Genomic DNA, 114,592 nt, shown 5'->3' with positions numbered 1-114,592 from the left:
GTCTAACTAGTGCACCGCAAAGCAGCATTAACGCAGCATTTACACGAAAATCAGCCCCCCTATGTGGCCCGTAATATTTTACGAAGCTGCATAGGGGGGTTTCTTTATGGTGGTGGATGGCCCCCAGCCTTGCTCGGGTGAGGCAGATAACAAGACTTGGGCGCAGCGTTCTACTGGAGTCGGGACTAGCTGTAATAGCGCTAGCCAAACCCTGGTCGATTTTTTGTCTGCATGGTACTCAGCCCTGCCCGGTAGCCTGGCGATACTGGCGCGGGGTGAAGCCGGTCAGCGCCTTGAACTGGCGGCTGAAGGCACTGTGGTCGGTGTAGCCGCAGTGCAGGGCGACATCGGTAATCGCCATATCGCTGTGCAACAAGCGGTGGGCGTGTTCCAGCCGTGCCTTGTGAATCATCTGCCGAGGGGTCAGGTGGAACACCTTTTTGCAGTAGCGTTCCAGCTGGGCGGCGGAGACGCCGGCAATGGCAGTCAGCTCTTCCATGCTGACCGGGCGGTTGAAGTGCTGGCGGATGAACTCGTCCACCGCCACCAGCCGCTTGTAGGCCGGGTGGGTCTTGCTGGCTGCTTGCAGGTCCAGCGAAATCCCGATCAGCCCGATGATTTCATTGGCCTGGCTGTATAGCGGCCATTTGTAGGTCAGGCACCAGCCGGGTTCGCGGTTCTTGAACAGGTGCAGTTCCAGTTGGCTTTCCAGTACCAGCCCACCCTCCAGCACTTTCATGTCCTGCGCGGTATAGACCGGCCCCAACTGCGCCGGAAACACCTCGACACTGGTCTTGCCCAGCAGCGGTTGCAGGCTTTTCAGGCCGCAGCGTTCCATCAGTGTCTGGTTGGCCACCAGGTAACGCGCCTGACGGTCCTTGATGAAGATCGCTGCATTCGGGATCAGGTCCAGCACCGGCAGCAGCGGCCCCAGCCCAGCCAGCAGTGCGGCAATGGACGGCGGGCGCATGGTTTCCTGCCAGCGCGCGATGGTTTCCAGCGTATCGCCAGTCATTCTTTCCCCTTTGCCTTGCTTCCCCTCGTCGGAGGGATTTTTATCCCGAAAACGCCAATTGTGCCGATTTCGTCATTGTCGCTGATGATAACCATCAAGAATGTTGGCGGCAATGAAGCCATTCTATGCAGGTGCTGACGAAGACGGATGCGGCACGAAGATGCAATGGAATCAAGGCACTGCAAGGCGTTGTTGCGTGTGGTCCTGCCTGGTGCATCTGCCCGCCATCCGTCATTCACGTTTTTGGAATGGACAGGCCAATGAAACAGATACACATCATCGATTCCCACACCGGGGGCGAACCCACCCGGCTGGTGATGCAAGGATTCCCCGCGCTGACCGGTGGCAGCATGGCCGAGCAGCGCGACGTACTGCGCCAGCAGCACGACCAGTGGCGGCGCGCCTGCCTGCTGGAGCCGCGTGGCAGCGAGGTACTGGTGGGCGCGCTGTATTGCGCCCCCGTGTCGCCGGATACCACTTGCGGGGTGATTTTCTTCAACAACACCGGTTATCTGGGCATGTGCGGCCACGGCACCATCGGCCTGATTGCCTCACTGCATTACCAGGGCCTGATTGCACCGGGCGTGCACAAGATCGATACCCCGGTGGGGCCGGTCAGCGCCACCCTGCATGCGGACGGTGCAGTCACGCTGGGCAATGTGCCGGCCTACCGTTACCGCCAGCAAGTGGCGGTGGAGGTGCCGGGTTACGGTGTATTCCATGGCGATGTCGCCTGGGGCGGTAACTGGTTCTTCCTGGTGGCCGAGCACGGCATGGCGCTGGAAATGGGCAATGTGGAGGCGCTGACCACCTTTACCTGGGCCATGCTCAAGGCGCTGGAAGCGCAAGGCATCACCGGGGCCGACGGCGCGCTGATCGACCACGTTGAGCTGTTCGCCGACGATGCCGAGGCCGACAGCCGCAACTTTGTCATGTGTCCGGGCAAGGCCTACGACCGTTCGCCCTGCGGCACCGGCACCAGCGCCAAGCTGGCTTGTCTGGCTGCCGACGGCAAGCTGGCCGAAGGCGAGTACTGGGTACAGGCCAGCATTACCGGCAGCCAGTTTGTCGGTCATTACCAGCGCGAGGGCGAGCTGATTCGCCCCTTCATTACCGGCCGCGCCTACGTCACCGCCAACAGCACGCTGCTCATCGACGAACAAGACCCTTTCGCGTGGGGCATTTGAGCCCACACGCCGCACTGACATCCCCCACACACACATACATACAAGCTGCAAGGAGCAAAACAATGAGCGACAACATTTTCACCGGTTGCATCCCGGCCCTGATGACCCCGTGTACCGCAGAGCGCAAGCCGGATTTTGACGCGCTGGTAGCCAAGGGCCAGCAACTGATTGCCGCTGGCATGAGCGCCGTGGTGTATTGCGGCTCGATGGGCGACTGGCCGCTGCTGAGCGAAGCCGAGCGCCAGGAGGGCGTGGCGCGGCTGGTGGCTGCCGGCGTGCCCACCATTGTCGGTACCGGTGCGGTGAATACCCGCGAGGCGGTCGCGCATGCAGCCCACGCTGCCCGCGTGGGTGCACACGGCCTGATGGTGATTCCACGCGTACTGTCGCGTGGTGCATCGCCGGCTGCCCAGAAAGCCCATTTCTCCGCCATCCTCGCTGCCGCGCCAAACCTGCCGGCGGTGATCTACAACAGTCCCTATTACGGTTTTGCCACCCGCGCCGACCTGTTCTTCGAACTGCGTCGCAGCTATCCCAACCTGATTGGCTTCAAGGAGTTCGGTGGTGCCGCTGACATGCGCTATGCCGCCGAGCACATCACCTCGCAGGATGATCAGGTCACCCTGATGGTGGGGGTGGACACCCAGGTGGTGCATGGCTTTGTCAATTGCAATGCCACCGGCGCTATCACCGGCATCGGCAATGCGCTGCCGCGCGAAGTGCTGCATCTGGTGGCGCTGAGCAAGGCGGCCGCCAAGGGAGACGCCGTAGCCCGCAGCCAGGCGCGCGAGCTGGAATCTGCGCTGGCGGTGTTGTCCTCCTTCGACGAGGGCTGCGACCTGGTGCTGTATTACAAGTACCTGATGGTCCTCAACGGTGACCAGGAGTACAGCCTGCACTTCAACGAAACCGATGTGCTGAGCGCAGCGCAGCGCCGCTATGCCGAAACCCAGTACGCGCTGTTCCGCGAGTGGTATCGCAACTGGTCGGCCGGCCTGAACGCAGCCTGAGCCTGTCTCCGACTACCCGTGCCATGCCGCTGGCGTGGCCGGGCTTATCCCATTAGCAGCCATCCAAGGTGCAGGAACCCCTATGAATCTGACAGGCAAGATGCTGATTGGCGGGCAGGCCGTTGCCGGCCAGCGCGAAGGCAGCCGGGCAATTGACCCAGCCACTGGGCTGGCGCTGGCGCCCGCTTATGCCGGTGCAGACCTGAGCCAGGTCGAACAGGCTTGTACGCTGGCCTGGGCTGCCTTTGCTGCCTATCGGGAAACCACGCCGGAGCTACGTGCCCGTTTTCTGGAAAGCATTGCCGAGGAAATCGAAGCCTTGGGCGATGAGCTGATCGAACGTGCCATGCTCGAAACCGGCCTGCCACGCGCCCGCCTGCAGGGGGAACGCGGCCGCACGTGTGGTCAGCTGCGGATTTTTGCCCGCACCGTGCGTGCCGGCGAATGGCTGGATGTACGGATCGATAGCGCCCAGCCGCAACGTCAGCCGCTAGCGCGTGCCGACCTGCGCCAGCGCCACATTCCGCTGGGCCCGGTGGCGGTGTTCGGGGCCAGCAATTTCCCGCTGGCCTTCTCGGTGGCGGGGGGAGATACCGCTTCGGCACTGGCGGCTGGTTGTCCGGTCATCGTCAAGGCGCACAGCGCCCATCCCGGTAGCAGCGAGCTGGCCGGTCAAGCCATTGGCCGGGCGCTGGCCAAGTGCGGTCTGCCTGCCGGGGTGTTCGCGCTGCTGTTTGGCAGTGGTCGCGAGGTGGGCAATGCCCTGGTGACCGATCCGCGTATCAAGGCGGTGGGCTTTACCGGTTCGCGCAGTGGAGGTCTGGCGCTGTGCCAGGCGGCGCAGAATCGCCCGGAGCCGATTCCGGTCTATGCCGAAATGAGCTCCACCAACCCGGTATTCCTGCTGCCCGCTGCCTTGCAGGCGCGCAGCGATGTGCTGGCGCAGGGCTTTGTCGGCTCGCTGACGCAGGGGGCAGGGCAGTTCTGTACCAACCCCGGCCTACTGATTGCCGTACAGGGGCCGGCGCTGGAGCGTTTTGTCGCCACGGCGGCCGATCTGCTGCAACAAAGCGCGGCGCAAACCATGCTCACGCCTGGCATCTGGGCCGCCTATCAGGCCGGAGCGGACAGCTTGTCCGCCCATGCCGCGACAGCCGCCTGCGGCCAGCCCGCCAGCGGGCCAAACCAGTGCCAGGCACGCCTGCTACGGGTGAGGGCTGCCGAGTATCTGGCCAATCCGGCCTTGCAGGTCGAGGTGTTCGGTGCCGCTGCGCTGCTGGTGGCTTGCCGCGATGAACAGGAAATGCATCAGTTGGCCAATGCGCTGGAAGGCCAGCTTACCGCCACACTGCAACTGGACGATGGCGATGTCGCGCTGGCGCGCACCCTGCTGCCCGTGCTGGAAGGCAGGGCGGGCCGCATTCTGGTGAATGGCTGGCCCACCGGGGTGGAAGTGTGCGATGCCATGGTGCATGGCGGGCCGTTTCCGGCCACCTCCGACACGCGCAGCACTTCGGTGGGTACGGCGGCCATCTACCGTTTCCTGCGGCCGGTGTGCTATCAGGACGTGCCGGATGTACTGCTGCCCGCTGCCCTGCAGCATGGCAATCCGCTGGCGCTGCGCCGGCTGGTCGATGGCATGCGGGAGGCCTGAGTCATGGCGCAAACCCTTGCTCCGGGAAGCGATGTCATCGTGGTGGGTGCTGGTGTGGTCGGCATCGCCATTGCCCTGCAATTACAACTGGCCGGCTTTGGCGTGACGCTGCTGGACCGTGGCGAACCGGCCATGGAAACCAGTTATGGCAATGCCGGTGCCTTTGCCATCAGCGATGTGATTCCGTTGGCCGAACCGGGCGTCTTGCGCAAGGTGCCGGGCTGGATGCTGGACCCGCTGGGGCCACTGGCCTTGCGCTGGCGCTATCTGCCCAGCCTGATGCCGTGGTTGCTGCGCTTTCTGGCGGCCAGCCGGCCCGGCCGGGTCGCCGCGCTTACCCGCGATCTGTCCGCCTTGCTGGGCCGGGTGAATGCGGACTATGCCGTGCTGATCGGAAAGGCCGGGCTGGAGCACATGTGGCAGCGCCACGGCAATCTGACGCTTTACCGCAATCAGCAGGAATTCGACGCGGCCCTGCCAGCCTGGGAGGAAAAGCGTCGCCACGGTGTGCAGTGGCAGGCGCTGTCGGGCAGTGCGCTGGCCAAGCGCGAGCCCTTGCTGGCCGAGGAATGGCAATGCGCAGTGCGGGTGCCGGGCTGGTCGCATGTGGACGATCCCTACTTGTTCAGCCGTGGCCTGTTCGATGCCTTCGTCCACGCCGGTGGGCGCTTTGTGCAGGACGAGGTGCTGCGCACCCTGGGTGACACGCACGGTGTGCACGGTGTGGAGACTGCCGGTAATGGCCAGTTGTCTGCGGCGGTTGTGGTGATTGCCTGCGGCGTGTGGAGCGACCGTTTTACCCGTCAGCACCAATACCGCGTGCCGCTGGAAAGCGAGCGCGGCTATCACGTCAATCTGCCGCATGCCGGGGTGAAACTGCATCACTTCATCCAGTGTGCCAGCGAGAGCTTTGTCATCCTGCCCATGGCTGATGGCGGCCTGCGGCTGGCGGGCACGGTGGAGCTGGCGCACCGCGATGCCCCGGCGGACTGGCGGCGCGCGCACATCCTATTGGACAAGGCCCGGCGCATTGTCGGCGACTTTTCTACCGAAGGCATGACGGTGTGGATGGGCAATCGCCCCTCGCTGCCGGATACCCTGCCCATCATCGGCCCGGCACCCGCTCAGGCCGGGCTGTGGTTTGCCACTGGTCATGGCCATCTGGGCCTCACTCTGGCGGCCACTACCGCCGTGCTGTTATGCGACATGTTGCAAGGGCACAGCCCGGCACTGGATATGCAGCCCTACCGGATGTCTCGTTTTTGATCCTGTCACGCACCGGCGCAGACCGGTCATGACGGGGGAGCAGTAGAGGGGAGGGCCGGCTGGCTTTCCTTGACAAGAGCAACCGGCAAAACCGCCGCCTCCTGTCTTGCATCGCCAGTGCTGTTGGCTGGGGTGATGCAACGGGTGTGTCGGCTTGTGCTGGTCAATCAAAAAGCAGCATCAAAGGAGAAGTGACATGGTTCGGAACAAACTGTTTGCAGAAATGAACTGGGTGGTGGCGCTGGGCGGCATGATGGTGCCCTTTGTCATGGCTGCCGCCCATGCTGACACGGTGGTGAAAATCGGCTTTTCTTCGCCGCTGTCCGGTCCGCAGGCCCATTACGGCAAGGACAATGAAAATGCCACCAAAATGGCGATTGACGACATCAACGCCAAAGCTCTGCTGGTGGGCGGGCAGAAAATCAAGTTCGAGCTGGTGTCCGAAGACGACCAGGCCGACCCGCGTGTCGGCACCCAGGCCGCGCAGCGGCTGGTTGATGCCGGGGTCAAAGCCGTGATCGGCCACTTCAACTCCGGGGTGTCGATTCCGGCTTCGCGCATTTATTCGGAGGCGGGCATTCCGCAGCTGTCGGTGTCCACCAACCCGGCCTATACCCAGCAAGGCTACAAAACCACCTTCCGCCTGGTGGGCAGCGACAGCCAGATTGGCGGCTCGCTGGGCCAGTTCGCCGTCAAAACGCTGAAGGCCAAGAGCATTGTGGCGATTGACGACCGCACGGCCTACGGCCAGGGCATTGCCGATGAGTTCGTCAAGGCGGTGACCGCCAATGGCGGCAAAGTGCTGCGCCGCGAATTCACCTCGGACAAGGCTACCGATTTTACCTCCATCCTCACTGCGGTGAAGGCGGTCAATCCGGAAGTCATCTTCTATGGCGGGGCCGATGCCCAGGCCGCGCCGATGGCCAAGCAGCTCAAGCGCCTGGGGCTGAAAGCCAAGCTGATGGGGGGTGACATGATGAACACGCCCACCTTTATCCAGCTGGCAGGTGCGGACGCTGTCGGGCATTACTCGGCCGTGGCGGGTGGCATTCTGTCCGCCCGTCCGGCTGGCAAGGAGTTTGAACGCCGCTACAAGGAGCGTTTCCATCAGGACGTGGTCTTGCTGGGGCCGCAGTTTTACGACGGTGTGATGCTGGTGGCCGAGGCCATGAAGCAGGCTGGCTCGGTGGAACCGGCCAAATACCTGCCCAAGCTGGCAGCCATTCGCTACAGCGGCGTGACGGCAGATTTTGCCTTTGCCCCCAATGGCAATCTGCTCAAGGCACCGGTCACCCTGTCGGTGGTCAAGAACAATGCCTGGGCAGTGCAGGCCGTGGTGCGCTAGGCGTCGCAGCTTCTTCTGTTTTCCCCGCAGTTCTCATCAGTCTCATGCTTGGGCTGGCTGCCATCTGGCAGGCCAGCCGTTTTTTATGGACAGAGAGGCAGCAAAAAGGCCATCCCGTGGGATGGCCTTACCGAGGCTGGTGCTGGTTTACAGATCGCCGCCGGTTTCCAGAATGAAGCTGGCCTTGGCGTCCTGGCCCAGTTGCTGCACCAGATAAGGCAGCACTTCTTTCAAGGTTTCCGGCAGGGTCCACGGCGGATTCAGCAGGAACATGCCGCTACCGTACATGCCAAAGCCGTCGGCAGATGGCGCTTGTACGTGCAGCTCGGCGCGCAGCCAGCTCTTGGCCGGCAGCTTTTTCAGCTCTTTGGGCAGTTCTTTCATCTCGGCGCGCTGCAGGCAGGGGTACCACACGGCGTAGATGCCGGTGGCAAAACGCTTCAGGCCTTCCTTGAGCGCCGTCACCACGTGCTGGTAGTCACGCTTGTCTTCGTAGGGCGGGTCAATCAGCACCAGGCCCCGGCGCGGTGGCGGCGGCAGGATGGCCTTGATGCCTTCAAAGCCATTGGCCTGTTGCAGCTGGGTACGGCGCGGATGGCCGCCGAAGTTCTGTTCCAGCAACTGGAAATCCGTAGGGTGCAGCTCGAATAGGCGCAGCTTGTCGCTTTGCGGCATCACCGCAGCGGCACACCAGGGGGAGCCGGGGTAGAAACGCAGTTCGCCATCCGGGTTCATCTCGCGTACCACGTCCACATAGGCGGCTACGGCGGGCGGCAGGTCGCTACGGTCCCACAGGCGGGCAATGCCGCTCAGGTATTCGGCATTCTTGGCGGCATAGCCTTCGTGCAGGGCATAGCCACCGGCTCCGGCGTGGGTATCGATATACCAGTAGGGCTTGTCTTTCTGGCCCAGGTAATCCAGGACGGCAATTTCAATCAGGTGCTTGAGCACGTCGGCGTGGTTGCCGGCGTGAAAGGCGTGGCGATAACTCAGCATGCATCAGCTTTCTAAGACAATGGCGGCATTGTAGCGGATTTGGGATCGCTTCAGACGGCGGGCAGCCAGTTGGCGGGGATGGCCTGCTCCCAGCCCAGCGCGCGCACCACGCTGGCAAAATCATCAGCCAGAGGGCAGGTCAACTGGATGGCTGCACCAGTCGCCGGGTGGGTGATCTGCATCTCCATGCAGGCCAGCAGCATGCGCTGGCTGCCAAAGTGCTCGGCAAACATGCGGTTGTGCACGCCTTTGCCATGGGTAGCGTCACCAATGATGGGGTGGGCGATATGCTTCATGTGGCGGCGCAACTGGTGGCGGCGGCCGGTGAGTGGCGACAGCTCCACCAGGGCGTAACGGCTGCTGGGGTAGCGGTCCACGGCAATCGGCAGCTCCACCGTGGCTATGCGGCGGTAGTCGGTTTGTGCTTCTTGCGGGCCTTGTTCCACCTTTTCGCCCAGCCAGGCCAGGTCATCCACCCGCCGGCTGAGGGCATGGTCGATATGGCCGGCCTCGGCCGGATGGCCACGCACCACGGCCAGGTAGCGCTTGCTCACTTCCTGGCGTTCGAATTGCCAGCTCATTTCACGGCTGCTGTCTTTGTCCAGGGCAAACAGCAGTACGCCGGAGGTGCCCTTGTCCAGCCGGTGTACCGGGTAGACGCGCTGGCCAATCTGGTCACGCAATAGCTGGATGGCAAAGCGGGTTTCGTGACGATCCAGCTCGGAGCGGTGCACCAGCAGGTTGGACGGCTTGTGGATGGCGATCAGCTGCTGGTCGCGGTAGAGAATGGGTAGCATGGCGGTGTTGATGAGGCGAAGGCCGCGATTGTAGGACTTTGCCGTCGGCTTGGATATGTGCAAGGCGCTGCCGTGGCCGAATTGCGACAGCTGGGCGGGTAGATTTTTCCTGCATTTGCCATTGACAGCGACTTCTTGCGCTTGCTGCAGGAAAACGTCATATTTTGTGATCCGGTCATGCATGTAGGCATAAATTTGCTGCGTGCTGCGGTTTTTTAGCGCCGGATCATTGCGATTGCTGCCCCCCAATTACCAGCTTTGCGACAAGGTATTTCAAAGTGGAGAGGAAATTGTTTACAGTCAATTTCCCGGTCATTACAATTCGCCGCGCCCACCATGATGAAACTCTGCGTTGCAGCCTGGCGCACTGACATTCGGTGGCGCACCTGCAGGCCCGTGGCCTGACAGAGAGCCAATCCGGAAGTAGGGGCTTCCCGATGTTGCATGAACAGGCTAGCGTCCGCTCGTGCATGTTGACCAACAAAACCAAGAGTTCCAGATATGACCATCCAACTGAAACGAGCAAGCGTTGCCGTAGGCCTGTCCATGCTGGCCGGCGTCACCTTTGCCAAAGACTTCACCCCGGCTGTGATCTACGATCAGGCCGGCAAGTTTGACAAGAGCTTCAACGAAGCGGCGTTCAATGGCGCAGAGCGTTTCAAGAAGGAATTCAAGATCAGCTATCGTGAGGGCACCATTGCCTCCGAAGCACAAAAGGAACAGCTGCTGCGCAATCTGGCGCGCAAGGATGCCGACCTGATCGTTTCCGTCGGCTTCTCCTTTACCCAGGCGGTGGAAACCGTGGCCAAGGAATTTCCCAAGGTGAAATTCACCATCATCGATTCCGTGGCCAAGGGTCCGAACGTACAGAGCATCGTGTTCAAGGAACAGGAAGGCTCCTTCCTGGTGGGCATGGCCGCTGCCATGGCATCCAAGTCCGGCAAGGTAGGTTATATCGGTGGCATGGATGTGCCGCTGATCCGCGCCTTTGGCTGTGGCTATGTACAGGGTGCCAAGTATGCCAACAAGAAGGCTGAAGTCATCCAGAACATGACCGGCACCACGCCGCAGGCCTTCAACGACCCGGCACGCGGTACCGAGCTGGCCAAGAGCCAGTTTGATCGCGGCGTCGACGTGGTATTCGCTGCTGCCGGTGGCACCGGCCTGGGCGTGCTGCAGGCCGCCAAGACCGCCAATAAACTGTCCATCGGCGTCGACAGCAACCAGAACCACCTCTACCCCGGCTATGTGCTGACCTCCATGGTCAAGCGCGTGGACAATGCCGTGTACGATACTTTCAAGTCCGCCCGCGACGGCAGCTGGAAGCCGGAAGTCAAAGTCATGGGCCTCAAGGAAGGCGGCGTGGACTGGGCGCTGGACAGCAATAACCGCAAGCTGATTTCCGCCGACATGGAAAAGAAAATCGGCGCCGCCAAGAAGGACATCATCAGTGGCAAGCTCAGCGTGGTCGACTACCGCGCCAGCAACAGCTGCCCGGTGAAGTAAGTCTTTAGATCATCTTTTCCCGGCTGCGGCCCGGGAGGACTGCAGGCACGATGGCTCTGGCTATCGTGCCTGTTTGATTCTGGCGAGGCCGCCGACCGGATTTATGGAAAATCGGGAAAATACCGGCATGACTGATTTCGCCATCGAGCTGAACGGCATCTGCAAGCGCTTCGGCACAGTGCAGGCCAATCGCGATGTATCAATGAACATCGCCAAGGGCTCCATACACGGCATCATCGGCGAGAACGGCGCGGGTAAATCCACCCTGATGAGCATTCTGTACGGCTATTACCAGGCCGACAGCGGCAGCATCGCGGTGGATGGCAAGACCGTGCGCATCCGCAACAGCCAGGAAGCCATCCGGCTGGGCATCGGTATGGTCCATCAGCATTTCATGCTGGTGGACAACTTCACCGTGCTGGAAAACATCGTGCTGGGTGCCGAAGGCGGCCTGCTGCTCAAAGAGGGCATGGCCAAGGCGCGCGAACACCTGCAGGCGCTGAACCGCGACTACTCGCTGGAGGTTGATCCGGACGCCATCGTTGGCGAGCTGGGTGTTGGCCTGCAGCAACGGGTGGAAATTCTCAAGGCGCTGTACCGCGGGGCCGACGTACTGATTCTGGACGAGCCCACGGCCGTGCTGACACCGCAGGAGGCCGATCACCTGTTCTGCATCCTGCGTGCGCTGCGCGAGCAGGGCAAGACGGTCATCCTGATCACCCACAAGCTGCGCGAGGTGATGGACATTACCGATGCCGTCAGCGTGATGCGTGCCGGTACGGTGGTGGGCAATGTGCGCACGGCGGATGTCGACAAGGAAAAACTGGCCGACCTGATGGTGGGGCGCAAAGTCACGCTGAAAGTGGACAAGGCCGAGCGCGAACCGGGGGCGGCCGTGCTGGACGTGCGCCAGCTGTGCCTGACCGATGAGCGTGGCGTCAAGCTACTGGATGGCTTGAATTTTCAGGTGCGCGCCGGCGAGATCGTCGGCATTGCCGGGGTGTCTGGCAATGGTCAGTCCGAGCTGCTGGAAGTGCTGGCGGGCATGCTGGAGCCGACTTCCGGTGAAATCCGCTATCAGGGTGCGGATCTGCTGCAGGAAAAATCCACACAGCCGCGGGCCGCTCTGTATCGCAAAAAGGGCATTGCCCATGTGCCGGAAGACCGTTCGCGTGAAGGCCTGGTGAAGTCCTTTGCCATGTTCGAGAACGCCATTCTCGGCTATCACGACGACAAGCGCATCAGCAAGGGCGGGCTGTTTTCACGCCAGGCACTGCTGGCGCGCACGCGTGATTTCATCCGCCAGTTCGATATCCGTCCGGACAACGCCCAGCTGCGTGTGGGTTTGCTGTCGGGTGGCAATCAGCAAAAAGTGGTGCTGGCGCGCGAGATTCACGCCAACCCGGACTTGCTGTTGATCGGCCAGCCGACGCGTGGCGTGGACATCGGCGCCATCGAGTTCATTCACAAACGGTTGGTGGAGCTGCGCGATGCCGGCAAGGCCATCTTGCTGGTGTCGGTGGAGCTGGAGGAAATTCTGGCCTTGTCCGACCGCATTCTGGTGATGGCCGGCGGGCAGATTAGCGGCGAAGTGGCGGCCAGGGATGCCGACACCATTTCGCTGGGTTTGTTGATGGGGGGGCACAAACATTGAAATTCGGACAACCGTCCACATTGCCGCGCTGGGCTCAGCTGACTGTGCTGCCGGCATTGAATCTGCTGGCCGCCTTGCTGGTGACTGGCTTCGTGACCTGGATGATAGGCGAAGATCCGTGGGAATGCCTGCAATTGCTGGTAAGCGGTGCCTTCGGCAGTGGTGAAGGCATCGGCTATACGCTGTTCTACACCACCGGTTTCATTTTTACCGGGTTGGCGGTGGCCACTGCTTTTCATGCCGGGCTGTTCAATATCGGTGGCGAAGGGCAGGCCTATCTGGCTGGCCTGGGGGTGACGCTGGTGGTGCTGGCTTTTGATCACACCCTGCCGCCCTTGGTGCTGGTGCCGCTGTGCATCCTGGCCGCCATGGGCTTTGGTGCGGCCTGGGCCTTTATTCCAGGCTGGCTGCAGGCGCGGCGTGGCAGCCATATTGTGGTCACCACCATCATGTTCAACTTCATCGCCTATTCGCTGATGTTGTATCTGATCGGTCATCACCTGATCGAAGCCGGTTCGCAAAACCCTACCACCCGCGAGTTTGGCCAGGCCGCGTGGATTCCGGCCATTCATCAGGTGGCTGCCGGCATGGGCATCAGCCTGCCCAGCACGCCGCTGAACCTGACCTTTGTCATGGCGCTGCTGGCCTGCGGCCTGTTTTACCTGCTGGTGTGGCATAGCCGCTGGGGCTTCCAGTTGCGTACGGTGGGCGTGAACGAGAGTGCAGCACGCTATGCCGGCATCAGCGTCAGCAAGACCATCATTCTGGCCATGTGTGTGTCCGGCGCCTTGTCCGGCTTCGCCGCTGTCAACGAGCTGCTGGGTTCCACCCACCGCATGAATGTGTCCTTTACCAATGGTGTCGGCTTTGTCGGCATTGCCGTGGCGCTGATGGGGCGCAACCATCCGGTGGGCATCATCCTGTCGGCCCTGCTGTTTGGCGGCCTGACGCAGGGCGGGCTGGAGCTGTCGTTTGAAAAACCGGTGATTACCCGCGAAATGATCATCTTCATCCAGGGCCTGATCATCCTGTTCTGCGGCGCGCTGGAAAACCTGTTCGAGCCGTTTATCGCAGGCCTGTTCAAGCGCAAGGAGGACAAATAATGGAACAGTTGTTCAGCTTGCTGGACTCAACCATCCGGGTGGCTACGCCGCTGGTACTGGCGGCGCTGGCCGGCATGTTCTCCGAGCGCTCCGGCGTGGTGGATATCGGCCTGGAAGGCAAGATGCTGGTGGCGGCTTTCGCCGCTGCCGCCGCCGCCTTTGTTACCCATTCGCCCTGGCTGGGTCTGCTGGCCGGCATCATGGCTTCGGTCAGCCTGGCCATGGTGCATGCCTTTGTCTCGGTCACCTATAACGGTAATCAGCTGATCTCCGGCATGGCCATCAACACCATTGCCTCTGGTATTACGCCGGTACTGGGGCTGGCCTGGTTTCAGCAGGGCGGCAATACCCCGCAGTTGGATGATGACTCACGCTTCCACGACATCAGCCTGCCGTTTGCCGATGCCCTGTCGAATGTGCCGGTCATCGGCCATCTCTATAGCAAGCTGCTGTCCGGGCACAGCATTCTGGTCTATCTCACCGTACTGATCATCCCTGTGGTGAGCTGGGTGGTGTATCGCAGCCGCTTTGGCCTGCGTCTGCGTGCGGTTGGCGAGAACCCGCATGCGGCCGATACCGCTGGGGTGTCGGTGGCTCGGGTGCGTTATATCGCCTTGTTCTGGGGTGGCGTGCTGTGTGGGGTAGCCGGTACTTTCCTGTCGGTATACCAGACCGGTAGCTTCATCAAGGAAATGACCGCCGGCAAGGGCTTTCTGGCACTGGCGGCACTGATTTTCGGCAAATGGCGTCCGCTGCCGGCAGTGTTGGGCTGTCTGTTGTTTGCCTTTGCCGATGCCCTGCAAATCCGGCTGGAAGGGGTGGATCTGCCCATTGTCGGCCAGATTCCCTCGCAGGCCATCCAGGTCATTCCTTATGTGCTGACGGTATTGCTGCTGGCTGGCTTTGTCGGTCGTGCCGTGGCACCGAAGGCCATTGGCGTGCCGTTTGTAAAGTCACGCTAGGCAGTGAAATCGGCCCATCAAGTGGGCTGCAGAAAAAACCGGCTCTGGCCGGTTTTTTTACGTCTCATGCTGTGGGGGTACTGTCGACGGGTCGAATTGTGTGCTGAATTGCACTACAACAAGGGGTGTGCACCAGCCGGCCTGGGCGCTGATGGGCAAATGACAATAAACAAGGCTGCAGCAGTCAGCCGAATCCGGGGGAATGGTATGTGGCTGGCCGTGCTGACACTGGTCCTGGTGGGATGTACTGTCGCCGCACTGGCCGGCCTGCTGGGTGGTGCGCTGCGCCAGCATGATCCCGATGCCTTGGTCGGGCAGGGCATGCCGCCGGGTGACAGTGTGCTCGGCAAGGTGGCCGCCACCCGCAAAGCGCGTGATGACTCCTGGAGCCGCCGCCCCTGGCCTTACATCCGTGACCGGCTGACCTTTCCACCGCTGGATATCCCGGCGGTCATCCTGCATAGCACCATCACCCCCGGCAAGTGCTACCGCGTCGATCCCGCCACGCTGACCTGTACTTGCAGCTATTTCCTGCTGCGTGGATCAAGCGCGGCCATCGGTAGCAAGGAAAGACTTTGTCGCCATCTGCGCAAGGTGTACGCCGAGCGCGGCACACTGCCGGCCGTGGTCAATATGGTGCTGCTGGATGATGTTCATTTTTGCGAGACCGACCAGTTATGGTCGGGCGAGGTGGAGGGGGTGCCGGTGGCCATCGCCTGGCGCGAAGGCGACCCGTGGGTCACCATCTACACCCGCAGTAATGCACTCAATCAGTCGCCGGAATTCCAGCGCTACAACTTTCACCTTGATCATGCCAGCTGGTCAGATAGCCGCGCCCCCAAGTACAACGCAACTGCTATCCGCCAGATGCTGGCCGACTGGTTTGGCGACCGCAAACTGATGGCCTGAGCTGTGCTCAGCGCTTTCTCAGTGCTACCCGCATCGCTGCCCGTCGATTGGCCGGTAATTTGTCGACGTAGTTGATGGCCGTTTGGTCGTATTTGTCGGTTTCATCCAGCGATGCGCCATGCGCAACAAGAGAGGCGACGATGGCCGGTGAGGACTCAAGCACCGCAATCATCAGTACGGTGATCCCGCTTGTGCGTGTATATGCATTGACGTCTGCACCCTTGGTGATCAGATCCTCGACGATGCCAATATCCTTGGACTGTACCGCGTAAAACAATGGTGTGCGGCCATCGTAGCCATCGACATTGGCATCCGCACCGGCCTGCAGCAGCACTTGTACCGCAGCGCGATTATGGCCTTCTATCGCATAAACCAATGCCGGCCTGGAAATATCGTCCAGCGATTGGTCAAGCTCACAGTGATGGTTCTTGATGTAGCTAACCACAGCGGATGCGTCGGCATGGCGCAGCAGTTGTTGCCAGTCTTCTTTGTTGCACGCTGCAATGGTTTGTTGTGTGAGCAGCAGCATGCCAATGCTAAGCAGGCATCTATTCGAATAGTTTTTTACGTACGGCATCTAAAGTGTCACCATCAAGTCCGCCAAGCGTAGTTCTGTTTCCTGGTCATTCAGTTTGTAAGTGAAATGTCAGTAGCTCAGTCCACGCCTGTTTACTGCACCTTGTACACATTGGATGACAGTTGCAGCGTGGCATCAAAAGTGACTGGGGGGCGGTGCGGGTGGACTTTCAATACGGCATCTACCCGAAAGCGCAGGTGCCTTTCCATTTCGCGTGGCGCATCCAGATTGACGCGCACCCTTGAAAGCCGGGGCTCGTGCGTTTCAATGGCGCGTCGCAATTGCTCGCGCAGCAGCTCCCGGTCATCCGGGTTCAACAGGCTGATGCCGCTAAGATCCGGAATCCCAAAACGCAGCATGCTGTTGCTGGCCAGCGGGTAGGCGTCGAACAAGTCGTCCAGCGGCATGGTGCGGGTGTTGAGCAGGGCTTCAAGATCGCGCGCCAGTGAGCGCTTGAATTGGGCGAGCTCGTAGAGCATGGCTTCGGGCTGGCGCGATCTGTCCGGTTCGTCATCCAGCAGGCGGTCGAGTACGGACGGCTGGATCAGGGCGTGGCGACTAAGAGTGCTCATGTCAGCTGGCAAACAGTTTGCCCAGCTGCTTGGCCAGCAACCAGCGATAGGTCATGAAGATGCCGCTGCCCGCAATCGCCAGCAAGGCGAAGTACAGCCACAAGGGGAGCTCGTGCCGGACAAAGGCCTGAAAACGCTGCGGCAGTTGGGCATTAGGAGAGAATTCTGCTTTCCCGCCACGTACTTGCTGAATTTCCTGCGCCAGTTTGTGGGTCAGGTAGCCCAGCTTTTCTTCGCCCTCCAGCAGATATTTGCCTTGAAAGCCCAGCAGCAGGCAGCTGTAGAACACTTCTAATGGCTCGATCTGCTGCGCCGGCTCCAGTCGTAATTGTTCCAGTCTGCTGAAAAAACCCTCACCCGCCAGATGTTCGCCAAACAGACGCAACTGCAAGGGCATGCGTTCCCATTCGTCGCGCAAGGGAAAGTCCGATGACAGAATGATTTCATCCATCAGTGCGCAAAAAGCGTATTTGGAGTAGTTGACCGCATTCATATCCTTGTTGAAATTGCGCGCGGTTTTCTCGTATTGCGCCAGGAACTGGTCCACGCGGCGATTGAACTCCACTGCACTGCCGGGAGCATTGCCGTCTTTCAGCAAAAACAGCAGGTAAATGCCGTCTTCCAGCATCTCGCGCAGGCTGGGCGCCGCAGAGGGGGTAACGGCCAGTGGGCGTTCTTGGTTGGGGAGGGCGGTAGTTTGGTTCATGGCCTTATCAACGGAAAACGGCAATCAGCTCTAGTGACAGATTGGCGAGGGTTTGCGGGAGGTAGATGCAGATGCTGCGTGATTGCAGCATGCGGCCAAAAATATCCCCGTGCGGTTCGAGTGCGAAGTAATGGTTGCCAACACGCACCGGCACGGCAGAGGGCGTTTGCGCAGCATGGCTGAGTGCTACGCCACGCAGCGCCGAGTTAAGGATTTTTTCCACATCATCCGGGGCGCCAATCTTGAGTTTGAGCGGCACGCTGTCGATTACCTGGCTGGCTGGCATCTCGCTTTGTACTGACAGGTAGAAATCGACGTTATCCAGTAAGCGGTCGCTTTCCAGTCGGCCAATAAAGAAGGATGGCTTGGGTGAATGCAAGGGAATGATGGTGTAGCGCGCCGAGATGACAGTTTCCAGTAGTTCGCGGATTTGCTGGTCCAGCACCGGCAGTACCAGATGCAGTTGGTCATGCCGGTAGGCGGGAATGTCCGACAAGGTATACAGGGTGGCGAAGGTCTGCAGCTCGCCGCAGAACTCCGCGAGTGCCATATAAAGCTCCTCCGGGTGTAACGGGCTGCTTTGTGACAGATGGCGCAGTCGGGCGAAGTTGCGATTTACCGTATGCAATAGCCAGAAAGAGCTGATGTCAGTTGAACCGTATTCAACAACACTCTTTGATCTTTCTCGGTGGCTATTGCTTAAGGACTGGTTCTTCACTAGCAAAATGTCCAATAGCCGGCGCAACAACTGCTGAATCTCGGTTGAACCTTCTGTAGTAAGAAGAGGAGGAATGAAGCCGGCGCAAATACGCCATTGCCCTGTTGCGTCCTTTTCCAGTTGGCAAAGCGGAACAGATTCGTAGCCGTCACGATTTTCTTCCTCGAACATCAGCTTTACGTCGAGTTCAAGTGTGCTGACATCGGCTTCCAGCGCCTGTGTATACAGATCGGCGATTTCACTGTTGTTGCTGACGAAGCGAGTCGGGCGGTTGAGCGCCTCGCCGTTGCGGGTGTTCCCGCCGTAAGGCTGCAACTGGGCAAGACAGGCGTAGAGGGTGGTCTTGATGCCAAGTTGGGGAATGGTGGCGCACTCTCTGGACAAGGGAAGTGCTGCATTACCTGGTGCCTGGTACAGGGTGCCGTCACGAAACAGCAGCGTCAGGGCATCGATACGCACCATGCCGGCTTTGAGCGCAGTTTCATCAAGCAGCAGATGACTGACTCCCCAGCGATGACGGCCGGAATACTGTAGTAGCTGTGCGCTTTTTTGTTCTAGGAACAAGGACTGTTGCTGGAAATGCTGTGGCCGCAAAAACATGCCTTCGCCCCACAGAACTCTTTTTGCATATTGCATCTTGTGATGACCTTGCATTTGCAACTGAAGATCAATGCGGCGCATTGATTTTTGCAGTGCTTTTAAGGGATTTTACTTAGTAAAAATATCATTTGTCATATTTATGGCAAATGGAATGCGCATAGTGATAATTAAATATTCAATTAATGGACTAATAACAATCGTTGTTAAATTGCAACAGAGCGCAATTATTTGCAGGGTAAATCAACGCCGCTTGCTGGTGCACTCGGCTGGAGGCTGTGATGATTGCCCCGGAATTGCGATGTTCTTGGCGGTCACTGGCAGCAGGTAGCAATCGGCAGCCTTGAAGATTAGTCCACGGCTCTTGATGGCATCGGCGTCAAACAGCAGCCGCCAGTAAGCGGAGTCCGGTTGTCTGAAAAAGCCGACCACGCCGACGTAGCGGGTTTCTTCGCCGATGGTCTCACTGTCGGTCACTGACTTTCCCGGAATCATGGTCAGTTCTTTGCTGGAAATGAGGGTGTTTCCTAGCAGATCCTGCTCTGTTTTCCCGGCCAGCAGGGCATCCATGGTCATCCTGTTGAATGCTTCGGCACTACGCAATTGGTAGATGTGCACTACCACCGATAGCGGTTTTCCTTGTGCATCGCGGTTGAGACCGACGGTGCTTTCCCCGTGGATGGCTATCATTTTTGGGCCGCTGCAGGCGCTCAGCATCAGCGGGATTGCGATGCCTGCCAGCAGGCTTTTGCGATGACTTTTCAAACTAAATGTCATTGGACAATGCTCGTTCCTGATTGAAAAAACCGCATAGCATATTCTATCGGTACTTTTACTAGTGCTTACAGTTATCTTTTCAGCAGAATAAATTACATTATAATATTCTTTTTGCGTATTGTTACATATTGTGATAATACTTTAAATGCAATTATGATTCTCGGGTGTTGATTGTGTCATGCAGATGATTTTTGCCTTGCCGGTACTGGTGGCCTTGCTTGTACTGCTGTTGGCGTGGGTCGGCTGGCGTTACTTCTTGGGCGCGGGTGCGCAGGGGCAGGCTCATCAGCTTCAGGCCTCGCAGGCTGCTGAGGTGGTGCTGTCAAAACCCTTGTTGAGTATGGAGGAAGCGGTTGACTTGAGAACGCTGCCTGCAGGGCCAGTTGCCAGTGCTCAGGTAAAAAGTCCGGTGGTCAATCACAGCTTTCGCTGGTTGCTGCTTCCCTTGTTGTCATTGCCGCTAGTGGGTTTGGGTGTGCTGCTGGTGTTGAATATGGGGCGCTACTATCAGCGGCCGGACTATGTGGCACAGGGCTATGCCCAGGCCGAGCGTATCAAGCAGACGCTGCGGGAAGAAAAACTGGTGCCACCGCCGGCTTTGCCGCCAGCTGCTTTTGTCGACGCCCAAGCAGAGAGGCCTAGTCTGGATATCAATCATGCCAGCCGTGATTGGAGTCGCTTGAATCCGGCTTTCGTGCAAACGGTATTGCATGTGATGGCATCGATGAAAGAGCGTGGTTTTTCCATGGTTTTGCTGGAAGGCTATCGCAGTCCTGAGCGTCAGAATGCGCTGGCAGGACAAGGCAATCATGTGACCCAGGCCAAAGGCGGGGAGAGCAAGCATCAATACGGTTTGGCCGTCGATCTGGCCCCGATCCGTAATGGCAAAGTGGTGATATCCGAGCGTGATCCGTGGGCCATGCAAGCGTATCAAGCCTTGGGTGAGGAGTCGCAAGCAGCCGGCCTTACCTGGGGTGGTAATTGGAGTTTCAAGGATTTTGGCCATATCGAACAGACAGGCTCGATTCGAGCTTTGCTGGCTAAAAAATAGCCCTTCTTTTAATTTTTGCTAAGTGATGGTTATGCAAGGTTGGCTTCGGCACGGAAAAGTGGCATCGGCAATCGGTTTTCTGATTCTGATTGCTCTGATTTGGTTTATCGGTCCCTGGATGGGTCTGGCTTCGCAGGAAGCTCGCCTCGGCTGGATTCTCGGGGTAATGCTGCTATGGGTGTTGAGCTTGCTGGTGGGGCAGATGCTGACTCGCCGCGCGGGTGGCTTACTGGAAAAGATGCTGCGCAAGCAAGCCGATGACGCGGTAATTGGTGCCGATGCCGGCAAGCGGGCCGAGGTGACGATGCTGCGGCAGAAGCTGCTGGCGGCTGTGGATACCCTGAAAAAGTCCAAGCTTGGCAGCAGCAGTGGTAGCGCAGCGTTATACGAACTGCCTTGGTACATGATTATCGGCCACCCTGCTGCCGGCAAGAGTTCGGCGATTCTGCAGTCTGGGCTCACTTTTCCGTTTAGCGATAAGAGTGGCATCCAGGGGGTGGGTGGAACGCGCAATTGCGATTGGTTCTTCTCCACCGAAGGGGTGTTGCTGGATACCGCCGGCCGTTATGCGACGCATACCGAAGATCGCGTGGAGTGGCTGGAATTCCTCAAGTTATTGAAAAAGTACCGGGCCAAGGCACCGGTAAATGGCATCCTGATCGCCATCAGCCTGCCCGAGTTGGCTCAGCATAATAGTGAAGGCTTCGCTACCTACGCTCGGCAGATTCGCGAGCGTATTCATGAAATGTGCAATACCTTCGGTGCACAGGTGCCTGTGTATCTGATGTTTACCAAGCTGGATTTGCTGGGTGGTTTTGGCCAGTTTTTCCTGGATGCTGACGACGAAGCGCGTGCCCAGGTATGGGGTGCCACCTTGTCTGCAGAGCAGGGTAATGGTTTCGATGTCGGCACTGTCGTGGCACAGCAGTTTGAATTACTGTACCGCGGCCTGGTTCAGCTTGGAGAAGACAAGCTGGTGCAGTATCGCGGCAGCCAGGTGAAGCCTGCCCACTTTGCTTTTCCGATTGAGTTTCATGGGCTTAAGCCGGCCGTTGTCAAATTCATCAAGCTGTTGCATGAAGAAGATCCCTATCACGCACGGCCGCTGTTGCGCGGCTTTTACTTCACCAGTGCACTGCAGGAAGGTGTGCCGCGCATCGTGGCCGCCAATCGCGTGCAGGGCCAGTTTGATCTCAGCCCTTTGAGCAAGGACGCCAAACAGCCTCCGTCTTCGTACAGTTTTTTCTTGCGCGACTTCTTTCGCGATGTCCTTTTCCCGGATCAGCATCTGATTTCACGGCAGACCGCACCCGGTGGCGGGCGTTTGCGCATGGCCATGATGGGTATTGGTGTATTGCTGTTGGCGGGACTGGCCGGGGTATGGTCGTGGACCTATATCGGCAACCAGCGGCTGATCGAACAAATCGCGGCTGAGCGTGTTGAAGCCGGCAAATTGGCGGCTAGTGGCCAGCTGTATAATAAATTGAAGTCTTTGCAGCTGCTGCAGCAACGTCTGGAAGAGTTGCAGGCTTATCGCAAGAATGGCGCGCCGTGGCAGCTTGCCTGGGGGCTGTACCAGGGCGATGCGCTGGAAGCCGGGCTGCGTGCTGAGTATTTTGCTGGTTTGAAGCAAGTGATGTTGCAACCGGTACAGCGCAATCTGGAAGCCACTCTGGTGGCCTACAAACCGCAAGCGGAAGCTGCGCCTGTTGTTGTTAAGCCCGTGCCAGTGGTCACCGATATGCCCAAGCCCGTGGCAAAACCGCCAGTCAAGCCCAAACCGCGTCCGCCGCGCCATGGCAACAGCCTGCCCAATATCAAGTTGAGCGCGCTGGACTGGTCACAGAAAGCGACTGCTGCCGAGAGTTCCAGCCCTACCGCAGAAGCTGTGCCGGCCACGACCACAAACAATCAGTCGCGCCAGCTCGATGCCGGCTACAACGCACTGAAAACCTATCTGATGCTGCATGATCACAAGCGTATGGATGAGGCGCATCTGATTGACCAGATTCCGCGTTACTGGCGGCCCTACCTGGAAAGTCAGCATGGGCAGTATTCCGTGGACGAGGTCATGGGTGTGGCCGAGAAACTGGTGGCATTTTATGTCAGCCAGATCCACGAACCCGACCTGCCGGTCATCGAAAACAACGCTCAGGTCGTCTCCGCTGCACGTGAAGTGCTACGGGGCTCTTACAAGCATCTTTCTGCCGAAGAGCGGGTCTACAACGAAATTCGCGCTCGCGCCAATACCCGCTTTGCCCCTTTGACGGTTGCCCGCATCCTTGATAATCGCGATCTGGACATCATGGCCAGTAGCCAAATGGTTGAAGGTGCGTTTACCAGAGAAGCCTGGAATACCTACGTCAAAACTGCGATAGATGAGGCGAGCAAGGGCGAAATCCGTGGTGATGACTGGGTGTTGGCCTCCTCGATTCAGGACAATCTGGGGCGTGATGGCAATATCGAGAAAAACCGTGCAGCCTTGATGGCGCTTTATCGTGCTCAATATATCGCGGCCTGGAAAAAATTCTTGCCGGGTGTCACCACGCGCGACTTTACCAGCCCGGCGCAATCGGCATCGGCATTGACTCGCCTGGCAGACAAGCAAAACTCGCCAGTGAAGCTGATTCTGGCGCGTGCCGCAGTGGAGACGGCCTGGGATAACCCGTCAGAACTGAATCGCTCGCTGGAAAATGCCAAGCAATCGGTGTTGGAGAAAACAGCCGATTTCATCAAGGGTAATGACGGGCAGACTCAGCCCAAAACCGACAAGCAATATGGCGAGGTAGGGCAGGTGTTTGCCGGGGTAGCCTTGCTGGTCAAGGGGGATAATCCGCCCATCAATGGCTATCTTGATCAACTGGCCAAGCTCAAGGCCAAGCTGGCGGGAATTGCATCTACCGACGAACCCGGTCCGCAGGCTCGCAATACCCTGCAAGCCACGCTGAATGGGTCTGGCTCGGAATTGGCCGATACAACGTCCTATATCGACAACTCCCTGCTCAGCCAGGTGCCGGCTGACACTGCCGCAATGGTACGTCCGATGCTGATCCGGCCGTTGTCGCAGTCCTATTCGGCCATCCTCACCCCGGCACAGCAGGATATCAACCAAGCCTGGGCGAATGAGGTATTGCCGCAATGGCGTCAGCTGGCCAGCAAGTATCCCTTCAGTGATTCCAGCACCACGGCCTCCGTTGCCGAGATCAACCGCTTTGTCAAAGCCAATGATGGCGTGCTGGACAAGTTCATCAACAAGTATCTGAACGGTTTGGTGCAGCGTAAGGGTGACACTTTGGTGCCGCGTGCCTGGGGGAATCAGGGCATGCGCTTCAACCCGGAGTTCCTCACCAGCGTTGGTCGCCTCAGCTCATTGGCAAGTAACCAGTTGCAGGATGGTGAAAACAGCCGTTTCGAATTGCAGCCACAGCCAACGCCGGGACTGTCCGATATTTCTTTCGTGATTGACGGCCAGGAGCTGCGCTATCGCAACGGACCACAGACATGGCAGCCGTTTACCTGGCCGGGCAGCGATGCCGGCGGCGGTGCACGCATTCAGGTGGTGTCCTACAGCGGGGCGGTCAGTGTCATTGCCAATCAGTCTGGCCGCATGGGTCTGATGCGTTTGTTAGCCAGTGCCAAAGTAACGCAGGACAACCCTGATATGGCCCAGTTGAGCTGGTCTGCCGGCAAGGCTGCCGATGGCCAGTCCGTTCATTTCAATTTCCGTATGGTCGGTGGAGTCAACCCTTTGCAATTGATCAAACTATACAAATTGACGCTGCCCGAGCGTGTGACCTTGTAACAGGAAAACAGTCACATGGCCTTTAATTTCAAACGTGCTCAAGATGTGCCGGCGCAGTTTTGCATTTTTGGCAAACTGCCCCGCCGTGGCGACTTTGTCCGCATCAATGCGACACATCCGGCCGCTACTCAGCTGGATACGGTATTGGCAGAAAGTATCCGGCAACTCGACTCCGATGCCCGGATCGATGAATACCGCGCCATGCCACCCACTTCGTTTGTCATCCGCTCGCGTGATGGCGCCTGGCTTTCGCTGGGGGTGATACATCCCAGCCATGATGAAAGTGGTCGGAATTACCCGCTGGTGGCCGCGTCCTTGCTGCAGTCCGATGGCCCGCAGCCGCCGATTGCCGTGCTGATGCTGTCCAATGAGCTGTTTTTCAATGGCTTGCAAGAGCAGCTTGGCAACGCCATCGACAATGCGGTCGAAATGCTGGCCTGCAGACAATACCTGGAAGAGCAGTCGATCTTCGGTGCTAGCTCTGTGGCAGACCTGGAACTGGCAGAGCAATTGCTCAGCAGGCATCTGTCTTTGACCCACCCAGATTATCTGGCGGGGTTGCTGCGCCAGCATGGCGATACCGATCTCGAAGCCTTGTTGCTGTCATTTGTGTTTCACAGCCAGTTGTTGCGCAAATTCAAGGACAGCTTGTCGGCGCAAACATATTTGCTGCCGCTGCCTGCCGGTGATGGCGAGGATATGCTGGCCGCCGTGACTTGGCTGTCACTGTTTTCTGCGGCCACTGCCGGTATGCGGGACATCCCGGTGCAGTGCCTGATTATCCGTCAACCACAGGCCAGCTATCTGGCCCTCGTGCCGGGTGCATTGAGTGAGCATCTGCTGGCACAGTGCTGGGGTGTACCCCTTGATGCCCGTTTCATCATTGATGTTGATGATGAGCAGGCGCCGTGGCGCAACCATCAGTCCTATGCGGAGGCCGCCTATATTCTCAGCCGGCGGCTGACTGATCCGCACTTTTCGGTAGCTCAGCTTTGCGATGTGATGGCCAGCCTTTCGCGCAGCCTTGTTTAATATTTTTGGCGATTAGTTCAAACCTTGGGGAGTCATGATGGCTAACGAAAGTACACAAAAGAAATTGTCGCGCGTACGTCCGCCGCGCGTGCAGATTACCTACGACGTTGAGATCGGCGATGCCATCGAAACCAAGGAGCTTCCCTTTGTCATGGGTGTGTTGGGTGATTACGCGGGCCACAGCAAAGAGCCGCTCCCCAAGCTGAAAGAGCGCAAGTTTGTACAAATTGACCGCGACAATTTTGATGAAGTGCTCAAGGGCATGGCACCTCGCTTGGCAATGAAGGTGGACAACAAGCTGGTTGATGACGAAAGCCAGCTGGGTATTGAGCTGAATTTCCAGAACCTGGCCGATTTTGAACCGCAAAACGTGGCCCGCCAGGTTGAGCCATTGAACAAACTGCTGGCAGCACGCCAGCGTCTGGCCGATCTGCGCAACAAGATGGCAGGCAATGACAAACTGGAAGAGTTGCTGGATGACGTAGTGCGCGATACCGAAAAGCTGCGGCAGATCAGCAAGGGCAAGAATGACAAGGTGGGTGAATAAGCGATGAATGCGGAACAACAGCTCAATACGACCGAACAGGCTGCTGCAGCCAATACTTCCAGCTTGCTGGAAAGCATTATCGAGCAGAGTCATGTTGCCACCAATGACAGTGAAAAAGGCCATGCCCGGGATTTGATTTCGGAGTTGGCCGAGCAGGTGCTGGAAGGCAGCGTGACCATTTCGCGTGATCTGAGCGCCAGCCTGGATGCCCGTATCGCCGAAATCGATGCGCTGATTTCCGATCAGCTCAATACCATCATGCACCAGCCTGATTTTCAGAAGCTGGAGGCCTCCTGGCGTGGCCTGAACTATCTGATCAAAGAGTCTGAAACCAGCACCATGCTGAAGATCAAGGTGCTCAATGTTTCCAAGAAAGACTTGGTCAAGGATTTCAAATCAGCGGCTGAGTTTGATCAAAGTGCACTGTTCAAGAAAATCTACGAAGAAGAGTACGGTACGTTCGGTGGTGCCCCTTATGCCGCATTGGTGGGGGATTACGAGTTTACCCGTCATCCGGAAGACTTTTACCTGCTGGATGAGCTGTCACATGTGGCTGCCGCAGCCCATGCGCCGTTGATTTCCGCTGCGGCCCCCGGACTCTTCGGCCTGGAAACCTTTGCCGATATTGGCAAGCCGCGTGATCTGGCCAAAATATTCGATACAGTTGAGTATGCGAAATGGAAGTCGTTCCGTGAGTCCGAGGATTCGCGTTATGTCGGCCTGGTATTGCCGCATGTGCTGGGGCGTTTGCCGTATGGACGCGACAATGTCCCGGTGGAAGACTTTGATTTTGAAGAAAATGTCGATGGCAGCAACCATGACAAGTATCTGTGGACCAATGCGTCCTATGCCTATGCTGCGCGCCTGACCGATGCTTTTGCCCAGTACGGCTGGCTGGCAGCCATTCGCGGGGTCGAGGGTGGTGGTTTGGTAGAGGGCTTGCCGGCACATACCTTTAAAACCGACAACGGCGAAGTGGCCTTGAAGTGCCCGACCGAGGTGGCGATTACCGATCGAACCGAGAAATTGCTGTCGGATCTGGGATTGATTTCATTGGTTCATTGCAAGAACACGGATTATGCCGCCTTCTTTGCCGGCCAGTCGGTACAGAAAGCCAAGACATACAACACCGATGCTGCCAACGCCAACGCCAGATTGTCGACCCAGTTGCCGTACATCTTTGCGGTATCGCGCATTGCGCATTACATGAAATCCATCATGCGCGACAAGATCGGCAGTTTTGCTTCCCGCCAGAATGTGCAGGACTACCTTAATACCTGGCTGGCGCAGTACGTATTGCTGGATGACTCGGCCAGTCAGGAAGCCAAGGCGAAATATCCTTTGCGCGAGGCACGGGTGGATGTAGTTGAAGTACCGGGCAAGCCTGGTGTTTACCGTGCCGCTGCGTTTTTGCGTCCGCACTTCCAGCTTGATGAGTTGACCATTTCGTTGCGTCTGGTGGCAGAGTTGCCGCAGCCCGCAGCTTAATTGGTGATTGTGGAGGGTGTCCTCCGTTTTGTTCCTGCTTTAAGGAGAAGTAATAATGGCTTTTGATGCATTTCTGAAAATTGATGGTATTCCTGGTGAAAGTACTGACGACAAACACAAAGACTGGATCGAAATCCTGTCCTTCGCCCATGCTCTGGAACAGCCGGCACAGTCCACTGCCAGCTCGGCCGGTGGTGCTACTGCCGAGCGTGTAAACCATGCTCCTTATCAAATTACCCACTTCCTGGACAAAGCCAGCCCGAAGATTTACGAGGCTTGCTGCACCGGTAAGCACATCAAGGAAGTGGTGATTGAGCTGTGCCGTGCTGGTGGTGACAAGGTGAAGTACATGGAAATCAAGATGGAGCAAGTCCTGATTTCCAAGGTTGAGCCGACCGGTTCCGCGAATGATGCCGGCTTCCCCAGCGAGAAGGTCAGCTTCTCCTACGGCAAGATCAAGTGGACCTACACGCAGCAGAAGCGTGCTGACGGTACTGGCGGCGGCAATGTAAGCGCCGGCTGGGATCTGACCAGCAACAAGACTATCGCCTAATTCCTGTGAATTGAGCATAGCGCCCGCTCCGTCCGGAGCGGGCTGTTTTTCGCTTTTCTCGGATGTTTGTCATGAAGCAATTCTTGTTAGCTTGCCTGTTTTCGTCGCTGTTGGCTGGATGTGCCAACACGTCCCATCCGGTGGACCCTGCTGCAGTAGCCGCTGCACAGAAAATGGCTGCTGAACGCGCTGCACTGGAAAAAAAGATTGATGCCAATATGGCGATTGATCCCAATTTCATCCCCTTTGACAAGATGAGCCCCAAGCTGGATCCGGTAGGGCAGGGGCAACTGCTGCGTTTGCTGCCGCAATTGAAAGCCAGCAAAGCCATTGCCATTCGCGGTCATTGTTATCGTGGTGATGTAGGGAATGCCAAAGCCGCCGCACAGGCACGGGCTATTGAAGTTAAAGATTTTCTGGTTGGAACCGGCGTGCTGGAAAGCAGAATTTCCATCCGTTTCGATACCGAGCGCAAGGCTCACGGAACGCAGCTGGTTTTCAAATAATCTGCGTGCTCGCAGCCCTGCTGCTGTCTTGCTGGAGCGCGGCAGCGCTGCTTGTGCGCCATCTGCTTTTTGCCAGTCGGCCGGGGCCTAGATGGGTTTGGCTTTGTTCCGGGGGGCCGCTGGTGTTTGGTGGCAGGTTGGCGTGGAGGTTTCGGCGGCAAAGTACTGCTGCAGATAGTTTTCCAATGCAGCCGCATCCAGTGGCCGGGCATAGAAATAGCCCTGAAAGGTATCGCAGCCGTTTTCGCGAAGAAAGGCCACTTGTTCGATCAGCTCTACGCCTTCGGCCGTGATGCCCAGCATCAGGCTTTTGGCCAGCATGATGATGGCCTTGCACACGGCGGAGTCCTGGCTGAGTGCCGGCGTGTTGCAGATAAAGGAGCGGTCTATTTTTAGCCGGTCTACTGCCAGATCTTTCAGTACCGCCATGGACGAGTAGCCAGTGCCGAAGTCGTCGATGGCGACGGATACGCCCACGGCTTTCAGTTCTTTCAGTATGCGTTTGCTGTCCTCCAGCGATTGCAGCACGCTTTCGGTGATTTCCAGTTCCAGCAGATGGGGTGGCAGGCCGGAGTGTTCCAGCACCGCGGCCACGCGCTGGCGAAAATCCGCTTCGACAAACTGCATGACCGACACATTGACCGCCACCTTGAGCGGGTAGTGAAAGGTGGTGTTCCAGCGTTGTGCTTCGATGCAGGCTTGTTCCAGCACCCACATGCCGATTTCCTGGATCAGGCCGCATTCCTCTGCCACCGGAATAAACAGGGCCGGCGGGATGTTCTGCTCGCCATCCTGCCAGCGCAGCAGGGCTTCGAAGCCAATCAGCACGCTGTCCTCTACCCGGATCAGCGGCTGGTAGTGCAACTGGAAGCGCTGTTCCTTGACGGCCTGGCGCAGCCGCTGTTCCAGCCGCAGCCGTTCGTGTACTTTTTCCGCCATTGATTCATCAAAGGTGCAATAGCGCCGCTTGCCGGATTCCTTCGCCTCGTACATGGCACTGTCGGCGGCGCTGAGTAGCTTTTCTGCGGTGCGGCCGTGCTGCGGGTACATGGCAATGCCGATGCTGCAGGTGACCACGATGGTTTCATCACGGGTTTGCATCGGCTGTTCCAGCTTTTCCAGCAGACGCCCGGCAATCGCCGTGCAGTCTTCTTCGCTGCTGTGCGGGCAGATGATGAAAAACTCGTCGCCACCAAAGCGCACCGGGATGTCCGAGCGGCGCACGGTTTCACGAATGCGTTGTGCCACCACTTTCAGCAACTGGTCGCCGGTGGCGTGTCCCAGCCCGTCATTGATGAGTTTGAAACCATCCAGATCGATGAACAGCAGGCCCATGCGGCTGCCGTTCATTTCTGCGCGCTGCAGTTCAATGGCCAGTTGTTCGTTCAGCAGGTAGCGATTGCCCAGTTCGGTCAGCGCATCATGAAAGGCCATGCGGTTCAGTTCGATTTCGGCTTTCTTGATGGAGCTGACATCGGTGCAGCCGATGATGTAGTGCGAGGGGAATTCATTATCGTAAGACACCAGGCAGATGTGTTCCCAGGCGGGGAACTGCTCACCGTTCTTGCGCTGGCACATCACTTCGCCATGCCATCCCACCTCTTTCATCTGGCTGATGCTGTCGTAAAAGTCTGGGGTGTGCTTTTTGACATGCAACAGTTCGTCGATGTCCTGCCCCAGTATTTCCAGCAGGGAAAAACCGGTCATGCGCAAGAAAGCCGGGTTGGCGGATTTCACCAGCCGCTCGGCATCGATCACCACAATCCCCTCGGCCGTGGACTGAAACACCGCGCCGGCTTGCTGCAATAGCTGTTCGGATTTGATACGTTCGCTGATGTCGCGCAGCACGCCAATTTGCTTGGCGCTTTCCTGCCATTGCGGCTCGTACTCCTGTACCGACATCTCCACCCAGACTGATTCGCCATCGTCCGGGGTGATGGTGGTAATCATGTCGACGCGGCCGCGATCCTTCAGTAACTGGTTCAGCCGACTCTGGTCGGCGTGCTCCAGCAGACGCATGAACGGTGGTGCGGCTTCCTGACGTGGCTCCATGGCCAGGCCGGTGATCTTGCCGAAGTAGCCCTGGCCGGTAAACAGCGATTGTTGCTGATCCCATTCCCAGATGCCCAGCTGGGCGGTTTCCACGGCCAGCATCAGCAGTTTTTGCTGCTTGTGCACTTCGAGCTCGGCGGTGCGGCAGGCCAGCGCCATGCGGATGGTGGCGTTCAGTTCGCGCAGCTCGAAGGGTTTGAGCAGATAGCCGTATGGCGCACTTTTTTCGGCCTGTTGCAGGATGTTTTCTTCGGCAAAGGCAGTCAGGTACACCACGGGGATATCCAGTTGCTGGCGGATGATCAGCGCTGCGGCAGTACCGGACATGTCGCCTTCCAGATGAATGTCCATCAGGATGAGGTCGGGCCGCAGTGCGGTGGCGCTACGAATGGCCTCTTCGCCGGAGGCACAGTTGGCGACAACCTCGAAGCCCAGGCTTTGCAAGGCAATTTTCAGATCCAGCGCCACGATGCGCTCGTCTTCTACGATCTGGATGCGGTGGGCCATGCTTACTCCCGGATGAGGTCTGGAATGGTCAGGGTAAAGCAGCAGCCCTGGCCTGGTACCGTATCTAGCGTGAGGGTGGCCTTCAACTGCTCGGTCAGCATGGGGAGCAATTGAAAGCCCAGGGTAGTGGTGCTGCCCAGCCCTACGCCAGGCGGGCAGCCCTTGCCATTGTCGCGAATCTCCAGCTCGACGCTGGCGGCGCTGCGCATGCCAATTTCCACCTTGCCGGGGCTGCCGGGCGTGAAGGCGTGCTTGCAGGCATTGACCACGATTTCGTTGAGGATCAGCCCGAAAGGAATGCTGTTTTGCAATTCCAGATAGGCCTCCTCGCCCTCGCGCTGAAAGCTGAAGGTGATATGGCTGCCATAGCCGGTGCTGACATCACGCAGCAGATGGGTCAGCCGTTCGATATACACCGACATCGGGATGCGGGAGAAGTCATTGCGCTCGTACAGCAACTGGTGGATCAGCGCCATCGAGCGCACATGGTTCTGGCTGTCCAGCAAGGCCTTGTTGACCTCGGCCGTGGCGTTGCGCGATTGCAGGCTGAGCAGGCTGGAGATCACCTGCAGATTGTTTTTTACCCGGTGATGTACCTCGCCTAGCAGCACGGTTTTTTCCTGCAGGGCCTTTTCCAGCATGGTCTTGGCGTGGTGGCGCTCCGAGACGTCGGTCACGCAGGCCAGCGTCAGCAATTCGTCGCCCACCTGCATCGGGTTCAATCCGATTTCACAGGGAAACTGCGAGCCATCCTGACGGCAGGCAAACAGTGGTTTGCGATTGGCCATGCTGCGGGCCGAGGGCTGGCGGAAAAAGCTGCTGACATAGGCTGCATGCTGCGGGTGCTGGTCGGCGGGCAGCAATTTGTTCATGGACTCTCCCACCAACTGGTGGCGGCTGTAGCCGAACAGCTCTTCCATGCGGCTATTGATCAGTCGGATCACCCCACGCTCGTCCACCATCATCAGCCCGTCCGGCGTGGACTCCACCACCTGGCGGAAATAGGTTTCGCTGATTTGCAATGCCTGCTCGTTCTGCTTTCTGGCAGTGATGTCGATGCCAGAGGCGATCAGGTTGCAGATTTGCCCGGCATCATCCCGCAGCGGTGTCAGCATGAAGTCGATGGTCATGCGGCTCTCGTGCTTCATGCGTACTACCACGTCGTAGCGTATGGTTTCACCCTCGGCCGCGCGGCTGATGGCCTGGCGTAGCGCGGACTGGATGTCCGGGTCGTAATTCCACCAGTAACAGTCCCAGAACGGCTTGCCTTGCACGGCTGGCAAGTCGAGGCCGGCCTGCTCCAGTGGTGCGCGGTTGGCTTCCAGCAGTACGCCTTCGATGCTGAGTACGCCGACAAAGGTGAACAGGGCATCCAGCACCTTGCGGATACGCTCGCTGCTGCTGCGTATCGCCATTTCCGCCTGTTTTTTCAACGAGACATCTTCCACCATGGCGATGATGCCGCAGGCCGTGCCGTCCTTGTCGAAGCGAGGGTGGTAACTGGCATTCCAGTAGGTGATGCGGCCGGAGCCGGGCGGTATTTCCTCGCTGGCCTCAAAGTCGCATTCGGCCACGCCGCTGCGCATCACCTTGTGCATGATGGCTTCCAGTGCCGGGCCGATCAGCGGCAGGATGTCACTCGGCCGGCGGCCAAGGTGCTGGCTGGCGGGCAGGCCATTGGAATCGGCCAGCCGGCGGTTGATGTGCTGGTAGCACAGCTGGCTATCCAGAATCGCAATGCCGATGGGAGAGGTCTCCAGCAAGTCCGCAACCAGTTTTTCCATGCCCTTGTCCCGCTATGCCGTGTATGGCGACTGAATAGTCAGTATGGGTAACGGAAATGAGTATGGAAAGTATTGAATTGGGCATGTGGTGATCACTTAATGCCGCTGTTGCTGGCATGGTTTTGTAGAAATAGGCAAAAACCGAGGAGCCGCCCCCGCAGCTGGCAGCTGCATTCTGCCCGCGCTGGCATGGCGGCCGGTTGCTGGCTGGTGCGAGTGGCGCAGGCTGGTCTGGTGGCGGGCTGCTGGCTGGAGTGTTTTCCAGGCAGGCCAGAATATATTTGAATGAAATGATCGGGGTTATTTTAAATGCAGCGATTATTTTATCCTGGTTTTAATATATTCATTCGGATGGCCGAATAAATAAACATATTGCCGTTCGGATTTTCGAATAAATATTTTTTCCATGTGAATATCCATAAAACCTACGTTGCGCCGGATATACGAACTGGTTAGCATGCACCCGTTGTTAGATCAAAGATTATCAGTGTGCCGCTTGACAGGATATTGTCACGGCTTTGATAGTCACGAATAAGATCGGCTAATAAAACCCCCGTACCTGTGTTACGTCTCCTTGCTGTACTGCTTGTACTGTCAGTGTTGGCGTGCCTTGGTCCGGGTTCTTTGCGAGGTTTTGTTAGCAGCTCTAAATATGTGAAACCAACGGGAAAAACATCGTGTCAGAAAATCAAGGTGACAAAAAGCTGCAGCGCGGGCTTGAGGCACGGCATATCGAGCTGATCGCCCTGGGCGGTACGATCGGTGTCGGGCTATTCATGGGCTCGGCCAGTACGCTTAAATGGACGGGGCCTTCGGTATTGCTGGCTTATGCCATTGCCGGCGTATTTATCTTCTTCATCATGCGTACCATGGGCGAGATGCTGCATACCGAACCGGTAGCCGGCTCCTTTGCCTATTACGCCTATAAATATCTCAGTCCCTACTGGGGTTATCTGACAGCCTGGGCTTACTGGCTGATGTGGATAGCGGTGGGTATTTCCGAGATTACCGCCGCCGGGGTCTATGTGCAGTACTGGTTCCCCTCTATGCCACAGTGGGTACCGGCCATTGCCTTTGTCGGCATTCTGGCCGCGTCCAATCTGCTGGCCGTGCGGCTGTATGGCGAATTTGAATTCTGGTTCGGCCTGATCAAGATTTCCACCATCGTGGTGATGATTCTGGTGGGGCTGAAGCTGATTCTGGTAGGCGGTGCTGACATGCCGGCCATCGGTTTTGCCAACCTTACCCAGCACAGCGGCTTTTTTGCCGGCGGCTGGCAGGGCTTCCTGTTTGCGCTGTGCCTGGTGGTGGCTGCGTATCAGGGGGTGGAGCTGGTAGGCATTACTGCGGGTGAAGCCAAGAACCCGCAAGTCACGCTCAAGCGCGCCATCAACAACATCATCTGGCGCATCCTGATTTTCTATGTTGGTGCCATCTTCGTGATCGTGGCCATTTATCCGTGGAACCAGATCGGCAGCAGTGGCAGCCCCTTTGTGCTGACTTTTGCCAAGGTGGGTATTGCCGCCGCAGCGGGTGTCATCAACTTCGTGGTGCTGACTGCGGCGCTGTCCGGCTGCAATAGCGGCATCTATAGCTGTGGCCGCATGCTGTATACCCTGGCGCAGAACAAGCAGCTGCCGTCCTTCCTGGCCAAGGTGTCCAAGGGTGGCGTGCCGGTTAACGCGATCTGGGTGACCATTGCCTGCATCGGCCTGGGTTCGGCGCTCAACTACATCATTCCGAATCCGCAACGCGTGTTCGTGTATGTCTACAGCGCCAGCGTGCTGCCGGGCATGGTGCCTTGGTTTGTGGTGCTGGTATGCCAGGCGCGCTTCCGTCTGGAGCATAGCGACAAGATGGCCAGCCATCCCTTCAAGTCCATCCTGTTCCCCTTCACCAACTGGCTGACCATCGCCTTCCTGGTGTGCGTGCTGTTTGGCATGCTGGTGAACCCGGATACCCGCGTCTCGCTGTTTGTCGGCAGCGGCCTGCTGCTGGCGGTGTCGCTGGTGTACAAGATGTTCAATCTGGGGCGTCATCACCAGCCGGCCATGGTGGCCGCCGAGCGTGATTGAGTAAGCGCTTCGGCATGCTGCGGTATGCCGGTGCCAGTAGAAGGGCGTGCCGAACGGCGCGCCCCCAGGCTGCTGACAAAGTAAACTGGTGCGATCTCACTGGACCCGGCAAAGCCGGGCCTCTCGACTAAGTGATTGATTCCGCAGCCTTCCAATTTACTCCCAATCCCCCCGCCCTTGCCCTGCAAGGGAGCCTCGCTTTCCTTTCGAAAAGCGAGAGGGGTTTGTCAATAATCTGGAGCGTGCCGAACGGCGCGCCCTTTTTTATGGTGAAGTCTCAGTCGAATACGGTGGTGCTGCGTTGCAGGCGGGCACCCAGCCGGCTGATCTCGGCTACAAAGTCCTGTGCCTGCGCCTCAAAACCGGGCACCGGGCTGCTGCAGTCTTCCAGCAGGATGAGCTTGCGGGCGAAGTCTGGCCCCAGATGGCGCAGCAGGCTGCGCACCGAGCTGGCCACGCAGTGAGACAAGGCTTCGCCGCCAATCAGCACGCGGTCTGCGGCCAGTAGGGGGGCCAGTTGGCTGCGGTCGAAGCCGGTGGCGGGGTCGTCCGCGCGTGGCACATCGGCCTCAAAGGCGGAAAAGTGCTCGGTCAGCGGATTGAGCCCCTTGAACAGCAGTTGCATTACCCGTTGCCGCTGGCATTCCCACTGCTGCAAAGCCTCATTCAGATTCTGCTGGATATTGTGTCCCCAACTGCCCACCAGGCAGTGCGGCGGCCACACATACAGGCTGCTCTGCTGCAGATAAGCGCGGACCTCGGCCAGCAACGACGGGTCGGCTGGCAGCCAGCGTCCGCTGTCGACATCTTCCAGGCTGATCGGGTTGTGCAGCGGCGATTCGCCATTTGGGCCACGCCAGAAGGCGGGGTGGGCGATGTCGTAGCGATGATGGCTGTCCAGCGTCACCGTGATGCCGTCCAGCTGCTCGCCATGACGGCTGATCAGCTGCGCCAGCCGCTGCAGATCGGCATTGGCGCCGCTGACCGGCAATGCAGCTGGTGGCAGGTCACAGAAATCGTTCTGGGGGTCGATGATCAACAGGTGATGGCGCATGGTGGGCTCGTGGCTTGGTGAGCCGGATATTGTGCGGCAAGCGCGGTTTTCTGGACAGGGTGGGGGCAGGGCCTTGCCTGTCGCAGTGGCCGGATTGGTCTCGCCGTTGCCGCCAGTTGCTTCCTTTGAACCGAGCAGGCTTGCCATGTCATCGACTTCTGGCATTATAAATTTTCATTTCAATGACTTTGAAGGAGTGGTTATGGGACTGCTGGATACCCTGGGTGAAGTAGCTGGTGCCATTGCTGCCGTGGAGGCAGCCGAGAAGCTGGATCCGGATGCGGGCCTCCTGACCAAGGGCATTGCTGCCGTGGCCGGTTTCAAAGGCGCAGGCGCACTGGAAGACATGCTGGAGAAGAAGGACGAGAGCGCCAGCGATGCCGGGCAGGGCGACCAAGCCCAGGCCTGAAGCGCTTATCTGCCAGCCCGTGCCGACCTCCATCGGCACGGGCTTTTGCATGGCTGGCGCTAAGCTAATCATATTGTTTCATTAGCTTTTATACTGCTAACAAGTTCATTTATTCTTGGTTATGGATATAAAAGGGCTCTGCTAAGGTGCTGCTCATTGACATGACGCACTGCGGAAAACCCACCCATGACCGTTCTCGCCATTCTCGGCAGCCCCAGCAAGAATTCACGTACCGCCCGCCTGATTGAGCGCAGCCGCGCCGCGCTGGCTGCGCTGGATATCAAGCTGCACACCCTGTCCATCCACGATTTTCCGGCTGAAGTGCTGCTGCACGGCCAGTTCTCCCACCCCGCCGTGCAGGATTTTCAGCGCCAGGTGCAGGAAGCACGCGGCCTGATCATTGCCACCCCGGTATACAAGGCCGCCTATGCCGGCGCACTCAAGGTGCTGCTGGACCTGATTCCCGAAGGTGGCCTCGCTGGCAAACCGGTGTTGCCGCTGGTCAGCGGCGGCAGCCCCGGCCATTTACTGGCGGTGGATTATTCCATCAAGCCGGTACTGGCCGCGCTCAAGGCCAGTGCCATCCACCAGGGGGTGTATGCGGTGGAGTCGCAAATCGGTGCCAATGCCAATGGCGAGGCCGAACTGGCCGAGGAGCTGGAACAACGCCTGCAAACCGCCGTGCACGAGTTTGCCGCCTTGCTGGGAGTCAACGCCCCGGCCCCGCATGCGCCGCGCTATGCCAATGATTTCATTTCCCGGCTGATCAGCCTGTAAGGAGCGCCTGCATGGCCATTTCCCTGTTGAAGAAAACACTGGGCCTCGCCTTGCTGGCTGCCGTTTCGCTATCGGCCCAGGCGCTGGAGCTGAATGTCGGTTACCAGAAAAGTGCCATCAATCTGGTGTCGCTGAAGGCGCAAGGCACGCTGGAAAAGCAGCTGGCACCGCTGGGCGTGACGGTGAAGTGGTATGAGTTCCAGGCCGGGCCGCCGATTCTGGAAGCCATGAATGCCGGCAGCGTCAGCATCGGCATGACCGGTGACTCACCGCCGGTATTTGCCCAGGCTGCCGGGGCCAATATCGTCTACATCGGCCAGGAGCCGTCCAAGCCGGAATCGTCGGCCATTCTGGTGCCTGCCGGTTCTGCCATCAAGAAACTGGCCGATCTGAAGGGCAAGCGCGTGGCCTTTACCAAGGGCTCCAGCGCGCATTACCTGACGGTGGCTGCGCTGAAAAAGGCCGGCCTGCAGTACGGCGACATCCAGCCGGTTTATCTGACACCGTCCGAAGCGCGGGCTGCTTTTGAGCGCGGCAGCGTGGACGCCTGGAGCATCTGGGACCCGTACTACGCGGCTGCCAGCCGTGCCGGTGGCGTGCGGGTGCTGTCCAGCGGTAAGGGGCTGAGTGCCAACAATACCTTCTATCTGGCTGCGCGCGATTTTGCCCAGGCCAATCCCAAGGTGATTGCCGCCGTGTTCAAGGCGCTGACCGACAACAACAAGCAACTGCGCGGTGATGTGCAGCAGGTGGCGAAAACCCTGTCCGGCTACACCGGGCTGGAGGCAGAAACCTATGCCGCCATGCTGGCGCGCCACCCCGACTACAGCGTCAGCTATGTCAACGCCAAAACCATTCAGCAACAACAACAGGTGGCCGACACCTTCCACGCGCTGGGCCTGATTCCCAAGGCCATCAAGGTACAAGACGCGGTGTGGAAGCCCTGAGCCCCGCCCAAGAACAAGACAAAATCAAGACAGGAATAACAAGCATGCAGATTTTCTGGTTTTTCCCCACTCATGGTGATGGTCGTTATCTGGGCAGCCCGGAAGGCGCGCGCACGGTAGACCTGGACTACCTCACCCAGATTGCCCGTGCTGCTGACAGCCTGGGCTTTGATGGGGCACTGATTCCCACTGGCCGCTCTTGCGAAGACCCATGGGTCACCGCCGCCACGCTGATTCCGGCCACGCAGAAGCTGAAATTTCTGGTCGCGGTACGGCCCGGCATCATGTCGCCCACCGTGGCGGCGCGCATGGCTTCCAGCTTTGACCGCTTGTCCAAAGGGCGCTTGCTGGTGAATGTGGTGGCCGGGGGGGACCCAGTCGAGCTGGCCGGCGATGGCAGCTGGCTCAGCCACGATGAACGCTACGAAGCCGCCAGCGAATTCCTGCATATCTGGAAGGGTGTGCTGGCCGGCGACAAGGTGACTCTGGATGGCAAGCACATCAAGGTAAGCGATGCCCAGTTGCTGTACCCGCCGGTGAGCAAGCCTTATCCGCCGCTGTACTTTGGTGGTTCTTCCGACGCCGCACATGATCTGGCCGCCGAGCATGTGGATGTTTACCTGAGCTGGGGCGAACCGCCGGCCGAAGTGGCCAAGAAGATTGCCGATGTGCGGGCGCGGGCAGCAAAACTGGGGCGCACGGTGCGCTTCGGTATCCGTCTGCACATCATCGTGCGTGAAACCAATGAAGAAGCCTGGGCCGCTGCCGAGCGCCTGATCAGCCGGCTGGACGATGCCACCATCGCCAATGCGCAGAAAACCCTGGCGCGGGCTGACTCAGAAGGCCAGCGCCGCATGGCTGCCCTGCATGGCGGCAGCCGCGACCAGCTGGAAATCTCGCCCAATCTGTGGGCAGGCATTGGTTTGGTGCGTGGCGGGGCAGGCACGGCGCTGGTGGGGGATGGCCCTACCGTGGCGCGGCGCATGCAGGAATATGCCGAGCTGGGTATCGAAACCTTTGTCTTCTCCGGCTATCCGCATCTGGATGAAGCCTACCGCGTGGCGGAATTGCTGTTCCCGCATCTGCCGGATCGTCTCAAGGCCGGTATCGGCCAGCAGCCTGCTGGCGAGGTAATGGCCAACCAGCTGCTGCCCAATGAGCAAAAGCTGTCTGCCGCTTCCTGAGGAGTCATTTCATGTCATCTAGCCTGTTTTCTGCTGCTGGCCTGTTGCGACAGGCCGGGCAGCGCCTGTTGCCCTGGCTGGTGCCGCTGTTGCTGGTGATCGGCTGGCAGATTGCCTCGCTGGCCGGTTGGCTGAACCACCGGGTACTGCCGGCGCCCAGCGAAGTGCTGGTGGCCTTCTGGCAGCTGCTGATCAGTGGCGACCTGTTCCGTCATCTGGCCGTCAGCTTTGCCCGGGTGGCTGCCGGCTTTGTCATCGGTGCCGGCCTTGGCCTGCTGTTTGGCCTGCTGACCGGTGTGTCGCGCCTGGGCGAGTCACTGTTTGATACCACCTTGCAGATGCTGCGCAATATCCCGCCCTTGGCCATCCTGCCGCTGGTGATCTTGTGGTTTGGCATCGATGAATCGGCCAAGGTATTTCTGGTGGCCTTTGCCGTGCTGTTTCCGGTGTATCTCAATACCTATCACGGCATTCGTTCGCTGGACCCGCAGTTGCTGGAAATGGCGCGCAGCTATGGCTTGAGTGGCCGCGAGCTGTTCCGCCAGGTGGTGTTGCCGGGGGCCTTGCCATCGATTCTGGTCGGCATCCGCTACGCGCTGGGCATTGCCTGGATCATCCTGATCGTGGCGGAAACCCTGTCGGCTACCAGTGGCATTGGCTATCTGGCGGCCAATGCCCGCGAATTCCTGCAGACCGACATCGTGGTGTTGTCCATCCTGCTGTATGCCGCACTGGGCAAGGCGGTGGATGTGGCCGCCCGCCTGCTGGAAAAACGCTGGCTGCGCTGGCATCCATCCTACTTTCAGGCCGCCTGAGGAGAGTCATGATGAAACTGGACGATCTCAAGACCGATCAGGCCATCCACCTGCATGGCCTCAGCCGCCGCTTTGGCGAACGGCTGGTGCTGGACCAGCTGCAACTGCAGATTCCCCGGGGCCAGTTCCTGGCCATTGTTGGCCGCTCCGGCTGCGGCAAGAGCACCTTGCTGCGGCTGCTGGGTGGGCTGGATCAGCCCGATGGCGGCCTGTTGCAGCAGCCGGCCGGGCAGAGCGTGCGGGTGATGTTTCAGGAAGCGCGGCTGCTGCCGTGGAAAACCGTGCTGGACAATGTGGCGCTGGGCTTGCCAGCCAGCCGCCGTGGCGAGGCCGAGCAGGCATTGGCAGAAGTAGGCCTGGCCGAGCGCGCCGGCGAGTGGCCGGCCCGGCTGTCTGGTGGCCAGCGTCAGCGTGTGGCACTGGCGCGGGCGCTGGTGCATCAGCCGTCCCTGCTGTTGCTGGACGAGCCCTTGGGCGCGCTGGATGCACTGACCCGGCTGGAAATGCAGGGGCTGATCGAGAAACTGTGGCAGCAGCATGGCTGCACCACGGTACTGGTGACGCACGATGTCAGCGAGGCGGTGACGCTGGCCGACCGGGTGGTGCTGCTGGAGGAGGGCCGGGTGGCGCTGGACTTGCCGGTGGAGCTGCCGCGCAGCCGCACCCATGCCGACCCGCGCTTTGTCGCACTGGAACAGCACATCCTGCAGCGCGTGTTGCAGGGGCCGGCTTTTACCACCCCATTCACCGCTGTCGCCCCGGCTGTACCGCTGCATTTTTCGCAGCTGAACTGGGCCTTGTAAGCCCATCACCAGAAAAATCACAGGAAAAACACCATGAGCATTCAATCCATCAATGTGCGCAACCAGTTCAAGGGCGTGATCAAGGAAATCATCGAAGGGCCGGTGCTGTCGGAAGTGGATGTGGAAACCCCGTCCGGCATTGTTACCTCGGTCATCACCACCCGCTCGGTGCGCGAGCTGCAATTGAAAGTGGGCTCGCCGGTGGTGGCCTTCGTCAAATCGACCGAAGTGTCCATCGCCACGCTGGCCTGAGGCTGCAAGGGCGGGTTAGTCGCCCGCCCTTGTGCGGTACGCGGCCAGGAGAGTGTGCAGGCTGTCTGCTGTATCCAATATTCTCTAAAACGATATACAACGAAATTTTTATTATTTTTGGTTTGGGCGTACTGCCGCTAGACTTGCCACTCCTGACGGGTCACCCCCGTCCTTCACCCGCTTTCTGCCCGACCAGGGCAGGGGATAGAACGCAGACGGTATGATAGAAGTACGCAATCTCAGCAAGCATTTCACCCATGAAGGCCGCCGCATTGCCGCGCTGGACAATGTCAGCCTGCAAGTCTCCGCCGGGGAAATCTACGGCATCATCGGCCGCTCCGGGGCCGGCAAGAGCACCCTGATCCGCTGCCTCAACCTGCTGGAACGGCCGGATAGCGGCACGGTCACGCTGGGCGAGCAGGAGCTGACCGCCTTGCCGGAAGCCGCCCTGCAGCAGCGTCGCCAGCGCATCGGCATGGTGTTCCAGCATTTCAATCTGCTGCGTTCGCGCACCGTGGCCGGCAATGTCCGTTTTCCGCTGGAACTGGCAGCTACCCTGAGCCCGGCGCAGATGGATGCGCGGGTGGACGAGCTGCTGCAACTGGTCGGCCTGTCCGATCACAAGGACAAGCGTCCGGCGCAATTGTCCGGCGGGCAGAAGCAGCGCGTGGGCATCGCCCGCGCCCTGGCCAATCACCCTGATCTGCTGCTGTGCGATGAAGCGACCTCGGCACTGGACCCGGAAACCACCGATTCCATTCTGGCCCTGCTGGCCGATATCAACCGTCAGCTCAATCTCACCATCGTGCTGATCACCCACGACATGCGGGTGATTCGCCAGCTGTGCGACCACGTGACCGTGATGGATCACGGCAAGGTGGTGGAGAGCGGCCAGGTGCTGGATGTATTCCTGCAGCCGCAGCATGCGGTTACCCGTAGCCTGCTGGCCGAAACCGGTTTTGGCCAGGGCGAGCGTGTCGAAGCCTGGCGCGCCCGCATCGGTGTGCCGCTGCTCAAGCTGACCTTTGTCGGCGAGCCTACGCTCAGCCCGGTGCTGGACAAGGTGGGCCGCGAAACCGGCCTGCGCGTCAACCTGCTGAGCGGCACCCTGAGCGAAATCCGTGACACCCCCTGCGGCCAGTTGCTGGTGGGGGTGGTGGAGTCTGATGTGGAACTGACGGCACTGCCGGAAATCTTTGCCCGCGAGGGTGTACGTTGCGAGGTGCTGGCATGAGCGCATTTGACCCAAGCCTGTTGTTGACCGTGGACTGGCCGGAAATCGGCGCGGCCACGCTGGATACCCTGACCATGCTGGGCGTATCGCTGCTGTTTACCATCGTGTTCGGCCTGCCGCTGGGCGTGCTGCTGTACATCAGCGCCGCGGGCCAGCTGCGTGCCCGCCCGCGGCTGTACGCCGTGCTGTCTTTTCTGGTGAACGTGCTGCGCTCGCTGCCTTTTGTGATTTTGCTGATCGTGCTGATTCCGCTGACGCTGCTGCTGGTGGGCACCTCCATCGGCGTGGCCGGGGCCATTGTGCCGCTGGTGATGGGCGCGATTCCCTTCTTTGGCCGGCTGGTGGAAAACGTGCTGCGCGAAATCGACCGTGGCGTGATCGAAGCCAGCCAGTCCATGGGGGCCAAGCTGCCGCAGATCGTGTTCAAGGTGCTGCTGCCTGAAGCCATGCCGGGCCTGATCGGCGCGGCCACGGTCACCGCCGTGGCGCTGGTGGGCTACACCGCCATGTCCGGTGTCATTGGCGGCGGCGGCCTGGGCGACCTGGCCATCCGCTATGGCTATCAGCGCTTCCAGACCGAGGTGATGATCGTCACCGTGGTGTTGTTGCTGGTGCTGGTGCAGGGCCTGCAAAGTGCGGGCGATGCGCTGGTGCGCCGCTGTCGCTTCGGCTGAGCATTCTGCCAGCGCGCTACTGATTTCCCTTGTTGTGACTCTCCGTGCAGCTGGTATCCGCCGGCTGTCTGGACCCCCTTTGCCCATTGATCTGGAGAATAAAACGATGAAACGCGTTTCCAAGCTGTTTGCCGCCCTGAGCCTGAGCGTAGCCGCCCTGGCCGTACACGCTGAAAATGTAAAGCTGGTGGTGGCTGCCTCGCCGGTACCGCATGCTGAAATCCTTGAAGCGCTGAAGCCCACCCTGGCCAAGCAGGGCGTGGATCTGCAGGTGAAGGTATTCAACGACTACGTGCTGCCCAACACCCAGGTAGAAGAAAAGCAGCTGGATGCCAACTTCTTCCAGCACATTCCGTATCTGGACAAGTTCAACAAGGACCGTGGCACCCATCTGGTAGTGGCCAGCAAGCCGGTGCACATCGAGCCGTTTGCCGTTTACTCCAGCAAGTTCAAGAAAGTGGCCGAGCTGCCGCAGGGCGCTACCGTAGCCATCCCGAATGACCCGACCAATGCCGGCCGTGCACTGCTGCTGCTGGACCAAGGTGGCGTGATCAAGCTGAAGGATCGCAAGAACATCTACCCGACCACCAAGGACATCGTGTCCAATCCGAAGAACATCAAGATCAAGGAACTGGAAGCCGCTACCCTGCCGCGCGTGCTGAACCAGGTGGATGCCGCCCTGATCAACGCCAACTACGCACTGGAAGCCAAGCTGAACCCGAAGCGTGACGCGCTGTTTACCGAAACCACTTCGCCGTATGCCAACCTGCTGGTAGCCCGTGCGGACAACAAGAACAGCGCCGCCATCAAGAAGCTGGCTGCTGCGCTGAACAGCCCGGAAGCCAAGAAATTCATCGAAACCAAGTACCAGGGTGCGGTGATTCCGGCTTTCTGATCCGGACAGACACGCTCTGCTGACTGAAAACGGGATGGCTACGGCCATCCCGTTTTGCATTTTCAATCCGTCCCTCACGCACTTTTCGCTGATTTTGTAAGCACTTGTCCGGGCTGAAAACGACGATTCGTTTCGTTATGCCAGAAAATGCCATAAGAACGGCATGGTTATCGATTTTCTTCATATTGACTGCAGATTTTCTTGCTTAGTCCGGGCCAGTGCGCCGCGTATATTGGTCTCCAACGCAACAGATGAGCAGCGCAAGGAGACAAGCATGAGCCAACTGCATTCCACCATCAGTACCACCCAGGCAGGCCCTTCCGGCCATCAGTTACAGGCTACCGATGCCAGCACCGCCAGTGCCGAGCTGCTGGAAATCGCCCGTCTGCGCGCGGCGGACAGTGGCCTCGCCTATACCGGTGCGCTCTATCCACTGGAGGCCTGGTCGCTGGTGGAAGCCGGCGTGGCCACCCTGGTGGATGTGCGCACCGTCGAGGAGCGCAAATTCGTTGGCCAGGTGCCGGATTCGTTGCATGTGGCCTGGCAGACCGGCACCGCCCTGATCAAGAACCCGCGTTTCCTGCGCGAACTGGAAAACAAGGCCGGTGGCAAGGATAGCGTGGTGGTGCTGCTGTGCCGCAGCGGCAAACGCTCCGCCGCCGCCGCCGAGGCCGCCGCCAAGGCGGGTTTCACCCAGGTCTACAACGTGCTGGAAGGTTTTGAGGGCGATCTGGACAGCCAGAACCAGCGCGGCGATGTAGGCGGCTGGCGCTACTGGAATCTGCCCTGGCAGCAGGACTGAAACCCGCCTCCGGCCCGTGTGACGATATAGCGAGTGAAGCCATGAATGATCTGGTCCGTCCCTTCAGCCCCAGCCAGCCCGTGGTACATGACTGGCATCTGGATAGCGTAGTCGCTGCCTTGCATGCCGCCCGTGCCGACTGGCGGCAAAGCCAGGGCCGCTTGCGGGATTTTTCCACCCGCGAGTTTCCCTCCCGCGCCGCATTGCGCGACATCGTGGCTGCACTGGCGGCAGCACTGTTTCCCATGCGGCTGGGGCCACCGGGGCTGCGAGACAGCAGCGAGGATTTCTTTGTCGGCCACAGTCTGGCTGTGGCACTGGATGGGCTGGCCGCCCAGGTGGTGCTGGAATTGCGCTATAGCGCCCGCTTGCGCGGATTGACGGCAGATGACAGCGAGGCGCAGGCGGTTGTAATCGTGCAGCAGTTTGCTGCCGCCTTGCCCGATCAGCGCCGCCTGCTGGATGCCGACATCACCGCCGCCTGGCAGGGTGATCCGGCCGCCCGCAGCGTGGACGAAGTGCTGCTGTGCTATCCGGGCATCAATGCCATCCTGCATCACCGGCTGGCCCACTTGCTGTATCGCGCCGGTTTGCCGTTGGTGGCGCGCATCATCGCCGAAATCGCCCATGGCGAAACCGGTATCGACATTCATCCGGGGGCGCAGATCGGTGCCGGCTTTTTCATCGACCACGGCACCGGCGTGGTGATAGGCGAAACCGCCGTCATCGGCGAGCGCGTGCGGCTGTATCAGGCGGTCACACTGGGGGCCAAGCGCTTCGAGCAGGGCGAGGACGGCAGCCTGCTCAAGGGCCAGCCGCGCCACCCCGTCGTGGAAGACGATGTGGTGATCTACGCCGGTGCCACCGTACTGGGACGCATCACCATCGGCCGTGCTTCCAGTATTGGCGGCAATGTCTGGCTCACCCGCAGCGTGCCGCCGGGTAGCCAGATTACCCAGGCCAGCCTGCAGGCGGCCCCTCCCTAGAGCAGCTAACAAAAACCCTGCTGCTGCGTTGCGCCGCCTTGCCGTACTACTTGTACTGTCTGCGGCGGCAGGCCTTGCCCCAGGGACGCTACGCNNATTTTGTTAGCCGCTCTTAACCTCACCACTACCAATCACTGATTGACCACCTCGTCGCGCTGCATGGACAGCGGGCAGGGCGGAGCTTTGCCTGCAGGCCGCCGGCAAGGGGGTTGTGCTGCCTGCAGTTTTGTTTCTTCCACCATCCCTTATGGAGCAGACATGTCTCAACATCAGGACGTCAAACAGGCACTGGGCGACAACGCCGCGCGCCAACTGGCCAATGCCACCAAAACCGTACCGCAGTTGTCCACCATCAGCCCGCGCTGGCTGGTGCATCTGCTGCAATGGTCGCCGGTAGAAGCGGGCATTTTCCGTCTTAATCGTGTCAAGAACGCCGCCGGGGTGCAGGTAGCCTGCTCGCAGCGCGACGAGTCCGAACTGCCGCAAACCTTTGTCGATTACGAAGAGCAGCCGCGTGAGCTGTTCCTGAATGCGGTCACCACCGTGCTGGACGTGCACACCCGCGTGTCCGACCTGTACAGCAGCCCGCACGACCAGATCAAGGAACAGCTGCGCCTGACCATTGAAACCATCAAGGAGCGTCAGGAATCCGAGCTGATCAACAACCCGGAATACGGCCTCCTGGCCAATGTGGACGACACCCAGCGCATCTCCACCCTGACCGGCGCACCGACCCCGGACGATCTGGACGAGCTGCTGACCAAGGTATGGAAAGAGCCGGGTTTTTTCCTGGCCCACCCGCTGGCCATCGCCGCCTTCGGCCGTGAATGCACCCGTCGTGGTGTGCCGCCGCCGACCGTCAGCCTGTTCGGTTCGCAGTTCATCACCTGGCGCGGTGTGCCCATCATCCCGTCCGACAAGCTGCCTATCGATGAAGATGGCAAGACCAAGATCCTGCTGCTGCGCGTGGGTGAAAAGCGCCAGGGCGTGGTTGGCCTGTACCAGCCGGGCGTGGCTGGCGAACAGAGCCCGGGGCTGTCGGTGCGCTTCATGGGCATCAACCGCAACGCCATCGCGTCCTACCTGATTTCGCTGTATTGCTCGCTGGCCGTGCTGACCGAAGATGCGCTGGCCGTGCTCGAAGACGTGGAGATTGGCAAGTACCATGACTACCCAGATACCTACAAGTAAGCCTGAGGGCTTGCCGGACATCGCCCAACTGGCGAATCTGGCCAATGCCTTCTTCAGCGCCTTGCCGGGTCAGGTGCCGGGCAGCCCGCCGCCTGCCGCCAGCGGGCTGAATCTGGACGTGGCCGGCCCACAGCTGTCGCCACAACCGGCTGCTGCCGCTGCACACACGCCGGAACCCGCCGCGCTCGATGGTTTTGGCCGTAGCGGCCCGCATGCCTATGCCGTGCCGGAAGGCTATGGCGTGGCCATTCCGCAACTGGCGGCGGCCCAGCCTTCCGCCCCGTCCGCTGCCGGCGCAGCGCTGCCGTCCTCGCCGTATTACTTTATCGGCGAGTCTGCCGGCTATCCGTCTTCCACCAGCGATGTGGCGGTGGATGACCGGGTGACGGCGCAGTCCTTCGGTTTGCCGGGGGCGGATGAGCTGCGCGCCTTGCTGGCCGGTGACAGTCGCCAGCCGGTGGTGGCAACTCCGGGGCATGGTAATAGCCATGGTTATTACTTTGTCGAGGAATGGCCGCAACATGGCAGGGCACCGGATTTCGACCGCAAGGTGGCCAGTCGCAGCCATGGCTTTGATGTCAATGCCGTGCGACGTGACTTCCCCATCCTGGCCGAGCGGGTTAATGGCAAGCCCTTGATCTGGCTGGACAACGCCGCCACCACGCACAAGCCGCAAGCGGTGATCGACCGGCTGGCCTATTTCTACCAGCACGAAAACTCTAACATCCACCGTGCCGCGCATGAACTGGCGGCACGGGCGACGGATGCCTATGAAGCGGCCCGTAACAAGGTGGCCCGTTTCATTGGCTCGCCCAGCCCGGATCAGGTGATTTTCGTACGCGGTGCCACCGAGGCCATCAATCTGGTGGCCAATACCTGGGGGCGGCAGAACATCGGCGCGGGCGATGAAATCGTGGTGTCGCAGCTGGAGCACCACGCCAACATCGTGCCCTGGCAAATGCTGGCTGCGGCCAGCGGGGCCAGGATCCGGGTGATTCCGGTGGATGACAGCGGGCAGATCCTGCTGGACGAATACCGCAAGCTGCTGAACAGCCGCACCAGGCTGGTGGCCATCACCCAGGTATCCAATGCGCTGGGTACGGTGACGCCGGTGCAGGAAATCGTGGCGCTGGCGCATGCCGCCGGGGCACGGGTGCTGGTGGACGGGGCGCAGTCGGTATCGCACATGCGGGTGAACGTGCAGGCGCTGGATGCGGATTTCTTTGTGTTCTCCGGGCACAAGGTATTTGCACCCACCGGCATTGGCGTGGTGTACGGCAAGCAGGAATTGCTGGACAGCATGCCGCCGTGGCAAGGGGGTGGCAACATGATTGCCGATGTCACCTTCGAGAAGACGCTATACCAGCCGGCACCCAACAAGTTCGAAGCCGGTACCGGCAATATCGCGGATGCGGTGGGGCTGGGCGCGGCCATCGACTATGTCGAGCGTATCGGGCTGGAAGCCATTGCCCATTACGAGCACGGCCTGCTGGTATACGCCACCCACGGCCTGCAGTCGGTGCCGGGCCTGCGGCTGGTGGGCACGGCGGCCAACAAGGCCAGCGTGCTGTCCTTCGTGCTGCCGGGCTATCGCACCGAGGAGGTGGGCAAGGCGCTGAATCAGGAAGGCATTGCGGTGCGCTCCGGCCACCACTGCGCCCAGCCGATTCTGCGGCGCTTCGGGCTGGAAGCCACGGTGCGGTCTTCGCTGGCTTTCTATAACACCTGCGAAGAGGTCGATACTCTGGTTTCGGTATTGCAGCGGCTGGCGCGGCGGCATTAAGACCCGCTAACAACCCCCCCCCTGCGCCTCCTTGCCGTACTAGTTGTACTGTCTGCGCCGGCGCGCCTTGACCCGGGTTCTCTACGAGGTTTTGTTAGCAGCTCTAAGCTGCGCTGGAAATGAAGAAAGGGCCGATGCGTATGTGTCGGCCCTTTTCGTTTGGTGTGTTGCTCAGCTGCTGGCTTGCTGGTTGCGGATCAGCAGCAGCGATTCGCCAGTGTGCATGATGACTTCCGGATCTGGTGAAAACTCCACCTCGCCGGGGCTGCGCTCCAGCGCAATCACCATGGCCTTGCCATCGAAGCCATCCTTGAGAAAGCTGCCCAGCGGCTGGCCTTCCCAGCGCTCGTCCAGTACATGCACCTGGGCATGAAACTGGTTGGGATAGCGATGGTGCAGGTGTTCGAAGAAGTGCAGGGTTTCCGGGTGGGCCACGATATTGGCCATATTCATGCCACCCAGGTGGGACGGAATCACCACATTGTCCGCGCCCACCGCCAATAGCTTCTTGCGCGAGCTTTCGTTTTCCGCCTTGGCCACGGCCAGTACCGCCGGGTTCAGACTCTTGGCTGTTACCACCACAAAGGCGTTGTCGGCATCGGCACTCAGGCAGGAAATCAGTGCGCGGGCATGGGTGATGCCGGCGGCGCTGAGGTTTTCGTCTTCAGAAGCATCGCCGACGATGAAGGGCACATCACGCTCTTGCAGCAGGGCGATATTGGCCTCGTCCTTTTCGATGACTACCACCTGATGGCGGGTGCCCAGCAACTCTTCCAGCGCGTAGCGCCCGGTATGGCTCAGCCCGCAAATGATGGTGTGCTGGCGCATGCGCGCAATCAGTTTTTCCATTTTCTTTCGTCTCAGATAAAGCGGCAGGTCGCCCTGAAACAGCATCAGGGTGAGGGAGGAGATGCCATAACCGACCACGCCGGTGCCGAACACGATCAGCGCAATGGTGAAATAGCGGCCTTCCAGCGACAGGTTGTGGGTTTCGCCATAGCCGATGGTGGCCAGCGTGATGACGGTCATGAACAGACTGTCGGAAAAGCTCCAGTCCTCGATCAGCATGTAGCCGGAGGTGCCAAACAGCAGGGCGGCAAACACCAGGCTGCTGAGGAACACGAGCTTACGCGGGAAACTGTGGCGCATGGGTGAGGAGGCTTGGAAAAGCGGCATTATAGCTTGCTATTGCAGGATAAATGGATAGTTGTAGCGGAGTATTTTCACCGTGGTTTCCCCTTGATTTACAGCAGGGCGCTGACTTCCCTGTGCAGGGCCGGGTCAAGCGGCTCGCCGCCTAGTATTACCGGTAGGTGACATTACGCATTGCGTTCATTATGCAACACTCATAAACTGCTCGGTTTAAATTAAACGTAAATAGTGATTTCAGGAAAATTGATTTCCAGAGCGGGTGCTGCTGATCCGCACGCAGCTGCCATCAGGCTAAGCTGGTCGCACTGGCGCAAAGATGAAGTCATGAACACACATTATGAAACTGATTGCCACCGGAAAGGCGTTGCCAGAACAGTCGGTCAGCGCTGCCGATCTTGACCTGCGTCTGGGCTGTCGCCCGGGTGATTGCTTGCGCAAAAGCGGCGTGCATACCCGCTATTTTGCTGGCGAACAGGAGACACAGAGCGCACTGGCCGCGCGTGCCCTGCATGCGGCCCTGGACAATGCCGGGCTGGGCGTGGGGGATATCGATCTGTTGATCAGTGCATGTGGCATCCCCGAGCAGGCGCTGCCGGGGACAGCCTGTTTCATCGCGCATGCCGCCGGCCTGCCCGCTGGGATGGCGGTGTTTGATGTCAATGCCAGCTGTCTGAGCTTCCTCAGTGCCTTGCAGGTGGCCGACAGCCTGCTGCAAAGCGGCGCTTACCGCCGCATTGCCATTGTCGCGGCCGATCTGGCCTCGCGCGGGCTGGACTGGAGCAATCCCGAAGCCTCGCTGATTTTTGGCGATGGTGCCGCCGCCGCCATCGTGGAGCGGGGGGGCGTGGGGCAGGGCCTGCGTGCGTTCCGGCTGGCCAGCTATCCGGAAGGGCGGCGCTATTGCGAAATCCGCGCCGGTGGCACCCAGTGCAATCCGCGCCGTGGGGCGGTGGCCAGCGATTTTCTGTTCAAGATGCAGGGCAAGGCCGTGTTCAAGCTGGCTTCGGAACGCATGCCGGCCTTTATCGACGGCCTGCTGGCTGCCACGCCGGGTGGTCTGGACAGCATAGACTGGGTGTTGCCGCATCAGGCCAGCCATCTGGCCATGCAGCATATGGCGAAAAAACTCGGCATCGGCCGTGAACGGGTTGTCGATATCTACGCCAGTCACGGTAATCAGGTGGCGGCGTCCTTGCCCACCGTACTGCATGAGGCCGTAGCCAGCGGGCGGGCCGTGCGTGGCCAGCGTCTGCTGATGCTGGGGACCGCCGCCGGGCTGAGTCTGGGCGGGCTGGTATGGGACTTATGAAACAGGTGCTGGTGACCGGTGCAACCGGAGGGCTGGGGCGCAATGCTGTGACCATGCTGCTGCAGCGTGGCTGTCGGGTCCGCGCCACCGGCCGCAAGCTGGACATTGGCCGGCAACTGGTGGCGCAGGGGGCGGAATTCCTGCAACTGGATCTGGCGCTTGCCACCAGCGCGGAAATGGCAGGTCTGCTGCACGGCATCGATACGGTATGGCATTGTGCCGCCCTGTCTGCGCCCTGGGGGGTAGAGGCCGATTTCATCTCTGCCAATGTGCTGGCCACCGAGCGCCTGCTGCAGGCGGCTGGCGAGGCAGGCGTTAGCCATTTCGTGCATATTTCCACGCCGGCGCTGTATTTCGATTTTCAGCATCGCTGCCAGATTCCGGAAAGCTATCGCCCGCGACAGTATGTCAACGCCTATGCCCGCAGCAAGGCGCAGGCCGAGGACAAGGTGCAGCAGGCCGTGGCCCGTTATCAGGGCATGCGCTGCATCATCCTGCGGCCGCGTGCCATTTTCGGCGAATACGATCAGGTGCTGATCCCTCGCTTGGCGCGTTTGTTGCGCCGTCCGGGGGCGCGGCTGCCCTTGCCGCGAGGCGGCGCGGTGTTGCTGGACCTGACCTATGTCGGCAACGTCACCCATGCCATGTGGCTGGCCAGTTGTCAGCCCGGTCTGATCAGCGGCGAAGTGTTCAATATCACCAATCAGCAGCCGGCCGTGCTCAAGCAGGTGCTGCAACAGCTGTTTGTCGAGGAGCTGGGCTGGCCGATGCGCATCGTCAGCCCGCCTTATCCTGTGCTGCATTACGCCAGCCTGGCCTTGCAGTGGCTGTCACGGCTGAATGGGCGTGAGCCGGTTCTCACCCCTTACAGCCTGGGGGCTGTGCATTTCGACATGACGCTGGACAACCGTCGCGCCTGCGAACGCCTGGCTTATGTTCCGCCCTACAGCATGCAAGAGGGCATACAGCGTACTGCGGACTGGCTGAGGGAGCAGGGGCTGAGGGAGCAGGCTGATGGCCAGATTGCATGAGTTCAGCGTGGGTCATTGTACCCATCCGGCCTGCATGGCGCTCAAAGGGGCAGGGCTGGCCAGCCGCTGCTTTCCCTCGCGTGCTTATTTGATCGAAACCCGCGACCGCCTGCTGCTGTGGGACACCGGCTATGCCGAGCACTTTCATGCCGCCACGCGCCAGGGTGTCTATCGCCTGTATCCGCTGGTGACCCCGGTGACTTTCAATGCGGCAGATGCCTTGTCAAGCCAGCTGCAGGCACGCGGTCTGGCCAGTCGCGATATCCATGCGCTGGTGTTGTCACACTTTCATGCCGACCATATCGCCGGCCTGCGCGACTTCCCTCAGGCCCAGTTATGGTGCTCGGCCACGGGCTGGCAGGCCGTGCGCGGTCTGTCTGGGCTTGCCGCATTGCGTCAGGCTTTTCTGCCTGCCTTGCTGCCCGCCGATATCGACAGCCGGCTGCACTTTGTCGAAGCGCTTGAGCTGCTTGAGCTGCCGGCGGAGCTGGCACCTTTCACCCACGCCCGCGATCTTTCCGGCAGTGGTGAGGTGCTGGTGGTGGACCTGCCCGGCCATGCGCCGGGGCATCTGGGCGCTTTTGTCCGCACCGAGCAGGGCTGGACCTTGCTGGCCTCGGATGCCGCCTGGGCCCGCGAAGGATTCCAGGACTTGCGCGGTCCTGCCGAGCTGACTTTCCTGATCCAGCATCAGCGTGCTGCCTACTACCAGACGCTGGGCCGGCTGCATGCCTTGTACCGCAATGGCTTGCATGATATTCGTCTGACACACCAGCAAGAGGATGGCCCGGCATGATGCGGCTACTGCGGGTGATGCTGGCCTACTGGCAGGCGCGGCGGCTGCAATTTCACGACCGGGCGGCGCTGGAACGCTATCAACAGCAGCAATTGGCGGTGTTTTGCCGTCGCCTGCAGCAGCGTAGCCCGTATTTTGCCGCGCTGGGCGACTTGCCGCTGGCGCAATGGCCGCGGATGGACAAGGCGCTGATGCTGCAGCATTTCGACCAGATGAACAGCGCTGGCCTGCGGCTGGATGAGGTGATGCAGATCGCCCTGCGTGCTGAACACAGCCGGGATTTTGTTCCCACCATCGGCCCCTATACCGTGGGGCTGTCCTCCGGCACCACCGCACAGCGGGCGGCCTTTGTGGTGAGTCGGCGCGAGCAGGCGCAGTGGGCCGGCATCATGCTGGCGCGCGCCTTGCCGGATGGCCTGCTGGCGCGCGAGCGGGTGGCGCTGTTCCTGCGCGCCAACAGTAATCTCTACACCGCCGTGCGTAGCCGCTGGCTGACGTTTCGCTATTTCGACCTGTTCCGCCCGTTTGCCGAGCATCTGCCCTTGCTGGCCGATTATCAGCCCAGCATCTTGCTGGCACCGGCCCAGGTCTTGCGCGAACTGGCGCTGGCGCAGCTGCAAGGCCGCATCCGGCTACAGCCCAAGCGGGTGTACTCCATTGCCGAGGTGCTGGAAGCGCAGGACCGGCAGCTGATCGAACAGGCCTTCGGTGCCGTGCATGAAATCTATCAGGCGACCGAGGGTTTTCTCGCCAGCACCTGTGCCGCCGGGGTGTTGCATCTGAACGAGGAGTACCTGCATGTCGAACCGGAATGGCTGGATGACGCGCACCGCCGCTTCGTGCCGGTGATTACCGATTTCAGCCGCTATACCCAGCCCATCGTGCGCTACCGGCTGAACGACGTGCTGCTGGCGCGTGCCACGCCCTGTCCATGCGGGCGGGCCAGCATGGCGCTGGACGGGGTGGAAGGGCGCTGTGACGACATGCTGCTGCTGCCCGACCGCCACGGGCGGCCACAAACGGTCTTTGCCGACCTGCTTGGCCGTGCGCTGGCCCAGGTCTTGCCGTTTGATGCCGACTATCGTTTGCGCCAGACCGGTTCCTGCTCACTGACGCTGCATCTGGCGTTGCCGGAGCGGCAGCAGGTGGCCGTGCAGGCGCATCTGGAGCGCGTACTGCAAGGCGCTGGCGTGGATGTGGCAGCGTTGCAGTGGCAACACGAGCAGCACTTGCCGCCGCTGGATACCAGCCGCAAGCGCCGGCGCATCATCCGGGAGCAGGCATGAAGCGGCTGCTGCGCCAATTGCCGCCACGTTTGCGGCATCTGTTGCTGGGCTGGGGCTCGGTGGGCTGTGCCTATACCCTGGGCAGTCTGCGCAGCGGACCGGCCTGGGTGCTGCCGGAACTGGCCAGCGACCGGCTGCTGGCTTTCGATCCTGCGGCCATCTGGCTGTATCTGTCGTTTTTTCTGCTGGTTCCCGCGGCCTTTTGGCTGACGCCGCAGCAACGGCTGCGCTGGCTGCAACACGCCATGCAGTTGTCGGCATTACTGGCAGGCATGGTTTTCCTGTTGTGGCCCACCACGCTTGCCTATCCGCCAGTCGTGTCCGCACCGTCGCACGGTTTGCTGCAGCTTTTGCTGCGCTTCGACACCCCGGGTAACTGTCTGCCGTCCTTGCATGGCGCACTGACCTGGCTGGCCTTGTGGGCGCTGTGGGATGACCGGCGGCCCTGGCGCAATGCGCTGCTACTGCTGTGGGCGCTGGCCATCTTGCTGGCGGTGATTCAGCTGCGCCGCCACCTGACGCTGGATCTGGGTGCTGGCTTGTTGCTTGGTCTGTTGAGTGGCTGGCTGGCGGCCCGTCCTGTTCTGCATTCTTTTTTTCGGTATCGTTGCGCATGAATGTATTTGCCCTGACTTTTGCCCTGATGCTGGCCATCGTGCTGCTGGAACTGCTGGCCTTGCGCTACTGGCGCAAGGAGGCCATTCCCTGGCATGAAATCGTGTTCAACCTGAATTCCGGCCATATCCTGATGTGGGCGCTGCGCGGCGTCGAGGTGGCGATGTTTGGCTGGCTGCTGACCCATGCCAACCTGCATCTGGTGGATCGCTTGCCGTTCTATGCCCAGTGGCTGGTGGCCATCGTCGGCTGGGATCTCAGCTTTTACTGCATGCACCGCGCCCATCACCGCTGGCCGCTGCTGTGGGCAGTACATCGTGTGCATCATCAGGGTGAGCATTTCAGCCTGTCGCTGGGCATTCGCAATTCCTGGTATTCCTCGCTCACTTCGCTGCTGTTCGTGGCACCGCTGGCGGTGCTGGGCCTGCCGCTGGAGCTGTTTGTCGCTGCTTCCTCATTTCATTACGCGGTGCAGTTGTACAACCATAATGCCTTTGTCGGCCGTTCCGGCTGGCTGGAGGGGCTGCTGGTGACCCCGGCTGCGCACCGGGTGCATCACGCCACCCATCCGCTTTATCTGAACCGCAACTTTGGCGGCACTTTTCTGCTGTGGGACCGCTGCTTCGGCAGTTACCAGCCGCCGCGCGACGATGTGCCACTGGTATATGGCGTGCCGGGCAGTGCCGCGTCCTTCAACCCGCTACTGGCCAGCAATCCCTGGCTGGCGGCCTGGTCGGATCGCTGGTGGCCAGCAAGCAGGGCAGGTGAGGGCTGGCAGATCAGTGGCCCTTATATTGCCAGCGGTGCGGTGGTGCTGTTTGGCTGGGTGATTTACTACGTGCAGATGGCCGGCAGCTTCTCGCCCTGGCAGCAGTGGAGCCTGTTTGGCGGCTTGCTGGCCGGTACGCTGGCCCTGGGGGCGATGTCGGATCGGCAGCGGCGTGGCTGGCAGGCATGGCTGGCCCTGACGCTGGGGCTGCCCCTGGTTTGTGTGCTGCTAGGCCTGCGTGATGCCGCAGCGCTGACACTGTCTGCACTATTGCTGTTGCATGGCGTGTTGGGCTGGCACTGTGCGGAGGGAGCGGCATGAGTCAGTTGCGTTTTCAGTCTTCCCGGCAACTGGCGTTCCGACTGGCGCTGCAGCAGGCGGCGCAGGACTATCTGGCCACCCAGGGTGGTCACCGCTACGCCGGACTTGGCATTGCCGGCAAGGCGGCAGTGCTGGGCGGCTTGAGCCTCTACTGTTATTGGCAGGCCTTGCATGCCACGCACGTGGGTAGCTTTGCCGCAGCTTATATCGCCGCGTTTGTGCTGGCCATGCTGCTGGCGATGAACAGCCTGCATGATGCTGCGCATGGTGCCGTGTTCCGCTCTGCCGGTCTCAATCGGCTGCTGGCACGGCTGACCAGCCTGCCGATGGGCGTGGATGCCGATATCTGGACCCGTCGTCATGTTCATCTGCACCATACCTACCCCAATGTCGAAGAATACGATCTGGACATCGAGCCCAATCCCTTCTTGCGGCAGACACCCTTTCAGGCCTGGGCCGTGCAGTATCGCTGGCAGCATCGCTACTGGCCGCTGATTGCTGCCTTGTCCTTGCCTTATCTGTGCTGGTATGGCGACTGGCTGGACTGGTTGGGCAGGAGCAAGCTGCGGCTGCGTGACTCCAGGCCGATCAGTACGCCACATTTTCTGGCCAGCAAGGCCGCCCATGTGCTGCTGGCACTGGGGCTGCCGTTGTGGCTGCTGCAGGGCAGCGCCATTGGCTGGGGCACGGTGCTGCTGTGTTATGTGGCCGGGCAGATGCTGGCGTCCTGTTTTCTGGTGGCCATGATTCTTGGCACGCACTGGGCTGATGTGGCGTTTTTTCAGCCGGATGCTGACGGCCGCTTGCCGCACACCTGGCATGAGCACCAGTTTCTCACCTGTTGCGACTGGCTGCCGGCACCTGCCTGGCTCGGCGGCTTGCTTGGCGGACTGCATCTGCACCTGACCCATCACCTGTTTCCGGCCTACAGCCATCGCCACTATCCGGCGCTGGCCCGCATCGTGCAGCAGCAGGCGGCGGCACATGGCCTGCCTTATCGCTGCCTCAGTTATCCGCAGCTATGGCGGGCGCAGCAGCGCTTTCTGCGTGCGATGGGGGCGAAGCCGCACGCATGAGCGCATAGCGCAGCGGCACGGCGGTTTTTGTGTGCAGATGTGTAGCAGGGTGGGGCGGGCAATAGTTCTTCACACTGTTTTACAAGCGGTTACCTGCCATTGATTAATCTGGACTGGTATCAACGCACTGGAGGTCCAGTCCATGAAAACCCGAATCCTGATCCCCGCGCTGCTGGCGCTTTCCTTCACCGGCATGGCTTATGCCGATTCTTCTGCCATTCTGGGTGGTGCACTTGGCGGTGCGGTGGGTGCTGCCGTCGGCCAATCCATCGGCGGCCGTAACGGTGCCATCATCGGTGGCGCGGTGGGCGGCAGCGTTGGTACCGCGCTGGCCTACCAGCGTGATGACTACCGCGACTACCGCCCGGCACCGGCCCCAGTGCCGGTTTACCAGCCGGTGACTTATGTTGCCCCCGTGCGCTATGTCGAGCCGCCGCGCTATCCGCACTGGCATGAGGACCGGCACGGGCAATACCGCGACTGGCATGATCGCGAATGGCATGACCGTGGCTGGCATGGCCGCGACGGGCGCGATGGCTATTATCGTCACGGCGATTGAGTTGTTTTCACTGCAGACCGGGCCCTGAGCAATCAGGGCTTTTTCATTTTGCGCGGCACATGTTTATCTCATCTATCGTGTACAGAGCGACACGATGTCTGCGTTTCCCCGCCCTGGCCTGTACATGCACTGATCTCTGGTCAGCCGATGGTGGCTGGCTCACACTCTCGCTCCGGTAAGTGATTGCCGACGGTTATCGCTAAGGCTGCCGCGATAAAGTACTTGCCTGGCAGGCTTGCTGTTTTCTATAATTGATTAGCAATCAAATCATTCACATGCGAAGCATTATGAACAGTGTAGATTTACTACGGCTTGGCATCACCAGCGCCATCATGCATGCCGGGCGCAAATGGCGGCAGATTTCCCAGGAAGTGGTACTTGACCACGGGCTGACCGCGCCGGGCGCTTCGGCGCTGATTTTCATTGGCCGGCTGGGGGAAGGCATCAACCAGGTGGCACTTGCCGAGGAAATTGGCATCGAGGGGCCATCGTTGGTGCGGGTCATCGACCAACTGGCTAGTGCTGGCCTGGTCCGCCGCGAAAAAGACAAGGTGGACCGCCGCTCCAATACCCTGTGGTTCACCGACGAAGGCCGCGCCTTGACCGACAAGATCGAAGCCGAGCTGGTCCATTTGCGCGCGCTGGTGTTCCGCGATGTGTCGCCGGCCGATCTGGAAGCCACTTTGCGGGTGTTTGCGGCGGTAGAGTCCGCCTATCAGCGGCCGGGGCTGGTGGCCGAACTGGCAGCCATGGCTGGCCAGGCACGCGCATGACGCTGCCGGGCTGGCGTGACTGGCTGTTTTCGGCCAAGGCCTTTGTCGCTGCCATGCTGGCGCTGTATCTGGCCATGGCGCTGGAATTGCCACGACCTTACTGGGCGATGGCCACGGTGTATGTGGTGTCGCATCCGCTGACCGGGGCCACCCGTTCCAAGGCGGTATACCGCATTGGCGGCACCTTGCTGGGGGCGACGGCGGCGGTCATTTTCATGCCGCTGTTTGTCAATGCGCCCACCCTGCTCAGCCTGGTGGTGGCGCTGTGGACCGGCACGCTGCTGAGCATCTCGCTGCTGGACCGTACCCCGCGCAGCTATCTGTTCATGCTGTCTGCCTATACGCTGCCGATGATTGCCTTGCCGGCGCTGAATAATCCGGAAGGCATTTTCGATCTGGCACTGGCGCGCAGCGAGGAAATCCTGGTTGGCATCCTGTGTGCCAGCGTGGTGTCGGCGCTGGTGTGGCCGGGGAAAGTCGCCCCCATTTTCTCGGCCCGCATTGCCAGTTGGCTGGGCGATGCGCGCGACTGGGCTTGCGAGCTGCTGCAACAGAGCGATGCCGCCGGCCAGCCCTTGCATGCCAGCCGCCACAAGCTGGCGGCGGATATCCTGGCACTGGATCAGTTCATCTCCCACCTGTCTTACGACACCACCAGTTTCGCCGTGGTGAAAAATGCCCGCGAGCTGCGCGGCCGCATGAGCATGTTGCTGCCCATTCTGTCGTCGCTGACCGAAACCAAGCAGGCGCTGCTCCGGCAGCAGGATGGCATGCCTGTCGGGCTGAGCGAGCTGATGCACGAAGTGGCGCACTGGATGGCCAGTCCCGATCTGGGCCATCTGCGGCGCGATGTGCCCTTGCTGCAGCGGCGGCTGGCCGCGCTGAAACAGCAGATTGCCAGCGGCGACAGCTGGCAGGCGCTGCTGATTGCCCACGGGCTGGCGCGTTTGCAATCGCTGATCAATCTGTGGCTGGACTGCCGGCTATTGCAGCAACTGATTGCCGAAGAGCACCCCACCTTCCAATGGAAACCGGCTTATCGTCACTGGCCGGTGGGCGGCACGGCCCGGCATTACGATTACGGCATGATGGCGTTTTCAGCCTTGCAGGCTTCGACCGCCATTTTCCTGGCCTGCCAGCTATGGATACAGCTGGGCTGGACCGATGGTTCCGGTGCCGTGATCATGGTGGCGATTGCTTCCTGCTTCTTTGCTGCGCTGGACGAGCCGGCACCGATGATGCGTACCTTCCTGATCTGGGCGCTGGTCAGCATCGCGCTGACGACCGTGCTGCTGTTCATGGTGATTCCGGCGGCCTATACCTTTGAAATGCTGGTGGCCATGCTGGCTGTCCCGTTCTTGCTGGTGGGCACGCTGTTTACCCGGCCGCAGTTCACCATGATTGCCATGATGCTGACGGTGAACACCGCCACCTTCCTCAGCCTGCAAGGCGCTTACGATACCGACTTCACTGCCTTCTTCAACGGCAATGTGGCTACCGTGGTGGGCGTGTCGTTTGCGCTGCTGTTCAGCCTGCTGGTGCGGCCATTTGGCATCGAGCTGGCCATCCGCCGGCTGCGTCGTGCCAGCTGGCATGATCTGGCCGAAACCTCGGCCGGTCGCCGGCTGGATGACTATGCCCAGCTCACCGCCCGCATGCTGGACCGGCTGGGCCTGCTGATTCCACGGCTGGCCGCCAGTGGCCATGACCAGCTGCCGCAGGTGTTCAACGAGTTGCGTGCCGGTTTTAGCGTGCTGCATCTGCAGCGTGATGAAAATGCCCAGACCGGCCCCGCCGGCGTGGCGGTGCAGCAGGTGCTGGACGAGGTGGAGCGGCATTACCGCCAGGCGCTGGCGCAGCGGCATTACCGCCAGGCAGATGCACACCTGTTGCAGCGCATCGACGCGGCACTCAATCAGGTTCTGGCCGAATCGCGCCGCAGCGATCATCACGTCCAGACCGTACTGAATGCGCTGGTCGAATTGCGCATCACCCTGTTTCCGGTTGCCGGCAGCTATGCCCTGGCAGCCTGCCCACCCTTGCCTGCAGGAGGCATGACGTCGTGATTGGTGAAGTTGAAATCTACGGGGTGTATTTCCCCAGCCTGCTGATCCTGATGGTGCTGGCCTTTGGCGTCACCGCCGGCCTGCGCATCCTCCTGGGTCAGCTGGGCTTCTACAAACTGGTATGGCACCGTTCTCTGATGAACTTTGCCTTGTATGTGATTGTGCTCGGCGGTTTCGTCGTGCTGACTCGCGGATGGTAATGATGAAAAAGCTGATAGGCAAAGCAGGGCCGGTAGTGCTGACCCTGATCGTGGTGGTGGCGGCCGTGCTGGTGGGGCGTTATCTGTGGGATTACTACACCAATGCGCCGTGGACGCGGGATGGCCATATCCGCGCCGACGTGGTGCAGATCGCCCCGGATGTGTCCGGGCTGATTACCGAGGTGAAAGTCACTGACAACCAGCTGGTGAAACGCGGCCAGGTGTTGTTCGTCATCGACCGCGCCCGCTACGCGCTGGCACTCAAGCAGGCCGAAGCGGCATTGGCACAGCAGAGCGCCGGTTTGTCGCAGGCAAAACGCGAAGCGGCACGCAACCGTGGCCTGAGTGATCTGGTGGCCAGGGAAAACATCGAGCAGAGCGAAGCCCGTGTGCAACAGGACGAGGCCAGTGTCGCTGCCGCTACAACCGCGGTGGAAGTGGCCCGGCTCAATCTGCAGCGCACCGTGGTGAGCAGCCCGGTGGATGGTTATCTCAACGACCGCACCCCGCGCGTGGGCGATTACGTCAGCACCGGCAAGCCGGTGTTGTCGATGGTGGATGCCCATTCCTTCCATGTGGATGGCTATTTCGAAGAAACCAAGATGAACCGGGTGCAGGTCAACCAGCCGGTGGAAATCCAGATCATGGGCGAGGCGCACAAGCTGCGCGGCCATGTGCAGAGCATTGCCGCCGGCATCGAAGACCGTGACCGCAGCAATGGTGCCACCCTGCTGCCCAATGTGAATCCTACTTTCAACTGGGTGCGGCTGGCCCAGCGCATTCCGGTGCGCATTACCCTGGATGAAGTCCCGGCCGACTTCCGCATGATTGCCGGGCGCACCGCCACCGTGGCCGTGGTGGCCGTCAAGGGAGGCCAGCCGTGAGCCGTCTTTATCCTGCCGGGCTGCTATTGGCGCTGACCACGCTTGCCGGCTGCACCACCGTTGGCCCGGATTACCAGCTGCCGGCCAATTCCGCCATGCAACGTCAGGCAGCACAAGGCCGTTTTGCCAATGCCGATGGCCGGCTGACCTCCAGCCAGCCGCTTGCCCCGCGCTGGTGGCAGCTCTACCACGATCCGGTGCTGAACCAGCTGGTGGAGCAGGCACAACAGGCCAATACCGATTTGCGTGCCGCCACCGCCAATCTGCAAAAGGCCTTGGCGGTAGCCAGCCAGGTCAATGCCGAGGCTGGCCCGCATGCGGCGCTGTCGGCATCGGCCGAACGCGCACGCATCTCCGGCCAGAGCATGTTGCTGGATGTGCCGCTGCCGGTGAGCAATCTGGGTGACGAGGGCATACGCGTGGCCTATCAGCTTGACCTGTTTGGCAAGCTCAGACGCGGCGACGAGGCCGCCGAAGCCAATAGCGAAGCCAGCGTGGCTGCCCGGGATCTCGCCCGCATCACCGTGACCGCCGAAACCGTGCGCAGCTATCTGCAGATCTGCTCGGCCAATCATGGCTATCAGGTATTGCAGCAGCAGTCCGCCCTGCAGCAGAAACAGCTGGAACTGACACGCCGCCTGGCCGGTGCCGGCCGGCTCACTGCTACGGATGTGCTGCGCGCCCAGGCCCAGGCCGACAGCGTCGCCGCTGGCCTGCCGGCCTATCAGGCCCAGCGCGATGCCGCCCGTTACCGCCTGGCCATGCTGCTGGGACAGACCCCGGCCGAGACCCTGCCAGCAGCGGCACTGTCCTGCGCGCAGGAGCCACAACTGGCACAAGCCATTCCGGTGGGCGATGGCCGGGCCTTGCTGGCACGCCGGCCGGATGTGCAGCAGGCCGAGCGCAAGCTGGCACAGTCCAGCGCCATGATAGGCGTGGCCACCGCCGAGCTTTACCCCAGCATCACGCTGGGGGCATCGGCTGGCTTTACCGGCTTGCTGGAAGATGTGGGTCAGCGTTCCACCCAGCGTTTCGGCTATGGCCCGCTGATCAGCTGGACCATTCCCGACAGCGGTGCCCGGGCGCGGGTGACGGCAGCCAAGGCCGATAATGCCGCCGCACTGGCCCACTTTGACGGCGTGGTGCTCAATGCCCTGCGCGAGGTGGAAACCAGCCTCAGTCTGTACGGCAAGGATTTGCAGCGGCTGACCTTGTTGCGCACGGCGCGCGACAGTGCCAAACAGGCCGCCGCGCAGAACCGCCGGCTGTATCAGGCGGGGCGTTCACCCTATTTGTCCAGCCTGGATGCCGACCGCACCCTGGTTGGCAACGAAAGCGCCGTGGCCAGCGCGGAAAGTCAGCTGGCGCAGGATCAGGTCAATCTGTTCCTGGCCTTGGGTGGCGGCTGGGAAGAGGGTAAAACGCAAACCGGCCACTAGGGCCGGCAAACCAAACCCCCGCTCCTGTGTTGCACGGACTTGTCGTACACCTGCTGCTGTCGGCGTCGGCACACCTGGGGGCGGGTCTTCTACGAGGTTTTGTCAGCGCTGATAAGGTTCTGCCACCCCCCGCTCAGTGCAGGCGAATCCGAAATGGTGGCAATTCATGCCAGGCGGGTGTGATTTCTGTTGTGCCTGTCTGGTCGCGCGTATAGCATCGGCCATCGCCGTCTTCAGTCCGGAATTTCCGCCATGTCCGCACCTGCCAGCGTTCCCGTGTTGTTGCCGGTTTTCCTGGTAACCGATATTTTGTGCGCCTGCATCCTGGTGCAGCTGCTGGCCTTGCGCAAAGCCGGGGTGGCGGGTACTCGCAGCTGGATCGCCGCCAATATCGCCATGGTGGCCTATCTGCCGGCGCTGGGCCTGCGCACCGTGCTGCCGCTGGTGTTCAGCGTGGTGCTCAGCAATGGACTGGGGCTGCTTGCCGCCAGCCTGTTCTATATCGGTTGCGCCCGTTTTCTGGGTCGGCCCGCCTACAGCCGTTTCTGGTTGGCACTGATACTCTGCGCCCTTGCTGGCCTGTTGTGGTTCACCCTGGTGGTGGATGTGATCCGGCTGCGCGTCATCATTGCCTCGGGCGGTATCGCCGTGGTGTTTGTTGCCACCGCTTATCTGCTGTGCCGCCACCGTCCGGCCGGCCAGGGAGCGGTCGTCTACTGGCTGGGTGCCGCCTGCAGCATTGCCACCGCCTTGCTGCATACCGCGCGAGCCATCTATTACGGCGCTGGTTTGGGTAATTTGTCCGACCTGTTTGCCAGTACGCCGGCCAATGTGATGTCCATGAGTCTGACCGCCGCGCTGGTACCCGGCCTGTCCATGCTGGCGGCGGCCATGGTGCAGCAGCAGTTGTTGAGCGATGCCACCTGGCGTGCCGAGCGCGATGGCATGACGGGCACACTGACGCGGCAAAGCTTCGAGACCCGTATTCTGGCCGATCTACAGCGGGCAAACCTCACCGGCGATGCCTTCTGTTTTGTGCTGGCCGATCTGGATTTTTTCAAGCAGATCAACGACAGCCATGGCCACCAGACCGGTGACCGCGTGCTGGTGGCTTTTACCGAGCTGATTCGCCGGCACGTGCGTGCCGCAGACTACATTGGCCGCATGGGGGGTGAAGAATTCGGCATCGCCCTGCCGGCCACACCGCCAGCCGAAGCCATGCGCGTGGCCGAACGCCTGCGCCTGGCGGTGGCGGCGCAGCACATTGCCACCGACAGCGGCAGCCTGAGTTACCGCGTCAGCATGGGCCTGGCCGTGCGTGAGCAAGGCGAGACCTTTGCTGATCTGTACCGCCACGCCGACCAGGCCTTGTACGCAGCCAAGCAGGCCGGGCGCAACCGGGTGCAGGCCTATGCTCAGGATGCCGCCTGAACGGCACTGAGCGGACCCCAGCCGTTTTCAAATACCAGCTCGGCCAGGTTTTGCCGGCTGGCCCAGTTTTCCTGTTCCAGCATGGGTTTGTCGTAGAAGGCCTCGACATGGCCGATGCACAGGATCGCCACTGCCTTGGCTTCAGCTGGCAGGCCCAGCAGCGTGCCCAGCCGCTGCGGGTCGAACAGCGATACCCAGCCCAGGCCAATGCCTTCGGCGCGGGCGGCCAGCCACATGTTCTGGATGGCGCAGGCTATCGAGCAGATATCCATTTCCGGCAGGGTGCGGCGGCCGAATACATGGCGCTCGCGTCCGTCCATCAGTGCCGCCACCAGTACCTCGCCACAGTCCACAATGCCTTCCACCTTCAGCTTCATGAATTCTTCTTCACGCTGGCCCAGTGCCTTGGCGGTGGCCACCCGCTCGATTTCCACTTCGTCATGCAGTTGGCGGCGCAGGGTGGTATTGGTAATGCGGATGAAGCGCCAGGGCTGCATGAAGCCGACGCTGGGGGCCAGATGGGCGGCTTGCAGCAGGCGTTGCAGCAGGGCAGGATCGACCGGGTCCGGCTTGAAGTGGCGCATGTCGCGCCGCTCGCGGATGGCGCGGTAGACGGCGTCGATTTCGGCTTGGGGATAGGCATTCATGGCAGGAACAGTCTGGCGCAGGCTTCGGGGTTGGACGGGAAATACAGGTGCAGATAGCTGGCCAGCAGGCTGCCATGGCGGTACACCGGCTCGCCTTGCCCGCTACCTGTGGCACGGCTGGCATGGGTAAGCGGAGCGATGGGGGTGTCCAGACTGGAGTAGTGGAAGGTGTGGCCACGCAGCACTTCACCATCCAGCTCAAGTTGTTGCAGGCCCAGCGCGCTCAGGCGGCTACCCAGGCGGGCATGGCCGGGCAGCAGGCCCAGCATGGCTGCGCGCTGGCCATGTTTGTCGGCCAGGCTGTCCAGCAAATACAGCATGCCGCCACACTCGGCATACAGCGGTTTGCCGGCAGCCACATGGGCGTGCAGGCCGGTACGGCAGAGGCTGGCAGCGGCCAGTGTGGCCAGATGCAGTTCCGGGTAACCGCCCGGCAGCCAGACGGCGTCGCAGGTGGGTAGCGCTTCGTCAGCCAGTGGCGAGAAGTAATGTAGTTCGGCCCCCAATGCCTGTAGCGTCTCGATATTGGCCGGGTAGATAAAGCTGAAGGCGGTGTCACGGGCGATGGCGATGCGCACGCCGTGCAGCAGGCGTGGCAGGACCGCTGGTTGGGCGGGCTGAAAGGCGACCAGCGGCGGCAGCTGCGCCAGCGCGGTATTGGCCAGCTGGGCGGCGGCGCGCTGCAGCCGCGCTTCCAGATCGGCCACCTCCTGCGCCTGCACCAGGCCCAGATGCCGCTCCGGCAGGCCCATGTCCTGCTGGCGCATCACCGCGCCCAGATAGTTGAGGCTGGCGGGCAGGGCCGTGGTGAGCATTTCCGCATGGCGGCTTGATGCCACCTGATTGGCCAGTACGCCATAAAACGGCAGGCCGGGGCGGAATGTCGCCAGGCCATGCGCCACGGCAGCAAAGGTCTGCGCCATGCCGGAGGCGTCGATGATGGCGGCCACCGGCACGCCGAACAGCTGCGCCAGGTCGGCACTGCTGGGGGTGCCATCGAACAGACCCATGCTGCCTTCGATCAGGATCAGGTCAGCCTCGGCCGCCGCCGCATACAGGCGCTGGCGGCAGTCGTCCTCGCCATTCATCCACAAATCCAGCGCGTAAACGGTGTGGCCGCTGGCCTGTTCCAGTACATAGGGGTCGAGAAAATCCGGCCCGGTCTTGAACACGCGTACGCGCCGGCCCTGCTGGCGGTGGTAGCGGGCCAGCCCGGCGCTGAGGGTGGTCTTGCCCTGGTGCGAAGCCGGGGCGCTGATGAACAGCGCCGGGCAGTGGCGGATGGCCATGTCAGAACTCCACGCCTTGCTGGGCCTTGATGCCTTGCTCGCGGTAGGGGTGTTTGACCAGCTTCATCTCGGTGACCAGATCGGCGGCGTCGATCAGCGCCTGCGGCGCATGGCGGCCGGTAATCACCACATGCAGATTGGCCGGGCGGCTGGCCAGCGCGGCCAGTACCTCGTCCAGCGGCAGGTAGTCGTACTTCAGCACGATGTTCAGCTCGTCCAGGATCAGCATGTCGTAGTGGCCGCTGTGCAGCATCTCCAGCGCGGCGTCCCAGCCCTGGCGCGCGGTGGCGATGTCGGCCTCGCGGTTCTGGGTGTTCCAGGTATAGCCCTCGCCCATGGTGAGGAAGCGGCAGTTGTCGAAGCGGCTGAACAGGTCGCGCTCGGCGGTGTGCAGCGCGCCCTTGATGAACTGCACCACGCCTAGCTGCATGCCGTGGCCGACAATGCGCAGCCCCATGCCAAAGGCGGCGCTGCTCTTGCCCTTGCCGGTACCGGTATGGACGATGAGCAAGCCTTTTTCCTTGGTGGCGGCGGCCTTTTTCTTTTCAAAGCCGGCCTTGCGCTTTTCCACCATGCGCTGGTGGGCGGCGGCGTCGGTTTTCATGGCGGTTTCCTTCTGATTGCTGGTCTGATACAGCGGTCGGGTTATTGCTTATGGGTACATCCAGAGCGGCTGACAAGAGCGCAGCGTCCCTGTGGCAAGGCGCGCCGACGCAGACAGTACAAGCAGTACGGCAAGGAGGCGCAACGCAGCGACAGGGTTTTTGTCAGCCGCTGTCACTGCCAGTGGGTGCCGGTGAGTGTGCGTAGCAGCTCCACAATGCGCGGCCGGCTGGGGTGATAGCCGATGAACACCAGCTGCGCCTGCCGTGGCGCGGCGGTGTCCGGTTCCTGTTGCAGCTCTACGCGCTGACGCACTGCCTGCAGCGCCAGCCGGCCCTTGCCATCAACGCAGGCGGCATGGCCCTTGATGCGCAGCAGCGCTTCTTCGCGGGCAATGGTTTCCACCGCTGCCAGCAGGCGTGCCGGTTCTTGGGCGTCCTTGCTGCGAATCAGGAAGGACTGCCAACCCGGGTCCTGTTCGTGAAAATGCTTGTGGGTGGTCAGGCCATGGCTGTGGGCGGCCAGTCCGCCGTGGCTGTGGCCGTCCAGCAGGGTCTGGTTGGCCAGCGGACGCAGATTCAGCGGCAGGCTGGACACCGGGCCGTAATGGCGGTGGCCGCTGCCGCTGACTTCGTGCAGGTGCAGGCCCAGCGTCAGCCGGGTGTCCAGCTTGGCCTGATAGGCCAGCTCGATGAAGCGGATGGACGGCACCAGCTGGCGCACCGTGCTTTCCGCTTGCAGCATGGCGGCATCGTCCAACTGGTCGATCTTGTTGAGCACCACGATGTCGGCGTTTTCCAGCTGCTGGCGGAACAGGCTGGCCACCGCGTCGTCCTGCTGGTCCTGGCCGGCGTCAAAGTCGCCCGCCAGCAGCAGCGGGGTGTCCACCACCGCCAGCGTGGCGTCCAGCACAAAGCGCTCGGCCAGCTCCGGCCCTTGCAGCTGTTCCATCACCGCGCTGGGCAGGGCCAGCCCCGAGGTTTCGATCAGCACATGGTCGATCTGCTGGCGGCGCTGCCACAAGGCCAGCATGGTGGGCAGGAAGTGCTCGTCGTCGTCGTAAGCCACCAGGCCGTTGGCCAGATCGTGGATTTCCACGCCGGCGGTGTCGCTGTCGCGCAGAATGGTGCCGTCGATGGACACCTCGCCAAACTCGTTGACCAGAATGGCCAGCCGGCGCTGCTTGCTGTCACGAATCAGATTGGCCAGCAGGGTGGTCTTGCCCGCACCCAGAAAACCGGTGAGCACGGTGACCGGAATGCGCGGGCTGCTCATGCCAGTTGCTCCAGCGCGGCCTGCAGGCTGGTGAAGTCGGCAAAGCTGACCGGGTAGTCCAATTGCGGACGGTCCACCACGATGAAGGGAATGCCCAGTGCGGCGGCAGCCGCAGCCTTGGCACCATAGCCACCGGCATCACCGGATTGCTTGCTCACCACGCAGTCGATCTGCCAGTCGCGCCACAGGGTTTCATTGGCGGCCTGCGAAAACGGGCCTTGCATGGCGCACAGCCGCGCGCGCGGAATGCCCAGATCGATGGCGCGTTGCAGGTGTTGCGGGTCCGGTGCCAGCCGCACGAACCATTGCTTGTCGGCCGCGCCCTCGGCCTGCACGAAACTGGCCAGCTCCTTGCTGCCGGTGGCGAGGAAAATGCGCTGGCCGTGCTGCATTGCCAGTGCGGCGGCATCCGCCATGCTGGCGCAGTGGATGGCCGGGTGCTGGTCCGGAGCGCTGGAGCGTTCATAACGCAGATAGGGCAGGGCCAGCTCTTGCGCCAGCGCCATCAGCTGTTGTGACATCTCGGTGGCGTAAGGATGAGTGGCATCGACGATGCAGCGTGCCTGGCTTTGTTGCAGCAGCTCACGGCGGCGCTCCACACCCAGCCGCCCGCTGATGCTGGTGAGGCCGGGGCTGCTGGCTTCCACCAGCTCTGCGCCGTAGTCGCTGGCCGTGCTGACAATCACCGGCTGGCCGTTTGCCGCCAGCTGGCGGGCCAGCGCATTGCCGTCGCTGGTGCCGGCAAATACCCAGGCCGCTGCGCTGGGCAGCGTGTCGGCCTTGACGGTGTCGGCCGTGTTCTGCCAGTTGAAATAGCCGCGCGGGGTAAACATCCAGTTACGCTTGCGGCGGGTGAAGCGGTTGCCGATCACCAGCGAGGTCAGCATGTTGAACTGGCGGGTGCGCAGCTCGGCCAGGCTGACGATTTCCACCGTCTGGCCTTCGCGGTAGGCATTGTGCACGATGCCGCACAGCGTTTCCGGCCGCTTGTGTTCCAGCATGATGTCCAGAATGCGGTACACGCCTTCCTGACGCTGCTTGCTTTGCACGTTGTAAAACACCACGGCCAGATCGGCCTGGGCAATATGGCGGGCGCGGCTTTCGATCCACTCCCACGGGCACAGCAGGTCGGACAGGCTGAGCGTGGCAAAGTCGTGCGACAGCGGCGCGCCCAGCAGCGAGGCGCAGGCATTGGCCGAGGTGATGCCGGGAATCAGCTGCACATCGAAGGTATCATCCTCGCGCATGTCTTCGTAGGCCAGCGTGGCCATGGCGTAGATGCCGATGTCGCCGCTGGAAATCAGCGCAACGGTTTTGCCGGCACGGGCTTCGGCCAGCGCCAGCTGGGCGCGGTCGCGCTCCTGGGTCAGCGGCAGGGTACGGATGTCCTTGCCGGCAATCCACGGCTGGATCCATGTAAGGTAGAGGTCGTAGGCGACGATGACATCGCTGGCGGCCAGCGCCTGCTCCACCATTGGCGGGATCAGTTCGCGGCTGCCGGGGCCGACGGAGACAAGATAGAGTTTGCCGGTCATTGCTTCATGCTTTCTGCTGCGAGCAGGCGGGGCCTGCCATGTGTTTGTCTGGGCAATGCGTGGTGCGCATTGCGGATGTAAATCCTGCATTTGTTACGTAGCGGTGCTGGACTGTGGTCCTACGTCGCCGGGTTTTACTGCGCGGTTTTCCTTCCAGTTACTCACGCAAAAAACAAATCAACTTCGCGGGTTTCGCCCCGCCGTCGAGGTACTTTGCTTTTGCTTCGCCAAAAGAAAGTACCCAAAGAAAAGGCGACCCGCAGCGCGTCGAATTCCCGCCCCAGTCATCCTGCCCAAGGCGCGGCTGAACTCGCACCGTGCTACCGTCACGGTGCTCAAACATGCAGCCGCTTAAAACCTTGGGCAGCATGTCTGCGTCGGCTCGCGCTGACGGGACTGGGGCTGCGTCGAATTTGTTGTTTCAACGAACCAACGATTGCGACGATACCTGGCACATCCTAATTTTTACTGCTGTCTTGGCCTCGTCTGGAGACTGGGTCACCAACGATGCTGTTTGTTTTTCATAAATCAACCACCGTACCAACGCCCCCATGGGCCCCATCAAGCATGCCGGCGGGTGGCCGGGGCGAGGTCTTAAGCGCCTGCCCTGTCTGAGCGATTTGACGTTAGCAAATCGCGAGTTCAGGCGCGCCTCGTACCGGTCGGGCCCTGTCGGGCAGCCGCAGGCCATGCTTGTGGGGTGGCCTGGGAGGTGAAGGAGGGATTGGCCAGGCAATCCCTCCTTCCCGTCCGCCGCGCGGAAGCGGCAGGTAAATCATCATCCGCGTAGCGGATTTCTAACCAGCACCTTCCAACGAAAAACCAACAGCAAAATCAACTTCGCGGGTCTCGCCCCGCCGTCGAGGTACTTTCTTTTGCTTCGCCACTTCGCCAACAGCAAGGACCCAAAGAAAAGGCGACCCGCAGCGCGTCGAATTCCCGCCCCAGCCGCACCGCCCAGGGCGCGGCCGGAACTTGCGGCGCGCTATCGTCGTGCCGCTGCGGACAGCCGACCGCTTAAGACCCTGGGCGGCACGTCTGCGTCGGCTCGCGCTGACGGTACCGGGGCCGCGTCGGGTTTGTTTTAGCGGCATATTTATTCGGATGCAGACACAAACCCATCCTCCACCACCGCCACCGTCACCCCCTCACGTGCCATCTTCGGCACTAACAGCCGCCCGCGCGGGCTGGCGATCAGTGCGCACGGCTCGCATACGCCGTCCACGCCCACGTTTTGTTGCACCCAGGCGGAGGGCTGGCCGGTCCAGCCGCGGGCAGCCACGTCGGCACGGGCAATCACCCGCAAGGGCAGCGCGTGGCGGGCGCAGAATTCCAGCAGGCCGGCTTCATCGGCCTTCAAGTCGATGGTGGCCACCTCGCGTACCTCGGTCAGGCTGCGTCCGGCCAGCGCTTGCAGCACGGCCAGTTCGATGGCCTCGGCGCTTTTGCCACGGCGGCAGCCTATGCCCAGCGTCAGCGGCTTGAGTGCTTCCGTCGCCGTGGTGATGGCCGGAGTGGCAGCGGTCAGGCGGGCAATCTGGTAGGCCAGCGCATTGGCACCGCCTTCGTGGCCGGACAGCAGCGGAATGGCAAAGCGCGCGGCTTCGTCCAGCACGACGACTGCGGGGTCGGTGAGTTTGCTTTGTGGCAGGCCATCCAGATAGCGCACGGCAATGCCGCTGGCCATCAGCAACACCCATTGGCGGTGCTGATGGAAGGCGGCGGCAAACTGCTGGCGCGCATTGTCATCTGGCCGCTGCCAGGGCTGGTAGACGGTGGCGTCCAGTGCGGCGGCCAGTTGCCGCGCCAGCGGCAGCGCCGATTCGCGCACCGTCCAGATGGCGGTGTGGCTCACGACGCTTGCTGCTCCGGGTCCTGTTCCGGTTCTGCAGCCAGCTCCGGCTTGCGCTTGCTGGGGCGCGGGGTTTTGCGGTCGCTGCCATCGCGGAAGATATGGGTGAAGCCGGCGGCGTACAGGCTGGATTCCACCCCGCCTTCGCGCGACAGCGCCGCGCCCACCAGCAGCAGGGTGGTGAGCAGCCAGTCCTTTTGTTTCACCTCATCCAGCAGCTTGCCCAGCGTGCTGCGGTGGATGGACTGGTCCGGCCAGCTGGCGCGGCGCACCAGTGCCACCGGGGTGTCCGGCGGGTAGTGCAGCAGCAGGTCGGCCACGGTGTATTTCAGCCGCTGGCCGGACAGGAAGATGCACATGGTGGCGCGGTGCTCGGCAAAGCGGGCGATGGATTCCAGCTCCGGCACCGCGCTGGCGCGGCCGGACACCCGGGTGAGGATGATGGATTGCGAGATGGCCGGGCGGGTCAGTTCGCTGCCCAGTGCGGCGGCAGCGGCGGTAAACGAGGACACGCCGGGGACGATTTCGTAGGCAATGCCCAGCGCTTCCAGCCGGCGCATCTGCTCGGCAGTGGCACCGTAGATGGCGGGGTCGCCGGAGTGCAGCCGCGCCACGTCGATATTGGCAGCCTGGGCGCGGCGGTAGCAGTCTTCCTGCTGGTCCAGCGACAGTTCGGCGGTGTCCAGAATCTCCGCCCCCGCGCTGCAGTGTTGCAGCATGTCGGTGGGCACCAGCGAACCGGCATACAGCACCATGCCGCAACTACCCAACAGGCGCGCGCCGCGCAGGGTGATCAGGTCGGCGGCACCGGGGCCGGCACCAATGAAGTGGACTTTCATGAATGACGTTTCTCTCTCGCCTGGCGGCGGATCAGCATGGTGGCCAGATAACCGCTGGCCGAGGCGTCCAGCTGGCTGACATCCGGACAGAGAATTTCATCGGACAGGCCGATGCGGCGGGCAAAGGCGCAATGCTGGGCAATGCCCAGACTAGCTAGCAGCGCCAGCACATCCGGCAGGCGCTTGCCAATTTTCATCAGCACCACGATGTCGTGGCTGGCAATGTCCGCTGCCAGCTCGGCCATGTCGTCCGGGCAGGGCAGGATCAACATGCGCTCCTTGCCTTCGCCCAGCGGCCAGGACAGTGCCGATGCGGTGGCGGCAAAGCTGGTGACGCCGGGAAAGGTGGTATGCACCAGACCGGGCAGGCGTTCGCGCAGCGCGGCCAGTAAGTAACCGTAGGTGGAGTAGGTCATGCTGTCGCCAATGGTGAGATAGGCGACGTTGTGGCCTTGCTCCAGTTCGGCGGCCACGCTGGCGGCCAGCGCGGCGTAGTGGTCGGCCAGCAGGCTGCGGTCCGGGTCCATGACGAATTCCACGTCACGGAATTTGCTGGCGGCTATGGGCAGGCCGGCCAGACATTGCTGTGCCACCGATTGCTCGCTGCCACGCGCACGCGGCAGGTAGATGATGTCGGCCTGCTGCAATGCCTGCAGCGCAGCCACCGGTATCAGCCCGGCCTGGCCGGGGCCTACGCCCACGCCAATGAAATGTCCCAGTTCACTCATGTGTGTCTCCGGCGGCTTCGCCCAGCGGCGTGCCGTCCATGCTGAACAGCCGCACCGCCACGCGGCGGGCGCTGGGCAGTCGGCTGTGCATGCGGGTGGATACCCGCTGTTCTATCTCCATCCAGAAGGCTTGTGCCTGCGGATGGCCTTGCAATATCTGCACGATGTTTTCCACCGTATTGGCCTGGCGGATGGCCTGTACCAGCGCCGCGCTCAGGCCCAGCTCCTGTGCCAGTTGCGCCACATCGCCCATGGCCATGGCGCTTTTGCCGGAATGGGTGTCCCATACCGTGGGGTCCAGCAGCTTGGCCAGCTTGCCGGGATGGCCCAGCACCCACAGCGTGTCCAGCACCCGGCCCTGTTCCTGCAAGATCGCTTCGGCCTGCTCCAGCGAGCTGCCGACGAAGTTGGCAATCTGCACCACCTGCTTTTTCGGCAGGCCGAGTACGTCGGCGGCGTAGCCGCGCCCTATCTTGCCCGGGGTGAAGGCGATGGCGGCAGGCAAATCGCCCAGCGCCACGCGGATATACACCTCGATGGAGGCCATCCACGCTGCCAGCGACATCGGCTCGACAATGCCGCTGGTACCCAGGATGGAAATGCCGCCAATAATGCCCAGCATGGGGTTGAAGGTGCGCTTGGCAATGCGTCCGCCCTCTACGCAGCCGATGGCCAGGTCAAAACCGGGGTCGGCACGGCCAGCCAGCACTTCGGTCACCGCCCACTGCATCATCTGCCGGGGTACCGGGTTGATGGCCGGTTCGCCCGGCGGAATGCGCAGGCCGGGCAGGGTGACCATGCCCACGCCTTCGGCGGCGATAAAACGCAGCTGGCCGCTGCCATTGCGCCGCACCTCGGCAAAGATGGTGGCACCGTGGGTATTGTCCGGGTCGTCGCCGCCGTCTTTCAGCACTTCGGCGCGGGCGGTGTCCTGGTCTAGCAGATCCACCGCCTGGATGGGTACGGTGAGGTAGTAGTCCGGGTCGGGCAGGCTGATGTCCACTTCGCTGGCGCGCACCCCGTCCAGCAGGCAGGCCAGCGCGGCCTTCACCGCGGCGGTGGCACAGCTGCCGGTGGTGCGACCCCGGCGCAGGCCGTTGGGGGCCGGCACCGTCAGGTCGTAGGGAACGCGCCGTTCGTGGCTCATCAGTCTTGTGCCGCCTGTTGCTGTTGATGCACATGGCCGATGGCGTCAATCATCAGCGCATTGACGATGGTGGCCGCCCACGGCGAGCCGCCACGGGTGCCACTATTGGTGATGCGCGGCACTTGCAACAGGCCGCGCAGTGCATCCTTGCATTCGCGGGTGCCGACAAAGCCCACCGGCAGGCCCACCACCAGCTGGGGCCGCCAGCCGTGTTCGCGCACCAGCCGTACCAGTTCCATGATGGCGGTGGGCGCATCGCCAATAGCCACGATCACCTCGTTGCCAAACTTTTCCCAGGCGCGGCGGATGCCGGCAGCAGAGCGGGTGAGGCCGTGGGCCTCGGCCAAGAGATAGGTTTCCTTGTCGTGCACGCCGCACCAGGTTTCCACTTCCAGTTGCTGCAGTACCGCGCGCTTGAGGCCGGTTTCCACCATGGTGACGTCGGTGACGATGCGGCGGCAGCGCAGCAGGGCGCGCATGCCGATATCCGCCGCGCCGGGCGAAAACACCAGCTCGTCCACGCTGCTGAAGTCGCCGGTGGTGTGTACCAGCCGGTGCAGCGCGGTGTGCTGTTCGGCCGGGAAGACCGACCAGTCGCGCCCCTCGCGGATGATGCGCATGCTCTCCGCCTCGATGGGGTGCGGCACATAGGGCGGCCAGCTGGGCGCAGCCTGTGCTACCGCCGGCTGGGCCAACAGGCCGCGCACCTTGCCGTGGTGGCCTTGCTGCGGCGTACCTACTTGTTGCTCGAAGCCGATGATCTGCACCCGGTATTTGCACAGCGAGCAGTTCATGCTGGCGCGGCCTTCCACGCCTTCCTGCGCTCGCTCCAGAAACACCTCGGCCACATGCTCGTGTACGCCCAGATAGGGTGTGGCCAGCACTTCGATATCCGGACAACGTGCGGCCAGATCGTCCACTGCGCCGTAAATGCGCTTGACCAGCACGCCATCAAACAGGAAATAGGGCAGCACCACGATGCGCTGGTAACCCAGCAGGCTGGCTGCTTTCAGGCCATCGGCCACCAGCGGGCGGGCGGTGCCGGAATAGCAGACAAAGGAGCTGCCAAAGCCCATGCCTTCTTCCAGCATGCGGGTGAGCTTGGCGATTTCCGAGTTGGCGTCCGGGTCGGTAGTGCCACGGCCCACCACTACCAGGCAGCTGTCGCCGCGCGCCACGGTGTGCGGCGAGCGCGCTTCGGCCTCGATGATGCGCAGGCGGCACAGTTCCAGCAGGCGCGGGTGCAGGTCCATCGCCGCGCCAAAATGGAAGGCGGTGTCCGGGTGTTCCTGCTGCAAGGCCAGCAGTTCGCTGGGCATGTCGTTCTTGGCATGGGTGGCGGCCAGCAGCACGCCAGGGGTCATCACCACGGTGTTGGCACCATCGGCAATGGCCGCAGCCACCGCCTGATCGATGGTGGGCGTGGCGAATTCCAGAAAGCCGTGGTAGATGCGGCGCTGCGGTGCACGCTGGCGCATGATGTCCACCAGCGCCATGAATTCGGCAATGCCAGCCGGATCGCGGCTGCCATGCCCGGCCAGCACGATGCTGTAATCCTGCGTGCTCATGCAGACTGCTCCGGCGTAGGCAGATGGCTGGGTTCGATCTGGCTGTCCATCGGCGCTTTGGTGCGGATCAGCATGATGCTCATGTCCGAGCAGCGGTGTTCCGCGCATTCGGCCAGCGTGCCGTGCCATTCGGCCTCGCCCCGGGTGAGGTTTTCCCACACTTCCACCTGCTGGTCGGCCGGGATGCCGTTTTCCAGCAGATAGGCGGCGATATGCCAGGGCATGAAGGAGCGGGCTTCGTCCCAGGGACAGGGAATCACGATGGCATTGCGCTGGTCTTGCAGCACATGCACCAGATGGCGCTTGAACGGGCTCAGGTCGCCACGGCGGTGGAAGGTGATGAAGGTGGTTTCGTCAAAACACACCTTGGCGCGCGAGGCCAGTACCTGGGCCGAGGACAGGCCGGGCATGGTTTCCACCGGGTGGCCGCAGGCGCGCTCCACCCGTTCCAGATACTGGAAGCCGCTGAAGTGGATGTCGCCCATGAACACCACCACGCAGTTCTTGCCGGCGTGGTGCAGCTTGGCTACCTCGTCCAGTTGGGCCACCTGGTCGCGGTAGCCCATCTGGATGACCTGGGCGCTGTCCGGAATCAGCGGGCGCACCACGTCGATGACGGCGTTGAAGCCGGCGACGACGTCGGCATGGGCAATGAGGTCGGCCGAGCGGCGTGGCAGGTAGCCAATATCGCCGGGACCGGCACCGATGCAGATAATCATGTGGTTTCCTTTATGCGATCAGACGGCGGCGTCAGCCCAGTCGCGCCTGAATCGTGATGGTCAGTTGTTCGCTGGACAGCTGCTCGCAGGGCAGGTATTCCGCCTGTAGCGCTTCGGCCAGCTGGCGGGCGCGGCCCAGTTTCACGTAGTCCTGTTCGGTATCCAGCACCAGCGCCGGAATGGCCGCTGCCGCCAGTTCGCCGGCCAGTTGCAGGCTTTGCTGCCAGGGGTCGGCTTCTTCGCTCAGCGCCACATTGGCACGGCCATCGCTCAGCAGTACCAATAGCGGCATCAGGCCTTGCGCGCCCTGGCGTGCCAGCAGGTCGCCAGCCAGCTGCAGCGCATGCGGCAGGGGCGTGCGGCCACCGGTGGGCAGGGCGTGCAGGGCTTGTTCGGCTTGTTCCACCTGGCGGGTGGGTGGCAGCACCAGCTCGGCACTGCGGCCACGGAAGGCGATGACCGCCACCTGATCGCGGCGTTGGTAGGCATCCTGCAGCAGGCTCAGTACCGTGCCCTTGACCTTTTCCATGCGCTGTTGTGCGGCCATGGAGCCGGAGGCATCCACCACCAGCACGATCAGATTGCCCTGTTTTGCGGTTCTCACCTTGTCGTGCAGGTCGGCGCGGGTGACGGCAAATTCCGCCGGATTGCGTTGCAGCGCGTGGCGCAGGGTGGCATCCAGCGCCAGTGCCTGCGGCTGGGTGTTCGGAATGGCGCGCACGCTATGGCCGCGCTGGGCATTGAGCACGCTGCTGCGGCGGCCGCTGGCCTGGCTGTCCGTGCTGCGGCTGGCCAGGCGAATGGTGCCGATATCGCTGGCGGCGGCGCTGGCGAACACCTGTTCGCTGCCGCTGTCCGGGCTTGTTTCGCCCTGATTGTCGTCATCCGGCGTGTCGGCCGGCTGTTCCGACTGCTGTCCGCTGTCTGCGGGCGAGGTGTCGGCGGCGGGCGGCGGCGGATTCTGGGCCTGCTGGGTCAGCTCGTCCAGCTTGTCCTGATCCAGCCCGCTTTGCTCGAAAGGCTTGCGGCGGCGGCGGTGTGGCAGCACCAGCATGGCGGCAGTGCGGATGTCTTCGGCGCTGACTTGTGTCCGGCCATCCAGTGCGGCCAGCGCCCGTGCCGCCTTGTGCAGCACGATGTCGGCGCGCAGGCTGGCGACTTCGAATTCGCAGCACAGCTGGCTGATGAAGTCGAACAGCTGATCGCTCACCGTCACCGCGCCCAGCATGGACTGAGCCTGGCCGATCTGCGTCTGCAAGGCTTGGCCTTCGGCCTGCCAGCGGGCGGAGAAGGCTTGCGGGTCGGCCTCGAAGGCCAGGCGGCGGCGCACTACCTCGCTGCGGATGGCCGCATCGCGCGGGGCGGCCACGTCCACCATCAGGCCGAAGCGGTCCAGCAGTTGCGGGCGCAGCTCGCCTTCTTCCTGATTCATGGTGCCGAGCAGGGTGATGCGCGCCGGGTGGCTGATGGACAGGCCCTCGCGCTGCACGGTGTTGACGCCCATGGCGGCCACGTCCAGCAGCACATCCACCAGATGGTCGGCCAGCAGGTTGACTTCGTCGATGTAGAGCAGGCCGCGATGGGCGCTGGCCAGCAGGCCGGGCTTGAAGGCCTGGCGGCCCTGCTTGAGCGCCTGTTCAAAGTCCAGGCTGCCCAGCACGCGGTCTTCACTGGCCCCCAGCGGCAGGTTGACGAAGGGGACGGCGGCATCTTCCGCCGCCGCATGTTCGCCCTGACAGCAGCTGCATTCGGCCAATGGCGAGGCCGGGTCGCAGTTGAAGGCGCAGCCGGGTACACGGCGGATGGGCGGCAAAATGGCCGCCAGCCCGCGCGCGGCGGTGCTCTTGGCACTGCCCTTGTCGCCACGGATCAGCACGCCGCCCAGCGTCGGGTCCACCGCGCACAGCAGCAGCGCCTGTTTCAGTTGTGGCTGGCCGACGATGGCGGCAAAGGGGTAGATCTGTTTCATGGGCGGCCCTGCGGATGTTCGCCACGTGCTTCCAGCATGGCTTCGGTGTTCAGGTGCAGTTGTTGCAGCGCGGCCAGGGTTTCCGGCTTGGGTGCTTGCCATAGCTGGCGTTGGGCCGCTTCCAGCAGGCGTTCGCTGATGGCATTGAGCGCCCACGGGTTGCTGTCGGCAAAGAACTGCTGCATGGCCGGGTCCAGCGCATAGCGGGCGGCCAGTTCTTCGTACACCCAGTCGTCCACCACGTGGGCGGTGGCATCGTAGCCGAACAGGTAGTCCACGGTGGCGGTCAGCTCCAGCCCGCCCTTGTAGCCGTGCTGCTGGATGCTGGCAATCCACTTGGGGTTGGCCACGCGGGAGCGGAACACCCGCAGCACTTCTTCCTTCAGCCCGCGCACCTGTGGCTGGTCCGGGTTGTGGCTGTCGCCAAAGAAGGCGCGTGGCTGGCGGCCGGTGAGGCTGCGGATGGTGGCGATCATGCCGCCGTGGTATTGCAGGTAGTCGTCGCTGTCGAAGATATCGTGTTCGCGGTTGTCCTGGTTGTGCAGGGCCACTTCCACGCCGGACAGGCGGTGGCGCAGTGCGGCACGGGCATCGGCCCCCTGTACGTTGCGGCCATAGGCATAACCGCCCCAGTTGATGTAGGCGGTGGCGAAGTCGGCATCGCTCTGCCAGTTCTGCTCGTTGATCAGCGGCAGGATGCCCGCGCCATAGCTGCCGGGCTTGGCCCCGAACACGCGCAGCAGCGCCGGTTCGGCTTGCTTGTCCGGCAGGGCTTGCAGCAGGCCCTGGCGGATGTCGTCGAGATAGTGTTTGCGCAGGTAATTGTCCGCCGGGTCTTCGTCCAGTGCGGCCACGGCGTGGACGGCATCGTCTACCAGCGCAATCAGCTGCGGGAAGGCATCGCGGAAGAAGCCGCTGATGCGCACCGTGACGTCGATGCGTGGGCGGCCCAGTTCGGCGAGCGGAATCACCTCGATACCGGCCACGCGGCGGCTTTCGGCCTGCCAGCGTGGACGCACGCCCAACAGGGCGAGGATTTCCGCAATGTCGTCGCCATGGGTGCGCATGGCGCTGGTGCCCCATACGCTGATGCTGACCGATTCCGGATACTGGCCGGTTTCCTTGCGGTGGCGTGCCAGCATTTCATTGGCCAGCTCGCTGCCCACGCGCCAGGCTGCTTGCGAAGGCAGGCCGCGCGGATCGACCGAGTAGAAATTGCGCCCGGTAGGCAGGATGTGCGCCATGCCACGGGTGGGCGCACCGCTGGGGCCGGCTGGCACATAGCCACCGGCCAGACCGCGCAGCAGGTTGCCGATTTCCTCGTGGGTGCGCGCCAGGTTGGGCAGCAATTCGTCACGGATAAAGCCCAGCACCTGTTGCAGCGCGGTGCTGTTGCCGGCCTGCGGCAGCACGGTGGCGATGGCGGCGGGAATCGAAGCTGCATCCGGGGCCAGCAGCAGGGCAACCAGCAGGCGCGCCAGTTGATTGATATGGTCGATGGCATCGCTGCGGGTGTGCAGCAGCTGTGGGCTGCTCATCTCCAGCGGGACCGGCAGGTTTTCCAGCCGGCGGCCCTTGTCTTCCTGCAGTCCGTCCCAGTCCACACCCAGTGTGGCGGCCACGCTGGCCGGCAGGCTGGGCACCGCCAGATTGGGCAGGCGGGTGAGGGCGCACAGCATGTCCACCAGCGCCTCGCCCTGCGGCATGCGGCCAAGGATGTGCAGTCCGTCGCGGATTTGCGCCGCACCCAGTTCGCACAGATAGCCGTCGATGTCTTCGATGAGGTGGGCCACGTCCACGCCCTCCATCTTGGCCAGTGTCAGCGGTACGCCGTCGGCATTCAGCGTGGCATCCCACTCGTGGGCATGGTCGTGGCCGTGCTCATCATGGTCGTGGCTGTGGCCATGATGGTGATGATCATGCGCGCCATGGCTGTGGCCGGTGCTCTTGGCCGCCGGGCGGAACTGCATGCTGCCTGCCTTGACCGTGCTGGCGCTGGCAGCCTTGGCGGGCTGGCTCAGGCGGTAGCCCGGCTGGGCGGCCTTGGGCGGGTGGGCATGATGATGGTGATCATGCGCCGCATGTTGGTGATGGCCATGACCGTGTTCGTGTTCATCATGCTGATGGTCATGCCCCAGCATGGCGGCCAGATCGCTGTCCAGCCGCGCCTCCTTGATCAGGTCCCAGATCTGCTGCTGCAACAGCGGCAGCTTGCTCGGGTCCAGCATTTCCACCTGATAGTACTCGTCCACCAGCTGGGTGAGCTGGGCCAGCGGGCCGTAGGTGTCGGCGGTGGTCATCGGCGGCGTCAGGTGGTCGATGATCACCGAATGGGCGCGGCGCTTGGCCTGCGAGCCTTCACCCGGATCGTTCAGGATGAAGGGGTAGAACATGGGCATGTCGCCCAGCAGGGCATCGGGGAAGCAGTGTTGCGACACGCCCACGCCCTTGCCCGGCAGCCATTCCAGCGTGCCGTGCTTGCCCACGTGCACAATGGCGTCGGCCTGCCATTCGTCACGCAGCCAGCAGTACAGCGCGTAATAGTGATGGGTGGGCGGCAGGTCCGGCGTGTGGTAGATGGCGTCCGGGTCCATGCCATAGCCGCGCGGCGGCTGCAGCGCGACAAAGGCATTGCCCAGCTCCATGCCGGAAAATACCAGCTGGTCGCCATCGACATAGGCGGTGCCCGGCGCGGCGCCCCAGCGTTCCAGCATGCGCTGTTGCAGCGGGGCGGGCAGTTCAGCAAACCATTGCTGATAACGCGCCAGCGGTACGCGGGCAATGGCCTGGCGCAACTGCTCGGCGCTGAGGTAGTCGGTGTCGTAGCAGCCACGGTCGATCAACTGGTGCATCAGCGCGTCGCTGCTGTCTGGCAGCGGGCCGATCTGGTAGCCATTGGCCTGCATGGCTTGCAGCAGCGCATACAGCGAGGCGGCGGAGTCCAGCCCCACCGCATTGCCCACTTGCGAGGCCTTGCTGTTGGAATTGGTAAAGATGAAGGCCACCCGTTTGGTGGCAGCCGGGGTGTGCTTCAGCCGTGCCAGCCGGGCGGCAATGCCGGCCAGGCGGCGCATGCGATCCGGCAGTGGCTGGTAGTCGCTGCTGGCCGGGTCTTCCGGCTTGAACGACACCGGCACGCCGATGATGCGGCCATCGAACTCCGGCAGCGCCACATTCATGGCGGTGTCCAGCGGGTTCAGCCCACGCTCGGATTGCTCCCACTGCGCCTGCGTCATGCTGCTGGTGATGGCCTGCAGCACCGGGATATCCAGCTGCTCGAAGGCCTCTACTGCCCAGCTGGCGCTGGTGGCACCTTCGGCATTTACTTCGCCCATGGCAAAGGACGTCGTGTTGATGAGCACGCAGGGCTGGCCGGCGCGGGTGTCGCGCAGCAATTGCAGCGCTGCCGGCATGCCGGCTTCGTCCTGGCTGCGCAGCGAGGAGGTAAACAGCGGCAGCGCGTTGATCTGGCGCTCGGCCAGCATGTCCACCAGCATGTCGATGAAGCGGGTGTTGCCGCTCAGCCAGTGGGCGCGGTAGAAGCTGATGGCTACCGTGGGCCAGCCGGGTTGGCGAATTTCACACCAATCATCCAGCCAGTCATCCATGCTGCAAGCGTCGGACAGTTCCGGGTGATACAGGCCGTGTTCCGGCAGGGCGGCCGCAGGCAGGTAGCCGTGGCCGGTCATCAGCAGACGGTCGGACAGGTAGCGCAGCAATTGCGCCATATTGCTGCTGCCTCCGGCTTGCAGATAGGCATTGGCCTCTTGCTGGATGGATGGCGGCACGGTGCACAGCGCGGCCAGCTCCGGGTCCGGCTCGCCGGTGCCGCTGAGGATGATCAGCGCCTGCTTGCGTGCCAGCGCCTGCTGGTGCAGCGCTTCGAAAGCGGGGATGGCCTGTACCCGGCCCAGCACCCGCAGCAGCAGGATGCGGGCGCTGGCAAGCCTGCCGTCCAGCAGGGCCTGCATCTGGCTGGCGTCGGTAATGTGTTGCAGGGCGAAGCTGGCGACGCTGTCGAAGTCTGGCGGCAGCGGGGCACGGCTCAGGGCGGTGAGGTCGGTGCCGGCGTGGCTGAGCAGCACGATGCCGCCCTGGTTGTGCTGCGTCATGGCGTGCTTTCACTGCTGACATCGCCCAAACCCAGGCGATGGAAAATCAGGGCTTCCACTGGCACGTCGCCCTGCAGATGCTCGCTGACAATGCGCTGCACCGCGTTGGCATCCACCTTGCGATACCACACGCCTTCCGGGTAGACCACCATGATGGGGCCTTCCTTGCATACGGCGAAGCAATGACTGCGGGTGCGTTTCACCTTGAGGCCGTCGCAGGCGTCGATGGCCTGGCCCAGCTGTTTGAACATGGCTTCGGCCTGCTGGCCGTTTTCGGTGCAGCGCGGGCCGGTGCACATCAGCACATGGCGATAGTGCTGTCTCATCGGCGGCATTCCGGCAGGGTGGCGTGGCGTGCCGCTAACGGCTGGCTGGATGAATTCATGGCGGCCCTCTGGTGACGATAGGTCGCCGCAGGCGAGGGCACGGCGCGCCGGCGATGGGCGGCACGGTGCATTCCCCCGGTACACCCCGCCCGGATTCAGCCTGCGTCGACACGGATGACGGCCGGTCTCCTGGCTCGCGCTTCTTTACCCGGCATCGCCTTCCCGGTTGGCCCCGGTGGCATCGTGATGCGGACTCGTCGCTTACAGTTGCGGGGGCAGCTGCGGTGTCTCACCGCATTCCCGTTTCACCCCTGGCGGGGCACCGTCATTGAAGCGCGCATGATACGTGACAACCGGGTAAATGGGAATTCTGCCGACTGATTTTCAAGGCTTTTCCCATTGCGCCAGTGCGGTTTCCAGCTGTTGCCAGCCGGCCTCGTCTGGTGGCAGGCCCAGGCGCAGACTGGGGCCATCGGCAAACTGGCGCAGCAGAATGCCGCGCCGGGCCAGGAAATCGAACAGCGCCGGGCAGTGCGCGCCCTGCAGCCACTGAAACAACACACTGCCGCCTGCCGGGTTTAGTCCGTGCATCTGCAGCAATTGCTGCAGGCGGGCGCTGTCGGTAGCCAGCTGCGCACGCATGTGGTGTTGCCAAGCGCTGTCCTGCAAGGCTTGTTTGACGACTTCACGCGCCGGGCCGTTGATGCTCCACGGGCCGATGGCCTCGGCCAGTTGCTGCAACAGCGCCGGCCAGGCAAACACAAAACCCACCCGCGCCCCGGCCAGGCCGAAAAACTTGCCGATGGAGCGCAGCACGATCAGCCCCGGCAGGCCCACATCAGCCAGCAGGCTGTGTTCTGGCGTGGCATCCATGAAGGCTTCGTCGATGATCAGCCAGCCACCACGACAGGCCAGCCGGGCGCGCCAGTCCTGCAGTTGTGCACGGGAAAAGGTGGTGCCGGTGGGGTTGTTGGGGTGGCACAGCAGCAGTACGTCCAGCTGGTCGATGGCGGCATCGATGTCCTCCGGAGCATGGCGGCTCAGCTGGTGGCCGTTTTGCTCCCAGTGCCAGGGGTGTTCGGCATAACACAAGGGCAGCATGCCCACCCGGCACGCTGGACGCAGGGTGGGCAATAGCTGGATGGCCGGCTGCGAGCCGGCTACCGGCAGTAGCAGCGGGCTGCCGTAGTAATCCGCCGCCGCTTGTTCCAGCCCGTCATCCTCTTCGGGCAGCCGCTGCCAGCTGCGCGGGCTGGCCGCCGGCACTGGCCAGCCTTGTGGGTTCAAGCCGGTGGACAGGTCCAGCCAGTCTTGCGCGGGAATGCCGTATTGCTGCGCGGCACGCAGGATGCCGCCTCCGTGTTCAAGCATGTGTGAAGCTCCAGATGAGGCCGCCGCCCAGCAGCGCCACGGCCACCCACAGCCACAGGCTGCGTTGTACCAGGGCGATGGCGCGGGCGATGTCTTCGGCTAAGGGCGGGCGTTGCAGGCCCAGCGTGGGGCGCTGCTTCAGCTTGCCGTGATAGCTGGCGGCACCGCCCAGCAGCACGCCCAGTGCACCGGCACCGGCGGCCATCACCGGGCCAGCATTGGGGCTGTACCAGGTGGGGGCCTGGGCGCGCCAGCATTGCCAGCCCTGACGGGTATGGCCCAGCAGGATGTAAGTGAGCGCGGTGAGGCGGGCCGGGATCAGGTTCAGCACATCGTCAAAACGGGCGGCTGCCCAGCCAAAATGCAGGAAGCGCTCATTGCGATAGCCCCACATGGCGTCCAGGGTATTGGCGGCGCGGTACAGCACCACGCCGGGCGCGCCCAGCAGCAAAAACCAGAACACGGCGGCAAAGATGGCATCGCTGCCGTTTTCCAGTACCGATTCGATGGTGGCGCGTGCCACGGCGGTTTCGTCCAGCGCGCTGGTATTGCGGCTGACTATCATCGACACCTTGTAACGGGCCAGCGGCAGGTCGCCGGCGCGCAGCGCATCCAGCACCGCCTGGGCATGTTCACGCAGGCTTTGCGCGCCAATGGCCAGATAAAGCAGCACTACCGATGCCAGCTGGCCCAGCCACGGTAAACGTGACAGCCAGCAAGCCAGGGCAGTCAGTGGCAGTAGCAGCAGGCTGATGCCCAGCACGCCGCGCAAGCGCATGCGCCACACCGGTTCGGCTAGTGGCTGTGCCGGGTACAGCGCCTGTTCCACCCTGCGCACCAGATAGCCATAGCCCACCAGCGGATGCCAGCGCCGTGGCTCGCCCAGCAAGCGGTCCAGCACTACGGCCAATAACAGAAAAACAGCTGAAATCACGTCACGCGCCTATATAATCGCCGGCTTCGGGGCGGCCGCTTGCCGCGCTGCCCTACCGTTGAAAAAGCGACATTCTAGGGGTCTTCCCGAAAAATTGCGCGCCGGAGAACTGCATGTCCGCCAAAACCATCATGATTCAGGGCACCACCTCGGATGCCGGCAAGAGCACTTTCGCCACCGGCTTTTGCCGTCTGCTGGCGCGGCGCGGCTTGCGCGTGGCCCCGTTCAAGCCGCAGAACATGGCACTGAACAGTGCGGTGACGGTGGACGGCGGCGAGATCGGCCGCTCGCAAGCGGTACAGGCACTGGCCTGCGGGGTGGAGCCGCATACCGACATGAACCCGGTGCTGCTCAAGCCCAATAGCAACACCGGCTCCCAGCTCATCATCCAGGGCCATGCGGCGGGCAATATGGACGCGCTGTCCTATCACGCTTACAAGCCGGTGGCGATGCAGGCGGTATTGCAATCGCACGCCCGTCTGGCCAGCCAATACCAGTGCATCGTGGTGGAAGGCGCGGGCAGCCCGGCGGAAATCAATCTGCGCGAGGGCGATATCGCCAATATGGGCTTTGCCGAGGCGGTGGACTGCCCGGTGGTGCTGGTGGCGGACATCGAGCGTGGCGGTGTGTTTGCCCATCTGGTGGGGACGCTGGAATTGCTGTCCGACAGCGAGCGCGCACGGGTGGTGGGGCTGGTGATCAACCGCTTCCGTGGCGATCCTGCCTTGTTGCAATCTGGCGTGGAATGGGTGGAGCAGCGTACCGGCAAGCCGGTGCTGGGCGTGCTGCCTTATCTGAACGGCCTGCATATCGAGGCGGAAGACAGCCTGGCGCTGAACCGGCCACAAGCCGGCGCTACGCCGCAGCAGACGCTGCGGGTGGTGGTGCCGGTGCTGCCGCGCATCAGCAACCATACCGATTTCGACCCGCTGCGCCTGCACCCGCAGGTGGAGCTGTTGCTGGTCAAGCCGGGCCAGCCGCTGCCGCCGGCCGACCTGATCATCCTGCCCGGCAGCAAGAGCGTGCGGGCTGATCTGGCCAGCTTGCGCGCTGCCGGCTGGGAGGCGGACATCGCCCGCCACCTGCGCTACGGCGGCAAGCTGATCGGCATCTGTGGCGGTTTGCAGATGCTGGGCAAAGAGTTGCACGACCCGCTGGGGCTGGAGGGTGAGGCGGGCAGCAGTGCCGGCCTGGGCTGGCTGGACATGGACACCTCGCTGGCCGAGAACAAGCAACTGACGCGGGTGAGCGGCCAGCTGGCAGTGGGCGGCGCCGCGGTGAGCGGCTATGAAATCCACATGGGGGTCAGCAGTGGCCCGGCGCTGGCGCAGCCGGCAGTGCTGCTGGACGCTGGCCGCTGCGACGGGGCCATCAGCGCCGACGGTCAGATTCTGGCCAGCTATCTGCACGGCCTGTTCGACCAGCCGGCCGCACTCACCGCCTTGCTGGCATGGGCCAGGCTGGCTGCGCCGCAGCCGCTGGATTATCCCGCCATCCGCGAAGCGCATATCGAACGGCTGGCCGACATGCTGGAACAGCATCTGGACCTGACGCCGCTGGCCCGCTGGCTGCCCTGAGCGCGGGCGGCCTCGGCTGGCTTACTGTCTTATTTCAATCTCCAGTGTGTGCATGGCCTGGCTGAAACCCAGCACATGCTGTGCCGGCAGCTCCACGCTGGCACCCTTGTACTGGGTCACCACCGACGCCGACGACTTGTTGTTGTAACTGCGCATGCCATACAGCGTGTTGCTGTGCATGCTGCCAACAAACAGCCGCAGCGGGGCTTGCAGCCATATCGCCTCCTGCACGGCGGCAGTCGGCAGCTCGACATACTGCTTCCAGCTGCAGTAGCCGTCGCCCGGTGTTGGCCTGCACTGGAAATCCTGTAGCGGCTGGCTGCGCGAGTCAGCGCTTGGCAGCAGCATGCGCCGTCGCCCGGCGCTGTCCTGCCACCACACATGCAGTTGTTCGGCATCCTGCTGCTGCACCTGGGCCACGGGCTGATTGCGTGCCGCTTGCGGGGTGACCGCCAGGTAGTTGCCGCTGGCATTGATGTCCAGCAGCAGGCGGTAGGCATAGTCGCCGCTGGCATGGTGATTGCTGGCCAGCAAGCTGGCCCTGGCGCTGAGCGTGCCCTTGAAGCGGGCATCACCGGCGCGCTGTTCTGCGCCAAAGCTGCGTTCGGCACGGTAAGTCACGATTTTGCTGCAATCCGGACAATCGGCTTGCCCGCTTTCCTTGCGGATGGGTCCGGCCGGACCATCCGGCAAGGCCGGGGCGTGGCTGGCGCAGGCGCTGAGCAGCGTGCCCAGCAGGAGTGAAATGACAGTCTTGTTCATGGCTTGCCTTGGTTAGGGCCTGTTAACGCTATTTTTTTCACGGCGGCGGATGTTGAGGGGATGCAATGCGCAGAAAACCGCGCGCCGCAGGGCATTCCCTGCCAGCGCGGTTTGACAAGGCAGTGCGCTGCTCAACATCCGCGCCGCAGAAAACATCGTGTTAACAGGCGCTGCGCATTCCAGTGGTCTGGAATGCGCAGCGCGACTTTACCGCGACTGGCTAATAACGCCAGCGGCTTTGACTGCTTCTTACGAAAATTTACCCGTCGTCCGCCTGCTGCCCGGGGCTGGCTGACCAGCCGAGCACACGGCGGGCAGTCACCTTAGCGATCTGAGGTATCGGTGGCAGCCAGATGAGGGCGGATTTCCGCCAGCAGTGCCTGGTGGCCCTGCTCCAGCTCTTGCAGCTGGGTGGCCAGCGCGGCGCCTTGTTGTTGCCGCGCCGCCGTTTCCAGCTGCTGGCATTGCAGGGCAAAGGGTTTGGCACCGATGGACAAGGCCGCGCCTTGCAGCGCATGGGCCAGCCGGGCCACCTCATCCAGCCGTGACTGGGCGATGGCCTGCTGCAAGCCGGCCATGCGCTTGCTGGAGTCGGTGACAAAGCTGTGCAGCAGGGTCTGCAGGAAGGCGCTATCGCCATCGCAGTTGTCCAGCGTGGCCTGGTAATTCAGCAGCGGCAGCTTGTCCGTGCCGGCTGGCAGCGCTGGCGGGGAGGGTGGTGTGGCCATGTCGTGCTCGCCGGCCAGTACCCGTTCGATTTCCTCGAACACGCGCTGGGCATCGATGGGCTTGCTGACATAGCCGTCCATGCCGGCCTCCAGACAGCGCTCGCGGTCGCCCTTCATGGCATTGGCGGTCATGGCGATGATGGGCAGGCGCGGCTGTTGTGCCAGGGCTTCATTGCGGCGGATATGGTGGCAGGCTTCCAGGCCGTCCATCACCGGCATCTGCATGTCCATCAACACCAGGTCGAATGGCTGCTGCGCCAGCATGTCCAGTGCTTCCTGGCCATGGTTGGCGATGCTGACCATGCAGCCGCGCCGGGACAGGATGGCCAGTGCCAGCTTCTGGTTCACCTCGTTGTCTTCCACCAGCAGCACATTCAGCTGCTGGTGTTGTTCTCTGACCGTGTGGCGGGTGACCAGGCCCGTTGTGCCATTCTCAGCCGTGAGGCCAAGCCGCTGGCGGATGACGGCGAGCAGCTCTTCCTGCGAAACCGGCTTGGTCAGATAGCCGCCGATGTTCAGGTCCTTGCAGCGGCGGCCATCGCCGCGCTCGCCGGAGGAAGTAAGCATGATGATGTCGGCCTGGCAGCCTTGTTGCTGCAACTGACCGGCGACATCAAAGCCGGACATGCCCGGCATGTGGCCATCCAGCAGGATCAGCGCAAAGGACTGCTGTTGCAGCAGGGCCAGCGCCTCGAAGCCATCGGCGGCCAGCGTGGCCTGCATGCCCCAGTTGCCGAGCAGGGCGGCCAGCCAGCTGCGGTTGGTGGGGTTGTCATCGCAGACCAGTACCGGCAGGCCGGCCAGCTCGGCGGGTTGGCTGGGGGCTGTCTGCTCCGCGCTGAGCTTGAGCGGGATGCAGAAAACAAACTCCGAACCCTGCGCAGGCTCGCTGTTTACCCGGATGTCGCCACCCAGCAGGGTCACCAGTTTCTGGGTGATGGACAGGCCAAGGCCGGTGCCGCCATAGCGCCGGGTGGTGCTGTTGTCAGCCTGGGCAAAGGCATCGAAAATGATTTTCTGTTTGGCCGGGGCAATGCCGATGCCGGTGTCGCGCACGGAAAAAGTCAGCAGATAGCTGTCGGCCGACTGGCGCTTGCCGCTGACGCTGAGGACGATCTCGCCCTGCTGGGTGAATTTCACCGCATTGCCCAGCAGATTGTTCAGCACCTGGCGCAGGCGCGAGGGGTCGCTGATGAGGCGGTCGGGCAAGCTCGGGTCGATCTGGCAGACCACTTCCAGTCCGCGCTCTTCGGCCTTGAGGGTAAAGGGGTAGATGGTCTGGCTGATCAGGCTGCGCAGCGAGAAGGGCAGTGATTCCAGCACCAGCTTGCCGGCGTCTATCTTGGAGAAGTCCAGGATGTCGTTGATGATGATGAGCAGCGCATCGGCCGAGGATTTGACGATTTCCAGGTACTCGCGCTGGCTGGGGGCCAGGTCGGTGTCCAGCGTCAGTTCGGTCATGCCGATGATGCCGTTCATCGGGGTGCGGATTTCGTGGCTCATATTGGCCAGAAATGCCCCTTTGGCCACATTGGCCGCTTCGGCCTGTTCCAGCGCCCGGTCCAGCTTGCGGCTGAGTGCTTCGGCCTCTTCCCGCCGTCTTTCGCTGTGCGACAGGTTGCGGTAGGCCAGTGCGGCGATCAGTGCTGCCAGCAGCATCAGCAAGGCGGCGGTGATGGCTACCGTGGTATTGATGTTTTGCAGGCTCTGGTTGCTGACATTGGCCGCATCGGTCAGCTGGCTGTTGGCTCCCACCGTCAGCTCGCGCACATTCTCCACCACGCTGTCCAGCTCGCCGATGAGGGCGGTGGCCTGTGCCCGGTCGAAATAGCCGTCACTGGCGGCAAGCTTGCGGTCGGTGCGCACGACCACATTGTTCAGGCTGCTGATCTGCTGGCGATACCACTGATTGTTGGTAAACAGCGCCGCATAGCGGTATTCCTTCAGCAGATTGATACGCGATACCAGGATGTTGTAGCGCAGTTGCAGCTCGTCCAGATCCGCAGTCTGGCCGGTGGCCTGGGCTACCTTGGCGGCGCCCACGGTGCGGAAGTAGTCTATCCCCAGCTGGGAATACACCCACACCACATTGTCCTGGCCTTGCTCGGCAAAGCGTTTCATCTCGGCCTGCTGGCGCTGGTAGAGCATGCCGACCACCAAGAGTGCCGCCAGCATCAGGATGCCCAGCAGCCACACCTGGTTGTTGACGCGGTATTGACGTGAGAACAGTGACACTGGCTATCCCGGTGGTGATTTATTCAACGCGGATGCGGTTGACCTGCCATACGCAGCGCGAATAGCTTTCCTTGTTGCGCAGCTCCGGCTTCTTGTCAAACGGGTACATGATGAACAATGGCCCCTTGTCGCGCACCGTCAGCGTTTTGCCATTGATCTTGCGGGCCAGGATCACATCGTATTTTTCCAGATCGGCCAGCGGTATTTCTGCGGCGTAGTCGTTCAGGGCAACCACATACAGCTTGCTGCCCTTGCTGCCGGTCGCTTTCAGCACGTCACGGAACAGCGGCCCTTCAAAGGTTTGTTCTTCCTTGTACCACGGTGTCGGCACGGTCATTTTTACTTGCGGCAGCCTGTCCAGCATGGCGCTGTCAAACACGGCATTGGCACCGCTGTTCTTTTCGGTAATCTGCCCGGAAATGGTCACGATGGGGTGACCGGCAGGCTTTTCCAATGCCAGTGCGGTGGCCGACTGCAGCGCCAGCAGGCAAGAAAACAGAAAAATGTGGCCGGTTTTTGCCATGGTGATTTCCTTGATGTGTAAACGGCGTTCAATGAAAAATACGTGCGGTGCTTGGGTTTGCCGTGCTGCATTCTACAAGCGGACAACAAAAAAGCCATCTTTGATGATTCCGTCATGCTGACCAGTCCCGGCAGATTGCCTGCTGGCCTGATGTCGCGGCCATTTTTTTATCCGCTACTTTCTGCGTTTTGTCTTGCGCTTTCTGCTGTGCCGGGTAGTGGGCGATCGGTCAGGTGTCGGCCTTGGCCGGCTCTTGGCACAGCAATATTTGCATAGAAAATAGTGATGCAATAAAGACAATATATATATTTTCCGTATCCAAGACGCTTCCCTAGACTGCAGTGGTCAGGCCGGCATGCCACCCATGCCGCCCGGCATCCCCGCGCTGGCCTTGTCGTGCCGGCGGGCGGGGCATACACAGGGGAGGAGACGACGATGGTGATGGAAAAGACAGATACGCTGGTCATCGGTGCCGGCCAGGCCGGCATTGCCCTGAGCGAACACCTGAGCAAGCTGGACGTACCACATCTGGTGCTGGAACGCCAGCGCATCGCCGAACGCTGGCGTTCCGAGCGCTGGGATTCGCTGGTGTGCAATGGCCCGGCCTGGCACGACCGCTTTCCCGGCCTGGATTTTGCTGATGTCGCAGCAGATGCCTTTGCGGCAAAAGAGCAGGTGGCGGATTACCTGGAAGCCTATGCCCGCCATTTCAAGGCACCCATCCGTACCGGGGTGGAAGTGACGCGGGTGACGCGCAATAGCGGCCGTCCCGGCTTCACCGTGGAAACCAGCGCCGGCCTGATCGAAGCACAGCGCGTGGTAGCGGCTACCGGCCCTTTCCAGCGACCACTCATCCCGGCCATCCTGCCCGAGCAGCCTGGCATCACCCAGCTGCATTCAGCTGCCTATCGCAATCCACAGCAGCTGCCAGCAGGTGCGGTACTGGTGGTGGGCTCGGGTTCTTCCGGCGTGCAGATTGCTGACGAACTGCAACGCGCCGGCAAGAAGGTTTATCTGTCGGTTGGCCCGCATGATCGTCCGCCACGCAGCTATCGCCAGCGCGACTTTTGCTGGTGGCTGGGGGTGTTGGGCGAGTGGGATGCGCAGAAAGTCCAGCCGGGCCGCGAGCATGTCACCATCGCCGTCAGTGGCGCGCGTGGCGGGCATACGGTGGACTTCCGCCGGCTGGCTGAGCAAGGCATCACCTTGCTGGGGATGACCCGTGACTACCTGCAGGGGGTGATGCGCTTCCAGCCTGATCTGGCGGCCAACATCGCTGCCGGCGATGCCAACTATCTGGCGCTGCTGGATGCGGCCGATGCCTATATCGAACGCAACGGGCTGGACCTGCCGCCCGAGCCGCAAGCGCGGCTGATCGGGCCTGCGCCGGCCTGTGTCAGTCATCCGGTCCTTGAGCTAGATTTGGCCGAGGCCGGTATCAGCACCATTATCTGGGCCACTGGTTTTGCCGTGGATTACAGCTGGCTGCAGGTCGATACCTTCGATGACAAGGGCAAGCCCTTGCATCAGCGCGGCATTTCCGCCGAGCCGGGCGTGTACTTTCTTGGCCTGCCCTGGTTGTCGCGCCGTGGTTCCAGCTTTATCTGGGGCGTGTGGCACGATGCCAAGTTCATTGCCGACCATATCTCCACCCAGCGCAAATATCAGGCTTATCACGTGGCGGCCGCTCACCCTGCCACCGCACCGGCCTGAAACAACAGCCGGGCCAATCAGACACATCCGGGCTGTTTCGCCAGCCCGTCATCCACTGCAATGAGGTGAAATATGGTTCACAAGCGCATTCGTCCGTTCAATACCAAAGAAACCTATCCGGAACAAAAGCTCGACAATGATCTGTGTCAGGCGGTGGTGGCCGGCAATATCGTTTTCCTGCGCGGGCAGATCGGCCAGGATCTGGACACGCGCGAATCGGTTGGCATCGGCGATGTCGCAGTACAGACCGAAAAAGCCATGGCCAATGTGAAAATGCTGCTGGAAGAGTCCGGCAGCTGTCTGGATCATGTGTGCAAGATCGTCATCTATCTGGTGGACACCCGCTATCGCGAAACGGTGTACCAGGTCGTGGGCAAGTGGCTGAAGGGGGTGTATCCGGTGTCCACCGGACTGGTGATTTCGGCGCTGGCGCGGCCGGAATGGCTGGTGGAAATCGACATCACCGCCGTCATCCCCGAGGGCTATCAGCCATGACTTTCTCCATTGCGGCGCGCTGCCCGCAAACCGGCATGCTGGGGGTGGCGGTGGCCTCGTCCAGCATTGCCGTCGCCAGCCGTTGCTGTTACCTGCAGGCCGGAGTGGGAGCAGTGATGAGCCAGAACGTGACCAATCCGCTGCTGGGGCCGCTGGCACTGCAAGCCATGGCCAACGGGCTGCGCGGCGATGCGCTACTGCAGCAGCTGGCGCAGGCAGATCCCCATCTGCAATGGCGGCAGCTGCTGGCGCTGCCCGCCAGTGGCGAGGCGGTCACCTTCAGCGGCGAGCATGCCCTGGGGGTCTACGCCACCGCCAGTGGCCCGCATTGCGTAGCCGGTGGCAACATCCTGCACAGTGCATCGGTGCCGCAGCAAATGGTGGCCGCTTTTGCCGCCAGCTCTGGCCATCTGGCCGATCGCCTGCTGGCTGCCATGCAGGCGGCTGTGGCCGCCGGTGGGGAAGCCGGCCCCATCCATGCTGCCGGGCTCAAGCTGGTGGCAAGCCAGGCATGGCCGGTGATCGACCTGCGCATTGACTGGAGCGAGCAGGAGCCCGTCGCCGAACTGGCGCAATTGTGGCAGCGCTATCGTCCGCAGATGCAGGACTACATTACGCGGGCGGAAAACCCGCAGCAGGCACCGGGCTTCGCCGTACCCGGCGTGGCGGCACCACGCTGAGTCGTGCTCGCGCGCAGGCGCGCTGGTTCGGGCAGGGCTGCCTTGTTCTGCCGTCCAGCGCGCCTGGACCCGCCGGCGATGGTACATGCTGTTTAGTGTGTGTCATCGTCTGGCTGTTTTTCTGCTTAGCATCGCTAACAACACCTCGCAGGGCAGCCGGGCCAAGGCCTGCCGACGCTGACAATACGCCTATTACGGCAAGCCGGTGCAAGGCAGGAACGGGGGTGTTAGCAGGTCTTATGCAAAATAACTTTAACCTAAACCTGCGTCTTCCTCTTTGCCGGCGCAGTGAGTGATGCGCTGCCCAAACGCGCATGAATTGGGTCAATTGGCTATTTGATTGATAAATAGGCAGATGCAGTCGAATCTGCATACCCGGTAGCAAGATCGCGCCAATTCATTACCCTTGCCCAAGGGTATTAATCGCCCGTTCCGGGCCGTTTTGTCTGGGAAATTCAGTACTGGGTCTTGTTTTGTCCGGCCTGTCGCTGCTGCAGTAAAAAATCCACTCCGCCAAAAATATTGTGAAGTCATATCCTGCTTGCCAGGCAGCGGTCTATTTGCTGCCGGAAATCACGCGCAGGGCAATGGTCGTTTTGTTGACCTGGATCAAGCTCAACTGTGTTGACTAAGCATTAGCAGTTCATTATATTACCGTTTCATTATTCATATAAGTTTTTCCTTTCGGATCATGCAACTGTTGTTGGCATAAACAAATGATGCATATCCGGAAAGAAGCCGTAGCAATGGCGGATGAAGAATCGGCAAATGTTGACTACGGCATACCCTAAATCAAGTAAAAGGTGAGCATGATCATGAGTGGATATAACGCAGTTCTGGCAAGAAATACGACAAATGCTCCTGAGAATATGGGTCCTTATTCGCAGACAGCCGCTTTCTCTCATTACAATAATCTGTCGGCACAATTGCCGATTGATCCGGCATCCGGCCAATTGGTAGCTGGCGGTGTAAAAGAGCAGGCTGAGCAATCCTTTAAAAACATCAAGGCCATTGTCGAAAGTATCGACCATGTTATGGATGATGTGGTCAGAATCACCATCTTCCTCAAGAATATTGCCGATCTTGACGCGGTAAATCAGGTCTATGCCACATTCTTCCCGGCTTATCGCCCTGCATTGACCACAGTAGCGGTCGCTGCATTGCCGCTGGGCGCACTGGTGCAAGTGGAAGCACTTGTTTCCAATGGTGAAGGTACCATTCCGAATGCACCGCAAGCCGGTGATCTGGTGAAAATCGCCAAAAATATCGAAAAGGCACCGATCAGCCCGCTGTCCACGCAGACCGTGGCTTTTTCCCACTACAACAATATCTCGGCGCAATTGCCGATTAATCCGCTATCCGGTCAACTGGTAGCTGGCGGTGTGAAAGAACAGACCGCGCAATGCCTGAAGAACGTCAAGGCCATTCTGGAAGGGATTGACGTGCCTTTTGACGATATCGTCAAGGTTAATGTCTTCCTGAAAAACTTCGCAGATATTGATGCCGTCAATGAAGTTTATACGACCTTTTTCCCGGATTCGGCCATTGCCCGCGCGGTAGCCTATTTCCCTGCCCGTACGGTTATTGCTGCCGCAGCATTGCCGATGGATGCACTGGTGCAAATCGAAGTCGTGGTATCGCATGGCGATGGCACGCCGCCGCAAGCAGTTGAAGACCGCCACGGCATCGTGATCAAGGCAAATAACACCGCTGCTGCACCGAAAGACCGTCTGTCCACCCAGACCGTAGCCTTCTCGCACTACAACCATCTGTCCGCCCAACTGCCGCTGGATGCAGCAAGCGGTGCGCTGGTGGCTGGCGGCATCAAGGAACAGGCTGCGCAGTGCCTGAAGAATATCAAGGCCATTGTTGAAAGCATCAACCACCAGCTGGCTGATGTGGTCAAGGTGAATATCTTCCTCAAGAATATCGAGGATATCGCTGCCATCGACGAGGTGTATGCCACCTTCTTCCCGACTGGCACGCCGGCCCGCCGTATCGTTGGCGTGGCAGCGCTGCCGGGCAATGCCCTGCTGCAGATCGATGCAGTGGTGTCGCATGCGGAAGGCACTGCACCGCAAGCCTGAGCATTACAGGCTGGGACATAAGCAACTGCCTTGTTCCTTAAAATGAAGAAAGCCGGGTTTATACCCGGCTTTCTTTTTTTGCTTGCAGACAACCTGTGCCAACAGGCGCGGTGGCCATCACCAGTGAGCTCATGGCCACCACGCAAGCAGATCGTGTCAGTGCGCCTGGCTGGTATCGGCCACCCGTGTCGGGCGCGGGGCCAGCCAGATGGCGCAGGCGGCCACGATAAAGGACAGACCGGTCAGCCAGAAGATCTGGTTGGTCGCCAGCATGATGCTTTGTGATTGCAATAGCTGGGCCAGCTGGCCGGTGGCGGCATCGATGCTCAGGCCGCTGTCACGCAGTGTGCGCAAGGTGCTGCCCGTACTGTCTATGCTGCCGACCAGATCAGCATGGTTATAGCTGGCCTTGTCATCCCAGGCGGTGGTCACCAGCGAGGTGGCAAAAGCGCCGGACAGGGTACGCATGAAGCTCATCAGCCCGGCGGCGGCCGCCATTTCCTGTGGCTCGACGCTGGCCATGGCCAGCCCGGTGAGCGGCACGAAGAAGAAGGGCATGCCTACACCCTGGAACAACAGCGGCAGCGCCACTTGCCAGAAACCCATGTCAGTCGTGGAGAAGCTGCGGTACAGCGTGACACCGCCCAGCCACATCACCCCCATGAACACCAGCGGGCGCGGATCAACCCGGGTGGACAGCTGCGCCACCAGCGGTGCCACCAGCACGGCCAGGATGCCGCTCATGGCCGTGGCGTGGCCGGCTTCGGTGGCGGTGTAGCCCATATAGCTCTGCAGCCATTGCGGGGTCAGCACCGTGGCACCGAAGAAGGAGCCGAAAGCCAGCGAGATGGTAAGCACGCTGGCCCAGTAGCCACGGTGGCGGAATACCCGCAGGTTTACCACCGGGTTACGCTCGGTCAGCTCCCAGATGAGGAAGGCGGCAAAGCCGACTGCCGCCGTTACCGACAGGGCGATGATCTCGGCCGAGTTGAACCAGTCCAGGTTCTTGCCTTCGTCCAGCATGATCTGCAAGGCGGCCACCCACACCACCAGCAGGCCCAGCCCGACGGCATCGACGCGGATTTTCTCGCGCAGGCTTTCCTGGCTCTTCAGCAGCTGCCAGCCGGCATAGCCGCACAGCATGGTGATGGGGACGTTGATCCAGAAAATCCACGGCCAGCTCACCTGATCGCACAGCACCCCACCCAGAATCGGCCCCATGACGGGCGCAATCAGTGTGGTCATGCTCCATAAGCCAATGGCTGCGCCGGTTTTTTCCTTGGGGAAAATCCGCAGCAGCAAGGTTTGCGACATCGGCATCAGCGGGCCGCCGGCCAGGCCTTGCAGCACGCGGAACAGCACCAGCGTTTCCAGTGAGCCGGCCATGCCGCACAGCAGGGAAAACAGGCCGAACAGCACCATGGAGCCGATGAACAGCCGCACCGTACCCAGCCGCGCGGCCAGCCAGCCGGTGAGCGGCACCGTGATGGCTTCGGCTACGGCATAGGAGGTGATCACATATGTGCCCTGGCTGGAAGAAACCGCCAGGCCGCCGGCAATATTGGGTACCGACACATTGGCAATGGTGGTATCCAGTACGGCCACGAAGTTGGCGGCGGCCAGCACCAGGGCGGCCAGCCACAGCGTATTGCCCTGCAGCGGTTGCGGGGTGGTGGGAGTTTGGCTGCTGGACATGGCTTACTCGCTATGGCTGGTGCTGGCGGTGTCGATGGTGACTTCCATCGATAGCCCTACTTGCAGCGGATGGGCGCGCAGTTCGGCCGGGTCCAGCGCAATGCGTACCGGCAGGCGCTGCACCACCTTGATCCAGTTGCCGGTGGCGTTTTGCGCCGGGATGGTGGCAAATGCGGCACCCGAGCCACCGGACAGGCCGGCCACCTTGCCGTGGTAAGTGATGCGGCTGCCGTAGAGGTCGGCCGTCAGCGTGGCCGCTTGGCCGATGTGTACCTTGTCCAGCTGCACTTCCTTGAAGTTGGCGTCCACATGTACCTGCTGCAACGGCACGACCGACATCAGCTGGGTGCCGGACTGCACGCGCTGGCCGGTCTGCACCTGGCGCTTGGCCACCACGCCATCCACCGGGGAGCGGATCACCGTGCGTGCCAGGTCGAGGCGAGCCTGGTCACGCTTGGCGCGGGCCAGTGCCACTTCGGGGTTGTTGTCCACCGTGGTGTTGACGGTGAGGGTCTGGTTGGCCTTGAGCGAACCCTGCGCGGCGCGGGCATTGGCTTCGGCCTGTTTGGCAGCGGCTTCGGCGGCGGCCAGGCTGGCGCTGGCCGTGCTGAACACGTTTTGCGCATTGCTCAGCTCTTCACCGGATACCGAACCGCTCTTGGCCAGTGCCTGGCGACGATGCAGGTCCAGCTCGGCGCGTTGCAGGTCGGCGCGGGCAGAGGCCAGCTGCGCATTGCTGCGTGCCTGGTCGGCAATACGCGCCTGAATCTGCGCCTGCAGGCCTTCGTCGCTGGCCAGATAGCCTTGCACGCGGCGTTCGGCACGGGCCAGTTCGGCTTCGGCCTGCGACAGATTCAGTTTGGCGTCGCTGTCATCCAGCCGAGCCAGCATGTCGCCGCGCTTGACGGCCTGGGTATCCACCGCCAGTACCTCGCGCACGGTGCCGGTGACTTCCGGGGTGACCTGGGCAATTTCGGCTGCAACATAGGCATTGTCGGTGCTGACATGGTGGGAGGCCACCAGTACCCAGTAGCTGCCGGCCGCCAGTGCGCCCAGGGCGACGACACCGCCAAGCAGGGTAAACAGTTTCTTGCGTTTGGCCAGGCACAGCTGGTCGCTGGTTTGGGGAGCTTCGCTGGCAGGCAGGGTGTGGCTGATATCACTCATGATGGTTCTCTAGTATGCGGTTTGTCTGTGTGTGTGCCGGTAGGGTGGGCTCAGGCTTGCTGATAGCCGCCGCCCAGCGCCTTGATCAGGCTGACGTCAAGCAGCAGCAGCCGGGTTTCCAGGCTGGCTGCGCTGCGACGAGTGGCGATGACGTTATCCTCGGCGTTCAGTACATCCAGGTAGCTGGCCAGGCCGCCCTGGTAGCGGTTCTGCATGACCTGATAGGACTGTTCGGCGGTTTTCAGGGCCAGTCGGCGCTGCTCCAGTTGCGGACCAAGCTCCTTTTCCTGTGCCATTACGTCGGCGACATCGTGCAGGGCCTGGGTCAGTGTCTGGTTGTAGCTGGCGACGGCGGCATCGTATTCGGCACGTGCCACGCGGTAATTACCCTGCAGCGCACCGCCACGGAAGATGGGGAGTGAAATGGCCGGGCCGATGCCGCCAACGTCCGAGCCGCTCTTGCCCAGCAGGCTCAGGCCCAGCGACTGCACGCCCAGATAGGCCGACAGATTGACATTGGGGTAGAACGCCGCGTGGGCCACATCAATGCGGCGGGCGGCGGCTTCGGCGCGCAGGCGGGCGGCGGCCAGGTCGGGCCGGCGGCCCAGCAAGTCTGCCTGCAGGGTAGCGGGCAGGCCCTGCGCGTGCAGCAGGCTGGCTTGTGGTCGGGCAATGACCAGCCCGCGATCCGGCCCGGCCCCCATCAGGGCGGCAAGGCTGAAGCGCTGCTGGGCAATGGCCTGACGCGCTGCGCTCAGGTCGGCGCTGGCACCGGCGGCGCGCGATTCGGCCTGGCGCAGGCTGCCCAGGGTTTCCAGGCCGTTGTCGTAGCGTTGCTGCAAGAGTTCGACGCTGTGGCGGCGCACGGCCAGCGCTTGCTCGGCGGCATCCTGTTCGGCAAACAGGCGGGCCAACTCAGCATAGCCGGCGGCAATCGAGCTGGTCAGTGTCAGCCGGCTCTGCGCGGCTTCGGCCACGGCGGCAGCCAGTTCCGTACTGGCGGCGGCGACGGCGGCGCGGTTTTTGCCCCAGAAATCGAACTCGTAGCTGAAGTTCAGCTCTACGCTGGCAGAGTTGTTGTAGCCGTGGGGGACATAGGCTGCCGGCATACCGTTGTTATAGCTTTGCTTGAGCTTGGTGACCGAACTGTCCAGGCTGACGCTGGGCAGCCGGCTGGCACCGGCCTGTTCGGCCTGACCCGCAGCTTTGGCCAGGCGGGCCTGGGCGGCGGCAAGGTCGGGTGCGTTGCTCAGTGCTTCCTGCATGATGGCATTGAGCTGACTGTCGTTATAATCCAGCCACCAGTTGCTGTTGGCCCATTGGGCTGGGGTGGCGGGGAGGCTTTGCTGGCTGGCCAGCTCGGTGGTGGTTTTGTTGCGGGCGGCCGGGCCCAGTTCGGGCACGCTGGCGCAGCCGGTCAGCAACAGGCTGGCTAGCAGCGAAAGTTGCAACAGGGTGTGCCCGCGGCGCATGCTTGATGTGGTGTCCATAATATTGCCAAGGTCTTTAACTGTACGGTACGGTACGGTTATAATGCAGCCGAATATTGTCGTCAAGAAAAACTGTACAGTTTGGTACTGTTTCGGAGCGTGAATGCGTACAAAAAGCGAAGAACGTCGTCAGCACATGGTGGCAACGGCGGCAGAGGTGTTTTTGCAGCGTGGCTACGAGGCTACGTCGATGGCGGAAATCTGCAGCCGTGTGGGTGGCTCCAAAGCCACGCTATATGGCTATTTCAAGTCCAAGGAAGAGCTGTTTCTGAGTGTGATGAAGATGCTGGCCGAGGAGCGCATGTCGCAGGCTTATGCGCGACTGGTGCCGGGCGGGGATATTGCCGCCGCTTTGCGCGCTTTTGCGGAAAACTACCTGCAGGTCATCCTGGGACCGGATTTGATGGCCATGCGCGGCATCATCGTCGGCGAGTTGGTGCGTGCCGGGGCGGCGCAGCAGTTTTATGATGCCGGCCCGCGCCAGGGTTGGAACAAGGTGGCGGCCTATCTGGGGGCGGAAATGGCGGCCGGGCGCTTGCGTCAGGCGGATGGCTGGGTGGCCGCCATGCATTTGCTGTCGCTGATACAGGCTGAGTATCAGCAGACCTTCATGATTGGCGTGGTCAGTGAACAAGACCTGACCCTGCTGCAAGAACGGGTGGCCAGGGGAGTGGAGGTATTCATGGCCTGGTACGGGGTGTAGTGCTGTTCCTGCCATGCCGATGCAAAAACCGGCCAAGGCGCTGATGCCGCTCACTCGTTGCGATCAATGTTCAAAGCATCCTAAGCCAGGAATGATGATGAAGATTTTTGGTATCTTGATCGCATTATTTTCCAGCGCAGTGCTGGCCAAGCCCATTTTTGAAACCTACACCGAAGAGAAAACCACGGGCTGGTCGGTCGTGTCTCAGGCGCTGGCGGGGGTGATCGTCCGTTCTGATGCGGATTTAAAATTGCAGGCCGATCAAGAAATGGCAGAAAAAGGCGTGAAGGCTGGCGACTATCGGCAGCTCTTTGTCAGTCGCAAGATTCCCTTGTCTGCTGATCACAAGACCTTTCTTTTTGTGCGGCCCAAATCTTTCCCATATTTCCAGGCTTTCTATGGTGCGCATATTTTCTGCCACTGGATCGTCGATGATCGAAACAACATTCTCTACGGCGGCAATTCGGATGCTTTCCGGGTGCTGGGCAGTAGCAGAAACGGGATGAAAGACATCGAGGAGGCGCAATGCCGTGGCGGGAAATGCTACCTGGTGAAGCTTGCTTTCAAGGCTGGAAAATACCAAGAGACCTCCTGCGCAACGCAAGATATCGACAGCGGCAAGGTCACGAAAGGCTGTGATTCTGGCAAGTAGCGTGAGGCGTTCAGATCGTTCAGCGCAGCAGCAGTGAGTTTGTACATATTAAGCAAAGTATTCGTGGCCCGATCTGTGTGCTTAAAGCGCGCTTATGCTGGAGTGGCTGCTGCAATCAAAAAAGCACCGTTTCCCATATGTGGGGACGGTGCTTTTTTAAGTGAACAGCGTTAAGGCGGTGGCCTGATGCTCAGTTACACAGCGTTTTCAGATACTGGCCGGCATTGAAGAGGTCGCGCTCGATGGCGCGGCGCACGGCGGACGGGTCCTGGCGCTGCAGGGCGCGCATCATGTCTTCATGGCAGTCGTTCATGATGCTCCACACGTGCGGGTCCTGGTGCAGCTGGTTGGAGATGGGGCCGACGTGCAGCCATACGCTTTCGATCAGGGCCAGCAGCATGGCCGAGCCGGAGGCGCGGTAAAGGGTGATGTGGAACTCTTCGTTGGCCGTCAGGTAGCCTTTGACGTCGTGTTCCTTGATCGCCTGCTCCATGGTGACGGTCAGTTGTTCCAGCAGCTTGTAATCGGCACCGCTCAGGTTGCGTGCGCCTTTTTCGGCGGCTTCACCTTCCAGCAACATGCGGGTTTGCAGGATGTCATCAAACTGGGTGCGAGTCAGTTGCGGCACGGTGACGCCGCAGTTGGGAATATTGGCCAGAGCCTTTTCCGCGACCAGTCGTTGCAGTGCAGTGCGAACCGGCATTTCACCGACCTGCATGTCCTGTGCCAGCTGTTTGATCTTGAGTCGTTCGCCGGGCAGCCAGCGGCCGAGTGACAGCCATTGGCGCAGCGTGGTGTAGGTTTCGTCCTGCAGGGTGGAGGAGGCTGAAGTCTTCATCGTTGGCGGGTCGGTGAGTATTGGAGTTTGCCACAAGGATACCATAGCAGCAGTAGTGCTGTGATGCTTAGCTTTTTTTCATTTATTTGATCAAAAATTGACATTGAAATTTTATCTTACTATGATTATTTCTAGCTTTAATTCCGGTATTTACATTTAATTTCATTCGGGTTGGTGCGGTATTGGAATGCAAGCTATTTTGCACATATGATCATAAAGGAGAAATCATGCATGAGCATTTGCACAGCTTCATTCGTGAACACAATATCCACGAGGTGGAATGCGTCATTCCCGACATGACCGGCGTGGCGCGCGGCAAGATCGTGCCGCGTGATCTGTTTCTGGCGGAAGCCAGCATGAAGATGTCACGGGCAGTGCTGACCATTACCGTCAATGGCGAATTTGCCGAATTCGAACGCTTTGTCGGGGCCAATGATCCGGACATGGTGTGTGTGCCGGACCCATCATCCATTCGCCTGGTGCCCTGGGCCATCGAGCCGGTGGCGGTGGTGATCCACGATTGCGAGGATTTCGATGGCCAGCCGATTGCCATTTCGCCACGGGCGGTGTTGCGGCGCGTGCTCAAGCTGTATGCCGAGCGTGGCTGGCGGCCGGTGGTGGCACCGGAGATGGAGTTTTACCTGATCTGCCAGAACAGCAATCCGCACGAACCCTTGCGCCCGCCCACTGGCCGCGCCGGGCGCTCCGAAGTAGGGCGGCAATCGTTTTCCATTGATGCCGTCAACGATTTCGACCCCTTCTTTCAGGAGCTGTCCACTTTCTGCCAGCAGGCCAAGCTGAATGTGGAAACGCTGATTCACGAAGTGGGTGCCTGCCAGATGGAGATCAACTTTGCCCATGGCGATGCCATGGAGCTGGCCGATCAGGTGTTTCTGTTCAAGCGCGCCGTGCGCGAAACCGCCTACCGTCACAATATCTTCGCCACCTTCATGGCCAAGCCGATGGAAGGCGAGCCGGGCAGTGCCATGCACATCCACCAGAGCATTGTCGACAGCAGTAGCGGTGCAAACATCTTTTCGGTAGCTGATGGCACGGCGACGCCGCTGTTCTTCCAGCACATTGCCGGCATGCAGAAATACCTGCCGCTGGTGATGCCCATGCTGGCACCGTATGTGAACTCCTATCGCCGGCTCAGCCGCCATGCTGCCGCCCCCATCAATGTACGCTGGGGTTACGACAACCGCACCTGCGGCATCCGCATTCCACCATCCGGGCCGACTGCACGACGGCTGGAAAACCGCGTGCCGGGGGTGGATGTGAATCCCTATCTGGCGATGGCGGCCACGCTGGCCTGTGGTTATCTGGGCATGGTGCAGCAGTTGGAGGCCAGCGAGCCGATGAGCGACAGCGCCTACGATCTGGATTTCGAGCTGCCGCGCAGCCTGGAAGATGCGGTAGCGCTGATGCAGGACTGCCCCGAGCTATCCGAGATTCTGGGCGAGCAGTTTGTGCAGGCTTTCTGCGCGGTGAAGGAAAAGGAATTCGAAACCTTCAATCGCGGCATCACCGCCTGGGAACGCGAACACCTGCAGCTGCACGTATGACATGATGGCGGGCGGCTGCCCGAACAGAACAAGATCAAGGAGAGATGGATGACGACACGACACGGCATCAACTGGGACAAGGCCCTGCAACTGCACGCTCAGGAGCGTGAACGATTCATCGCGGCGCGTCCGCAATCACAGCAATTGTCGGCCCGTGCCGACCAGCACCTGCTGTTCGGCGTGCCGTTGCACTGGATGGATGACTGGTCCACCCCCTTCACCCTGTATGTGAAGCAGGCACAAGGGGCGAGTTTTGAGGATGTGGACGGCAATCAGTATGTTGATTTCTGTCTGGGCGATACCGGTGCCATGTTCGGCCATGGTCCGGCACCAGTGGCCAAGGCCGTGGCCGAGCAGGCCGCGCGTGGCATTACCACCATGCTGCCGTCGGAAGATGCGGTATGGGTGGCCAGCGAGCTGGCGCGCCGCTTTGGCCTGCCGTACTGGCAGTTTGCCATGACCGCCACCGATGCCAACCGTTTCGCCCTGCGCTGGGCGCGTGCCGCCACCGGTCGCCAGCAGCTGCTGGTATTCAATGGCTGCTACCACGGCACCATTGATGATGTATTTGTCGATCTGGTGGAGGGTAAGCCGGTGCAGCGCGCCAGCCTGCTGGGGCAGGTGTACGACCTGACGCAATACACCCGCGTGGTGGAATTCAATGATCCAGCCGCGCTGGAAGCAGCCTTGCAGGACGGGCAGGTGGCTTGTCTGCTGGCAGAGCCGGCCATGACCAATATCGGCATGGTGCTGCCTGATCCCGGCTTCTGGGAAGCGGCGCAGGCGCTGTGCCGCCGTTACGGCACGCTGCTGATCATGGATGAAACCCACACCATCAGCACCGGCATGGGTGGCTACACCCGTGCCCATGGCCTGCAGCCGGACATGATGGTGCTGGGCAAGCCGATGGGTGGCGGCGTGCCGTGTGCGGTGTACGGTTTTTCGGCGGAAATGGCCGAGCGGGCGCAGCAGGCCAAGCGCGAAGCGGTGTCGGGGCATAGCGGCATCGGCACCACGCTGACTGCCAACATGCTGGCGATGGCGGCAATGCGCGCCAATCTGGCCGAGGTGATGACCGAACAGGCTTATGCCCACATGTTTGCCCTGGCCGGTCAGTTGGCCGACGGGCTGCGTGCAGTCATTGTCCGCCATCAGCTGCCGTGGTGTGTCACCCAGGTGGGCGCGCGTACCGAGTTTCAGTTCACCGCCAGCCCGCCGCGCAATGGCAGCGAGGCCGATGCCATTCTGGACAGCGATATGGAGCACATCATCCACCTCTACCTGCTCAATCGTGGCCTGTTGATCACGCCTTTCCACAATATGCTGCTGGTGTGCCCGCAGACCACGGCGGCGGATGTCGAGCGGCTGCTGGCGGCATTCGATGGCTTTGTGCAGCAGGTGCTGTAATCCACCATCAGCAGGCCGCCGTACTGGCGGCCTGCTTCAGTTTTCCGCTTTGTCCACTTGCACGCTGAACTGCTCGCCAATGCTGAAAAAGCTGCCGCCGGCAATGTAGTGCAGGCTGCGCTTGTCATCGTGGCCGTCAAACTGCCAATGACCATCGTGCCAGACATCCGGGTCTGCCCTGGCGCAGACAACCTCGCCGATGAACAGATCATATTGTTGCTGGTTGTGCGGCTCGCTGATGATGCGGCATTCCAGATAGGCAATGCAGCCGGCCACATGCGGCGCGGCTACCTTGTCGCCCGCCACCGCCTCCAGGCCGCTGACCGCAAACTTGTCCACGTCCTTGCCGCTGACACTGCCGGCCTTGAGTACCTGCTCCGCCTGCGCCCGGCAGGGGACATTCAGCACGAATTCGCCAGAGGCTTCCATCAGTTGGCGGGTGTGGGTGGCTTTGTCCACCACCACCAGCACCTTGGGCGGGGAGAAATCCAGCGGCATGGCCCAGGCGGCGGCCATGACATTGCTCTGATCGCCATGCGCGCTGGACACCAGAACGGTGGGGCCGTGATTCAGCAGGCGATAGCATTTGGCCAGATCGACAGCAACGAGAGTGCTCATGAGGATTTTTCGCAAGGTGAAGATGGCGGATTCTAGCAATATCCATCGGTTGCCAGCCAGAACCTTGCCGATGGCGTGTACAATGCCGCCTCAGTTTTTACTTTTCATTGAAAGATCAACCATGTCCAAACGCAAAGACGACGAGCTGGATCCGGAAACCGAAGCCCTGCTGCAATGGTGCGCCGAAGTGGAAGCCCTGTTCGTGGCTGCCGGTGCCAAGCCGGATGAAGCACAACAGCAGATCGAAGAAAATGCCGAGTGGTTTACCGACATGTTTTTTGATGGCCTGAGTCCGGAAGAGGCCGCCAAGGCCGCACTGAACTAAGCCCCATGTCAGCCTGTTTTGCCGTACTCGACTTTGAAACCAGCGGCCTGTCGCCCGCCGTGGGCAGCCGCGCCACCGAGGTGGCCGTGGTGCTGTGGCAGGATGGCCGCGAGCTGGACAGCTATCAAAGCCTGATGAATGCCGGGGTGCGGGTGCCGGCCGATATCGAGCGCCTGACTGGCATCAGCAATGCCATGCTGCGCACGGCACCGCCGGCATCACGGGTCATGGCCGAGGTGGCCGACTTTGTCGGTGACATCCCGCTGGTGGCGCATAACGCCGCCTTCGACCGCAAGTTCTGGGATCACGAACTGGCCTTGCTGGGCCGGCAGCGGCGGCAGGATTTTGCCTGCACCCTGCTCTTGGCGCGCCGGCTGCTACCGCAGGCACCAGACCACAAGCTGGGCACGCTCACCCGCTGGGCGGGCTTGCCTGATGCCGGTCGCGCCCACCGCGCCCTGGCCGATGCCCGCATGGCGGCGCATCTGCTGCAATATCTGCTGGATACGGCGGCCCGCCAGCATCAGCGCCCGGGCCTGGCGCATGGTGAGCTGTGCCAGTTGCAAAAGGTCACGGCCGCCAAGGTGGGGGAGTTTCTACGCCCGCGCTGAGGCTGCTGCCAGCTGAGCGTCGCGGACAAAACCCCTGCTGCGGCGGTACGCCTTGCCCCAGGGGTTTATTCGCCGCTCTTAGTGGCTGCCTTCCAGTGACAGCAAGTGCGGGGTGAAAGCACCCAGCTCCAGCACACGGATGCAGGCGTCGACGGCTTCCGGGTCCAGTTGCACGCCACGCATCAGCCGGATCTGGGCAATGGCCTGCTCGATGCCCAGTGCTGCACGGTAGGGGCGGTCGGACGACATGGATTCGACGATGTCGGCCACGGTGAGAATGCGCGCTTCCAGCAGGATGGCGTCGCCGCTCAAGCCCAGCGGATAACCCGAGCCATCCAGGTATTCGTGATGCTGGCGGATGATGTCGGCGATGGGCCAGGGAAAGTCGATGTTTTTCAGGATGTTGTAGGCTACATCCGGGTGGCGTTTGACCAGCGCGAACTCCACCGGGTGCAGCCGGCTGGGCTTGCTGAGGATTTCCGCCGGTACTTCGATCTTGCCCAGGTCATGCACCACCCCGCTCAGATACAGCCCGCGCAGCCGTTCGGCTGACAAACCCATTTCCTGTCCGATCAGCACGGCCAGTTCGGCGACATGCTTCTGGTGGCCGGCGGTATAGGGGTCGCGCTGTTCCAGCACCGAGGCAATGGCCGCCAGTGCGTTCTCCAGCGCTTTTTCCAGTACCTGGGCCTGACTGGCCTGTTCCTGCAATGATTGCTGATAGGCCACCTGGGTGCGGCGTGACTGGATGCCAAACTGCACATTGCGCGTGAGTTCTTCGAATACCTGCACTTCCACCGGGCCAAACGATTGCGCCTCGCCAGCGTACACGGCCAGCGCGCCGATCAGGTCAGGGCCTGCCACCAGCGGGATGGCGACGATGGCTTGCAGGCCAAAGTGGTGCACCGCTGCTTGCCAGGGCTGGAATTGTGGCTGTTGCTGCAACTCGCCCAGGCTGACCGTATTGCCCTGACGGATGCAATGGCCGATGGGCCCCTGCCCGTTGGGGTCGGTTTCGTCCCAGCTGACCCGCAGCTGTTCGGCATAGCGACGGGCACTGCCGGCGCAGGCCAGTACTTGCAATTGCTTTTGCTGCACATCGCTGATGCCGCAGATCAGCGCCAGCTGATAGCGCTGGTCCGCCACAATCGCCTCGCATACCGCCTGCAACAGCTCGCTTTCATCCCGCGCCTGCACCAGCGCCTGGTTGGTCCGGCTATTGGCCTGTACCGCCCATGACTGGCGGCGCATCTCGTCGATGTCTCGCAGCCGCTGGGTGATGTCGCGGATGATGACCGTCAGCCCGATGCAGTGGCCGTTGGCATCGAGAATCGGCGATTTGCTGGTTTCCAGCCAGCCGGGGTTGCCAGCAAAGGCACCAGGCTCCTGCAGGGTGATGCTCTGGCCGCTACGGATGACGCGCTGGTCGTCGGCCTGATAGCGGGCGGCCAGGTGTGACGGGAAAAAGTCGAAGTCGGTTTTGCCGGTGACGGCGTCGACCGTGAGGCCAAGATCATCGGCAAAGCGCTGATTGCAGGCGATGAAGGTCGAGCTGCTGTCCTTGATGACGACGCGGTCCGGCAATTGGCGAATCAGCCCCTGCAAGGTGCAGGCGCTCAGTGGTGAGTGAGCGGTGGAAGTGGACATGGTCAGTTTTTTCTTTTGCTGTCCGGTAATTCATAACCCTGATCGACAAACAGGCTGAGGCAGGCATCGACCACGGCCGGGTCGTAAATGCTGCCACGGTAATGCTTCAATTGCGCTATCGCTTGCTCCATGCCCAATTGGCGGCGGAAGGGGCGATGCGACAGCATGGCTTCCATGCTGTCGGCCACGTGGATGATGCGCGCCTCCAGCAGGATGTCTTCACCGGCGAGGCCGCGTGGGTAGCCGCTGCCATCCATGTTTTCATGATGCTGCCAGGCGATGTCGGCGATAGGCCAGGGAAAGTGGATGTCCTTGAGGATCTCATGTCCGGCTTCGGCATGCATTTTGACCAGCTCGAATTCTTCATGATTGAGGCGGCGCGGCCGGGTGAGGATTTCCGAGGGAATCTGGATCTGGCCGATGTCGTGCACCATGGCGGCCAGCCCCAGTCCTTCCAGCTGTTCGGCACCCAGCTGCAGCTGGCGGCCGATGGCGACGGCCAGGTTGCTGACCCGTACTTCGTGGCCTGCCGTGCTCAGGTCGCGGTGCACCATGGCTGACGACAGGGCGCTGATGGCCTGGATCAGCGACTGGCGCAGCGACTCTTCCGCCTGCTTGCGGGCGCTGATGTCGATGAAAGCCCCGATGATGCCGCCGATCTGGTTGTCATCGTCGTAGAACAGGTCTTTGGCGTAGACCACATCCATCAGCTGTCCTTGCTGGCTGCGTATCACGTATTCGAACAGTTGTGGCTGGCGCGTGACGATCAGCTCGCTGTCTTTCTGGGTAAACATGGCCGCCAGTTCGGCCGGCCATACTTCGGCCGGCAGCTTGCCGATGATGTCCTCGGCCTGCATGCCGACGGTGCGGCTGAATGCCGGATTGCAGCCCAGGTAGCGTCCTGTTGCATCCTTGTAGAACACGGCAATGGGAATGGCGTTGAGCAGGGCCTGGTTGAAGCGCAGCGCGCGGTTGAGCGCAGCCTTGGCCTGATTGCGTTCGCGCTGCATGGTTTCGGCCAGTTGTTCACTGTCCTGGCACAGCTTGATGGCGCGTGACAGATTGGCCAGCACTGGTGGAAACACATGCTCCAGCGGCAATTGCTGCAACAGCGGTGCCGGGGCCAGCAGCAGAATGGTGTGGTGCTGGTCCAGCGGCAGGCGCAGGCCGCAGGGGTAGCGCGGCTGGCCGCTAAAGCCTTGCAGCAGTGTCTGGGGGAGGTCGGAACGAATGCTGCGGCCCAGCAGGCCCGGCGGCAGGGCGATGTCCTCGCCCAGTTGCTGTTGCAGCAGATGGTCGCCAATCACCTTCAGCAAGCGCCCGTGACTGGCATCCAGCCCCTGTGGGTGGCTGAGTACCAGCCCGGTGGGGCAGCCGGTATGGTAAAGCAGGCGCTGGACCACCTTGGTGAGCAGGGCATCGACCGTCACCTCGCGCCCGATGGTGAGTGACAGGTCGTATAGCACGGCCAACAGCTGGTCCTTGTTCATGCCGACCGCCACAGGCTGCACAGGATGCTGGCGTTGTGAAACAGCGGATAGCCCCACTCCTGCAGGCTGGCGATTTCGCCCAGTGTCAGTGCGCCCACCAGTGGTGCTGCCGCGCTGCTGGCTTGCAAGTGGCTGATTTCCTGTAGCGCCGCCGGCCCGAAGTGCATATTGCGACCGGCGCAGTAAAAGCCCAGCAGCGGCTGCTGGCTGATATCGCCATGGCGCTGGCGCAAGCTGGCCACAATGCTGTCCACGCATTCCTGCCCCGGTTCTGCTGGTGCTTGCAGCATGATCAGCAAGGCGTTTTCCGGCACCTCGCCCACGCAGAACACCGAACCGTCGTCCTCCAGCGCCACCGGTACGCGGATCAGCACCTGCTGGTTGGCCAGTACCACGCCCAGCGGAAAATGCACGCCAAAGGAGTAGAAGTTTTCCCGGGTCAGCTCGGCACCAAACTGTTCTTTCACCATCAGCCGGTAACTGTCGAAAGCCGGCCGCCAGTCAATCTGGAAGATGCGGTTGCCGGCGGTGGCGGTGGCGCAGGTGGTCTGCTGTGGTGCGGCATAGCCATGGGCAATCACCGGATTGGCGGAAGAAGGCAGCAGCAGGCATAGCACGCCATGGCCAATGGTGTGGTGCTGGTCGAACAGGCAGGGCATGGGCTGGAAGCTTTCGCTGCCGGCATTCACGCCGGCGTAGTACACCTGATCGGCCAGCAGCAGGTATAGCTCATCCAGAATGGAGGCAATATCCGGCAGCATGGCGTCGAACAGCATGAACAGCGTGGGCTTGCCCTGTGCCGCTGGCCACTGCTGCAGCATGTGCTGCACCTGGTCGGCCATCTGCCGGGCTGCAATGGCTGCGCCACGGTCAGAATGAATGCCGAGCAGGGCGGCATTGGCCGGCGAGGAATGCGGTAGCAGCCAGGCACCGCCAGGCAAAAAGCCCTGGCCGTCCAGCAGGCGCGGAAAAATGCCGCCAGCCAGCGCAATGCCCAGATGCAGGCAGCAGGTTTGCAGCTCGGGCAGCCGTTGCTGATCGGACTCGGCTACCAGCGCCAGCAATTGCTGGCCGGGATGGCTGGATTGCCATTGACGTAATTGCACTTCCAGCTGTCCGCTGTCCAGCGTGCTGTGCCAGGGGGCGTTCATTGGCGGGGCCTTCGATCAGTAAGCTGCTCTTGCTAGCGATAGCCTTATCATAAACGAGGACATCGCTGATTCCGACCGATTTGCACAATAAATCATGACAAAAACTGGCTGGCGCAATCATATGCTGCTGTCGTTCAGTGTTCCCCGGCCAGTGTCGGTGCGCGCTGGCGCTTGCCTTGCAGCCAGTTGCGCAGCAGGCGGCTGCACAAGGGGATGAAGCAGAACACCATGGCCGGTGTTAGCAGCAGCGTGCTGCACAGCACGCGCAGCACCAGCGGTAGCGCGGCCAGCTGTTCGCCCAGCAGCAGGTTGAAGCTGAGCGAAACCGGGAAGAAGGCCAGCCAGATCATCACCGCCTGCTTCCAGCGCGGCGGTGCTTGCAGGCCGAACCAGCTGTCCAGCCCACTGGCGCAATGCACCTGGCTGTGCTGGATCAGTCCGGCCCCCTGTTGCAGCCATTGCTGGCGGGCGGGGCTGGCGGCCCAGGCATCCAGGCTGGATTGGCTGGCGAAACGGAACAGGATCTGCCAGCTGTCGTCGCCGGGTGGTGGTGACAGCAGTCCCGAACCCAGATAGCCAGTGGCCTGGCTGGCGAGGGCTTCGCCGTGACGGATCCACTGGTGAAATTCGGCATGGCGTGCCGGGTCGATGCGGCGGGTGATCAGCAAGGTAAGCGGGGTGTCGGATGTCATGTCTGGCTCCTGCAGGCGAGCCGTACCGCGTCGGGGTGGGAGCGGACGGCACGCTTCCGGGGTGGTGGAAGCGTTTCTGTCACGGTTAAAGCAAGCAATATGCCTGCCGTGATGCAGCCGCCCGTCGTCCAGTCTTATTTGCGCAGCAAACGCAGGCCGTTGCCCACTACCAGCAGGCTGGCGCCCACATCGGCGAACACCGCCATCCACATGCTGCCCATGCCCAGCAGGGTCAGCAGCAGGAAAACCGCCTTGATGCCCAGTGCCAGTGTGATGTTTTGCACCAGAATGGCGTGGGTGGTGCGTGACAGGCGCACAAAAGCCGGGATCTTGGCCAGATCGTCGTCCATCAGGGCCACGTCGGCGGTTTCGATGGCGGTGTCCGAGCCCATGGCCCCCATGGCGAAGCCGATGTCGGCGCGGGCCAGTGCCGGGGCATCGTTGATGCCATCCCCCACCATGCCGACCAGGCCCTGGCCAGACAGGGCGGCTATCGCGTCGGCCTTGTCCTGCGGCAGCTGATTGCCGCGTGCCACGTCGATGCCGGCCTGGCTGGCGATGGCGCTGGCCGTGGCCTGATTGTCGCCACTGAGCATGATGGTTTTCACGCCCAGCTGGTGCAGCTCGGCAATGGCAGCGGGGCTGCCCGGCTTGATGGTATCGGCCACTGCGAACAGGGCCAGCGCACCGCTATCGTTCAGCAGGGCTACCACGCTCTTGCCCTGCGCTTCCAGAGCGGCCAGTTGTGTGGCCAATTCTGGTGGGCAGTGGCCGCGCTCCTGCAGCAGTCGCTGGTTGCCCAATGCGTAGTTTTGGCCGGCGATATTGCCCTGTATGCCACGACCGGGCAGGGCGAGGAAATCCTCGACCGGAAGCAGCGGCAGGGCATCTGCTTGTGCTGCACGTGATAACGCTTGTGATACCGGGTGGTCGGAACGGCCGGCCAGGCTGGCGGCCAGTTGCCGGTAGTCGGCGGGGCTGGCTGTACCCAGCGCGACAAAGTCGGTCTGTTCCGGCTTGCCGTGGGTGATGGTGCCGGTCTTGTCCAGTGCCAGCCAGCGCAAGTGTCGGCCCTGTTCCAGCCACACGCCGCCTTTGATCAGGATGCCGCGACGCGCGGCTGCCGCCAGGCCGCTGACGATGGTGACCGGGGTGGAGATGACCAGTGCGCAGGGGCAGGCGATGACCAGCAGTACCAGCGCCTTGTACAGCCAGTCATGCCAGCTGCCAGCGCCCAGCAGTGGCGGCAGCAGTGCAACAGCCAGCGCCAGCAGGAAGACTGCGGGGGTGTAGTAGCGGGCAAAGCTGTCGACAAAGCGCTGGGTGGGCGCGCGTGCGCCCTGTGCCTGCTCCACCGCATGAATGATGCGCGCCAGCATGGTGTCGTTGGCGGCGGCACTGACCCGGTATTCAAACGAGCCGCTGGCATTCAGCGTGCCGGCGTACACACTGTCGCCCACGTTTTTTTCCACCGGCAGGCTTTCGCCGGTCATGGCCGACTGATTGACGCTGGAGCTGCCGGCAAGCAACACGCCATCCAGGGCGATGCGCTCGCCGGGAGCCACCCGCACGCTACTGCCGATGGCGATGTCGGCCAGGTCCATGCTCTGCCAGCTGCCATCCGCCTGCTGCACCATGGCCTGGGGCGGTGTCAGCTGCAACAGGCTGCCGATGGCATTGCGGGCGCGCTCCAGCGAACGGGCCTCGATGCGCTCGGCCAGGGTAAACAGCACCATCACCATGGCGGCTTCCGGCCATTGTCCCAGCAAGACTGCGCCGGTGACGGCGATGCTCATCAGCGCATTGATGTTGAGGGTGCGGTTGCGCAGGGCAATCCAGCCTTTTTGGTAGGTACCCAGACCGCAAATCGCAATGGCGGCCAGCGCCAGCAAGGCCGCCAGCCAGCCGGGCAGGGCCAGCCAGCTACACACTTCGGCCGCCGCTGCAGCCACGGCAGCCAGTGCCAGCGGCCACCAGGCGGCAGGCTGTGCGGGCCGGGCAGGTGGTGCGTCGCCGGTTTGCGGTTCGAAACCAAGGCTGCGCAGGGCCGCCAGAATGTCCGGCAGCACGCTTGGCTGATGGCTGACCGTCAACACCCGCTGCATCAGGTTGAATTCCATGTCCTGCACGCCGGGCATCGTGCCCAGCTTGTTGCGGATCAGTGCTTCTTCGGTGGGGCAGTCCATTTGCAGGATGCGGATAGGAGTGTGCGACTGTGTGCCACTGGCCTGTGCCGCAGGCAGTGCAGCCAGGGCGCTTGTGGTGGCGTTGCTGCAGCCACAGCTGTGCTGATGGGCATGCTGTTCGACATGGCCATGCTCGTGGTCATGATCATGGGTGTGCGCATGCTCATGGTTTCCATGCGGACGAGGGGGCTGTTGATGCTTCATGCTGGTCTCCACTGCGACATTGGCTTACAGTAAACACCTTGTAGCAACTTCAAGGTCAAGCCTAGGGCCTGTTAACACTATTTTTTTCACGGCGGCGGATGTTGAGGGGATGCAATGCGCGGAAAACCGCGCGCCGCAGGGCATTCCCTGCCAGCGGGGTTTGACAAGGCAGTGCG

General features: G+C 61.6%; 98 protein-coding genes and 1 riboswitch. Of the genes, 57 read left to right on the top strand and 41 right to left on the bottom strand.

The window, feature by feature from the left end; genetic code table 11:
- Positions 1-238 precede the first annotated feature (238 nt).
- A complete protein-coding gene (locus DBR44_RS01990; protein WP_124641540.1) occupies positions 239-1,015 on the bottom strand; it encodes an AraC family transcriptional regulator in 777 nt (258 codons plus the stop codon).
- Between the two features lie 260 nt (positions 1,016-1,275).
- On the opposite strand from DBR44_RS01990, the gene DBR44_RS01985 reads away from it, so the two are divergent.
- The 5 genes from DBR44_RS01985 to DBR44_RS01965 all read left to right on the top strand — a co-directional run bounded on the left by DBR44_RS01985 (position 1,276) and on the right by DBR44_RS01965 (position 7,477).
- Complete coding sequence (locus DBR44_RS01985; protein ID WP_124641538.1) at positions 1,276-2,202, top strand: 4-hydroxyproline epimerase; 927 nt, start codon at positions 1,276-1,278, stop codon at positions 2,200-2,202.
- Between the two features lie 62 nt (positions 2,203-2,264).
- Positions 2,265-3,212, top strand: a complete 948-nt coding sequence (locus DBR44_RS01980; RefSeq protein ID WP_124641536.1) for a dihydrodipicolinate synthase family protein — start codon at positions 2,265-2,267, stop codon at positions 3,210-3,212.
- 82 nt (positions 3,213-3,294) lie between these two features.
- Positions 3,295-4,866: an aldehyde dehydrogenase (NADP(+)) gene (locus DBR44_RS01975; protein ID WP_124641534.1), complete on the top strand. Its 1,572-nt coding sequence runs from the start codon at positions 3,295-3,297 to the stop codon at positions 4,864-4,866.
- 3 nt (positions 4,867-4,869) lie between these two features.
- Entirely contained in the window at positions 4,870-6,132 is a 1,263-nt protein-coding gene (locus tag DBR44_RS01970) for an FAD-binding oxidoreductase (RefSeq protein WP_124641532.1), read from the top strand.
- Positions 6,133-6,328: 196 nt separating this feature from the next.
- Complete coding sequence (locus DBR44_RS01965) at positions 6,329-7,477, top strand: branched-chain amino acid ABC transporter substrate-binding protein (RefSeq protein WP_124641530.1); 1,149 nt, start codon at positions 6,329-6,331, stop codon at positions 7,475-7,477.
- A gap of 147 nt (positions 7,478-7,624) precedes the next feature.
- Here the strand turns inward: DBR44_RS01965 and DBR44_RS01960 are convergent, their stop codons facing one another.
- Together DBR44_RS01960 and DBR44_RS01955 are read right to left on the bottom strand one after the other, a co-directional pair.
- Positions 7,625-8,473, bottom strand: coding sequence for a 23S rRNA (adenine(2030)-N(6))-methyltransferase RlmJ (locus tag DBR44_RS01960; protein WP_124641528.1), 849 nt, complete (start codon positions 8,471-8,473; stop codon positions 7,625-7,627).
- A gap of 50 nt (positions 8,474-8,523) precedes the next feature.
- Positions 8,524-9,270: a tRNA pseudouridine(65) synthase TruC gene (locus DBR44_RS01955; protein WP_124641526.1), complete on the bottom strand. Its 747-nt coding sequence runs from the start codon at positions 9,268-9,270 to the stop codon at positions 8,524-8,526.
- Positions 9,271-9,771: 501 nt separating this feature from the next.
- Between DBR44_RS01955 and DBR44_RS01950 the strand changes: the two genes are divergently transcribed.
- From DBR44_RS01950 to DBR44_RS01930, 5 genes are all read left to right on the top strand, one after another.
- A complete protein-coding gene (locus DBR44_RS01950) occupies positions 9,772-10,776 on the top strand; it encodes a BMP family protein (RefSeq protein WP_124641524.1) in 1,005 nt (334 codons plus the stop codon).
- Positions 10,777-10,903: 127 nt separating this feature from the next.
- On the top strand, positions 10,904-12,430 hold the full coding sequence (locus DBR44_RS01945) for an ABC transporter ATP-binding protein (RefSeq protein WP_124641523.1): 1,527 nt from the start codon (positions 10,904-10,906) through the stop codon (positions 12,428-12,430).
- A complete protein-coding gene (locus tag DBR44_RS01940; protein WP_168190855.1) occupies positions 12,427-13,533 on the top strand; it encodes an ABC transporter permease in 1,107 nt (368 codons plus the stop codon). Before DBR44_RS01945 ends, DBR44_RS01940 begins: the two co-directional genes overlap by 4 nt.
- Positions 13,533-14,495: an ABC transporter permease gene (locus tag DBR44_RS01935; protein WP_124641521.1), complete on the top strand. Its 963-nt coding sequence runs from the start codon at positions 13,533-13,535 to the stop codon at positions 14,493-14,495. The genes DBR44_RS01940 and DBR44_RS01935 overlap by 1 nt, the downstream gene beginning before the upstream one ends.
- A 207-nt stretch (positions 14,496-14,702) precedes the next feature.
- A complete protein-coding gene (locus DBR44_RS01930) occupies positions 14,703-15,404 on the top strand; it encodes a hypothetical protein (RefSeq protein ID WP_124641519.1) in 702 nt (233 codons plus the stop codon).
- 7 nt (positions 15,405-15,411) lie between these two features.
- Here DBR44_RS01930 and DBR44_RS01925 read toward each other — a convergent pair whose 3' ends face one another.
- From DBR44_RS01925 to tssJ, 5 genes are all read right to left on the bottom strand, one after another.
- On the bottom strand, positions 15,412-15,933 hold the full coding sequence (locus tag DBR44_RS01925) for an ankyrin repeat domain-containing protein (RefSeq protein ID WP_158613538.1): 522 nt from the start codon (positions 15,931-15,933) through the stop codon (positions 15,412-15,414).
- A gap of 140 nt (positions 15,934-16,073) precedes the next feature.
- Positions 16,074-16,553, bottom strand: coding sequence for a type VI secretion system baseplate subunit TssE (gene tssE / locus DBR44_RS01920; RefSeq protein WP_124641515.1), 480 nt, complete (start codon positions 16,551-16,553; stop codon positions 16,074-16,076).
- A gap of 1 nt (position 16,554) precedes the next feature.
- Positions 16,555-17,259, bottom strand: coding sequence for a type IVB secretion system protein IcmH/DotU (gene icmH, locus DBR44_RS01915; protein ID WP_124641513.1), 705 nt, complete (start codon positions 17,257-17,259; stop codon positions 16,555-16,557).
- A 7-nt stretch (positions 17,260-17,266) separates the two neighbouring features.
- Positions 17,267-18,658 carry a type VI secretion system baseplate subunit TssK gene (tssK, locus tag DBR44_RS01910; protein WP_233578291.1) on the bottom strand — a complete coding sequence of 464 codons (1,392 nt, stop codon included), beginning with the start codon at positions 18,656-18,658 and terminating at the stop codon, positions 17,267-17,269.
- 159 nt (positions 18,659-18,817) lie between these two features.
- Positions 18,818-19,351 (bottom strand): type VI secretion system lipoprotein TssJ, encoded by a 534-nt coding sequence (gene tssJ, locus DBR44_RS01905; protein ID WP_124641511.1) that lies wholly within the window; start codon positions 19,349-19,351, stop codon positions 18,818-18,820.
- Between the two features lie 184 nt (positions 19,352-19,535).
- Between tssJ and DBR44_RS19695 the strand changes: the two genes are divergently transcribed.
- The 7 genes from DBR44_RS19695 to DBR44_RS01870 all read left to right on the top strand — a co-directional run bounded on the left by DBR44_RS19695 (position 19,536) and on the right by DBR44_RS01870 (position 28,330).
- Positions 19,536-20,402 (top strand): M15 family metallopeptidase, encoded by an 867-nt coding sequence (locus tag DBR44_RS19695; RefSeq protein WP_233578289.1) that lies wholly within the window; start codon positions 19,536-19,538, stop codon positions 20,400-20,402.
- 25 nt (positions 20,403-20,427) lie between these two features.
- Entirely contained in the window at positions 20,428-24,204 is a 3,777-nt protein-coding gene (gene tssM, locus DBR44_RS01895; protein ID WP_124641509.1) for a type VI secretion system membrane subunit TssM, read from the top strand.
- 15 nt (positions 24,205-24,219) lie between these two features.
- Positions 24,220-25,236: a type VI secretion system-associated protein TagF gene (gene tagF, locus DBR44_RS01890; RefSeq protein WP_124641507.1), complete on the top strand. Its 1,017-nt coding sequence runs from the start codon at positions 24,220-24,222 to the stop codon at positions 25,234-25,236.
- A gap of 34 nt (positions 25,237-25,270) precedes the next feature.
- Positions 25,271-25,783 carry a type VI secretion system contractile sheath small subunit gene (gene tssB, locus DBR44_RS01885; RefSeq protein ID WP_233578287.1) on the top strand — a complete coding sequence of 171 codons (513 nt, stop codon included), beginning with the start codon at positions 25,271-25,273 and terminating at the stop codon, positions 25,781-25,783.
- Between the two features lie 3 nt (positions 25,784-25,786).
- Positions 25,787-27,271, top strand: coding sequence for a type VI secretion system contractile sheath large subunit (gene tssC, locus DBR44_RS01880; RefSeq protein WP_124641505.1), 1,485 nt, complete (start codon positions 25,787-25,789; stop codon positions 27,269-27,271).
- Between the two features lie 55 nt (positions 27,272-27,326).
- Positions 27,327-27,824, top strand: a complete 498-nt coding sequence (locus DBR44_RS01875) for a type VI secretion system tube protein Hcp (protein WP_103525758.1) — start codon at positions 27,327-27,329, stop codon at positions 27,822-27,824.
- Positions 27,825-27,895: 71 nt separating this feature from the next.
- Positions 27,896-28,330: an OmpA family protein gene (locus DBR44_RS01870; RefSeq protein ID WP_158613537.1), complete on the top strand. Its 435-nt coding sequence runs from the start codon at positions 27,896-27,898 to the stop codon at positions 28,328-28,330.
- An 87-nt stretch (positions 28,331-28,417) separates the two neighbouring features.
- On the opposite strand, the gene DBR44_RS01865 is transcribed toward DBR44_RS01870, so the two are convergent.
- Positions 28,418-30,889, bottom strand: coding sequence for an EAL domain-containing protein (locus DBR44_RS01865; protein ID WP_124641502.1), 2,472 nt, complete (start codon positions 30,887-30,889; stop codon positions 28,418-28,420).
- A gap of 2 nt (positions 30,890-30,891) precedes the next feature.
- Complete coding sequence (locus DBR44_RS01860) at positions 30,892-32,673, bottom strand: PAS domain S-box protein (protein ID WP_124641500.1); 1,782 nt, start codon at positions 32,671-32,673, stop codon at positions 30,892-30,894.
- Between the two features lie 677 nt (positions 32,674-33,350).
- Here DBR44_RS01860 and DBR44_RS01855 point away from each other — a divergent pair.
- Complete coding sequence (locus DBR44_RS01855) at positions 33,351-34,748, top strand: amino acid permease (protein ID WP_124641498.1); 1,398 nt, start codon at positions 33,351-33,353, stop codon at positions 34,746-34,748.
- Between the two features lie 277 nt (positions 34,749-35,025).
- Here DBR44_RS01855 and DBR44_RS01850 read toward each other — a convergent pair whose 3' ends face one another.
- Positions 35,026-35,802: an isochorismatase family protein gene (locus DBR44_RS01850; protein WP_124641496.1), complete on the bottom strand. Its 777-nt coding sequence runs from the start codon at positions 35,800-35,802 to the stop codon at positions 35,026-35,028.
- Positions 35,803-36,004: 202 nt separating this feature from the next.
- Here DBR44_RS01850 and DBR44_RS01845 point away from each other — a divergent pair, with 202 nt between their 5' ends.
- The 14 genes from DBR44_RS01845 to DBR44_RS01780 all read left to right on the top strand — a co-directional run bounded on the left by DBR44_RS01845 (position 36,005) and on the right by DBR44_RS01780 (position 48,554).
- Entirely contained in the window at positions 36,005-36,211 is a 207-nt protein-coding gene (locus tag DBR44_RS01845) for a hypothetical protein (protein ID WP_124641494.1), read from the top strand.
- 186 nt (positions 36,212-36,397) lie between these two features.
- Entirely contained in the window at positions 36,398-36,988 is a 591-nt protein-coding gene (gene ssuE / locus DBR44_RS01840; protein ID WP_124641492.1) for an NADPH-dependent FMN reductase, read from the top strand.
- 11 nt (positions 36,989-36,999) lie between these two features.
- Positions 37,000-37,935, top strand: coding sequence for a sulfonate ABC transporter substrate-binding protein (locus tag DBR44_RS01835; RefSeq protein ID WP_124641490.1), 936 nt, complete (start codon positions 37,000-37,002; stop codon positions 37,933-37,935).
- A gap of 44 nt (positions 37,936-37,979) precedes the next feature.
- A complete protein-coding gene (ssuD, locus tag DBR44_RS01830) occupies positions 37,980-39,119 on the top strand; it encodes an FMNH2-dependent alkanesulfonate monooxygenase (RefSeq protein ID WP_124641488.1) in 1,140 nt (379 codons plus the stop codon).
- A gap of 11 nt (positions 39,120-39,130) precedes the next feature.
- Positions 39,131-39,934 (top strand): aliphatic sulfonate ABC transporter permease SsuC, encoded by an 804-nt coding sequence (gene ssuC, locus DBR44_RS01825; protein WP_124641486.1) that lies wholly within the window; start codon positions 39,131-39,133, stop codon positions 39,932-39,934.
- An 8-nt stretch (positions 39,935-39,942) separates the two neighbouring features.
- Positions 39,943-40,737, top strand: a complete 795-nt coding sequence (locus DBR44_RS01820; RefSeq protein WP_124641484.1) for an ATP-binding cassette domain-containing protein — start codon at positions 39,943-39,945, stop codon at positions 40,735-40,737.
- A 33-nt stretch (positions 40,738-40,770) separates the two neighbouring features.
- A complete protein-coding gene (locus DBR44_RS01815; protein WP_103525746.1) occupies positions 40,771-40,989 on the top strand; it encodes a molybdopterin-binding protein in 219 nt (72 codons plus the stop codon).
- A gap of 220 nt (positions 40,990-41,209) precedes the next feature.
- Positions 41,210-42,223: a methionine ABC transporter ATP-binding protein gene (locus tag DBR44_RS01810; protein ID WP_124641482.1), complete on the top strand. Its 1,014-nt coding sequence runs from the start codon at positions 41,210-41,212 to the stop codon at positions 42,221-42,223.
- The gene (locus DBR44_RS01805; protein WP_124641480.1) at positions 42,220-42,897 is read left to right on the top strand and encodes a methionine ABC transporter permease; all 678 of its coding nucleotides are present in this window, start codon (positions 42,220-42,222) and stop codon (positions 42,895-42,897) included. The genes DBR44_RS01810 and DBR44_RS01805 overlap by 4 nt, the downstream gene beginning before the upstream one ends.
- A gap of 106 nt (positions 42,898-43,003) precedes the next feature.
- Positions 43,004-43,792: a MetQ/NlpA family ABC transporter substrate-binding protein gene (locus tag DBR44_RS01800; RefSeq protein ID WP_124641478.1), complete on the top strand. Its 789-nt coding sequence runs from the start codon at positions 43,004-43,006 to the stop codon at positions 43,790-43,792.
- Positions 43,793-44,066: 274 nt separating this feature from the next.
- A complete protein-coding gene (locus DBR44_RS01795; protein WP_124641477.1) occupies positions 44,067-44,594 on the top strand; it encodes a rhodanese-like domain-containing protein in 528 nt (175 codons plus the stop codon).
- A 41-nt stretch (positions 44,595-44,635) separates the two neighbouring features.
- Positions 44,636-45,580 carry a serine O-acetyltransferase EpsC gene (gene epsC, locus DBR44_RS01790; RefSeq protein WP_124641475.1) on the top strand — a complete coding sequence of 315 codons (945 nt, stop codon included), beginning with the start codon at positions 44,636-44,638 and terminating at the stop codon, positions 45,578-45,580.
- A gap of 258 nt (positions 45,581-45,838) precedes the next feature.
- Positions 45,839-46,771 (top strand): family 2A encapsulin nanocompartment shell protein, encoded by a 933-nt coding sequence (locus DBR44_RS01785; protein ID WP_124641473.1) that lies wholly within the window; start codon positions 45,839-45,841, stop codon positions 46,769-46,771.
- A complete protein-coding gene (locus tag DBR44_RS01780) occupies positions 46,746-48,554 on the top strand; it encodes a family 2A encapsulin nanocompartment cargo protein cysteine desulfurase (protein WP_199730947.1) in 1,809 nt (602 codons plus the stop codon). Before DBR44_RS01785 ends, DBR44_RS01780 begins: the two co-directional genes overlap by 26 nt.
- Before the next feature lie 171 nt (positions 48,555-48,725).
- Here the strand turns inward: DBR44_RS01780 and DBR44_RS01775 are convergent, their stop codons facing one another.
- Positions 48,726-49,730 carry a TrkA family potassium uptake protein gene (locus DBR44_RS01775; protein WP_233578285.1) on the bottom strand — a complete coding sequence of 335 codons (1,005 nt, stop codon included), beginning with the start codon at positions 49,728-49,730 and terminating at the stop codon, positions 48,726-48,728.
- Positions 49,731-50,043: 313 nt separating this feature from the next.
- Between DBR44_RS01775 and DBR44_RS01770 the strand changes: the two genes are divergently transcribed.
- The 14 genes from DBR44_RS01770 (at position 50,044) to DBR44_RS01705 (ending at position 64,261) form a co-directional block, all read left to right on the top strand.
- A complete protein-coding gene (locus DBR44_RS01770) occupies positions 50,044-51,015 on the top strand; it encodes a 3-oxoacyl-[acyl-carrier-protein] synthase III C-terminal domain-containing protein (protein WP_124641471.1) in 972 nt (323 codons plus the stop codon).
- Positions 51,012-52,046, top strand: coding sequence for an NAD(P)-dependent oxidoreductase (locus DBR44_RS01765; RefSeq protein ID WP_124641469.1), 1,035 nt, complete (start codon positions 51,012-51,014; stop codon positions 52,044-52,046). The genes DBR44_RS01770 and DBR44_RS01765 overlap by 4 nt, the downstream gene beginning before the upstream one ends.
- Entirely contained in the window at positions 52,030-52,842 is an 813-nt protein-coding gene (locus DBR44_RS01760) for an MBL fold metallo-hydrolase (protein WP_124641468.1), read from the top strand. Before DBR44_RS01765 ends, DBR44_RS01760 begins: the two co-directional genes overlap by 17 nt.
- Positions 52,839-54,128 carry a F390 synthetase-related protein gene (locus DBR44_RS01755; RefSeq protein ID WP_124641466.1) on the top strand — a complete coding sequence of 430 codons (1,290 nt, stop codon included), beginning with the start codon at positions 52,839-52,841 and terminating at the stop codon, positions 54,126-54,128. The genes DBR44_RS01760 and DBR44_RS01755 overlap by 4 nt, the downstream gene beginning before the upstream one ends.
- The gene (locus DBR44_RS01750) at positions 54,125-54,745 is read left to right on the top strand and encodes a phosphatase PAP2 family protein (RefSeq protein ID WP_124641464.1); all 621 of its coding nucleotides are present in this window, start codon (positions 54,125-54,127) and stop codon (positions 54,743-54,745) included. Before DBR44_RS01755 ends, DBR44_RS01750 begins: the two co-directional genes overlap by 4 nt.
- Positions 54,742-55,833 carry a sterol desaturase family protein gene (locus tag DBR44_RS01745; RefSeq protein WP_124641462.1) on the top strand — a complete coding sequence of 364 codons (1,092 nt, stop codon included), beginning with the start codon at positions 54,742-54,744 and terminating at the stop codon, positions 55,831-55,833. Before DBR44_RS01750 ends, DBR44_RS01745 begins: the two co-directional genes overlap by 4 nt.
- Positions 55,830-56,909, top strand: a complete 1,080-nt coding sequence (locus DBR44_RS01740; protein WP_124641460.1) for an acyl-CoA desaturase — start codon at positions 55,830-55,832, stop codon at positions 56,907-56,909. Before DBR44_RS01745 ends, DBR44_RS01740 begins: the two co-directional genes overlap by 4 nt.
- Before the next feature lie 142 nt (positions 56,910-57,051).
- Complete coding sequence (locus DBR44_RS01735; protein ID WP_124641458.1) at positions 57,052-57,468, top strand: glycine zipper domain-containing protein; 417 nt, start codon at positions 57,052-57,054, stop codon at positions 57,466-57,468.
- Positions 57,469-57,755: 287 nt separating this feature from the next.
- Positions 57,756-58,241 carry a MarR family winged helix-turn-helix transcriptional regulator gene (locus DBR44_RS01730; RefSeq protein ID WP_124641456.1) on the top strand — a complete coding sequence of 162 codons (486 nt, stop codon included), beginning with the start codon at positions 57,756-57,758 and terminating at the stop codon, positions 58,239-58,241.
- A complete protein-coding gene (locus DBR44_RS01725) occupies positions 58,238-60,307 on the top strand; it encodes an FUSC family protein (RefSeq protein ID WP_124641455.1) in 2,070 nt (689 codons plus the stop codon). The genes DBR44_RS01730 and DBR44_RS01725 overlap by 4 nt, the downstream gene beginning before the upstream one ends.
- Positions 60,304-60,507, top strand: coding sequence for a DUF1656 domain-containing protein (locus tag DBR44_RS01720; protein WP_124641452.1), 204 nt, complete (start codon positions 60,304-60,306; stop codon positions 60,505-60,507). The genes DBR44_RS01725 and DBR44_RS01720 overlap by 4 nt, the downstream gene beginning before the upstream one ends.
- Positions 60,508-60,509: 2 nt before the next feature.
- The gene (locus DBR44_RS01715; protein ID WP_124641450.1) at positions 60,510-61,391 is read left to right on the top strand and encodes an HlyD family secretion protein; all 882 of its coding nucleotides are present in this window, start codon (positions 60,510-60,512) and stop codon (positions 61,389-61,391) included.
- Positions 61,388-62,830, top strand: a complete 1,443-nt coding sequence (locus tag DBR44_RS01710; protein ID WP_124641448.1) for an efflux transporter outer membrane subunit — start codon at positions 61,388-61,390, stop codon at positions 62,828-62,830. The genes DBR44_RS01715 and DBR44_RS01710 overlap by 4 nt, the downstream gene beginning before the upstream one ends.
- Before the next feature lie 252 nt (positions 62,831-63,082).
- Positions 63,083-64,261 (top strand): diguanylate cyclase, encoded by a 1,179-nt coding sequence (locus DBR44_RS01705; protein WP_124641446.1) that lies wholly within the window; start codon positions 63,083-63,085, stop codon positions 64,259-64,261.
- Here DBR44_RS01705 and bluB read toward each other — a convergent pair.
- From bluB to cbiB, 16 genes are all read right to left on the bottom strand, one after another.
- Complete coding sequence (gene bluB, locus DBR44_RS01700) at positions 64,246-64,908, bottom strand: 5,6-dimethylbenzimidazole synthase (protein ID WP_124641444.1); 663 nt, start codon at positions 64,906-64,908, stop codon at positions 64,246-64,248. The two genes, DBR44_RS01705 and bluB, sit on opposite strands and share 16 nt — an antisense overlap.
- Positions 64,905-66,197: a cobyrinate a,c-diamide synthase gene (locus DBR44_RS01695; protein ID WP_124641442.1), complete on the bottom strand. Its 1,293-nt coding sequence runs from the start codon at positions 66,195-66,197 to the stop codon at positions 64,905-64,907. Before DBR44_RS01695 ends, bluB begins: the two co-directional genes overlap by 4 nt.
- A gap of 1 nt (position 66,198) precedes the next feature.
- Positions 66,199-66,801: a cob(I)yrinic acid a,c-diamide adenosyltransferase gene (gene cobO / locus DBR44_RS01690; protein WP_124641440.1), complete on the bottom strand. Its 603-nt coding sequence runs from the start codon at positions 66,799-66,801 to the stop codon at positions 66,199-66,201.
- A gap of 173 nt (positions 66,802-66,974) precedes the next feature.
- Positions 66,975-68,075 carry a GTP-binding protein gene (locus DBR44_RS01685; protein WP_124641438.1) on the bottom strand — a complete coding sequence of 367 codons (1,101 nt, stop codon included), beginning with the start codon at positions 68,073-68,075 and terminating at the stop codon, positions 66,975-66,977.
- Positions 68,072-69,610 (bottom strand): precorrin-3B C(17)-methyltransferase, encoded by a 1,539-nt coding sequence (gene cobJ, locus DBR44_RS01680; protein ID WP_124641436.1) that lies wholly within the window; start codon positions 69,608-69,610, stop codon positions 68,072-68,074. Before cobJ ends, DBR44_RS01685 begins: the two co-directional genes overlap by 4 nt.
- 1,096 nt (positions 69,611-70,706) lie before the next feature.
- Positions 70,707-71,465 (bottom strand): cobalamin biosynthesis protein, encoded by a 759-nt coding sequence (locus DBR44_RS01675; RefSeq protein WP_124641434.1) that lies wholly within the window; start codon positions 71,463-71,465, stop codon positions 70,707-70,709.
- A complete protein-coding gene (gene cobM / locus DBR44_RS01670; protein WP_124641432.1) occupies positions 71,462-72,301 on the bottom strand; it encodes a precorrin-4 C(11)-methyltransferase in 840 nt (279 codons plus the stop codon). Before cobM ends, DBR44_RS01675 begins: the two co-directional genes overlap by 4 nt.
- The gene (gene cobI, locus DBR44_RS01665) at positions 72,298-73,029 is read right to left on the bottom strand and encodes a precorrin-2 C(20)-methyltransferase (RefSeq protein WP_124641430.1); all 732 of its coding nucleotides are present in this window, start codon (positions 73,027-73,029) and stop codon (positions 72,298-72,300) included. The genes cobM and cobI overlap by 4 nt, the downstream gene beginning before the upstream one ends.
- Positions 73,022-74,176, bottom strand: a complete 1,155-nt coding sequence (gene cbiD / locus DBR44_RS01660) for a cobalt-precorrin-5B (C(1))-methyltransferase CbiD (protein ID WP_124641428.1) — start codon at positions 74,174-74,176, stop codon at positions 73,022-73,024. The genes cobI and cbiD overlap by 8 nt, the downstream gene beginning before the upstream one ends.
- On the bottom strand, positions 74,176-75,744 hold the full coding sequence (locus tag DBR44_RS01655; RefSeq protein ID WP_124641426.1) for a precorrin-8X methylmutase: 1,569 nt from the start codon (positions 75,742-75,744) through the stop codon (positions 74,176-74,178). Before DBR44_RS01655 ends, cbiD begins: the two co-directional genes overlap by 1 nt.
- A complete protein-coding gene (locus DBR44_RS01650; protein ID WP_124641424.1) occupies positions 75,741-76,463 on the bottom strand; it encodes a cobalt-precorrin-7 (C(5))-methyltransferase in 723 nt (240 codons plus the stop codon). Before DBR44_RS01650 ends, DBR44_RS01655 begins: the two co-directional genes overlap by 4 nt.
- A gap of 31 nt (positions 76,464-76,494) precedes the next feature.
- Positions 76,495-78,432: a putative cobaltochelatase gene (locus DBR44_RS01645; protein WP_124641422.1), complete on the bottom strand. Its 1,938-nt coding sequence runs from the start codon at positions 78,430-78,432 to the stop codon at positions 76,495-76,497.
- On the bottom strand, positions 78,429-82,544 hold the full coding sequence (locus DBR44_RS01640; protein ID WP_124641420.1) for a cobaltochelatase subunit CobN: 4,116 nt from the start codon (positions 82,542-82,544) through the stop codon (positions 78,429-78,431). The genes DBR44_RS01645 and DBR44_RS01640 overlap by 4 nt, the downstream gene beginning before the upstream one ends.
- Positions 82,541-82,870 carry a ferredoxin gene (locus tag DBR44_RS01635; RefSeq protein WP_124641418.1) on the bottom strand — a complete coding sequence of 110 codons (330 nt, stop codon included), beginning with the start codon at positions 82,868-82,870 and terminating at the stop codon, positions 82,541-82,543. The genes DBR44_RS01640 and DBR44_RS01635 overlap by 4 nt, the downstream gene beginning before the upstream one ends.
- Before the next feature lie 161 nt (positions 82,871-83,031).
- A riboswitch (cobalamin riboswitch) is annotated at positions 83,032-83,212 on the bottom strand.
- Positions 83,213-83,254: 42 nt separating this feature from the next.
- Positions 83,255-84,241: a threonine-phosphate decarboxylase CobD gene (gene cobD, locus DBR44_RS01630; RefSeq protein WP_124641416.1), complete on the bottom strand. Its 987-nt coding sequence runs from the start codon at positions 84,239-84,241 to the stop codon at positions 83,255-83,257.
- Positions 84,234-85,175, bottom strand: coding sequence for an adenosylcobinamide-phosphate synthase CbiB (gene cbiB / locus DBR44_RS01625; RefSeq protein WP_124641414.1), 942 nt, complete (start codon positions 85,173-85,175; stop codon positions 84,234-84,236). Before cbiB ends, cobD begins: the two co-directional genes overlap by 8 nt.
- A 113-nt stretch (positions 85,176-85,288) precedes the next feature.
- On the opposite strand from cbiB, the gene DBR44_RS01620 reads away from it, so the two are divergent.
- A complete protein-coding gene (locus tag DBR44_RS01620; protein WP_124641412.1) occupies positions 85,289-86,752 on the top strand; it encodes a cobyric acid synthase in 1,464 nt (487 codons plus the stop codon).
- Positions 86,753-86,773: 21 nt separating this feature from the next.
- On the opposite strand, the gene DBR44_RS01615 is transcribed toward DBR44_RS01620, so the two are convergent.
- The 3 genes from DBR44_RS01615 to DBR44_RS01605 all read right to left on the bottom strand — a co-directional run bounded on the left by DBR44_RS01615 (position 86,774) and on the right by DBR44_RS01605 (position 91,000).
- Positions 86,774-87,514, bottom strand: coding sequence for a hypothetical protein (locus DBR44_RS01615; RefSeq protein WP_124641410.1), 741 nt, complete (start codon positions 87,512-87,514; stop codon positions 86,774-86,776).
- 323 nt (positions 87,515-87,837) lie between these two features.
- Positions 87,838-90,477 (bottom strand): response regulator, encoded by a 2,640-nt coding sequence (locus DBR44_RS19445; RefSeq protein ID WP_158613536.1) that lies wholly within the window; start codon positions 90,475-90,477, stop codon positions 87,838-87,840.
- A 19-nt stretch (positions 90,478-90,496) separates the two neighbouring features.
- The gene (locus DBR44_RS01605; protein ID WP_124641408.1) at positions 90,497-91,000 is read right to left on the bottom strand and encodes a molybdopterin-dependent oxidoreductase; all 504 of its coding nucleotides are present in this window, start codon (positions 90,998-91,000) and stop codon (positions 90,497-90,499) included.
- A 441-nt stretch (positions 91,001-91,441) separates the two neighbouring features.
- On the opposite strand from DBR44_RS01605, the gene DBR44_RS01600 reads away from it, so the two are divergent.
- The 4 genes from DBR44_RS01600 to DBR44_RS01585 all read left to right on the top strand — a co-directional run bounded on the left by DBR44_RS01600 (position 91,442) and on the right by DBR44_RS01585 (position 95,975).
- Positions 91,442-92,713: an NAD(P)/FAD-dependent oxidoreductase gene (locus DBR44_RS01600; protein ID WP_233578282.1), complete on the top strand. Its 1,272-nt coding sequence runs from the start codon at positions 91,442-91,444 to the stop codon at positions 92,711-92,713.
- Between the two features lie 72 nt (positions 92,714-92,785).
- Positions 92,786-93,208: a RidA family protein gene (locus tag DBR44_RS01595; protein ID WP_103525597.1), complete on the top strand. Its 423-nt coding sequence runs from the start codon at positions 92,786-92,788 to the stop codon at positions 93,206-93,208.
- On the top strand, positions 93,205-93,888 hold the full coding sequence (locus DBR44_RS01590; protein WP_124641404.1) for a DUF1028 domain-containing protein: 684 nt from the start codon (positions 93,205-93,207) through the stop codon (positions 93,886-93,888). Before DBR44_RS01595 ends, DBR44_RS01590 begins: the two co-directional genes overlap by 4 nt.
- Before the next feature lie 809 nt (positions 93,889-94,697).
- The gene (locus DBR44_RS01585; protein ID WP_370449617.1) at positions 94,698-95,975 is read left to right on the top strand and encodes a RidA family protein; all 1,278 of its coding nucleotides are present in this window, start codon (positions 94,698-94,700) and stop codon (positions 95,973-95,975) included.
- A 156-nt stretch (positions 95,976-96,131) separates the two neighbouring features.
- Here DBR44_RS01585 and DBR44_RS01580 read toward each other — a convergent pair whose 3' ends face one another.
- Genes DBR44_RS01580 through DBR44_RS01570 form a run of 3 tightly spaced genes read right to left on the bottom strand, consistent with a single transcriptional unit; the run spans position 96,132 to position 100,309 of the window.
- Positions 96,132-97,670: a DHA2 family efflux MFS transporter permease subunit gene (locus DBR44_RS01580; protein WP_124641400.1), complete on the bottom strand. Its 1,539-nt coding sequence runs from the start codon at positions 97,668-97,670 to the stop codon at positions 96,132-96,134.
- 3 nt (positions 97,671-97,673) lie between these two features.
- A complete protein-coding gene (locus DBR44_RS01575) occupies positions 97,674-98,837 on the bottom strand; it encodes an HlyD family efflux transporter periplasmic adaptor subunit (RefSeq protein ID WP_124641398.1) in 1,164 nt (387 codons plus the stop codon).
- A 50-nt stretch (positions 98,838-98,887) separates the two neighbouring features.
- Positions 98,888-100,309, bottom strand: coding sequence for an efflux transporter outer membrane subunit (locus DBR44_RS01570; RefSeq protein ID WP_124641396.1), 1,422 nt, complete (start codon positions 100,307-100,309; stop codon positions 98,888-98,890).
- A gap of 121 nt (positions 100,310-100,430) precedes the next feature.
- On the opposite strand from DBR44_RS01570, the gene DBR44_RS01565 reads away from it, so the two are divergent.
- A complete protein-coding gene (locus DBR44_RS01565; protein WP_124641394.1) occupies positions 100,431-101,030 on the top strand; it encodes a TetR/AcrR family transcriptional regulator in 600 nt (199 codons plus the stop codon).
- A 13-nt stretch (positions 101,031-101,043) separates the two neighbouring features.
- Positions 101,044-101,682, top strand: a complete 639-nt coding sequence (locus tag DBR44_RS01560) for a hypothetical protein (RefSeq protein WP_124641392.1) — start codon at positions 101,044-101,046, stop codon at positions 101,680-101,682.
- 190 nt (positions 101,683-101,872) lie between these two features.
- On the opposite strand, the gene DBR44_RS01555 is transcribed toward DBR44_RS01560, so the two are convergent.
- A complete protein-coding gene (locus DBR44_RS01555; protein ID WP_124641390.1) occupies positions 101,873-102,520 on the bottom strand; it encodes a GntR family transcriptional regulator in 648 nt (215 codons plus the stop codon).
- Positions 102,521-102,747: 227 nt separating this feature from the next.
- Between DBR44_RS01555 and DBR44_RS01550 the strand changes: the two genes are divergently transcribed.
- Together DBR44_RS01550 and DBR44_RS01545 are read left to right on the top strand one after the other, a co-directional pair.
- The gene (locus tag DBR44_RS01550) at positions 102,748-104,085 is read left to right on the top strand and encodes a glutamine synthetase family protein (protein ID WP_124641388.1); all 1,338 of its coding nucleotides are present in this window, start codon (positions 102,748-102,750) and stop codon (positions 104,083-104,085) included.
- Between the two features lie 48 nt (positions 104,086-104,133).
- Positions 104,134-105,492 (top strand): aspartate aminotransferase family protein, encoded by a 1,359-nt coding sequence (locus DBR44_RS01545; protein ID WP_124641386.1) that lies wholly within the window; start codon positions 104,134-104,136, stop codon positions 105,490-105,492.
- 36 nt (positions 105,493-105,528) lie between these two features.
- Here DBR44_RS01545 and DBR44_RS01540 read toward each other — a convergent pair whose 3' ends face one another.
- Entirely contained in the window at positions 105,529-106,110 is a 582-nt protein-coding gene (locus DBR44_RS01540) for a flavin reductase family protein (protein WP_124641384.1), read from the bottom strand.
- Between the two features lie 121 nt (positions 106,111-106,231).
- On the opposite strand from DBR44_RS01540, the gene DBR44_RS01535 reads away from it, so the two are divergent.
- Both DBR44_RS01535 and DBR44_RS01530 read left to right on the top strand, forming a co-directional pair.
- Complete coding sequence (locus tag DBR44_RS01535; RefSeq protein WP_124641382.1) at positions 106,232-106,435, top strand: hypothetical protein; 204 nt, start codon at positions 106,232-106,234, stop codon at positions 106,433-106,435.
- Positions 106,436-106,440: 5 nt separating this feature from the next.
- Positions 106,441-107,046 (top strand): PolC-type DNA polymerase III, encoded by a 606-nt coding sequence (locus DBR44_RS01530; RefSeq protein ID WP_124641380.1) that lies wholly within the window; start codon positions 106,441-106,443, stop codon positions 107,044-107,046.
- Between the two features lie 78 nt (positions 107,047-107,124).
- Here the strand turns inward: DBR44_RS01530 and DBR44_RS01525 are convergent, their stop codons facing one another.
- The 5 genes from DBR44_RS01525 to DBR44_RS01505 form a co-directional block, all read right to left on the bottom strand.
- Positions 107,125-108,693: an HD domain-containing phosphohydrolase gene (locus DBR44_RS01525; protein WP_124641378.1), complete on the bottom strand. Its 1,569-nt coding sequence runs from the start codon at positions 108,691-108,693 to the stop codon at positions 107,125-107,127.
- Positions 108,694-108,695: 2 nt separating this feature from the next.
- Complete coding sequence (locus DBR44_RS01520; protein ID WP_124641376.1) at positions 108,696-110,183, bottom strand: HD domain-containing phosphohydrolase; 1,488 nt, start codon at positions 110,181-110,183, stop codon at positions 108,696-108,698.
- The gene (locus DBR44_RS01515; RefSeq protein WP_124641374.1) at positions 110,180-111,334 is read right to left on the bottom strand and encodes an FIST signal transduction protein; all 1,155 of its coding nucleotides are present in this window, start codon (positions 111,332-111,334) and stop codon (positions 110,180-110,182) included. Before DBR44_RS01515 ends, DBR44_RS01520 begins: the two co-directional genes overlap by 4 nt.
- Before the next feature lie 134 nt (positions 111,335-111,468).
- Positions 111,469-112,026, bottom strand: a complete 558-nt coding sequence (locus DBR44_RS01510; RefSeq protein ID WP_124641372.1) for an antibiotic biosynthesis monooxygenase — start codon at positions 112,024-112,026, stop codon at positions 111,469-111,471.
- 134 nt (positions 112,027-112,160) lie between these two features.
- Positions 112,161-114,416 carry a heavy metal translocating P-type ATPase gene (locus DBR44_RS01505; RefSeq protein WP_124641370.1) on the bottom strand — a complete coding sequence of 752 codons (2,256 nt, stop codon included), beginning with the start codon at positions 114,414-114,416 and terminating at the stop codon, positions 112,161-112,163.
- Positions 114,417-114,592: the final 176 nt, after the last annotated feature.

Source organism: Aquitalea sp. FJL05, from assembly GCF_003852595.1.
Lineage (GTDB): Bacteria > Pseudomonadota > Gammaproteobacteria > Burkholderiales > Chromobacteriaceae > Aquitalea > Aquitalea aquatilis.
The sequence above is the reverse complement of the archived record's forward strand: the minus strand, read 5'-3'. Positions and strand labels throughout refer to the sequence as shown.

What these genes read in the sequence shown, in the direction of transcription:
- DBR44_RS01595 (WP_103525597.1), top strand. Translation starts at nt 92,786, where the DNA reads ATGGTTCACAAGCGCATTCGTCCGTTCAATACCAAAGAAACCTATCCG.
- tssE (WP_124641515.1), bottom strand. Translation starts at nt 16,553, where the DNA reads ATGAGCACTCTTAGTCGCCACGCCCTGATCCAGCCGTCCGTACTCGAC.
- DBR44_RS01525 (WP_124641378.1), bottom strand. Translation starts at nt 108,693, where the DNA reads ATGTCCACTTCCACCGCTCACTCACCACTGAGCGCCTGCACCTTGCAG.
- DBR44_RS01795 (WP_124641477.1), top strand. Translation starts at nt 44,067, where the DNA reads ATGAGCCAACTGCATTCCACCATCAGTACCACCCAGGCAGGCCCTTCC.
- DBR44_RS01695 (WP_124641442.1), bottom strand. Translation starts at nt 66,197, where the DNA reads ATGGCCATCCGCCACTGCCCGGCGCTGTTCATCAGCGCCCCGGCTTCG.
- DBR44_RS01810 (WP_124641482.1), top strand. Translation starts at nt 41,210, where the DNA reads ATGATAGAAGTACGCAATCTCAGCAAGCATTTCACCCATGAAGGCCGC.
- DBR44_RS01870 (WP_158613537.1), top strand. Translation starts at nt 27,896, where the DNA reads ATGAAGCAATTCTTGTTAGCTTGCCTGTTTTCGTCGCTGTTGGCTGGA.
- tssM (WP_124641509.1), top strand. Translation starts at nt 20,428, where the DNA reads ATGGTTATGCAAGGTTGGCTTCGGCACGGAAAAGTGGCATCGGCAATC.
- DBR44_RS01815 (WP_103525746.1), top strand. Translation starts at nt 40,771, where the DNA reads ATGAGCATTCAATCCATCAATGTGCGCAACCAGTTCAAGGGCGTGATC.
- DBR44_RS01930 (WP_124641519.1), top strand. Translation starts at nt 14,703, where the DNA reads ATGTGGCTGGCCGTGCTGACACTGGTCCTGGTGGGATGTACTGTCGCC.
- DBR44_RS01970 (WP_124641532.1), top strand. Translation starts at nt 4,870, where the DNA reads ATGGCGCAAACCCTTGCTCCGGGAAGCGATGTCATCGTGGTGGGTGCT.
- tssJ (WP_124641511.1), bottom strand. Translation starts at nt 19,351, where the DNA reads ATGACATTTAGTTTGAAAAGTCATCGCAAAAGCCTGCTGGCAGGCATC.
- DBR44_RS01605 (WP_124641408.1), bottom strand. Translation starts at nt 91,000, where the DNA reads ATGGCAAAAACCGGCCACATTTTTCTGTTTTCTTGCCTGCTGGCGCTG.
- DBR44_RS01730 (WP_124641456.1), top strand. Translation starts at nt 57,756, where the DNA reads ATGAACAGTGTAGATTTACTACGGCTTGGCATCACCAGCGCCATCATG.
- DBR44_RS01555 (WP_124641390.1), bottom strand. Translation starts at nt 102,520, where the DNA reads ATGAAGACTTCAGCCTCCTCCACCCTGCAGGACGAAACCTACACCACG.
- DBR44_RS01805 (WP_124641480.1), top strand. Translation starts at nt 42,220, where the DNA reads ATGAGCGCATTTGACCCAAGCCTGTTGTTGACCGTGGACTGGCCGGAA.
- DBR44_RS01750 (WP_124641464.1), top strand. Translation starts at nt 54,125, where the DNA reads ATGAAGCGGCTGCTGCGCCAATTGCCGCCACGTTTGCGGCATCTGTTG.
- DBR44_RS01580 (WP_124641400.1), bottom strand. Translation starts at nt 97,670, where the DNA reads ATGTCCAGCAGCCAAACTCCCACCACCCCGCAACCGCTGCAGGGCAAT.
- DBR44_RS01770 (WP_124641471.1), top strand. Translation starts at nt 50,044, where the DNA reads ATGAAACTGATTGCCACCGGAAAGGCGTTGCCAGAACAGTCGGTCAGC.
- DBR44_RS01780 (WP_199730947.1), top strand. Translation starts at nt 46,746, where the DNA reads ATGACTACCCAGATACCTACAAGTAAGCCTGAGGGCTTGCCGGACATC.
- DBR44_RS01510 (WP_124641372.1), bottom strand. Translation starts at nt 112,026, where the DNA reads ATGACATCCGACACCCCGCTTACCTTGCTGATCACCCGCCGCATCGAC.
- DBR44_RS01775 (WP_233578285.1), bottom strand. Translation starts at nt 49,730, where the DNA reads ATGCCGCTTTTCCAAGCCTCCTCACCCATGCGCCACAGTTTCCCGCGT.
- DBR44_RS01875 (WP_103525758.1), top strand. Translation starts at nt 27,327, where the DNA reads ATGGCTTTTGATGCATTTCTGAAAATTGATGGTATTCCTGGTGAAAGT.
- DBR44_RS01820 (WP_124641484.1), top strand. Translation starts at nt 39,943, where the DNA reads ATGATGAAACTGGACGATCTCAAGACCGATCAGGCCATCCACCTGCAT.
- DBR44_RS01575 (WP_124641398.1), bottom strand. Translation starts at nt 98,837, where the DNA reads ATGAGTGATATCAGCCACACCCTGCCTGCCAGCGAAGCTCCCCAAACC.
- DBR44_RS01955 (WP_124641526.1), bottom strand. Translation starts at nt 9,270, where the DNA reads ATGCTACCCATTCTCTACCGCGACCAGCAGCTGATCGCCATCCACAAG.
- DBR44_RS01980 (WP_124641536.1), top strand. Translation starts at nt 2,265, where the DNA reads ATGAGCGACAACATTTTCACCGGTTGCATCCCGGCCCTGATGACCCCG.
- DBR44_RS01765 (WP_124641469.1), top strand. Translation starts at nt 51,012, where the DNA reads ATGAAACAGGTGCTGGTGACCGGTGCAACCGGAGGGCTGGGGCGCAAT.
- DBR44_RS01925 (WP_158613538.1), bottom strand. Translation starts at nt 15,933, where the DNA reads ATGCTGCTGCTCACACAACAAACCATTGCAGCGTGCAACAAAGAAGAC.
- DBR44_RS01560 (WP_124641392.1), top strand. Translation starts at nt 101,044, where the DNA reads ATGCCGATGCAAAAACCGGCCAAGGCGCTGATGCCGCTCACTCGTTGC.
- DBR44_RS01960 (WP_124641528.1), bottom strand. Translation starts at nt 8,473, where the DNA reads ATGCTGAGTTATCGCCACGCCTTTCACGCCGGCAACCACGCCGACGTG.
- DBR44_RS01990 (WP_124641540.1), bottom strand. Translation starts at nt 1,015, where the DNA reads ATGACTGGCGATACGCTGGAAACCATCGCGCGCTGGCAGGAAACCATG.
- DBR44_RS01760 (WP_124641468.1), top strand. Translation starts at nt 52,030, where the DNA reads ATGGCCAGATTGCATGAGTTCAGCGTGGGTCATTGTACCCATCCGGCC.
- DBR44_RS01985 (WP_124641538.1), top strand. Translation starts at nt 1,276, where the DNA reads ATGAAACAGATACACATCATCGATTCCCACACCGGGGGCGAACCCACC.
- DBR44_RS01620 (WP_124641412.1), top strand. Translation starts at nt 85,289, where the DNA reads ATGTCCGCCAAAACCATCATGATTCAGGGCACCACCTCGGATGCCGGC.
- DBR44_RS01740 (WP_124641460.1), top strand. Translation starts at nt 55,830, where the DNA reads ATGAGTCAGTTGCGTTTTCAGTCTTCCCGGCAACTGGCGTTCCGACTG.
- DBR44_RS01640 (WP_124641420.1), bottom strand. Translation starts at nt 82,544, where the DNA reads ATGACGCAGCACAACCAGGGCGGCATCGTGCTGCTCAGCCACGCCGGC.
- DBR44_RS01615 (WP_124641410.1), bottom strand. Translation starts at nt 87,514, where the DNA reads ATGAACAAGACTGTCATTTCACTCCTGCTGGGCACGCTGCTCAGCGCC.
- ssuD (WP_124641488.1), top strand. Translation starts at nt 37,980, where the DNA reads ATGCAGATTTTCTGGTTTTTCCCCACTCATGGTGATGGTCGTTATCTG.
- DBR44_RS01635 (WP_124641418.1), bottom strand. Translation starts at nt 82,870, where the DNA reads ATGAGACAGCACTATCGCCATGTGCTGATGTGCACCGGCCCGCGCTGC.
- DBR44_RS01655 (WP_124641426.1), bottom strand. Translation starts at nt 75,744, where the DNA reads ATGAGCACGCAGGATTACAGCATCGTGCTGGCCGGGCATGGCAGCCGC.
- DBR44_RS01845 (WP_124641494.1), top strand. Translation starts at nt 36,005, where the DNA reads ATGGGACTGCTGGATACCCTGGGTGAAGTAGCTGGTGCCATTGCTGCC.
- cobI (WP_124641430.1), bottom strand. Translation starts at nt 73,029, where the DNA reads ATGAGTGAACTGGGACATTTCATTGGCGTGGGCGTAGGCCCCGGCCAG.
- DBR44_RS01515 (WP_124641374.1), bottom strand. Translation starts at nt 111,334, where the DNA reads ATGAACGCCCCCTGGCACAGCACGCTGGACAGCGGACAGCTGGAAGTG.
- DBR44_RS01530 (WP_124641380.1), top strand. Translation starts at nt 106,441, where the DNA reads ATGTCAGCCTGTTTTGCCGTACTCGACTTTGAAACCAGCGGCCTGTCG.
- ssuE (WP_124641492.1), top strand. Translation starts at nt 36,398, where the DNA reads ATGACCGTTCTCGCCATTCTCGGCAGCCCCAGCAAGAATTCACGTACC.
- DBR44_RS01735 (WP_124641458.1), top strand. Translation starts at nt 57,052, where the DNA reads ATGAAAACCCGAATCCTGATCCCCGCGCTGCTGGCGCTTTCCTTCACC.
- DBR44_RS01755 (WP_124641466.1), top strand. Translation starts at nt 52,839, where the DNA reads ATGATGCGGCTACTGCGGGTGATGCTGGCCTACTGGCAGGCGCGGCGG.
- tssK (WP_233578291.1), bottom strand. Translation starts at nt 18,658, where the DNA reads ATGCGCCGCATTGATCTTCAGTTGCAAATGCAAGGTCATCACAAGATG.
- DBR44_RS01650 (WP_124641424.1), bottom strand. Translation starts at nt 76,463, where the DNA reads ATGATTATCTGCATCGGTGCCGGTCCCGGCGATATTGGCTACCTGCCA.
- DBR44_RS01570 (WP_124641396.1), bottom strand. Translation starts at nt 100,309, where the DNA reads ATGCGCCGCGGGCACACCCTGTTGCAACTTTCGCTGCTAGCCAGCCTG.
- tagF (WP_124641507.1), top strand. Translation starts at nt 24,220, where the DNA reads ATGGCCTTTAATTTCAAACGTGCTCAAGATGTGCCGGCGCAGTTTTGC.
- DBR44_RS01520 (WP_124641376.1), bottom strand. Translation starts at nt 110,183, where the DNA reads ATGAACAAGGACCAGCTGTTGGCCGTGCTATACGACCTGTCACTCACC.
- cobJ (WP_124641436.1), bottom strand. Translation starts at nt 69,610, where the DNA reads ATGACCGGCAAACTCTATCTTGTCTCCGTCGGCCCCGGCAGCCGCGAA.
- DBR44_RS01545 (WP_124641386.1), top strand. Translation starts at nt 104,134, where the DNA reads ATGACGACACGACACGGCATCAACTGGGACAAGGCCCTGCAACTGCAC.
- cobO (WP_124641440.1), bottom strand. Translation starts at nt 66,801, where the DNA reads ATGAAAACCGACGCCGCCGCCCACCAGCGCATGGTGGAAAAGCGCAAG.
- DBR44_RS01745 (WP_124641462.1), top strand. Translation starts at nt 54,742, where the DNA reads ATGAATGTATTTGCCCTGACTTTTGCCCTGATGCTGGCCATCGTGCTG.
- icmH (WP_124641513.1), bottom strand. Translation starts at nt 17,259, where the DNA reads ATGAACCAAACTACCGCCCTCCCCAACCAAGAACGCCCACTGGCCGTT.
- DBR44_RS01590 (WP_124641404.1), top strand. Translation starts at nt 93,205, where the DNA reads ATGACTTTCTCCATTGCGGCGCGCTGCCCGCAAACCGGCATGCTGGGG.
- DBR44_RS01645 (WP_124641422.1), bottom strand. Translation starts at nt 78,432, where the DNA reads ATGAAACAGATCTACCCCTTTGCCGCCATCGTCGGCCAGCCACAACTG.
- DBR44_RS01835 (WP_124641490.1), top strand. Translation starts at nt 37,000, where the DNA reads ATGGCCATTTCCCTGTTGAAGAAAACACTGGGCCTCGCCTTGCTGGCT.
- tssC (WP_124641505.1), top strand. Translation starts at nt 25,787, where the DNA reads ATGAATGCGGAACAACAGCTCAATACGACCGAACAGGCTGCTGCAGCC.
- DBR44_RS01950 (WP_124641524.1), top strand. Translation starts at nt 9,772, where the DNA reads ATGACCATCCAACTGAAACGAGCAAGCGTTGCCGTAGGCCTGTCCATG.
- DBR44_RS01860 (WP_124641500.1), bottom strand. Translation starts at nt 32,673, where the DNA reads ATGGAAAAACTGGTTGCGGACTTGCTGGAGACCTCTCCCATCGGCATT.
- DBR44_RS01800 (WP_124641478.1), top strand. Translation starts at nt 43,004, where the DNA reads ATGAAACGCGTTTCCAAGCTGTTTGCCGCCCTGAGCCTGAGCGTAGCC.
- DBR44_RS01715 (WP_124641450.1), top strand. Translation starts at nt 60,510, where the DNA reads ATGAAAAAGCTGATAGGCAAAGCAGGGCCGGTAGTGCTGACCCTGATC.
- DBR44_RS01725 (WP_124641455.1), top strand. Translation starts at nt 58,238, where the DNA reads ATGACGCTGCCGGGCTGGCGTGACTGGCTGTTTTCGGCCAAGGCCTTT.
- ssuC (WP_124641486.1), top strand. Translation starts at nt 39,131, where the DNA reads ATGTCATCTAGCCTGTTTTCTGCTGCTGGCCTGTTGCGACAGGCCGGG.
- DBR44_RS01535 (WP_124641382.1), top strand. Translation starts at nt 106,232, where the DNA reads ATGTCCAAACGCAAAGACGACGAGCTGGATCCGGAAACCGAAGCCCTG.
- DBR44_RS01705 (WP_124641446.1), top strand. Translation starts at nt 63,083, where the DNA reads ATGTCCGCACCTGCCAGCGTTCCCGTGTTGTTGCCGGTTTTCCTGGTA.
- cobM (WP_124641432.1), bottom strand. Translation starts at nt 72,301, where the DNA reads ATGAAAGTCCACTTCATTGGTGCCGGCCCCGGTGCCGCCGACCTGATC.
- DBR44_RS01540 (WP_124641384.1), bottom strand. Translation starts at nt 106,110, where the DNA reads ATGAGCACTCTCGTTGCTGTCGATCTGGCCAAATGCTATCGCCTGCTG.
- DBR44_RS01785 (WP_124641473.1), top strand. Translation starts at nt 45,839, where the DNA reads ATGTCTCAACATCAGGACGTCAAACAGGCACTGGGCGACAACGCCGCG.
- cobD (WP_124641416.1), bottom strand. Translation starts at nt 84,241, where the DNA reads ATGCTTGAACACGGAGGCGGCATCCTGCGTGCCGCGCAGCAATACGGC.
- DBR44_RS01865 (WP_124641502.1), bottom strand. Translation starts at nt 30,889, where the DNA reads ATGGCCCACCGCATCCAGATCGTAGAAGACGAGCGCATCGTGGCGCTG.
- epsC (WP_124641475.1), top strand. Translation starts at nt 44,636, where the DNA reads ATGAATGATCTGGTCCGTCCCTTCAGCCCCAGCCAGCCCGTGGTACAT.
- bluB (WP_124641444.1), bottom strand. Translation starts at nt 64,908, where the DNA reads ATGAATGCCTATCCCCAAGCCGAAATCGACGCCGTCTACCGCGCCATC.
- DBR44_RS01550 (WP_124641388.1), top strand. Translation starts at nt 102,748, where the DNA reads ATGCATGAGCATTTGCACAGCTTCATTCGTGAACACAATATCCACGAG.
- DBR44_RS01850 (WP_124641496.1), bottom strand. Translation starts at nt 35,802, where the DNA reads ATGCGCCATCACCTGTTGATCATCGACCCCCAGAACGATTTCTGTGAC.
- DBR44_RS01965 (WP_124641530.1), top strand. Translation starts at nt 6,329, where the DNA reads ATGGTTCGGAACAAACTGTTTGCAGAAATGAACTGGGTGGTGGCGCTG.
- DBR44_RS01975 (WP_124641534.1), top strand. Translation starts at nt 3,295, where the DNA reads ATGAATCTGACAGGCAAGATGCTGATTGGCGGGCAGGCCGTTGCCGGC.
- DBR44_RS01565 (WP_124641394.1), top strand. Translation starts at nt 100,431, where the DNA reads ATGCGTACAAAAAGCGAAGAACGTCGTCAGCACATGGTGGCAACGGCG.
- DBR44_RS01600 (WP_233578282.1), top strand. Translation starts at nt 91,442, where the DNA reads ATGGAAAAGACAGATACGCTGGTCATCGGTGCCGGCCAGGCCGGCATT.
- DBR44_RS01505 (WP_124641370.1), bottom strand. Translation starts at nt 114,416, where the DNA reads ATGAAGCATCAACAGCCCCCTCGTCCGCATGGAAACCATGAGCATGCG.
- DBR44_RS01945 (WP_124641523.1), top strand. Translation starts at nt 10,904, where the DNA reads ATGACTGATTTCGCCATCGAGCTGAACGGCATCTGCAAGCGCTTCGGC.
- DBR44_RS01935 (WP_124641521.1), top strand. Translation starts at nt 13,533, where the DNA reads ATGGAACAGTTGTTCAGCTTGCTGGACTCAACCATCCGGGTGGCTACG.
- DBR44_RS01685 (WP_124641438.1), bottom strand. Translation starts at nt 68,075, where the DNA reads ATGAGCAGCCCGCGCATTCCGGTCACCGTGCTCACCGGTTTTCTGGGT.
- DBR44_RS01585 (WP_370449617.1), top strand. Translation starts at nt 94,698, where the DNA reads ATGATCATGAGTGGATATAACGCAGTTCTGGCAAGAAATACGACAAAT.
- DBR44_RS19695 (WP_233578289.1), top strand. Translation starts at nt 19,536, where the DNA reads ATGATTTTTGCCTTGCCGGTACTGGTGGCCTTGCTTGTACTGCTGTTG.
- tssB (WP_233578287.1), top strand. Translation starts at nt 25,271, where the DNA reads ATGATGGCTAACGAAAGTACACAAAAGAAATTGTCGCGCGTACGTCCG.
- cbiD (WP_124641428.1), bottom strand. Translation starts at nt 74,176, where the DNA reads ATGAGCCACGAACGGCGCGTTCCCTACGACCTGACGGTGCCGGCCCCC.